Genomic DNA, 113797 nt, shown 5'->3' on the forward strand with positions numbered 1-113797 from the left:
GCGTGCGCCTCCGAACATGCCGGGTGCGGTACTGGCTCGAACAATCCGGGCCGACAAGACTGTGAGCTGGGGGATGCCGGGTTTCCCGCCCCCTCGACGGGACGCGAAAGGGAGGGCGATGCAGGAGCTTCGCCTGGTCGCCGTCAGTGAGGACGGAGCCTACCTGGTGCTGGCCAGCGCCGGACGGGGCACCCGCTTCATGCTGCCCGTCGACGACCGGCTCCGCGCCGCCGTGCGCGGGCAGTTCTCTCGGCTCGGCCAGTACGAGATCGAAGTGGAGAATCCGTTGCGCCCCAAGGAGATCCAGGCCCGGATACGCGCGGGCGAGACCGCCGAATCCATCGCCCAGGCCGCAGGCATCCCCGTCGAACGTGTGCGCTGGTTTGAGAGTCCGGTCCTGCAGGAGCGCGAGTACATGGCGCAGCAGGCGCAACTGGCCCCGGTCCGCCGTCCGGGCGAGACCGCGCCCGGCCCCGCCCTCGGCGACCTGGTGACCGAGCGGATCGGCACCGGGCAACTGGAGTCGGGCGAGGCCACCTGGGACTCCTGGAAGCGCGAGGACCGCACCTGGCAGGTCAGACTGTCCTTCCGGGTGGCGGGCGAGGAGCGCGTCGCCCACTGGGTGTACGAGCCGCGCCGCCGCTCGGTCACCCCCTACGACGAGGAGGCCATGCGCTTCTCCTCGCAGGAGGAGCACGACGTGCCGCAGGCGGCGCCCCACGGTGCGACCGTCACCCCCTTCGCCCCGCGCCGTCCCGCCGTGCGCGACGCCGCTCCCGCCCCGGAGGGCCCCGCGGAGCCCGCCCGGCAGGCGGCGGAGCCCGCCCCCGCTCCCCCGCGCGCACCGAGGACGCCCGTCACCGCCGAACGGATGCGTCCGGTCGAGGACTCGGTCTTCGACTCCACCGCCCCCGAGCGCCGCTACCGCCCCGAGCCCGCGCCGGGTTCCGATCCGCACGCCGCTCCGGCCGCCGGAGCACCCTCGCCCGCGCAGCGGCCCGCGTCCGCTCCCCAGCGTCCCGCCCGCTCCGAGCCGTCGCTGCCCGCGGCCGCCTCCAACACCTCCCAGCCGCCCCGCCGCAAGGGGCGCGGCCGCCGCGCCTCGGTGCCGTCCTGGGACGAGATCATGTTCGGGTCGAAGAAGTCCGACTAGGGACCGCCCGGCGGGTCGTCGCCGCGGGGCCGCGCTCCCGCCCGGTCCCCGGTGCCGCCGTGCTCGGCGGGGCGGGGGTCGGCGGCCAGGAACGGGGCGACCATGTCCGGGGTGACGCCGTGGGCGAAGGCGACGGACTCGGCGAAGTCGGCGTCGACCGCGCCGTAGCTGCCGCTGCCCGCTCCGACGGTGACCTCCAGGGTGGCCAGGCCCGCGCGGCGCTGGAACAGGCTCTGCTGCCACCGCCAGCCGATGACGGCCGAACGCGCGACGGTCGCCTGGGACCGGCTCAGCGATCCGGAGCGGACGCTGACCTGCTCGCCGTCGTAGCCGTGCCCCAGCGACCGGTAGCGGTCCAGCCCCAGCGGGACGCCCAGCAGGGCCACGAGCAGCAGCGTCCCCGCCACCCAGTGCCACCCCAGCGCCGCGGCGGCCGCGGCGGCCGCGAGCGGCGGCACGACCGCCCGGAACAGTCTGCGGGAACGCGCGGCGGCCGGATGCGCGGTCAGCTCCCCCTCGTACCGGCGCAGTGCCCGCGCCACGACCGCCTCCACCTCCGAACGGGGCCCGAGCGGCAGCAGTGTCGCGCGCGTGGCGGCCTCCCCGAGGCCGGTGACGATCGCGGACAGCCGCACCAGCGACCGCAGCCGCTGCACGGGGTTGTCCTTCAGTTCGTGGCCGTGGATGCGGCGGTACTCCAGGGTGACGCTGTGCCGGGTGAACAGGCCCCGTTCGGTGACCAGGGCGTCGCCGTGCCGGCGCAGCGTGAACCGCCACTGGTTGATCATGTAGGACGCCACCGCGAACAGCGGCATGGCCACGGCCAGCAGCACCACCGCCCCGGTGGCGACGACCAGCAGTGTGGCCCATCCCGAGTCGACGAGCCGCTGGACGGTGTCGGCCTGGTCGGCGACGTAGTCCTCGACGATGTCGAGGTCGATGATCTGGTTGAGGAAGCCGAACAGCGTCGCCAGCACGGCGAACGGGGTGAGCAGGTATCCCGGGCTCAGCACCGCGTACCGGTACCAGCGGGGCGGCATCCGGAAGTGGACGACGTCCCGGGAGGTGTCGGGCTCCGGATGCTCCCCGTCCGTTGCGGACGTCTCCTCCGGCGCGGCGGCCTCGTCGCCGGTCCGCGCGACCCGCAGGGACCGTCGGCGCAGCAGCTCGGTGCGCAGCCGCTCGGCGTCCGCCGCGGTGACCGCGTCGAGTTTGGCCTCCTCCTGCTTGACGGCTCCGCCCGCAGCCGCGTCGATGCGGACCACGGCCAGGCCGACCAGGCGGTGCAGGAGCGTGGAGGTGACGTCCACGCCCCGGATGCGTTCCAGCGGGATGGTGCGCCGGGACCGGGACACCAGTCCCGAACGGATCTCCAGCCGTTCGTTGTTCACCCGGTAGCGCACGGTCCGGTAGGTGACGTAGCCCGAGACGAGCAGGGTGACGAGGGCGACGGCCGAGCCGCCCAGGACCCACGGGTTGAAGTCGCCCGCGACCAGGGCCACCAGGATCGGCAGGACCGCGGACTTGGCGTAGTTGATCGACGCGGTGAGCACCGTCAGGGGGCTGAGCCGCCGTTCGGTGTCGTCGGCCGCGGCGGCGTCGGACGGCCTCCCCGCGCGGGGGTCCGTGTCCGCCTCGCGCGGCTCCTCCGGGGCGGGGCCGCCCGCGGGCCGCGGCGGCTCCTGCTCGTCGGGGTCGGTCATGTGGCATCGTCCCGCAGTTCGCCCGCCCGCGCCGCCAGCTCCTCGGAGATTCGGCGGGCCTGGGGCTCCGCCAGTCCCTCGATGGTGGAGGAGCCCGCGAAGGAGGCGGTCTGGACCTTGAGGGTGGCCAGGTCGAAGGCGCGTTCCAGCCATCCCTGGGTGTGGTCGACGGTCTGGATGCGCGATATCGGCACGAGCTGCCAGGACCGGCTGATCCAGCCCTCGCGGATGTAGACGACGTCGCCGGTGATCTCCCAGCGGTGCACCCGATAGCGCCAGCTCGGCGCGACGAGCGTCCGGACCAGGAGGAGCGCTCCGACGGCCACGGGCACCAGCCAGATGTTGTCGACGACCCGGTCGGGCACCCAGAACCAGCCGAAGAACCCCACCGCCCAGGCGCCCGCCGCCAGCGCACCGGTGAGGACCACCGACCGGACCGCCTCACTGACCGTCCACATCCACACGGCTCGGGGGGAGACTCGGTTGTCTGGGGGGCGCAGCCGGACTGTCGTCACCCGTCCGAGTCTACGCGCAGCCCCGGCCGCGGCGGCAACCCGTGCGTCGCGGGCCGGTCCGCGGGACCGACGGCGACATCCGCAAACTTTCTCCCGCATTACCGGCAGGAGGGACGAACGGACCACGACAGCAGTATGGTTCGTGTGGAACCGCTGACGTGTCCCAGCAGCCTCGCACGCGGATTCCGCCGCGTGTTCTCGCGTCCCGCGGCACTTCGTACGTCCCGTCCTCGCAGGAGTTCCATGTTCGCCCCCGCACGACATCGCCGGACCGCCGTCGGCGGCGCCACGGCCGCGTTGCTCGCCCTGACCACGGGATGTGGTGTGCTGATCGGCACAAGCAACGGCGAAGTCAGCGACGACATCACCGTCACCAGTCCGATGCTGCGCGAAGGCGAGATACTTCCGGACCGCTACACCTGCACCGGCGAGGGGGTGTCCCCTCCGCTGCGCTGGTCGGGCCTGCCCGACTCCGCCCAGTCGCTGGCGCTGGTCGTGGACGAGGTCCACGAGTCGGGCGGCGCCACCGTGCACTGGGTGGTCTACGGACTCGACCCGGAGAACCCCGAACTGCCCGAGGGCGCCGTCCCGCTGCCCGCACAGCAGGGGCTGAACAGCTTCGACAGCGCCTCCTACGAGCCGCTGTGCCCGCAGGAGGGCGACGAATACGAGTTCCGGTTCACGGTCTATGCTCTGTCCGAGCCGCTGGACCTGGGCGAGGCCGCCCCCCTGGACGTGGCACTCGGCACGATCGCCTCCCACACCCTCGCGCGGGGACGGCTGACCAGTGTGCCGCCCGAGGAGCCGTGACATGCCCCTCTCCTCCCCGGATTCCCCTCTCTCGGCGGGAAGCCGATCGGTTTCCCCCTGCACGGATGACACATCTATGCATAAAGTGGGGCCGTGCACCCCGTTGATTTCCTGATGACCGAATTCGTTTCCCCTCCACCGGTGCGCTGGCGTGTCCGGGGGCCACAACGTCCGGACACCGACCTCGGGGTGTCTTTCGCCGGGTGTCTCCTGCCGTCCCCCTGGCGTGGAGCTCGCCAAGGCAGGAACGGTCCGACACCGGCCACTCCCATCACCACCGCCGGTGCCGTCTCTGTCCTCTACCAGGCCGCGGGGCCCAAGGTGGTGCATTCGCCATGATCATCGCGCTCATCGCAGTCATCGTCGTCATCATCCTCCTCCTCATCGTCCTGGGGCTGCGTGCCCTGGGAGCGAGCAGCGGAGCGGACGACTACGACGACGACTACGACACCGCGGAGGCCGACGTCGAGGAGGACCGGCCTCGGCGCTCCTCACGCCGCTCCTCCCGTTCCCGGGTCGACGACGTGGACGACCCCGACGACGACCCGGCGGAGGAGGAGCCCGCGCCGCGTTCCCGCAGACGTGCGCGTTCCGGGTCCGAGCCGCGCGCCTCCCGCAAGTCGCGGTCGCGCAAGGACCGCGACGACGACTGGGACGACGACTACTTCTCCAGCCTGTACGAGGACAGCGACGACCGGGACGCCGACCCCGACCCGTTCGACCAGCCGCGCCGCGACACCCGCCACGAGTCGACGGAGGCCATGGAGGCCGTCCTCGACGAGGACGACGACCCCGAGGAGGAGCAGCCGCCCGCGAGGGGCCGCCGTTCCCGCGGGGAGACCGCCGCACCCGCTCCCGCCGTCTCGGACGGCGCCGACTCCCTGGCGGTCCTGGCCAGCCTCGGCCAGGAGTCCTCCGCGGGTCCCGACCAGGTCGGGCAGTCGGGCGGTGCCCCGCGCTCCGAGCCGTCCGCGGCCCCCGCCGGTCCGCGTGCGGACGACGACCCGCTGAGCTCGCCCTCCTACACCACGGGATCGCACAGCCGGAGCGGCTACGACCCGACCGGCACGTCGACCCCCGCGTCGGGCCTCTCCTTCGACACGGGCTCCCACAACCGCGACAGCTCCTACGCCTCCGACCCGCTGAGCGCTCCGCGGCCGCCCTCCTACGACAGCGGCTCCCACACCCGCTCCTCCTACGACCTGCCCGGTACCTCGACCCCCGCGTCGGGCCTCTCCTTCGACACGGGCTCCCACAACCGCGACAGCTCCTACGCCTCCGACCCGCTGAGCTCGCCCTCCTACACCACGGGGTCGCACAGCCGGAGCGGCTACGGTCCGGCGCCGTCCTCCTACGACAGCGGCTCGCACGACCGGAGCGCCTACGACGGTCCGCCCTCCGCCGAGCAGGCCTCGCGGCCCGCACCGCAGGACCCGCTCACCGACCCGTCGTTCACCCCCTCCTCGGACTCCGCCACCGGTTCCCCGATCTGGTCGAGTCTGGACACGGGATCCCACCAGCGACCGTCCGCTCCCCCGCACCCGTCCGCGCCGAGCGGTCCCACGCCCACCGGCGGCCAGCCGTCGTTCCGCGACATGGAGCAGCCCGCCTTCGGCGCCCCGCCCGCCTCCGCACCGGGCAACGACCCCGCCTCGGGCGGCTACGGCTCCCCCTACACCACCGGACCGTTCGGCTCCTACGACACCGGCTCCCACAACCACGCCGACTACCCGCCCCCCGCACCCCAGGGCGGCAGCGGGTACGTTCCGCCCTCCTACGGCCCGGAGCCGGGCGAGCCCGCCTACGATCCGCGTCCCGTCCGGGAGGGGTGGGACCAGTCCGCCTGGAACGGCGTTCCCAGCGGCGGCCAGCCGTCGTTCCGCGACATGGAGCAGCCCGCCTTCGGCGCCCCGCCCGCCCCCGCACCGGGCAACGACCCCGCCTCGGGCGGCTACGGCTCCCCCTACACCACCGGACCGTTCGGCTCCTACGACACCGGCTCCCACAACCACGCCGACTACCCGCCCCCCGCACCCCAGGGGGGTCCGCGGCCGCCGCAGTACCCGCCCTATCCCGACATGCTGGGGGACTACCCGCAGCCTCCGGCCCCGCCCGGGGGGTACGGCGAACAGCCCGGCCACGACGCCCTGTCCGGCGACTGGCCGGCTCCCGGGCCGGGCCTGCCCCAGGGGTACGGCGGCCGTCCCGACGACGACCCCGACGGCTACCGCTACCGGTAGGAGGGCGTCGGAAGGCCGCCACGGCTCCCGACGGAAGGCGGGGGGTGACGCGATCGCGTCACCCCCCGCCTTCCGTCGTCGCCCCCTCCCCGCCCGAGGCTGAAAACGAAAACCGCCGTCGTTCTCAACGGAACCGCCCCCACCGCACTCCTCCTTTCACTACAGTTGACTACGGACAGCATCCGGATGGTGACAGTCCGGGTTGCGGAGTCGACCGCGTCGACCACCGCACCCGGTGCGGCGTGCGCCCCGGAGTCCCGCCCGCACGCCGGTCACCCGCCCGATCACCACGGCGGTCCCTCCGCGCGCCGCACCACGCGGAAAGACCGCCCGCCCGGTCCGGTCGCACCGCTGCCCCGGACCGCCGTCTCTTCTCGGGAGTGCCACGTGTGTGAAGATGTCCAGGGACCGCGGCCGAACCGGCCGACAGCGCCCCTTTCCCCCGCGCACCGCCCACTGCTCCCCCGCACCCTGCCCGGCGACATCGGGGCCTCCTTCGTGGTCTTCCTCATCGCCGTGCCCCTGTCCCTGGGGATCGCCGTGGCCTCCGGGGCGCCGCTCATCGCCGGGATCGTGGCCGCCGCCGTCGGCGGAATCGTGGCCGCCGCCGTCGGCGGCTCGGCGGTCCAGGTCAGCGGGCCCGCCGCCGGACTGACCCTCATCGTCGCCGACCTCGTCGCCACCCACGGCTGGGGAGTGACCTGCCTGATCACCGCGCTGGCCGGACTCGTCCAACTGGCGCTGGGCCTGTTCCGGGTGGCGCGCGCCGCCCTGGCCGTCTCCCCCGCCGTCATCCACGGCATGCTCGCCGGGATCGGCATCACCATCGCGCTCGCGCAACTGCACGTGGTCCTCGGCGGCGCCCCGCAGAGCTCGGCGGTGGCCAACATCCTGGAACTGCCGCGCCAGGTGCGCGACAACCACACGCCCGCGGTCGCGGCCGGTCTGCTGACCATCGCGATCATGCTGGTGTGGTCCCGCCTGCCGGACCTGGGCCGACTGCGTCCGCGCGGCGTGCCCGCCGCACTGGTCGCGGTGGCCGCGGTGACCCTCGTGACCTCGGTCGGGCACTGGCCGGTGGAGCGGGTCGACCTGCCCGACTCCTCGGCCGAGCTGTGGAACGGCCCCCTGCTCCCCGAGGTGGACCAACTCCACGGCGTGGCGTTCGGGGTGGTCACCGTCGCCCTGGTGGCCAGCGTCGAGTCGCTGCTGTGCGCCATCGCCGTGGACCGACTGCACGACGGACGCCGGGTGCGACTCGACCGCGAACTCGCCGGACAGGGAGCGGCCAACCTCACCAGCGGCCTGCTGGGCGGGCTTCCCGTCGCCGGGGTGATCGTGCGCAGCAGCGCCAACGTCCGGGCGGGAGGCCGCACCCCGCTCGCGGCGATCCTGCACGGCGTGTGGATCGTGCTGTTCGTGGCCCTGTTCAGCAACGCCGTGGAGCTCATCCCGATGGCGGCACTGGCCGGACTGCTGGTCTACATCGGGGCGCAGATGGTGAACCTGGCGCACCTGCGCGACCTGCGCAGGCAGCACGAGGCCGGGGTCTACCTGGTGACCCTGACCGGCGTGGTGGTGCTGGGGCTGGTCGAGGGCGTACTGGTCGGATTCGCCCTGGCTGTCCTGATGGCGCTGCGCCGTCTCACCGGGGTGACCGTACGCACCGAGGAGCGCCCCGGCCGCCCCGGCCAGTGGCACGTGGTCGTCCAGGGCTCGCTGACGTTCCTGGGAGTGCCCCGGGTGACCCAGGTGCTGCGCACCATCCCCGTGGGCGCGCACGTGGACCTGGACCTGCACGTGGACTTCATGGACCACGCCGCGTTCGAGTCGATCCACGCCTGGCGGATGGACCACGAGCGCAGGGGCGGCAGCGTCGACATCGACGAGGTGCACGAGAACTGGTACGAACGCAACTCCACCCGCACCGCCCCGGTCGCCAAGACCGCGCCGAGCGGGATGGCGCGCTGGTGGGCGCCGTGGACGGTACGGCTGGGCAGCGGGCGCGGCCTCAGCGCCTCGGGGCTGCTGCTGGCCGGGGCGCGGGAGTACCACGCCTCGACCACCGAACGGATGCGTGCGCTGATGGGCCGCCTGGCGCAGAACCAGAGCCCGCACTCGCTGTTCATCACGTGCGCCGACTCCCGGGTGGTGCCCAACCTGATCACCGCGAGCGGCCCCGGCGACCTGTTCACCGTGCGCAACGTGGGCAACCTGGTCCCGCCGCACGGGACGCAACCGCCCGACGACTCGGTGGCCTCCGCCGTCGAGTACGCGGTCTCGGTGCTGGGCGTGCGGTCCATCGTGGTGTGCGGGCACTCGCACTGCGGCGCGATGCGGGCGGTGCTCGACGGCGTGCCGCCGCCGCACCCCGGCCCGGTGGAGCTGGGCGCGCTGGGCCGCTGGCTGCACCACGCCCGGCCGAGCCTGGACCTGCTCGGCGAGACCGCCCCCGACACGCCCCCGGCAGAGGCGGTGCGCCGCCTGTCCCAGGCCAACGTGGTGCGGCAGTTGCGGAACCTGCTCAGCTACCCCGTGGTACGCGACCGCCGCGACCGGGGGCTGCTGGAGCTGATCGGGATGTACTTCGACCTGGAGACGGCCACCGTGCACCTGCTCGACGAGCGGACCGGGAGTTTCGTGGCCGTGGACGCGTCCGTGCTGCCCACTCCGCGCTCCGGAGAGGAAGCGCCCACCGGGCGGGTCCCACTGCGGTAAGCCGGTCGGCTACTCCTCGGCCGTGTCCTCGGCCCTGTCCTGCACGGGCCCCTCCAGGTCGCGCTCGTCGTTCTCGACCGGGGACGCCTGGTAGATGGCGAGCCCGATGATGACGACGATCGCGACAATGGGGAGGCCGAACATCAGCAGGTACACCGTAGGGCTCATGCTCACCGACTCGGGTCTGGAACGCCGCTGCAACTCCCCCAATGTAACGGTGCCCGACGGCACCCCGCAGGACGCACCGGGTTTTTTGCCGGTGTTTCTGCCCGCGGTCTCCCACCGCTCCGCGTGACCAGGGAGTCCGTTGCGCTCCCCGGTCGCGGCGCGGAGGCTTTTCTCGGGACCGCAACCCGCTTTTGCAGCGGCTACCGAACCGGCCTCCGGTCGCCCGCAACGGGGCGGCACCGGGACACGGCGGAGGGACCGACCGGGGAAGGAGGGGGGAGTCGGCCGGTAAGCCGGATTCTGTCGGCCCGTGCGGGCCGGACGGCCATCCATCTGGGACCGCTGTTGCCAACGGCCTCGTGCGGCCTACCCGCGGACATCGGACGGGCAGCCCTCGAACGTCCGCGCAGGGGACCGGGGTCCCCCTCTTGGCCTTGCTCCGGGTGGGGTTTACCGAGCCGGCCGGATCGCTCCGGCCGCTGGTGGTCTCTTACACCACCGTTTCACCCTTACCGCTCCGAAGAGCGGCGGTCTGTTTTCTGTGGCACTGTCCCGCGGGTCTCCCCGGGTCGGTGTTACCGACCACCCTGCCCTGTGGAGTCCGGACTTTCCTCGACACCGCACCGCGGCGCCGCGACCGTCTGGCCGACTCCCCTCTGTTCAATCCTACGGGGTCCGCGGCGTATTCCCGGTCGGCGACCGGCCGCGCCCCCGGCGGTTCAGGACTCCAGGTGGCCGGTGTCGTTGAAGGAGCGCACCACCATCGGCCCGTCGCTGAAGCAGTGGACCTCGCACAGGCACGCCACGTCCAGGTGCATCCGGTACAGCGCCTGCGGCGGGGCGAGCATGGCCTGCTGCACCATCACCTTGATCGGGGTGACGTGGCTGACCACCAGGACGGTCCGCCCCCGGTGGCGGGCCAGCAGCCGGTCCCTGGCACGGGCGACGCGGCGGGCCACCGCGGCGAAGCTCTCCCCTCCGGGCGGGGCGGCCTCGGGGTCGGCCAGCCAGCGGTTCAACTCCCGGGGCGAGTGCCGGCGCGCCTCGGCGAAGGTCATTCCCTCCCAGGCCCCGAAGTCGGTCTCGCGCAGGTCCTCCTCGACCGCCACCTCCAGCCCCAGCTCCTTCGCCGCGTACTGGGCGGTGTCGAGGGTGCGCCGCAGCGGGGAGGAGACGATGACGTCGACCGGGCGCTCGGCGAGCCGCCGGGCCGCGGCCCGCGCCTGCTCGTGGCCGACATCGGTGAGCGCGACGTCGCCGATCCCCGCGAAACGCCGCTCCACCGACAGCGGGGTCTGGCCGTGGCGCAGCAGCAGCAGCCGGGTGGGCTCGGTGTCGGCCGGTCCCCAGCCGAGGGCGGAGTCGCTTTCGGGGCTCGCCGCCTGCTCGACGGGCTCGGCCGCCTGCACCGGCTGGTCGGCGCCGGTGCGCCGTGCGCGCGCCGCGCCGTCCATAGCCGCGTTGGCCAACCGGTCGGCGTGCGCGTTCTGCGACCGCGGCACCCACCGGTAGCGCACCGACCCCAACTCCGAGGCGAGTTCCCGCGCCCGGCCGGCCAGCGGCCGCATGGCCGGATGCTTGATCTTCCACCGTCCCGACATCTGCTCGACCACGAGCTTGGAGTCCATGCGGACCTCCACGGAGGCGGCCGGGTCGATGGCGGCCACCGCCTCCAGTCCCGCGATCAGCCCCCGGTACTCGGCGACGTTGTTGGTGGCCTCCCCGATCGGTTCGGCGACCTCCGCCAGCAGTTCGCCGGTGTCGGCGTCGCGGACGAGCGCGCCGTACCCGGCCGGACCGGGATTGCCCCGCGATCCGCCGTCCGCCTCGATGAGGAGCCTGCGACTCATCGGTGTTCCTCCCGCTCCGCCAAGATCACAGCCCCGAGTCCGCGACGCGCACCAGGATGCGGCGGCAGTTCTCGCAGCGCGTCACCTCGTCCGCCGGAGCATCGCGCATCTCACGCAGCTCGGCCCTGCTCAGCTCCAGCTTGCAGCCCTCGCAGCGACCGTAGCGCAGCGCCGCAGCGCCGATCCCGGCGTTCTGCTCCCGCAGCTTCTGGTAGAGGCCGAGCAGCTCCTCGGGGATCTCCTCGGCAACACGGGAGCGCCGCCGGGCGGCGGAGTCCTGCTCGTCTCCGATCCGCAGGACCGCCTCGGAGCGGCGGTTGTCGGCGGCCTCCCGCTCGGCGGCGACCTCGGCGATGTCCCGTTCCAGTTCGGCGCGCCGCCCCTCGGCGTTCTCCTGGCGCTCCATCACGCCCAGGACGATGTCCTCCAGTTCGCTCTGGCGGCGCCCCAACGAGGCGATCTCCGACTGCAGGCTCTCCAGCTCCCTGGGAGAGGAGACGTGCCCGGCCTCCAACCGTCGGGTGTCGCGTTCGGCTCGCGCGCGCACCTGTTCGACGTCGTTTTCGGCCTTGCGCAGTTCGCGGTCGAGGTCGCGCAGCTCCGTCTCGACGACCGCCAGCCGGTCGCGCAGCTCCGTCAGCCGGGTGTCCAGCCGTTGGATCTGTTCGTGCTCGGGGAGCGTGCGCATCCGGTGGTTGAGCTGGTCCAGTTCGACGTCGATCTCCTGGAGGTCGAGCAGGCGGACCTGGTGGGCGGGTTCTGCTTTCAATTGTCCTCTGTTCTGTTCTCGAAGACGGCGGTGTCGGCGCGGGCCCGGTCACGCGGGGGTGACGGTGGCGCCGAACGACTGTTCCCAGGCGTCGGTGACGATCGTGGACACGCGGGTCTCCACGTTAGCCCGCTTCCCACCCAACGCGTCGACAAGCCGGGCCGCCCCCTCGGCGAGCCAGGGCCACTCGGTCGCCCAGTGCGCGGCGTCGACCAGCGCGACGTCGCCGTGCTCGGCGAACTCCGACGCCGGGTGGTGCCGCAGGTCGGCGGTGAGAAACACGTCCACTCCGGCGGCGCGGGCCGCGCCCAGCAGGGAGTCCCCGGCTCCCCCGGAGACCGCGACCGTGCGCACCGGCCGGTCCAGGTCCCCGGCCACGCGCAGCCCGGTGGCGGTGGCGGGAAGTCCCCGCGCCGCCCGGGCGGCGAAGTCGCGCACCGTCGTCGGCTCGGCGAGTTCCCCGATCCGTCCGATGCCGCGTCTGCCCTCGGGGTCGGCGGGATCGGGGTCCAGCGGCCGCAGCGGCCCGTCCAGGCCGACCGCGGCGGCCAGCGCGTCGGAGACGCCCGGAGCCGCGGTGTCGGCGTTGGTGTGCGCGGTGTACAGGGCGGTGCCGGAGCTGATCAGGCGGTGCACCAGACGGCCCTTGGGCGTGGTGGCGGCCACGCTGGTGACCCCGCGCAGCAGCAGCGGGTGGTGGGTGATGACCAGGTCGGCGCCCCACCGCGCGGCCTCGTCGACGACCTCGGCCACCGGGTCCACCGCGAACAGGACCCTGCGGACGGGTTGGCCGGGGTCCCCGCACACCAGGCCGACCGCGTCCCAGGACGCGGCCCAGGCGGGGTCGTAGACCGACTCGAAGGCCGCGGTCACCTCGTGCAGCGTCAACGGTGAAGAAGTCACGCAGGGCAGCGTAACGCCTCGGATCGGGGCGCGCGGAGCAGGTCTCGGCGCACGTCGGCGCCATCATTTCCGGAAAGCCCCCGGGAAATGACTTAACGACCGATTTCGGCACCGGTCACGCCACCGAAACACACCGGTCCGAGCATCGGGTCGGCCCGCGAGACCCGCGGGTTCTCGCTTCTGGAGGAAATCGTTGACCGAATCGACGACCGCTGAGACCTCCCCGCGCGCCGCACAGCTCCCCGAACGCGCACAACGCGTCGCCGTCCTGGGCGTGGGAGCGGTCGGCGCGCTCCTGGCCGAAGCCGCCCACCAGGCCGGACACCGGGTCACCCTGTGTGTGCGCCGCCCGTTGGACTCGTTGACGGTGGAGCGCGACGGCCGCCGGCGCCGCCTGTGTCTTCCCGTGACCACCAGCCCCGACATGGTCTCCGCGCCGGTGGACTGGCTGCTGCTGGCCACCAAGGCCCAGGACACGCCCCGGGCGCTCACCTGGCTCCGGCGGCTGACCGGTCCCTCGACCACGGTCGTGGCGCTGCAGAACGGGGTGGACCACCACGAGCGCATCGGCCCCCTGCTGGCCCTGGGCGAACTGCTTCCGGCGCTGGTCTACGTCAGCGCGGAACGCCTCACGCACGGGCACGTCCGCCACCGGTGGGGACGCCGCGTCGCCGTCCCGGCGGGGGAGGCGGGGACGGCGCTGGCGCGGCTGCTCGCCGGAACGGAGGTGGAGGTGACGTGTGAACGGGACTTCACCACCGCGGCCTGGCGCAAACTGCTGATCAACCTGGCCGCCAACCCGCTGACCGCGCTCACCCTGCGCCGTGTCGGCGTGCTGCACCGTCCCGACGTGCGGGAACTGGCGCGCGGCATACTCACCGAGGCCGTGCTGGTGGGGCAGGCCGAGGGAGCGCGACTGGAGGTCGGCGACGTGGAGCAGACCCTCGACTTCTTCACCGCGATGCACCCGCACAGCGGCACCTCGATGCTGCAGGACCGGATGGCCGGGCGCGCGGTGGAGCACGACCTGATCACCGGTGCGGTGGTGCGCGCCGCCGACCGGCACGGCATCCCCGTGCCACTGAACCGCGCGGTGCTGGCGCTGCTGCGCGCGTTGGACGACGGGGGATCGGTGGGCGTGCAGTCGACGCTGACCGGGGTCGGTTGATGTTCCCTCGCGCCGGTCGGGGGCAGTGACCCGGTAACGTCGCTGTGTCGATCCATCGAGAAGGGACGAGGGCCGCGGTGAGGTTCCTGGTACGCGAGCGCATCTTCGACGTCGGCGAGGACTACTGGGTGGAGGACGAGGAGGGCAACCGTGTCTTCCACGTGGACGGCAAGGCGCTGCGGCTCCGGGAGACCTTCGAACTGCGGGACGCGGACGGCGACGAGGTCTACCGGATCCGCGAGCGGCTGCTGGCGGTACGCGACACGATGACGGTCTCCCGCGGCGGCGACACCGTGGCGACCGTGCGCAAGCGCATGTTCAACCCGGTCAGGGACAAGCTGGTGGTGGAGCTCGCATCGGGCGGCGAGTGGGAGGTCGTCGGGGACTTCCTGGGCAAGGAGTACACGATCGGCGACGAGCACGGGCCGGTCGCGATCGTCTCCCGCAGGTGGTTCCGGCTGCGCGACACCTACGCGGTGGACGTCAACACGCACCGCTCCGACGCGGGCGGCGACGTGGCCCTGGTGCTCAGCGTCGCGGTGTGCGTGGACGCGCTCACCGGTGGAGACGGCGAGGACTGACCGACGGGGCGGGCGGGAGGCGTCCCGCCCGCCCCGGTCCTCCCGTGGCCTGGGCGGGCGCTAGGCTGGGCGGCCATGGCGCATCCACCCCGCTGTCCCGTCGGAGCGCACGTGCCGGTCTCGGGCGGGCTGGCCCGACGCGGGCTGCCCTACGCCGACGCGGTCGAGGCCGAGGTCGTCCAGGTCTTCGTCACCAACCCGCGCGGTTGGGCCTGCCCTCCGGGGGTCCCCGAGCAGGACGCGCTGCTGCGCGCACGCGTCGACCTGCCCGTCTTCGTCCACGCCTGCTACCTGATCAACCTGGGCTCCCCCGACGACGAGGTGGCCGCCAAATCCGTCGCCTCGCTCGAGCACACGCTGCGCCGCGGCGCGCAGATCGGTGCGCGCGGCGTGGTGGTGCACACCGGCTCGGCGGTCCGCGGCGGCCGTGCCGCGGGGCTGGAGCGGGTGCGGGCGCGGCTGCTGCCGGTCCTGGAGGCGCTGGGCTCCGACGCGCCCCCCGTGCTGCTGGAGCCGATGGCCGGGCAGGGGCAGGTGCTGTGCGCCACCGTGGACGACCTGGTCGCCTATCTGGACGCCCTGGACGGCCATCCCGGGGTCGGGGTGTGCCTGGACACCGCGCACATGTACGGGGCGGGCCACGACATCTCCACCCGGGCCGGGATGCGGGCGATGCTGGACCGGTTCGGTGAGGTCGTCGGCGCCGACCGGCTGCGCCTGGTGCACGCCAACGACTCGGCGGCGCCCTGCGGGAGCCGCCGGGACCGGCACGCCGGCATCGGCTCGGGCCACATCGGGGCCGAGCCGTTCGCGGAACTGTTCACGCATCCGGTCTCGGCGGGGGTTCCGCTCGTGGTGGAGACGCCCGGCCCCGAGGGGCCGCACGCCCGCGACGTGGCGACGCTGAAGCGGCTGCGCGCGGGCGCCCCCGACCGGTCAGGGGCCTCCTCCACCGCCCCGTGAGGGGTGTTCGCGGGTGGGAGTCCATTCGGCGGACGGATGGGTCAGAATGGGGAGGGACCGCGATTGGAGGACACACCGCCATGGATCCCGTGAGTCTGGTGGTCGGCGCGATGATCGCGCTGGGGGGTGTTCTGGTCGGACGTCTCCTGCCCAATCGCCGTCCGCGCGGCGAGTCCCCGCAGACGGCGGTCGAGCGGGCTCCGCGCGGTCCGCAACCGGTCTGCGGCTGCGGGCACCACCTGGTCTTCCACGACCAGAAGACCCGGACCTGCCAGGCTCAGGTGGTGATCCCGGGCCGGTGGACCGGCGAGCGGGGCCACACCTACCGCCGGTGCATGTGCCAGGGCTACCGCGGTCCGGTCCCGGTGGACGAGTACTACGTTCCCGACATCGTGGACGGCGAGTGACCCTTCCTCCGCGGGCGCGGCGCTTCCCGCCGCGCCGCCCCCGTGGGTCCGCGGGCGCCCCCGCGGCGCCTCCCCGCGTCCGGTCGGGTCGGCCGCGGGCGCCCCGGCGGGACCGGCCCCCTCCGAAGGGCCCGCGCTCCTCCTGCGTCGTCCCCGCCACGAGCGTGGCCGCGCAGACCGCGTCGGAGGCCGTTCCGGTGCGGGCGTAGCCGCTCTCCGGCAGTGCCCGGCCCCTGGCTCCGGTGGCGACCGGGTCGACCGGGGCCGCGTCCGACGCCGGCGCGGGCACCGCGACGGCGGTGAGGGGCACGGCGGTCGGGAGCGGCGGCCCTGCGTCCGCCCGGAGCGCGGAACGCCCCCAGCAGGGCAGACACGACACAGGGTGTGCGCGGAACCACAGATTCGACAGTTTTCCCCTTTACAGGGGGTTTACATCACCCATGCGGAGCGTTAACCTCCTGCCTGGGAGCGCTCCCGTGACTCAGGCCACACGGTTCCCTCTCCTCCGGGGCGAGCCCCCACCATCCCGGAGGAGAGACCGCGCCCGCGCCCAGAAGTCTGGGAGCGCTCCCAGACCAGTGGCCCGTCGAGAGAGGAGAACAACCGGAACCGGTGTTCCGCCGGTTTCCCATCCCCCACCTCAGCACAGCGCCGTCCGGCCTCCCCACGGAGCCCGAGAACGCCGTTGTCACCGCCGCGGCCGTGACGGCTGCTTCCGTTGCCGCGGCCATCCTCCCACTCACCGAAATTCTCGTGACGACGCGGTCCCCACAGCACGGTCGCGCCGGTTCTCGGCGTGCCAAAGAACCGGCACGGCGGCTCCGGGACCGGGAAATCCGGAGGTTTTTCCGACCATGAGACCCTTACTGTCCCCCCGACGCCGGCGAACGCTGGTATCGGGCGCGCTCGCGGCGGCGATGGCGGCCGCGCTGCTGTCCCCCGGCGTCGCGCACGCCGCCGTCGCCTGCTCCGTGAACTACGACGACTCCAACGACTGGGGCAGCGGGTTCGTCGCCAACGTCACGGTGACCAACGAAGGCAGCGACCCCATCGAGAACTGGACGGTGGGCTGGACCTTCCCCGGCAACCAGCAGATCACCAACGGCTGGAACGGCGTCTTCAACCAGAGCGGCGCCAACGTCACCGTGCAGCACCCCGCCTGGAACAGCACCATCGCCCCCGGCGGCACCACGTCGTTCGGCTTCCAGGGCACCTACAGCGGCTCCAACGAGGCTCCGCAGAGCTTCACGGTCAACGGCGTCACCTGCAACGGCGCAGAGCCCGAGAACCTGCCGCCCGAGGTCACCCTGACCGCTCCCGCGGACAACTCGACCTTCCTGGTCAACGAGCCGATCGAGCTGACCGCCACCGCCTCCGACCCCGACGGCTCGATCGACCGGGTGGAGTTCGCCGCCGACGACACCGTGCTCGGCTCGGACACCACCTCCCCCTACAGCTTCACCTGGGACGACGCCGAGGCCGGAGCGTACTCGGTGACCGCCGTCGCCTACGACGACGACGGTGACAGCACCGTCTCCACCCCCGCCGCCGTGCGGGTGCTGGACGCGGCCGCCGTACTCGCCTCCCCGAGCACCGTGCGGGTGCGTCAGGGCGAGACCGCCGAGTTCGAGGTGAGCCTGTCCAACCAGCCCTCGGGCAGCGTCACGGCCACCGTCGCGCGCTCCTCCGGCAGCTCGGACCTGACCGTCTCCGGCGGCGCCCAACTGCAGTTCACCTCCAGCAACTGGGACGACCCGCAGACGGTGACCGTCGCCTCCGCCGACAACGGCGGCGACCTGGCCGAGGCGGTCTTCACCGTCAGCGCGCCCGGTCACGACCCCGCCGAGGTGACGGTGCGGGAGATCGACCCGAACACCTCCTCCTACGACGAGGCGTTCCTGGAGCAGTACGAGAAGATCAAGGACCCCGCCAGCGGCTACTTCCGCGAGTTCGACGGGCTCCTGGTCCCCTACCACTCGGTGGAGACCATGATCGTCGAGGCTCCCGACCACGGGCACCAGACCACGTCCGAGGCGTTCAGCTACTACCTGTGGCTGGAGGCCTACTACGGCCGGGTCACCGGTGACTGGGACCCGCTGCACGACGCCTGGGAGTCGATGGAGACCTTCATCATCCCCGGCACCGCCGACCAGCCCACCAACGCCGCCTACGACCCGAGCTCCCCGGCGACCTACATCCCCGAGCACCCGAACTCCGACGGCTACCCGTCGCAGCTCGACAGCGGCGTCCCGGTGGGTGAGGACCCCATCGCCAACGAGCTCAGCAGCACCTACGGCACCGACGAGGTCTACGGCATGCACTGGCTGCTGGACGTGGACAACGTCTACGGCTTCGGGTTCTGCGGCGACGGCACCGACGACGCCCCCGCCTACATCAACACCTACCAGCGCGGCTCGCGCGAGTCGGTGTGGGAGACCATCCCGCACCCCTCGTGTGACGACTTCACGCACGGCGGCCCCAACGGCTACCTCGACCTGTTCACCGACGACCAGGGATACGCCGAGCAGTGGCGCTACACCAACGCGCCGGACGCCGACGCGCGCGCCGTCCAGGTGATGTTCTGGGCGCACGAGTGGGCCGAGGAGCAGGGCAACGAGGCCGAGATCGCGGGCCTGCTGGACAAGGCGTCCATGATGGGCGACTACCTGCGGTACGCGATGTTCGACAAGTACTTCAAGGAGATCGGCGACTGCGTCGGCGCCTCCTCCTGCCCGGCCGGCACCGGCAAGAACAGCGCGCACTACCTGATGTCCTGGTACTACGCCTGGGGCGGCTCGCTCGACGAGTCCTCCCCGTGGGCGTGGCGCATCGGCTCCAGCTCCTCGCACCAGGGCTACCAGAACGTGCTCGCCGCCTACGCCCTGTCGCAGGTTCCCGAGCTGCAGCCCGACTCCCCGACCGGCGTCGACGACTGGGAGACCAGCTTCGACCGCCAGCTGGAGTTCCTGCAGTGGCTGCAGTCCGCCGAGGGCGGCATCGCCGGTGGCGCCACCAACAGCTGGAAGGGCGACTACAGCTCCCCGCCGTCCGGCCTGCCGCAGTTCTACGGCATGTACTACGACTGGCAGCCGGTCTGGAACGACCCGCCGTCCAACAACTGGTTCGGCTTCCAGGTGTGGAACATGGAGCGCGTCGCCCAGCTCTACCAGGTGACCGGCGACTCCCGTGCCGAGGCCATCCTCGACAAGTGGGTGCCGTGGGCCATCGAGCACACCGACGTGGACGCCGACGGCGGCGGCCAGGACTTCCGGGTCCCCTCCGACCTGCAGTGGTCGGGCCAGCCCGACACCTGGACCGGCACCTCCACCGGCAACCCGAACCTGCACGTCGAGGTCGTCTCCCAGAGCCAGGACGTCGGCGTGGCCGCTGCCCTGGCCAAGACCCTGCTGTACTACGCCGAGCGCTCGGGCGACGCCGACGCCCTGGCCACCGGTGAGGGTCTGCTGGACGCCCTGCTGGCGCACCGGGACGGCATCGGCATCGCCACCCCCGAGCAGCCGGGCTGGGACCGCCTGGACGACCCGTGGGACGGCGAGGAGGGCCTCTACGTGCCCGACGGCTGGTCCGGCACCATGCCCAACGGCGACGTCATCGAGCCGGGCGCGACCTTCCTGTCCATCCGGTCGTTCTACCTGGACGACCCGCTGTGGCCGGAGGTCGAGGCGCACCTGAACGACCCGGAGAACGTCGAACCTCCGATCGTGGAGCGTCACCGCTTCTGGTCCCAGGTGGAGATCGCCACGGCGTTCGCCGCCCACGACGAACTGTTCGGCTCCTCCTGAGCCTGACCGGTCCGTCCCCTGATCGGCGGTCCGCGGTGGTGTAAGTGCTCCCCCGCCGCGGATCGCCCGCCACCCCGAGCCGCCCCGCGCACCGCGCGGGGCGGCTCTTCGGTGTCCGCGGTCGGGCACTCAGTCGGTGACCCTGCTCTCCTCGACCCGGTAGACCAGGTCGGCGTAGTCGGGATGCCGCTCGATCCACTTCCTGACGAAGGAGCACACCGGAAGGACCCGCATGCCGTGCGCGCGCACGTCGTCCAGCGCCCCCTGGACCAGGCGTCCGCCCACCCCCTGCCCCTTGTAGGACGGGTCCACCTCGGTGTGGGTGAAGACGACCAGTCCGTCGGTGGTGGTCCGGTACTCGGCGAAGCCGGCGGTCTCCCCACCGTCGCCCCGGGCCTCGTACCGCTTGTTCCCGGGCACGTCGGTCACCTTGACGTCCATGGCTTCCCTCCCGAAGGGTGCCGGAAGCGGCCGCCGCGTTCCGTCCGGTGCAACCCCGGCCCCCGCGACGCCGTTCTCCGAAAAATCCACTGAAGACGTCCTCTTCCCCGTAGCCGTCCGGTCACTCGCGCACCGCCGGGACAGCCGCTCCGTCCCCGCGGCGGCAATAGCATGGTGGGCGGTCCCGGTTTCCGGGGCGGCTGCCACGAGGACGCGAGGAGGGGCGATGGGCGACAGCGTCGCGACGGGACGGCCGTCCGTGCTCGCCGTGTCGGAGGAGGCGCTGGAGCGGGCCGCGCGCGTGCTGCGCGGCGGCGGACTCGTGGCCTTCCCCACCGAGACCGTCTACGGACTGGGCGCCGACGCCGCGAACCCGTCCGCGGTCGCGCGGATCTTCGCCGCCAAGGGACGGCCCGCGGACCACCCCCTGATCGTGCACGTGGCCTCCGCCGCGACCGCCCGCGACTGGGCCGCGTCCTTTCCGGAGTCCGCCCGCGCGCTGGCGGACGCCTTCTGGCCCGGGCCGCTGACCATGGTCCTGCCCCGCTCCGAGCGGGTGCCCGACGCGGTGACCGGAGGACGCCCCACGGTGGGCCTGCGGGTGCCCGACCAGCCCGTCGCGCGCGCACTGCTGGAGCGGTTCGGCGGCGGCGTCGCCGCGCCCTCGGCCAACCGCTTCGGTCGGGTGAGCCCCACCACGGCCGCGCACGTCGCCGCCGACCTGGGCGAGCGGGTCGATCTGGTGGTGGACGGCGGGCCGTGCGCCGTCGGGGTGGAGTCCACCATCGTCGAGATCGACGGCGACCGCCTCGCGGTGCTGCGCACCGGCGCCGTCACCGCCGACGACATCGCCGCCGTCACCGGCCTGCCCGTGGCGGCCACCCCCACCGGTCCGGCCCGCGCGCCGGGGATGCTCGCGGCGCACTACGCCCCCAGAGCGCGGGTGGTGCTGGCCGAGGCCCCCGAGGCCGCCGAGACGGTCGCGCGGTGGGTGGAGAAGGGCCACCAGGTGGCCGTGCTCGCCGAGGTCCTGCCCGCCGACCTGCCGGGCGAGGCGCTGCCGCTGGCCGCGGTGGGTAGCGCGCGCGACTACGCCCGGGTGCTGTACCAGCGGCTGCGCGACGTCGACGCGGCGGGCGCCGACGTGGTCGTCGCGGTTCCCCCGGCGCCGGTGGGGATCGGTCTGGCCGTGCGGGACCGCCTGCTGCGCGCCTCCCGGTCGCACTGACCTCCACCCTGTCTGAACAGGGGTTTTCCGGACATACGGGCTTGCCGCCCGGGGCTGTTTTTGCGATCGTGGAAGATGAGAGCGTATCGGCGATGGGGGGAGGGCCGATGAGAGCTCAGGTTGGAGACCGACTGGTCGTCGAAGGCCCGCGCGACGACCTTCCGGCCCGCGAGGGAGTGGTGATCGCGATCCGGGGCAGGGACGGAGCGCCACCCTACCGGGTACGGTGGCTCGACGACGGACGCGAGACCCTGCTCTACCCGGGTCCCGACGCCCACGTCAAGCCCGCCGTCTCGGGCCGCGGCGAGGATGTCCGGACGGACCTGCGGCCGATGCACACCGCGAAGCGGTGGAACGTCGACGTCGTGGTGTCGGAGGAGAACGAGGACGGCTCGGTGCGCACCCTGGCCGAGGCCCGGCCGGTCTCGGGGGAGTGGGCGAACCTGCGCGGCCACGGCGAGGCGCGCAAGCACCCCGAGGACGTCGACGTCCCGGAGATCGGCGACGAACTGGCGGTGTCGCGCGCCCTGTCCGACCTGGCCCACAAACTGCGCCAGGTGGCGGCCGACGACATCGTCGACCGCACCGGGACACCGTGGCAGCCCACCTGACGGTTTCGGGTGGCGGGAAGAGAGGCGGCGTTCCCGGTCCGGGGACGCCGCAGCCCTGCCCGGCGGACCAGGCGGCCACCTCACCGAACGTGGCCCCGAAGTGGCCCCGGGCGTCCGCGTGTGGCCCTGTCCACACGACCGCTCACCCACGAACGAGGCCCGGAACCGGCGGGACACACCACGGACTCACACAACCCGGTACAGCTCAGCACCGACCGTCACGAGGAAGGTGGGCACGACAGTCGCCACCGTTCCCGCGAGTCGGGGGAGAATCGCGAGGAGCGCCAGGACGCGAGGGTCAGGTGCGCTCCCGTCCTGGGAACAGGGGTGGAGTCAGCGTCCGGTGGCGCCGTCGATCAGTTCGCGGAGGATGTCAGCGTGACCCGCGTGGCGGCCGGTCTCTTCGATCATGTGGACGAGCGCCCAACGGGCGCTGGGAGCGGGGCGCCCGGGCAGCGACCGGGGCCGGGGAAGCGGTGCGGCCAGGTCGGCGCACCCGTCGAGAACGTCGTTCGCGCACGCGACCGCCCTCCGGTAGCGGGCGACGACGTCGGCCACACTGTCCGCAGGCGCGGCCCGGAAGGTCGCCGACCAGTCGGTGACGACGTCCCCGAGGAACACCGACCGCTCAACGAAGGTCAGGTGCTGGAGCAGGCCGAGCAGGTTCGTGCCTGACGGCACCCCGGCCGTGCGGACCTGTGGTTCGGGCGCGTCCTCGACCTTCGCGGCGATCGAGGTCCGCAGGTAGTCGAGGAACCCGCGCAGAACGTCGGTTTCGCTGCCTCCGGTCCGGGGCGGCGGTGTGTCGCCGCGGCGGTCGCGGCGCGAGGCGGTGGGCATGGTGGTCTCCTTCGTGGGACGCGGACCCGGCTCCGGGTCAGGCGGCGCGGCGGACGAGCAGAACGTGGTCGGTGACCTCGGCGGTGTGCCCGCCCGGACCGGTCGCGATCCGGCGGGGCGCCTCGGCCCGCTCGACCGTCCACTCCGCCGGGTCCAGACCGATCCCCGCGGCGACCTCGCGCGGGGTCAGGTAGCGGACGTCGGGATCCTGGTTCCACGACCACGGCGCGGTCGAGCCGTGGTCGACCACCAGCAGCCGCCCGTCCGGGCGCAGCGCGTGCGCGGCCGTGCGCAGGACGCTCGCCCGGTCCAGGTCCACGGGGGTGTGGAGGTAGTGGGCGCAGACCAGGTCGAACCGGCCCCGCGGGAAGGACACCTGCAGGTCGTGCCGCTCGGCGACGACCAGGCCGTCCAGGCCGTGGGAGAGGGCGAGGCCGGCGAGTCGCTCGACCGCCACGGCCGAGACGTCGACAGCGGTGACGTGCCACCCCCGGCGGGCGAGCCACAGCGCGTCGCCGCCGGTGCCGCAGCCGAGGTCCAGCGCACGGCCGGGCGGCAGACCCGTGACCGTCTCGGTGAGTCGGAGGTTCGGCCGCGGGTCGGCGGTCGCCGGTCGGGCCGCGTGGACGCCGTCCCAAAACGTGGCCGCATCGGTGGTGCTCATCGGGACTCCTTGTGTCGGGATGCGCCCAGTCTCATCGTTTCCGCTGTCCTCGGCACGAAATCTTGCGGTTATGGCAAGCTGGTCGCGTGGACCGCGCAACGGAAGACGTACTCGGCGTGGTGGGCCCGCGCCTGCGCGCCCTGCGTCGTGCCCGCGGCATCACCCTCGCGGATCTGGCGGCGGCAACCGGGGTGTCGGAGAGCACCCTGTCGCGGCTGGAGAGCGGTCGGCGCCGAGCGACCCTGGAGTTGCTGCTGCCGCTGGCCCGTACCTACGACGTCCCGTTGGACGACCTCGTCGGCGCCCCGCGCACGGGTGACCCCCGGATCCATCTGAAACCGATCCGGCGGTTCGGGATGGTGTTCGTTCCGCTGTCCAGGCGGCCGGGCGGTACGCAGGCGTTCAAGATGATCATTCCGGCTCGGCCGGAACCGCTCGAACCGGCCCCGAAGACGCACGAAGGCTTCGAATGGCTGTACGTGCTCAACGGTCGCCTGCGGCTGGTGCTCGGAGAACGCGACCTGACGCTGTCGCCCGGGGAGGCGGCCGAGTTCGCCACGTCCCTGCCGCACTGGCTGGGCAGCGCCGACGGCGGCGCGGTCGAGCTCCTCATCCTGTTCGGCCTGCAGGGAGTGCGCGCGCACGTGCGCACCGGCCCGGGGGCCGAGCCCTCGCCTTACTGACCCGCCATGGCCGCCCCCGGAACGGCGACAGCCCCTCGCCGAAGGCGAGCGGGCGCGAACGCACACCGGAGGCCGGGGATCGCCCCAAAGGAAACAACGAAGCGCCCCGGCGAGGTGGCCGAAATCCCCGAACAGGGTCACTTCGGAGCGAAGTGGACCCTAGGCAACGCAGCCGTCTGGGGGTGGTGGCTCCGGACCGGGCGGCAGCCCACAACCGGAGTCACCCCCAGACGTTGCGACGGCGCGCAGCGCCGTCGCCTTGATCCCACACAGCCCAATTCGGCAGTGCTGACAGTCAGAGTCCGAACCAGGTTTCTCGGCCGTGTTCGGCGTCGGACTCGGGTTTGGAATGTGTTTGCCGCACCATAAATGCGGACAGCCAAACGCGTAGAGCCAACCGAAGGAGTCGCCGTGTTCGGTCTGGTGGTCAAGTTCGTCCTGAAGGACGAGGCCAGCGCGCAGGGGTTCGATGCGCTCGTGGCCGAAACACTGCCCAGAATCCGGGAGAGCGAGCCGGGCACGCTGGTCTACGCGGTGCACGAGGTGGCCGGTGAACCGCTGCAGCGGGTCTTCTACGAGATGTACGCCGACCGGGCGGCCTTCGAGACCCACGAGGAGCAGCCGCACGTGCGGCGCTTCCTCCAGGAGCGCGGCCAGTACCTGGAGTCCTTCTCGGTGGACTTCCTGAGCCTGCGGGACGCCAAGGGCGTGGCGGGGTGAGTAAGGAGTACCAGAACCTGGAGCAGTTCGGCTCTGCCCCCGACTGGCGGCTATTCACCGGAGTACACGGCGGCCCACTGCCGACGGTCACCTATCGCAGGGCCTGGCAGTGGGCGCGCGAGCAAACACTCAGCGAGGCCGAACAGCGTTCCCCGCCGGCCCGCAACGCCTACTCGCTGCGTCACACCTGCGTCTCCACATCGCTCATCGCCGGAGTGTCGGAGACCCTGGTCGCCCAGTGAGCAGGCCACAGCGTCGCCGTGCTCAAACGGATCTACGCCAAGTGCCTGGTCGGTGAGGAAGAATGCGCCAAGAAGCAGATCGAGGAGGCACTGAGAAGAGGCTAAGGACTCAGCGCGTATTCAGCGCAGGTACCTACCACTGCCCATCGCCATTCGTAGACAACCACCGACGCACAAGAACGCCCCTTGGCCTGTCTGCGCAGGTCAGGGGGCGTTTCTCATGCTCACGGAAGAGTGGACCCCGGGCAAACCAACTACAACCCGGCCCAGCTCGCGACCAAGTTCGAAGCACTCCTCCGCGAGCTGCCCGCACCGACGGCACCACTCCCCCAGCGGAGGAGGCCCACGAAGAAGCCGGGCACCGCGAAGCGCCTCAAGCCCCACGAAGTCAACGAGCTGATTGCCGCCTACCAAGCAGGCACGAACGTCTACACGCTGGGCGAACGCTTCGGCATCACACGGCAGACGGTGAGCGCCATCCTCAAACGCCACGGTGTTCGGACGCGATGGAACCGCCGGTCCGCGAAGCGGATCTGATGATCACCCACCAGGTTTCTGGTCTATGTCCGAGCGTGAGACCTCTCCCGATCCTTGTACACCGACACCGCCAGGAGGTTACACTTATTACAGTTAATGAGGAGGGTGACATGGCCACAACACTGAACAGAGTGGTGGAGGATATCGCTCCGCTGGCGTCGGAAGAGCAGCGGGAAGCCACCCGAGCAGCGATCAGCCAGATCCTCAGCGACACAGCACAGGTGGCGCTGAGACTACCCGGCGGAGAAGAGTACCGACTCGACGGAGACGAACTACGCGCTCTCCGGGCGATCGCCCTTGCCAGGGCGAACGGCCAACGCGTCTCCGTCATCAGCCACGACGTGATACTCAGCCCACAGCAGGCGGCAGAACTACTCGGCGTGTCCCGGCCCATGGTGTACCGCTTCATCGAGCGCGGCGATCTGACCGCAACACGTGTGGGCACGCACTGGAGGCTGCTGACCGCGGACGTGCTCGCGCTTGCGGAGCGTCGAACGCGACTCGCCGACGGTGTTGACACCGGACTCGACCACGTTGCCCAGGCAATGACTTCCTCGCGCCAAGGAACCGCAGCCAAGGATGGAGCGAAGGAGAGCTGGCGTGCAGCGACTCCCGAGCAGAAGGAAGCATCTTTGGAGCGGGTACGTCGCAGGACAAGGGGCCGGCGTCAGTGAACGATGGAGGTTCCCTTCTGGGTGTCGTACTGGACGCCAACGTCTACATTGACGCTGTCAGCGGCAACAACCTGGAGGTTCTCGGTGACCCGCTGAAGTTCGACGGCATACCGTCACTTCCTCCCCGGCGGGTGCATCCAAGCCTGCACGTCCTCGGAGTCATCCGCGACGGAGGGATCTTGGGACGGGGATATGCCTTGGAGGTCAGCGAGCACATCCTCGCCATGGTCGATCACAAGCTGATCGGCGCAGGATGGATGGAATCGGATGTGAACACCTACATCGATCTCATCTGCGATCTGGCTGAACTGTCCGGAGGCGGCTACTACGGTGACGTCCCGCAGACGCAACATGACTGCGAGGACCCCGAGGACAATCTCATCCTCGACCTGGCTGCCTTCACCGATGCATCTCTGATCGTCAGCAACGACAGTGACCTGCTCGTTCTCGGTCGTCCGAACGGGTGGAAAGGTCGGGGCATCGTTTCTCCCGCCGACTTCACCAAGCGAGCCGAAGCCGCGATGCGTTACAGGTGAGACGGTCACGCCGAAGGCACTAGCGGTTGCCCGCACCGGGGCAATCGGAAGTTCCCTGGAGGAAAAAACGAGACGACCCTGCGAGGCGGCCGAAGGCCCCCGAGCAGGGTCGTCCCGAGTCCGTGGGCGCGAGAGGACTCGAACCTCCGACCGCCCGCTTGTAAGGCGGGTGCTCTGACCAACTGAGCTACACGCCCGTGCACCCGGATGCCCGACCGGGCGGGCATCCTCCCGCAGGGAGATAGTACCGGTTCAGGCGGGTCAGCGTCGCACGCGTGGTCCGGCCAGGCCGCTCAACACCCGGGACAGCGCCTGCTCCACCTCGTTGGTGAGGGCCGCGTCCACCCGGGGCGGCTCGACCGCGGACACCGCCTGCGGGCGGACCTCACCGCAGCCGTGGCACTCGATCTCCCCCAGACGGGAGATCAGGAACGTGGAACGGCAACAGCCGCACCGGTCCAGGTCCGCCTTCCAGTCCCGACTGACCAGGCAGTCCGGGCAGATCAGCACCTGGCGTTCCCGGCGGACCCCGCGCTTCCACGGCTCGCCGCCGCCCGCGGGATCGCTCGGCCGCGCCCCGCACAGGTAGCAGGGCATGGATTTCTCCTTCGGTTGTTCTCAGTCCAGCTCGACGAGCGCCTTGCGGTAGTCGTCGAGGTCGCGGCCCCGGGAGATCGGGTTGACGATCTTCCAGCGCACGACCCCCTCGGTGTCGACCAGGAAACTGCCGCGCAGCGCGACCCCCCTGGCGTCGTCGAAGACCCCGTACGCCTGGGCGACCGCGCCGTGCGGCCAGAAGTCCGACAGCAGCGGGAAGTCCACGCCCTCCTGATCGGCCCAGATCCGGTGGGCGAACATGGAGTCCACCGAGATTCCCAGCAGTTGGACGTCGCGTTCGGCGAACTCCTCCGCGCTGTCGCGGAGCTGGCGCAGCTCATCCTCGCAGATACCGGAGAAGGCCAGCGGATAGAACACCGCCGCGACCCTCGCGCGGCCCCGGAAGTCCGACAGGCGGACGGTCTGGCCGTGCTGGTCGGCGAGCTCGAAGTCGGGCGCGTACTGGCCAACCTCGATCGACATGGGTTCTCGATTCCTGTCCCGGCCGCGCGCCGCCCCGAGCGGGGGACGGCACGCGGCCCGTGTCGGGCTCCGACGTCCGCGGCGTCGACGGAGAGGAGCGCAGGATCGTCAGCGCTGTCCCCTGGGCAGCACGAGCCGGGTACCCGACCAGTCGGGTCCGGCGCTCACCGCGCTGGTCTGCGACAGTCCCGCGGTCGTCGCGGCTTCCGCGACGTCGCTGGGTGAGACGTGCCCCTCTCTCCCGGCCTTGGGGGTCAGCACCAGGATGGTGCCGCCGCCCTCGATCGTGGCGGACACGTCCACGAGCACGTCGGTGAGATCGTCCTCCTCGTCATCGCGCCACCACAGCAGTGCCGCGTCCACGACGTCGGGGTAGTCCTCATCGACCAGCTCATTGCCGGTGGCTTCGGCGATCGACCGGCGCAGCTGCTCGTCCACGTCGTCGTCGAACCCAAACTCCTGCACCACCTGACCCGGTTTGAACCCGAGTCGTTCGGCCAGGCCGCGTTCGCTCTGCGCCTGGCCCGCGGTCGCGCTCACGAAAAGTCCTCCTCCACTTCGATGTCGCCCGTCTGTCACGGGCACGGCCGCGACTGGTCCCGTTTCCGGGGCGATCCCGCCGTTGCTGGCTAAGTTCACACGCTGGGTACCTGATTCGTCAACGCGTGTTCGCTTGTGTGATCTGCTTCTACCATCCTGCCCCCTCCGCCGGACTCGTCAAGAACGACAACCGGATCTGGCGGTCGGGATTGTCGATGTTCAGGTCGACAACGGCGACAGACTGCCACGTCCCCAGGGCGAGTTTCCCCGAAACCACGGGAACGGTGGCGTAGGGGGCGATGAGGGCGGGCATGACGTGCGAGCGACCGTGGCCGCGCGACCCGTGCCGGTGCCGCCATCGGTCGTCCGCGGGGAGGAGGTCGCCCAGACTGGCGAGGAGATCCTCGTCGGAGCGGGAGCCCAGCTCCATGATCGCCACTCCGGCCGTGGAGTGCGGGACGAACACGTTCAACAGTCCGTCTCCGCCGGTCTGCGCGACGAAGTCGGCGCACTGCGGGGTGATGTCGACGATCTTCTCGGATCCGCCGGTGTGCAGATCGAGCATTGTGGTCCGCATGCGGCAACGGTTACCCATGTTCGGACCGGTTGCAACCTCGTTTCCCCCTCGTCCGCTCCGGGCGGAAACGGAACGCCGACCGTTCCCGGGTCCCGGACTGGTCCGCCCCGCACGGAAGAGACCATACTCACGCCAGGGGCGGGGCGCCCCGAGACGATGTCGACGGCGGGAGAGACAGTGGGGAACGGACTGCGGCTCGGCCCGATGCTGCGCCACGTGAGTGAGACAACCGCCACGATCTGGGTGGAGACCGACGCTCCCGGCACGGTCACGGTCAGCGCCGGGGATCTGGCCGCGCACGCCGACACGTTCGCGGTACACGGGCACCACTACGCCCTGTGCGAGATCGGGGGACTGCGGCCGGGGCAGTCCGTGGAGTACCGGGTGAGCGTGAACGGGGTTCCGGTGTGGCCGGAACCGGGCTCGCCGCATCCGCCGAGCCTGCTGCGCGCACTGGACCCCTCGGCTCCCCAGCGGCTGCTGTTCGGCTCCTGCCGCACTCCCACCGACCACGGCCCGGCCGCGGTGGCGCGCTACGGGGCGGACGTCCTGCGCGCCTACGCGCTGCGTCTGGCCGAGGCCCGCCGTGCGGCCGCTCCGGCCGCACCGGAACCCACCGCGCTGCTGCTCATCGGCGACCAGGTGTACGCCGACGAGATCCAGCAGCCGATGCGCGAGTACCTGGCCGCCCGGCGCGCCCACACCCCGGCGCACCGGGTCCGCCCGCCCGACGACGAGGTGGTGTTCTTCGACGAGTACGCCGAGCTGTACCGGCTGTCGTGGAGCGACCCGGACGTCCGGTGGCTGCTGTCCACGGTGCCCACGCTGATGCTCTTCGACGACCACGACATCCGCGACGACTGGAACACATCGGGGACCTGGCGCCGCCGGATCGCCGAGAACCGGTGGTGGCGTCCCCGCATCACCGCCGGACTGGGCTCCTACTGGGTCTACCAGCACGCGGGCAACCTCTCCCCGGAAGAGCGCGCCGCGGACCCGGTGTGGCGGGCGCTGCGCGACGGCGGGGACGGCGGCGCCGCCCTGGACGCCTTCGCGTGGCGGGCCCACGACGAACCCGACTCCTACCGCTGGAGCCACTCCCACGCCTTCGGCCGCAGCCGGGTGCTGATGGTGGACACCCGGTGCGGCCGGGACGTCGCCGACGACCGCGCCCGCTCCATGCTCGGCTCCGCGGGCGGACGGTGGTTGGACGAGTCCCTGACCGGGGACGTGGACCACCTGGTGGTGGCCAGCACCCTGCCGTTCCTGCTGCCGAAGGGCGTCCACTACCTGGAGGCGTGGAACGAGGCGGTGTGCGCGGGCGCGTGGGGCGAGCGGCTGCGCGGGCCGGGTGAGCGACTGCGCCAGCGACTGGACCTGGAGCACTGGGCGGCGTTCCAGCGGTCCTTCGCCGCGGTGTCGGAGGCGGTGCTGGAGGTGGCCGACGGCGGGCGCGGCACACCCCCGGCGAGTGTGCTGTTCCTCGGCGGGGACGTGCACTTCTCCTACCTGGCGCGGGCGCGGGCCCGCGGCCGACGGACGGACACGGTGATCGCGCAACTGGTCTGCTCTCCCCTGTGCAACTGGCTGCCGCCCGCGATGCGCCGCATGACGTGGCTGGCCGGACGGGCGGTCACCGGGCTGGGCTGCCGCGTGCTGGCCCGACTGGCGGGGGTGCGCGCCCCCGCCCTGGACTGGCGGCTCAGCGGCGGCCTCTGGTACGACAACGCCCTGGCCACCCTCGTCCTGGACGGCCGCAGCGCCTCGGTGCGCTGGGAGCACTCCCCCACCGCCCGCGCCGTGTCGGAGGCGGACTCCGGGGTTCTTGCCCGGCCGCCGCTGCGGGACCTGGCCGCGCGCGTCCTCACCTGAGGGTGGTCCCGGCGTCCGGGGGCGAACACCGGGCGGTCCCCCGGTGTCGGCGTCACCGCAGGCGGCGAAACCGCAGGCGTGTTCCCGGGCGGGCCTGGGCGGCCCAGCGGAGGTCGGCGGAGACCACGACGGCGATCACCGGGTAGCCGCCGGTGACGGGGTGGTCGGCGAGGAAGAGCACGGGGTCGCCGTCGTGCGGGATCTGCAGCGCGCCGGGAACCATGCCCTCGCTGGGCAGCTCCCCGGCGCGGGCACGGGGCAGCGGCGGCCCCAGCAGCCGCGCGCCGACCCGGTCGGTGCGGTCGCTGACCACGTAGACGCCGTTCAGCAGGGTGTGCACGGCGTCGGGGGTGAACCAGTCGTGGCGCGGTCCCAGGACCACGCGCAACTCGACCTCGTGGCCGGGGAACGCGGCGTCGGGGGCGAGGTCGACGACGGGCGGGGTCGGCGGCGGCGCGCCCACCGGGAGCACGGTCCCCGGGGTGACCCTGTCGGGGCCGAGCCCGGCGAGGGTGTCGGTACTGCGCGACCCCAGCACCGGGGGCACGCTGACGCCGCCGCGCACGGCCAGGTAGCTGCGCAGTCCGCGGTCGGGAACGCCCACGCGCAACTCGGCTCCGTCGCGCAGGTGCAGGACGGTGTTCACCGCGGCGGCGCGCCCGTCGACACCGACCGGTCCCGGAGCCCCGGTGACGGCCGCCGTCACGGCCCCGCGGGCGCGCACCCTCAGCCCGCCGAGGGTCGCCTCCAGGGCGGCGGCGCCGGGCGGGTTGGCCACCAACCGGTTGGCCAGCGCGTAGGAGACCGCGTCGGCCGCTCCCGACCGGCCGACACCGAGCGAGGCGTGGCCGACTCTGCCCGCGTCCTGCACCGTGGTGAGGACACCGGTCTCCAGCACCTCCAGTGCCGCCATGCGTTCCGTCCCCTCCCTGTCCTGCCCCGGCGCGGCCCGGCCGGAGCGCGGGCGCGCGGGCGCCGTCCCCGTCACACCGGGACGAACCTGACCCGCACGCCGGGGCGCAGCAGTCCCGGCGGGTCGCGGTCGAGGTCCCAGACCACGGTGTCGGTGCGGCCCAGCAACTGCCAGCCGCCCGGTGAGCTGCGCGGGTAGACGCCGGTGAAGCCGCCCGCCAGGGCGACCGATCCGGCGGGCACCCGGGTGCGGGCCTCCGCCCGGCGCGGCACGTGCAGCCGGGGGTCGTCGCCCACGAGGTAGCCGAATCCGGGCGCGAACCCGCAGAAGGCCACGGTCCAGGTGGCCGAGGAGTGCGCGGCGACGACCCCGGACTCGCCCAGCCCGGTGGCCGCGGCGATGTCGGGCAGGTCCGCGCCGTCATAGCGCACCGGGATCTCCACCTCCTCCGCCGCGGCGAGGTGGCGGGGCCGGGGCCGCAGCGCGCGCACGGCGGCGGCGACCGCGGCGGTGTCGTGGCCGGGGCTGACGCGCAGCAGCACGGTGCGCGCGGCGGGGACGAGCTCTTCCACTCCCGGCGGCGGTTGCGCGGCGAGCGCCGCGTGCAGCGCCACGACCTCGTCGAGGTCGGCGACCTCGACGAGCACTCCGGTGTCGCCGCAGTCCAGGACGCGCATCCGTTCCTCCCCGCCTCAGTCGCGTTCCAGGGCGAACGCCGCGATCCGCACGCCCGCGTCGGCCAGGCGCCGCGCCACCTGCTCGGCGACGCGCACCGCGCCGGGGGTGTCGCCGTGCACGCACAGGGAGTCGGCCCGGACGCGCACCGGGGTGCCGTCGACCGCGGTGACGGGCTCGCCGTGGACGATCCGCAGGCAGCGTTCGGCGATCTCGTCGGGATCGTGCAGCACCGCCCCGGGCTGTCGGCGCGGCACCAGCGTGCCCTCGGGCGTGTAGGCGCGGTCGGCGAACGCCTCCCGCACGGTGCGCAGCCCCGCCTGCTCGGCCAGCTCCAGCCACCGCGATCCGGGCAGTCCCAGGACGGACAGTCCGGGGTCGTAGAGACGGACCGCCTCGACGACCGCGCGGGCCTGCTCCTCGTGGTGGACGATCGCGTTGTACAGCGCCCCGTGCGGTTTGACGTAGCGGACACGGTCCCCGGCGATCCGCGCGAAGGCGTCGAGCGCGCCGATCTGGTAGATGACGTCGTTGGTCAGTTCGCCGGCCGGCACGTCGATGAACCGCCGTCCGAAACCGGCGAGGTCGCGGTAGCCGACCTGGGCCCCGACGGCGACGCCGCGGCGGACGGCCTGCCCGCAGACCCCGCGCAGCACGGTGGGGTCCCCGGCGTGGAAGCCGCAGGCGACGTTGGCGCTGGTGACGATGGACAGCAGTGCCTCGTCGTCGCCGAGTTCCCAGCGACCGAAACCCTCACCGAGGTCGGAGTTGAGGTCGATGCGCATCGGGGTCTTCCTGTTCGTGCGGTCGGTCGGGGCCGACGGCGCGTCCGCACCGTGCCGTCCTCCGCCCGGGAACCGCCCGGAGGACGGGACCGGGTCAGTTTCCCTGGTTGTTCTTGGCCCTGTGGCGCTGTTCGACGCGCCTGCTCCGCGGCCTGGGTCGGGTGTTGGCGCGCAGCCGCAGCAGTTGCAGTTGCACGGGCAGGCGCAGCGCGGGGCCGGTCGCGGAGCCGCTGCGCGTGCCCTTCGGGGAGTCGGCGAACCCGGGCACCACCGCCTCGACCGGGGTCATGGGGGTGCTCGGCGGGGTCAGGCGGTCGGGTACGCCGGGAAGGGCGGGGGCCTCCTCTCCCGCCGCCTCCTCCTGCTTCTCCCGCTTCCTCCGCCTCTTCCACAGGGACTCGCCGAAGCTTTTGGCGGCCTTCGGGGAGCGTTCGCCGGACAGGCGCGCGCGGCGCCGGTCGAGCAGGCGGGTGATCAGCGGCCACTCCACCCTGGCGGGCTGGGCCAGAGCGGCCCACAGGTACGCCTTGGTGCCCCACGCCTCCATCGCCCTGCGGGCCCGGGAGACGGTGAAGTATCCGGGAAACGCCAGCAGCAACTGCGGCCAGGCCAGCAGGAAGGCGACGGTGTAGGGGAACAGCCCGCCTCCCGCGATCGACGCCGCGGCGCCCATCACGACGGGTGTCATCGCCAGACCGATGCGCAGACCGGTGATCTGGCGGAAGCGGTGCAGCGAACGGCGCACCGAGACCTCGGGCGGGATTCCCTCGGGCAGCGGCGTGGGCTGGGCGACGCACGCCAGCAGCAGTGAACCGACCGCGACCGACACGGCCAGCAGGATCGTCCATCCCGGCGCCGACCACTGACCGCGCAGGACAAGAGCGAGCAGCCCCAGCACCAGGACCGGTATCGGGATGTAGAAGAAGACCTGGCGTCGGATCTGGCCTGCCGCCGTGGGCTCCTGGACGTATTCCACGACGCGAGTACGCAACCGCTCCACCACGGACGCCGCCACTACTCCCCCTTACCACGTGTTCCGTCTCACCAACCGGTTGACACGCCCCTGCGCCGGGCCGGAGAACCGTGACCACGGTACGAAGAGAAGCGGACACAACCTCTGCGCGTGTCCACCGCTCACGTTATCCGGTTTTCACGTGTCGTGCGGCTTCTTTCTGCCACCCCTCCCGGTGCCGAAACACCCGTCGGGAACGGCGCTTCCGCCGCTTCCGGGAAACGCGGAAGGACCGCGGGAGGGTTCCCGCCGCCGGATCCGGGGCTCAGCCGCGTTCGGCCAGCCGCCCCAGGGTCAGCGCGATCCGCAGCACGAAGGAGCCGCGCCCGTCCGCGGGGGCGAACCCGGTGAGCTCGGCCACCCGGCTGAGCCGGTAGCGCACGGTGTTGGGGTGGACGAACAGCATCCGCGCGGTGGACTCCAGGGACGAGGCGTGCTCCAGGTACACCGCCAGGGTGTCCAGCAGGGGGGTTCCCGCGTCGCGCAGCGGCAGGTACACCTCTTCGACGAGTCTACGTCGAGCGTCCCGGTCGCCGTCCAGTGCCCGTTCGGGCAGCAGGTCCTCGGCGGCGACCGGTCGGGGCGCGTCGGGCCACCCCGGGGCCGCGCGCAGGCCGTCCACCGCGGCGCGGGCCGACCGACTGGCGGCGCGCAGGTCGGACACCGGCGGCCCCACCACCACGGCTCCGGGGCCGAAGAGCCCCGCCAGGGGGGTGGCCGCGGCCATCGGGTCGGGGGTGGTCTGGTCGTTGACGCCCACCACGACCACCACCCGCTCCCCCTGGACCCCGGCGAGCACGTCGTGTCCGGACCTGCGGGCGCGCGCCCGCAGGTCCGCCAGGACCTCCTCGGCGTCCTGGTCTCCGAGGAGCCCGGCGATCGCGATCACCGGCGTGCGCGACCAGCCCAGCGACGCCCCCCAGGTCTGCAGCCCCTCCTCGCGGTCCCCGTGCAGCAGCGCGTCGACGATGAGCGCCTCCAGGCGGGCGTCCCAGGCGCCCCTGGCCTCGGCGGCCCGGGCGTAGACGCGGGCGGTGCTGAAGGCCACCTCCCTGCTGTAGCGGAGCATGGCCTCGCGCAACTGCTGCTCGCCGCCCGGCGCGGCCAGTTCCGTGACGCGGCTCTCCACGACGTCGATGACGACCCGCACCATCTCCACCGTCTGCTGCAGCGACACCGAGCGGGTCAGTTCCCGGGGCGCGGTGCCGAAGACCTCCACGGCGATCGCCGGGCGTCCCCGGTCGGGGTGCTTGAACCAGTCGACGAAGGCGGCCACACCCGACTGGGCGACCAGCCCCACCCAGGAGCGGTCCTCGGCGGACATGGAGCGGAACCAGGACAGCCGCTGCTCCATCCGTGCCACCGCGGCGGTGCCCAGGGAGCCCATGGCGCGTTCCAGCCGCCGCACGGTCTCCGCGCGCACGGCGGCCTCGTCGGTCGGGGGCGCGTCAGTGGAATCGGTGGTCATTCCCCTAGGGTGGCACCCCGGGCCGGGACGGCCGTCCGGTGGGATCCCCGCTTCCGGAAGCCGGGAGACCAAAAGGTGACCCAGGACACTCTCATCTCGGGTATCAGCTCCCGTTTTTGTGAGGGTTCTACAAAACACGGGCGGTGAACTTCGTACCTGTCTCTATCAAGCTGGTGATGTTCTACAGGGCAAGGTGGATGCTGTGCTTGCAATCGTCGCTCCGGGCCAAGGGGCCCAGGTACCCGGTTTCCTCTCCGCGTGGCTCGAACTCCCCGGCATGGCGGAGCGGTTCGCCGAGTGGTCGGACGTGGTCGGCCTCGACCTCGTCCACTACGGCACCGCCGCCGACGCCGAGGAGATCCGTGACACCGCGGTGGCCCAGCCGCTCCTGGTGAGCGCGGGCATCGCGGCGACCGTCGCGATGTTCGGCGACCTCGACTCCGCCGCGTCGGTCGACGTGGTCGCCGGGCACAGCGTCGGCGAGTTCACCGCCGCCGCGGTCGCCGGGGTGCTGTCCCCCCGCGACGCGCTGGCCCTGGTCGCCGAGCGCGGCCGGGGCATGGCCGAGGCCTCCGCCGTCACCCCCACCGGCATGACCGCGGTGCTGGGCGGCGACCGCGACGAGGTGCTCTCCGCGATCGAGGCCGCGGGCCTGACCCCCGCCAACGACAACGGCTCGGGACAGATCGTCGCCGCCGGCACCGTCGAGCAACTGGAGGCGTTCGCCGCCGCTCCCCCCGCCAGGGCCCGGCTGCGTCCGCTGTCGGTGGCCGGCGCGTTCCACACCCACCACATGGCTCCGGCGGTGGATCGGGTCGACGCGCTGGCGGCCACGACGAGCGCCGACGACCCGCGCACCCGACTGCTGTCCAACCGTGACGGCGCGGTCGTGACGTCGGGGGCGGAGTACCTGTCCCGCCTGGTGTCGCAGATCAGCTCACCGGTCCGGTGGGACTCCTGCACCGCCACGCTCGCCGACCTCGGCGTCACCGCACTGATCGAACTCCCTCCCGCGGGCACCCTCACGGGTCTGGCCAAGCGCGCGCTGCGCGGCGTCGAACTGCTCGCCGTCAAGTCTCCCGAGGACCTGGACCGGGCGCGTGAACTCGTCAAGACGCACGCGGGCGCGGTCTCCGCCGACCTGGAAGGGCAAGCGTGATGAAAACCTCCCCAGCATCCCCCGGAGCGCGTGTCGTCGCCTTCGGCGAGTACCAGCCCGCCAACGTCGTCACCAACGACGACCTGGCCGCCCGAGTGGACACCTCCGACGAGTGGATCCGCAGCCGCGTGGGCATCGCCGAGCGCCGCATCGCCTCCCCCGAGGAGAGCCTGACCGACATGGCGGTGGCCGCGGGCGGCAAGGCGCTGGCCGCCAGCGGACTGGGCCCCGAGGCCATCGACCTGGTGATCGTCGCGACCTGCACCCAGAAGGACCAGATCCCCAACACCTCGGCGAGCGTGGCCGCGCGCCTGGGCATCACCGCGCCCGGAGCCTTCGACGTCAACGCGGCCTGCGCGGGCTTCTGCTACGCCCTGAGCCTGGCCAACGACGCGGTGCGCGGCGGTTCGGCGCGCAACGTGCTGGTGATCGGCGCGGAGAAGCTCTCCGACTGGCTCGACTGGGACGACCGCTCCACCTGCGTGATCTTCGCCGACGGCGCGGGCGCCGTGGTGGTGTCCGCGGCGGAGGAGCCCGGCATCGGCCCCGTGGTGTGGGGCAGCTCCGGCGACCGCGCCGACAAGATCTACCTGCGCGACCACAAGTACCTCCACCAGGAGGGCCAGACGGTCTTCCGGTGGACCACCACCGAGCTGTACCCGGTGGCGCTGGAGGCGCTGGAGCGGGCCGGTGTGGCCCCCGAGGAACTCACCGCGTTCGTGCCGCACCAGGCGAACCTGCGCATCGTGGAGTCCATCGCCCGTAGGCTGGGCGCGCCTCAGGCGCTCGTCGCCCGCGATATTGTCACCGCGGGGAACACCTCGTCGGCTTCCATCCCGCTCGCGCTCTCGCGCATGATCGGGCGCGGCGAACTCCCCTCGGGAAGCACCGTGCTCACCCTGGGTTTCGGAGCCGGCCTCACGTATGCGGCACAGGTGCTGCGGCTTCCCTGACACCGCGGTCCGGCTCCGTTTCGCAACACACCGAAGCCGTCGGGCGTGTCCCGCCTCATGGCAGCAAGAACGTAAAGGAGAAACCTGACATGGCCTACTCGGACAAGGAGATCCTGGACGGCCTCGCCGAGATCATCGACGAGATCGCCGGTGTCCCCGCGGGCGAGGTCACCCCGGAGAAGAGCTTCGTGGACGACCTCGACATCGACTCGCTGTCGATGGTTGAGATCGCCGTCGCCGCGCAGGACAAGTTCGGCGTGGAGATCCCCGACGACCAGCTCAAGGACCTCAAGACGGTCCAGGACGTCATCACCTACATCCAGAAGTAGGCGACGCCGTCACCGCCCGCCGACGCCGTACTCGTCGGCGGGCACGTCCAGCCCGCGCTCGGGGATCGTCTTCGAGCGGCCCGCGCGCCGCGGGGAGCACGGCGCACCGACCACCATGACGAGAAGGGCGATCGACCATGAGTAACCGCGAAGTCGTCGTCACCGGCCTTGGAGTCAGCAGCCCTCTGGGAGGCGACGTCGCCACGACCTGGTCGGCGCTGCTCGAAGGTCGATCCGGCATCACCAACCTGCCCGAGGAGTGGCACGAGAAGCTTCCCGTGCACTTCGCGGGCCTCCTCGCCGAGGAACCGTCCGAGAAGCTGGAACGCCACCGACTGCGCCGCCTGGACCGGACCCAGCAGATGGCGCTGATCACCGCGCACGAGGCGTGGGCCGACGCGGGCTCCCCCGAGGTCGACCCGCTGCGCCTGGGTGTCGTGGTGTCCAGCGGCATCGGCGGCATCCTGACCACCCTCAACCAGTACGACACCTTCCGGGAGAAGGGCTGGAAGCGGGTCTCGCCGTTCACGGTGCCGATGCTCATGCCCAACAGCCCGGCCGCCGCGGTGGCCCTGGAGTTCACCGCGCGCGCGGGCTCCCACGCCACGGTGAGCGCCTGCGCGTCCAGCGCCGAGGCCATCGCCGACGGCATCAACATGATCCGCTCCGGCCGCGCCGACATAGTGATCGCGGGCGGCTGCGAGGCCGCGATCCACCCGCTGAACGTCGCCGCGTTCGCCGCGATGCGCGCGCTGTCCACCCGTAACGACGACCCGCAGGGCGCCTCGCGCCCCTTCGACGTCAACCGGGACGGCTTCGTCATGGGCGAGGGCTCGGGCACGCTGATCCTGGAGTCGGCCGAGCACGCCGCCGCGCGCGGCGCCCGCGTCTACGCGGTGGCCGCCGGAACCGGGTACACCTGCGACGCCTACGACATGGTGCAGCCCGACCCGGCGGGCGAGGGGGCGGCCCGCGCCATCTCCGCCGCGATCGACGACGCGGGACTGCGTCCCTCCGACATCGCGCACGTCAACGCGCACGCCACGTCCACCCCGGCCGGCGACGTCCCCGAGACCATCGCGATCCGCACGGCGCTGGGCGACTCCGCCGCCGACGCGGTCGCGGTCACCTCCACCAAGTCCATGACCGGTCACCTGCTGGGCGGCGCGGGCGCGCTGGAGTCCGTCGCGACGATCCTGTCCCTGCACCACGGGGTGGTTCCGGCCACGATCAACGTCGAGGAGATCGACCCCGGGGTCGCCGTCGACGTCGTCGTGGACAAGCCGCGGGAACTGCCCGCCGACGCGGTCGCCGCGCTCAACGACTCCTTCGGCTTCGGCGGCCACAACGTCGCCCTCGTGTTCCGTCGGCCGTGACCCGAAGGGGCGCGTCCGCCCGGTCCGCGTCGCGGCGGCCGCGCCCCGGTCCACCGAGCTCTCCACTCCCGCTTCCGCGGACGCGCAGCCCGTCCGCCCGGTAACGACCGCGTTTCCCCGAAGGAGCTGGCCCACGTGACTGTGATCGACAACCGCGTCGCCGGTCCCTCGACGTCGACCGCCACGACCGAGGACTCCCGCAACCCGCGCGTCCGTCTCGCCTCCTTCTTCGACGAGGGGTCGCTGCGGCTGCTCACCGCCGAGGACGACAGCGCCGCGCTGGCGGGTGTGGGCCGGATCAACGGCATGCCCGCGGTGGCCTTCGCCAACGACCCCCGCATCCAGGGCGGGGCGATGGGCACCGCGGGGTGCGCGGTGATCGAGACCGCCTACGAGCACGCGGTCCGCGAGCGGATGCCGGTCATCGGCCTGTGGCACTCCGGCGGCGCGCGGCTGGCCGAGGGCGTGGAGAGCCTGCACGCGGTGGGCCGGGTGTTCGCCGCGATGACCCGCGCCTCGGGCGTGGTCCCCCAGATCTCGGTGGTGCTGGGCCCGGCCGCGGGCGGCGCCGCCTACGGTCCGGCGCTCACCGACATCGTGGTGATGTCGCGGGGCGCCAAGGTCTTCGTGACCGGACCGGACGTGGTGCGCAGCGTCACCGGCGAGCAGATCACCGCCGAGGACCTGGGCGGTGTGGACGCGCACGGGCGGCGCAGCGGTGTTGTGCACGTGACCACCCCCGACGACGTCTCCGCGATGCTCCAGGGCCGCAGACTGGCCCTGCTGCTGGGCCACCAGGGGCAGCTACGGCTGCGGGACGTGACCGACGTGGACCTGGGCGGGGTGCTCCCGGAGTCGCCGCGGCGCGCCTACGACATCAAACCCCTAGTGAACGGCGTCCTGGACTCCCCGCTGACCGAGGAGTCGGTGGAGTTGCAGGCCAGGTGGGCGCCGAACATCGTCATCGCGCTGGGCCGCATGGGTGGGCGCACCGTCGGCGTCATCGCCAACAACCCGCTGCGCAAGGGCGGCTGCCTGGACTCGCTGTCCGCGGAGAAGGCCGCCCGCTTCGTGCGCATGTGCGACTCCTTCGGGGTTCCGCTGGTGGTTCTGGTGGACGTCCCGGGCTATCTGCCCGGGGTGGGCCAGGAGTGGGACGGCGTGGTGCGCCGCGGCGCCAAACTGCTGCACGCCTTCGCCGAGGCGACCGTTCCCCGGGTGACCCTGGTCGTCCGCAAGTCCTACGGCGGGGCCTACATCGCGATGAACTCGCGCTCCCTGGGCGCCACCCGGGTTCTGGCCTGGCCGACCGCCGAGGTCGCGGTGATGGGCGCGGTGGCCGCCGTGCGCATCCTGCACCGCAAGAAGCTCGCCGCCGTCCCCGAGGAGGAGCGTCCCGCGCTGGAGGCCCGGTTGGCCGCCGAGCACGAGAGGATCGCCGGGGGACTGGACCGTGCCCGTGAGCTCGGTGTGGTCGACGAGGTCGTCGCTCCCGACCGGACCCGCAGCGCGCTGGCCGCGGCCATCGCCACCGCGCCGCCCGCCCGCGGGGCGCACGGCAACATTCCGCTGTAGTGGTTTCCGCCCGCGGCGCGGGGAGCTCCTCGGTGCCCGCGCCGCGGCGGTTGTCCGGCTCACCGCCCGCAGATCGTGCTTTCGCGCCGCGGTTTCGCTGGTCGGGGCGGACATGCGTTATGATCGGCACAGCCGTCTGTGTCCCAGGTCTCTTTTCTCGGGGCCCTCTCCGCACCCCCGTCAGGGCGCACGCAGAGTTCAAGTTGTTTTAACCCCGCCGCCCTCCCGGGGAGCTTTGCGGATCGCGACCATTGTGGTGTGCCTCCACAGACGAGTTTCTACGATGACACGCGCCTCGACACCGTGGCGGCCGTGAGCCGTCCCGTGGCACTGCGTCCGATCGTCGACCTGGATTCGGGAGCGGTGCTGGCGATCGAAGCCGTGTACCCCGCCGAGGAGCAGCACGGTGAGGACGTCGCCACGCTGGCCGAGCGCCTGGGCCGTACCGCACGCGAGGTCATGGCACGCGAGAACCTGCTCCCGCTCGTCCTCCCGGTTCCCGCCCGGCTGCTGACCGCCGGACGGGAACCGTTCGCGTTTGTGGAGGACACCCTGCGTCGGAGTGGCCGTCGGCCTCGCGACGTCACGTTCATGCTGGACCCCGAGATCCGGCAGTTGCCCCGCGAACACCTCGTCCGAGGGCTGGCCCACCTGCGGGAACTGGGCTTCCGCTACGCGTTCGGCACCGCGCGGGTCCCTCCCGACCTGCTGGTGGAGACCGCCCCGTTCCTGTTCCGCATCGACGGCACGCTGACCTCCGGGCTGCCCGACAACGAGCGGTTCGCCGCGATCGTGGACGGCATGACCCGGATCGGGCGCGGCGCCGGAACGTTCCCCCTGGCGTCGGGGGTGACCTCGGTGACGCAGTTGGTGAGCCTGCGCCAGGCGGGCGTCCGCCTCGCCCAGGGGCCGTTCTTCGCCGGGGAGGACTGGGCGCCGGGCGACCGCGTCACCCCGCTTCCGGATCTCACCCTGGACCCGGCCTCGTCCGACACGGCGGGGGGTCCCCGGGTCTCGGAGTTCATGGTCCCGGCGGTGACCATGACCTGTGACGCGACCGCCGAGGAGGTGCTGGAGGCGTTCAGCAACGACTCCGCCCTCAACAGCGTCATCCTGCTCGACCACCGCGAACGTCCGGTGGCCGCCCTGGACCGGGCGCGTTTCCTGCTCTCCATCACCGGTCCCTACGGGCACGCGCTGTACGCCAAGCGTCCCGCCCAGCGGCTGGCCGATCCCCCCAAGACCGTGCCGCGCACCGTCCCCGCGCTGACCGCGCTGCGCATCGCGGGCGTCGACCGGGAACGGGTCTACGACGACCTGATCGCCGTCAACGAGTTCGGGCAGTGCATGGGCGTGGTCCACGTCAGCGACATCATCCGCGGCCTGTCGCAGGCCTGACGGTCCTTTCCGGGGCGAACCCCGGAGCGGCCGGTCCCCGGGACGCCTCCCGGCGTCTCCTCCGCGCCCCGGCCCGGTCAGCCCGGTCGCCGCCGCTCCCCCTCCAGCAGGGCGGCCAGCTCGGTCAACTCGGGCCGTTTGGGGAGCAGGCCGTCACCGCTGGAGCGCCCCATGAGCCTGCGGCCCAGCCACGGAACCAGGAACCTCACCGCCCACCGGCGGGTCTCCCGGCGGCGCAGGATCCGGGGCCGCGGTACGTGGGGGGTCGGCCAGGGGCGTGCCCACAGGTCGCGGGGGCCGATGGGATGGCCGAGCAGTTCGGCGACGCGGGCCGCGACGATCCGGTGGCCCGCCGCGTTGAGGTGCAGGCGGTCCACGCTCCAGGCGCGCGGATCGTTGAGGGCGTCCAGCGCCCACAGATCGACGATGTCGACACCGTTGCGTTCGGCTATCGCCCGCAGGTGCATGCTGAACACCGCGATGCGTCCGCGGTAGACCCGCAGCACCGGCACCCATCCGGTGTCGTGCCCCGAGAGCATGACCACTCTGATGCCCGCCTCGCGGAGGCGGCGGACGCCCCTGTCGTACTGGAGGGCGAGCTGGTCGAGGTCGGTGTTGGGCCGCAGGACGTCGTTTCCTCCGGCGTGCACGGTGACCAGGTCGGGGGCGAACTCCAGCGTCTGCTCCAACTGCTCGCCGAAGATGTGCTGCATGCGCCGTCCCCGCACCGCGAGGTTGGCGTAGCGGAACCCCGGAGCCCTGGTGCTGAGGTGTTCGGCGAGCCGGTCGGCGAACCCCCGATAGGAGCCGTCGGGATGGGGGTCGTCCAGTCCTTCGGTGATGCTGTCTCCGATGGCCACGTAGGAGCGGATGGCCGTCGGGAGTCGTGCCCCCGCACGGCGGAACGGCTCCCCTCCGGGATCGCTGGCCTCCCCTCCCGACCGAAGGGGGAGGATTCCCTTGTCTGAGGTGGTCAAGTGACCCTCTCTTTCTCAGGTGGTCGGCGCTTCGCGGGCTCTGGCGCGCGGCTGTCGCGCCCTGGCACGGGATCGGGGCTCCGGCCGTCCCCGACGCGGGTGCCGGCCGGGGCGGCGCCTCCGGTCGGCGGCGCGCCACCGCCACCTCGCCGGAGCGTTCGGTGGCGACGGGGAAGGTGTGTCGTCCACGCCCCGCAGGTTCCGCCGCCGCGCGTCCGGCCCCTCCCGGAGGCGGCGACGGTCCGGGGGAGGCGGCCTGTGCCGAGGCCCGTGTCGGCCCGGGCCGCACCCCACCGTGCCACTCGCCGCCGACGTCCGACCGGATCGCGCCACGGAGACCGTGACGACCGCTGCGCGTCTGTCCCTCCCGCGTCGTGGCCGATGTGTCAGGGTGAGTCGTGGGGGTACGAAGAACCAGATAAGCATACCGCCGCCCACCGTCGGCGGCCGGTCGAGGCGGGACCGGCGCCGACCGCGCGGCCGTCCCGCGCGGTGGCCGCCTCCGTCCGACACCGCCAAGGAGTGCGAGAACCGTGACCACCCATTCTGATCCCGGTCCCACCGATTCCGTCCCCTTCCCCGTCAACCCGGTGGAGGAGGCCCTGGCCTCCGTCGTCGAGACGGACGACCCCGCCACGGTCGAGGACGGCGCGGACACCGGCGCCGGACCGGTGGCGGCCTTCCTCGATGTCCTGCGCGACGGTCCCCTGTGGGTTCCGCTGCCCGAGGGGTCGGGGCCGCAGGACGACGGTTCGGTGTCTCTTCCGACCCTGGACGTGGCGGGTGAGCTGTTCGTTCCGGTCTTCACCTCCCAGGAGCAGTTGAGCGTGCGCAGCGGCGACCTGCCCTTCGCGGTCGTCACGGCCGGGGAGTTGGCGTCCGCCCTGCCGGCGGGGGTGGGGATGGCGGTCAACCCCGGCAACACGATGAGTGTCCCGATCGGCCCGGAGACGGTGCGGTCGCTGCGGACCCCGTCCGCTTCCGAAGGGTGACCGGGGGCTGGGGAGGCGCAGGCGGGCTCCTCCCCAGCCCCGCGCGCTCCCGGTAACAGAAAAATCACCTCATACGCACTGAAACGACGTATGTGCAGATTGCCCAGCATTCCCCTACTTGGTGTACTGTCAGGATCTCCCGTTGGGCACTACACAGGACGCGTTCTCCCACGTACGATCTGCGAAAGGTCGGCATCGTCGACGTCGGACCCGGTGCTCCGCCCCCCACCGCTCATGCTTGGCCACATCGACGGGGACGGCCACGGTGCGACGCCCGTCCGCCCCCAGGGAGCGTAATGTGTAGCGCGTAACCGGACATCCGTGTCGTTCTCGCACATTCCGCGAGTCGTGTGCCAGGAGGTCGAGGTCCCCCGTCGATGAACGCCGTCTCGCCGATCAGCCTCACCGACCTCGTTCCCGCTCTGCGATGGAGTAGACCGACCGACATCTCCGCGGTCCTACGGCACCCACGGTTGGTGGACGGCTGGTGGCGGTCTCTTCCCCTGCCCCGCGTGCTCGACATCGCCGGACCCACGTGGCTGGCCCACTGCCTGGCCCGGCTGGCCGTCGAGCAGTGGGACCACCTGGAGGTCTGCGAGTTCCTGCCGACGCTGCGCGGACTCGCGGTGGACATGGACGAGATCGCCGAGCCCGTACGCGGCGCCGTGCTGGCCACCGCGGGCGACTGGGAACGGCTGGTCTGCACCTCCCCCCAGACGATGCGCGAATGGGACTTCCCCAACAACTGCGACGTCCTCGAGGTCGTCAGCACGGTGATGTGGCGGTCGGTCGTCCCCTTCACCAGCGGCCCCTTCAGCGGCCCCGCCCCCTCCCCCGCCCTGATGATCGAGGCCGTACGCACCATCGCGAACTGGATGCCGTCCTCCGCGCCCGAGCACGTCCACAACGCGTTGGCCTACCTCACCAACGCCACCGGCGCCGACTCCGCCGGTCCCACCACCGACTCGGTCAGGAGCACGCAGACCCCCGCCACGCGCGCCATCCGGACGCTGCGCGCCCTGCGCGCCCACCGGGACCGCGACCTGGCCGCCGGCGAGGACGGCGCGACGGCATCCGCGCACACCCCCGACTCCGAAGAGCCCGTCCCCCTGCTGGCCCGGCGCGGCGGCAGCCCCCTGCTCGGACCCGGCGGAACCCTGCGCCGCCCGGCGTTCGGGCCGCCCAAGGCACTGCGCTCCCAGGCCCGGCAGGCGGCCGCGGTCGTCGAGGACACCGCCCCCGAACTCGGCGCGCACCCCCTGGTTGACCTGTTCGAGCAGCTGTGCCGGGACTGGAGCGAGCTGGAGCGGCTCATCGCCACCGAGCGGTTGTTCACCTCGGAGCCGACCAGCATCCGGTTGCTCGCCGACCAACTGCAGATGGACATCGGCGAACTGCGCAACGCCCAGCGCACCGTCGAGGAGCGCCTGCTCCAGTGGCTCAGCTCCCCGGTCGGCGCGCCGATGGCCCGGCACCTGCGCGAGGTGTCCGACCAACTGGGCGTGGCCACCACCATCGACCACCTGGTCAACGCGCACCCCGACCACCAGGTCGACGTGCCCTCCCTGGGCATCCCGCTGTGGCGGATCGTCATGACGCTGTTCACCGACCGGCGGCTGGACGACAACTGGCTGCTGGCCGCCGACACCGGGCACCTGCGCTGGCAGACCCGCCAACTGCTCTCCGGCCAGCCCAGCGTCACCGAGGCGGGCCTGCGGCTGGGCAAGCTCGGCATCCGCACCCAGGCGCTGCGGGCGTGGCTGCTGAGCACCCCGGGCGTCAGCATCCAGGACGGCTACGTCCTGGTCGACGAGAGCGTGCCGTTGCACGCGGCCGAGGCCACGGGCGACTTCGGCGGGCATGCGGCGTTCCCCGCCGGTTCCCCGTCCATGACCACCAACGGCCTGCCCATCCGCCGCCGCCCCGCCGCCGAGTCCAGGCCCTCCCCCGAGCCGAGGGCGGGCGTGGTCACCTCGGCGCGCTGCTTCCGCGCTCCCGACGGACGCTGGTGGCACCGCATCGACGTGACCGCCGACCAACTCAACGGCGCACCGGTCGCCGTGCCGCCGGGCTACGCCGCCCACCTCGGACTGCAGCCGGGACGCCTGCTGTGCCTGACCGGCCCCGGCGCGGACCTGCTGGTCCTGGTCTGGCGGGACCAGGCGGCGTTCGACTCGCTGCGTCCCCTGCTGCGCCGCCTGGGCGCCCAGCCGGGGGACCGGCTGTTCATCACCGTCAACGGCGACCGGTTGGACGCCCGCCTGCTCCAGGCCGCCGAGGTCCCCGCCGACAGCGGCCACCTCGGCCGGGCGCTGAGCCTGATCGGCTACACCGCGCCCGCCAGCCCCCAGGAGGCCGTCGACATCATCGCCCGCCGGATCAGCGAGGACGACGGGGGCTTCGCCGGCGGCCCGGCCGAACTGCTGGACCTGCTCAGTGAGCGCGGCGACGACGACATCGCCGAGGAGCTGCGGTTGTCCCTGCACGCCGTCCAGAGGTTGTGAGCCCGGCCGCCGGTCCGGCGCGGCGGCTCAGGACGGACCGGCGGCCGCGGCCTGCTCCACCGCGCTGAGCACACCGTCCCTCCAGGGACGTCCGTGTCCGGGGAACACCACCGCGGCCCGGGTGGCCGCCAGCGCCTCCAGCGATTCGAGTGCGCGGGCGCTGTCCGCCGTCGCGGCGCCCGAGACGATCTGGGGCCCCTCGACCCCGGTGTAGGGGTCGAGGGTCACCAGGGCGTCACCGGTGATGACCGCGTCGTGCTCGGGCAGGTGCAGCGCGCAGTGGCCGAAGGTGTGCCCGGGGGTGAACACGATCCGGGGACGTCCGGGGACGTCGAGCACCTCTCCGGGGGTGAGCGGGGACAGGTCCGTCACCCCGTCGACGGTGAGCGCGCCCGCGGCGACCATGCCCGTGAGGATCGGGATGCCTCCCGGGTGGCGCAGCGGGTACCACAGCCGGCTGTTCTCGTGCTGGTACTGGGAGGGGTGGGCGGCGACGAAGAACTCCTCCGGGTGCGCCCACACCGGGAGTCGCCACTGCCCGCGCAGCCTCGCCGCGAGCCCCAGGTGGTCGAAGTGCGCGTGGGTGAGCACCACCGCCCTCACCTGTTCGGGCTCCGCGCCGACCTTCCGCAGCGCGCGCAGCAGCAGCGGCCAGGTCGCGGGCAGGCCGGTGTCCACGACCGTGACCCCGTCGTCGTCGACCACCAGGTACAGGTTGACGTGGGCGTGTCCGAGGCGGTGGATTCCCGGCAGCGTGTGTCTGTAGGCCATCAGCTTCCCTCCCGGACGGACCGCCGCCGTGCGGACGGGGCGGTCTCCTCGTCCTGCAGCGCCCTGACGAGTTCTTCCTCGTCCTTCCTGGTCAGGCTGGTCTCCAGCACGACCGGTTCGAGCGGCCGGAACGCCTCGACGACGCGGTCCCGGGTGGCCGAGCGCGCCAGCAGGAACACCGCGGCCCTGCCCTCCTGCAGTTGGCGGCCGATGTCGCGGATCATGCCGTCGTCGATCCCGATGTCGGTCAGCCTGCCCGCGACCGCCCCGGCGGCCGCCCCCACGGCCAGACCGAGGACGGGGGACAGAAACAGTGTTCCGATCAGTGTGCCCCACAGGGCGCCGCCCGCGGCCCCCACACCGGTCGTGCTCAGCGTCTGCTGGATGCGCGGTCTGCCCCTGGCGTCCCGGTAGACGTAGGCGGCGTCCCGCAGTTGCAGCAGTTCTCTCCTGGCCAGGTCGTCGGCGATCTCCAGCGCCTGCTCCGCCCGGTCCCGGTCGGCCACGCCGAACACCACCAGATGCGTCATGGGAGGGCCTCCGTCTCCTGTCCGCGGGACTGCGCCTCCTTCCCCCTCTGACCGGGCGGTGCTGTTCCTCACCGGGCCGCGCGCCAAGAAACGGCAAACGCCCGCAGCCGGTCGGCTGCGGGCGTCGGCGCCGACGGGACGTCCCCGTCGGCGGTGGTCCGTCAGACGTTGAAGCCCAGCATCCGCAACTGGTCCCGACCGTCCTCGGTGATCTTGTCGGGACCCCACGGCGGCATCCAGACCCAGTTGATCTTGACCTCGCGGTCGAACTCGTCCAGCGCGCTGGCGGCCTGGTCCTCCAGCACGTCGGTGAGCGGACAGGCGGCGCTGGTCAGCGTCATGTCGACGACGATGGAGGTGTCGTCCACGTTCAGCCCGTAGACCAGACCGAGGTCGACGACGTTCACGCCCAGTTCGGGGTCGATGACGTCCTTGAGCGCGTCGGTGATCTCCTCGACGAGCGCCTCGTCCGCCTCGGCGGCCGGGGCCTGCGGGGTCTGGGCGGTCTCGTTTCCGGCGGTCATGCGGCCCCCTCCTTCTGGGTTGCCAGTGACTTGGCGGTCGCGTCCTTCCACGCCATCCAGGCGAGCAGCGCGCACTTGACTCGGGCGGGGTACTTCGACACCCCGGCGAAGGCCACCGCGTCCTCCAGCACGTCCTCGTCGGGCTCCGCCTGCCCCCTGGACTGCATGAGCGCGGTGAACTCCTCCAGAACGGCCATCGCCTCGTCGACGGTCTTGCCGACGAGCAGCTCGGTCATGACCGAGGCGCTGGCCTGGCTGATGGAGCAGCCCATGCTGTCGTAGGAGATGTCGGCGACCGTGGCGGCGCCGTTCTCCCCGTTCTGCTCGGGCCTGAGGTGCACCCGGAGGGTGACCTCGTCGCCGCAGGTCGGGTTGATGTGGTGGCTCTCGGCGTCGAACGGCTCCCGCAGCCCCTTGCGGTGCGGGTTGCGGTAGTGGTCCAGGATGATCTCCTGGTACATCGCGTCGAGTTTCATGGCACGCCTCTCCTAGCTTCGGGCCACGCCGAAGAACCGCTGCGCCTCGCGGATTCCCTCGACCAGGGCGTCCACGTCGGCGAAGGAGTTGTACAGGTAGAACGAGGCGCGGGTGGTGGCCACCGTAGCGAACCTGCGGTGCAGCGGCCAGGCGCAGTGGTGTCCCACGCGCACGGCCACGCCCAGGTCGTCCAGCACCTGTCCGACATCGTGGGGGTGGATGTCGTCGACGGTGAAGGACACCGCTCCCCCGCGTGCCTCGGCGTCGGCCGGTCCGACGATTCTTACGCCCTCGATGGAACCGACGTGCTTGAGCGCGTATTCCACCAGGGCGTGCTCGTGGGCGGCGACCGCGTCCATGCCGACGGAGTCCAGGTAGTCGCAGGCCGCGGCCAGCCCGACCGCCTGGGGGGCCATCGGCACTCCGGCCTCGAAGCGCTGGGGCGGGTCGGCCCAGGTGGAGTGGTCCATGTGCACCACGCCGATCATGGAGCCGCCCGAGACGAACGGCGGCATCGCGCGCAGCAGTTCGCCGCGTCCCCACAGCACGCCGATGCCGTTGGGACCGCACATCTTGTGGCCGGAGAACACCAGGAAGTCGGCGCCGAGCTCGGTGACGTCCACCGGCATGTGCGGCACCGACTGGGCGCCGTCCACCAGGACCAGCGCGCCGACGGCGTGCGCCCGGTCGGCCACCTTCCGGACCGGGTTGACGGTGCCCAGCACGTTGGACTGGTGGGTGAGCGCCACGACCCTGGTGCGCTCGTTGACCAGCTCGTCCAGGTTCGACAGGTCGAGGCGGCCCTCGTCGGTGACGCCGAACCAGCGCAGCGTCGCCCCGGTGCGCTTGCACAGCTCCTGCCACGGCACCAGGTTGGCGTGGTGCTCCATCTCGGTGACCACGACCTCGTCGCCCGGGCCCACGGCCAGGCGGGCGAACTCCTCGCCCGCGGTGGCCGCGTTGCTCATGGCGTAGGCGACGAGGTTGACCGCCTCGGTGGCGTTCTTGGTGAACACCACCTCGTCGGCCGGGGCGCCGACGAAGGCCGCGATGGTGGCTCGGGCCGCCTCGTAGGCGTCGGTGGCCTCCTCCGCGAGCTGGTGCGCGCCCCTGTGCACCGCCGCGTTGTGGCGTTCGTAGAACTCCCGCTCGGCGTCGAGGACCTGCCGGGGCTTCTGCGAGGTCGCCCCGGAATCGAGGTACACCAGCGGGCGCTCGTCTCTGACGGTCCGGGACAGGATCGGAAAGTCCGCCCGGATCGCTTCGACGTCCAGCTCGCGTGCTGTCACGGTTAAGCGCCCACCTTCACAAAGCGCTCGTAGCCCTCGGCCTCCAGCGTCTCGGCGAGCTCGGGACCGCCGGACTCGGCGACCCGGCCGCCCGCGAAGACGTGGACGAAGTCGGGCTTGACGTAGTTGAGGATGCGGGTGTAGTGCGTGATGAGCATCACACCCATGTCGTTGTTGGCCTTGGCCCGGTTGATGCCCTCGGAGACGACCTTGAGCGCGTCGACGTCGAGGCCGGAGTCGGTCTCGTCGAGGATGGCGATCCTGGGCTTGACCAGCTCCAACTGCAGGATCTCGTGGCGCTTCTTCTCACCGCCGGAGAAGCCCTCGTTGACGCCGCGGGAGGCGAAGGAGGGGTCGATGGACAGGCCCTTCATGCTCTCCTGCAGTTCCTTGGAGAAGGCCCGCAGCTTCGGGGCCTCCCCGCGCACGGCGGTGACGGCGCTGCGCAGGAAGTTGGACATCGACACGCCGGGGACCTCGACGGGGTACTGCATGGCGAGGAACACGCCGGCGCGGGCGCGCTCGTCGACGCTCATCTCCAGCACGTTCTCACCGTCGAGCAGGACCTCGCCCTCGGTGATCTCGTACTTGGGGTGTCCGGCGACGGCGTAGGCCAGGGTGGACTTGCCCGAGCCGTTGGGGCCCATGATGGCGTGGGTCTCACCGGAGTTGATGGTCAGGTCGACGCCCTTGAGGATCTCCTGCCGCTCCTCGGCTCCGATGAGGACGTCGGCGCGCAGACCGCGGATCTCGAATGTGGTCATGGTGTCTCTTTCACGCCTTCTCGGTGTCCAGCGAGACGAGTACGTCGTCGCCGTCGATCTTCACTCGGTAGGTGGGGACCGCCTGGGTCGCCGGCGGGTTGATCGGCTTGCCCGTGCGCAGTTCGAAGCAGGAGCCGTGCAGCCAGCACTCGATGGTGCCGTCCTCGACCTCCCCCTCGGAGAGGTTGACCTCGGCGTGCGAGCAGATGTCGCTGATCGCGTACACCTCGCCCTCGCTGCGGGCGATGGCGACGGGCGTGCCGTCGACCTCCACGCCCAGCGCCCCCTCCTCGGGGACCTCGCCGAGCGCGCAGACCCTGGTGTAGGTTCCTTCACTACTCATGCAGCGCCAGCTTCTCCTCGACCTCGTCCATGATGCGTTCCCGCAGTTCGGGGATCTCGATGCGGTTGAGGACCTCGGCGAAGAAGCCGCGGATCACCAGCCGCCGGGCCTCGTCCGCGGGGATGCCGCGGGACTGCAGGTAGAACAGGTGCACGTCGTCCAGGCGGCCGCTGGCGCTGGCGTGTCCGGCGCCCTCGACCTCACCGGTGAAGATCTCCAGGTTGGGCACGGAGTCCACGCGGGTGCCGTCGGTGAGCACGAGGTTGCGGTTGTGCTCGTAGGAGTCGGTGCCCTCGGTGCCCTCGCCGATGATCACGTCGCCGATCCACACCGCGTGCGCGTCCTCGCCGCTGAGCGCCCCCTTGTACTCGACCCGGCTGCGGGTGCGGGAGACGTTGTGGTCGATCAGCGAGCGGTGCTCGTGGTGCTGGGCCTCGCCGGTGAAGTACAGGCCGTACAACTCGGCGTCGCCGCCGGGGCCGGTGTAGCCGACCTTCGGCGACAGGCGCACCAGGTCCCCGCCGAGGGTGACCACGACGCTGCGGAAGCGCGCGTCGCGCCCGACCTTGGTGTACTGGTGCGACACGTGGACGGCGTCGCGGTCCCAGTCCTGGAGGCTGACGACGTCGAGCCGGGCGCCGTCGTCGACGACGAACTCGACGTTGTCGGCGTAGACCGAGTTGCCGCGGTACTCCAGGACCACGGTGGCCGAGGCGGAGGTCTCGACCCGGACCAGCACGTGGCCGTAGGCGTCCCCCTGCTCGGTGCCGGTGACGGTGACGAACACCGGCTCGCTCGCCTCGGTGTTCTTCGGCACCGTGACGACGACGGCCTCGGCGAAGGACCGGTAGGCCAGGGCGCTGACCCGGTCGCTGGGCAGGAAGGAGCGGCCCAGGCGGGCGTCGTCGCGGCCCACGGTCTCGACGACGACCTCCGGCGGGGCGGTCACCTTGACGTCGGCCACGCCGTCGGCGATGTCACGGCCGTCGTGCAGGCCGCGGAGCCTGCGCAGCGGGGTGAAGCGCCACTCCTCCTCGCGCCCGGTGGGCTTGGGGAAGTCGTCGGGATCGAAGGATCCGTGGACGTCGAGTTTGGAGACGGGAAGGTCGCCGCCGTGGCTGTGTTCCCTGATTCCGAGATTGGGGGTGGCCATGATCAGCCGACCGCTCCTTCCATCTGCAGCTCGATGAGCCGGTTCAGTTCCAGCGCGTACTCCATGGGGAGCTCGCGGGCGATGGGCTCGACGAACCCGCGGACGATCATCGCCATGGCCTCGTCCTCGTCCAGACCGCGGCTCATCAGGTAGAAGAGCTGGTCCTCGCTCACCTTGGAGACGGTGGCCTCGTGGCCCATCTCCACGTCGTCCTCGCGGACGTCCACGTACGGGTAGGTGTCGGAGCGGCTGACGGTGTCGATCAGCAGCGCGTCGCACTTGACCGTGGACTTGGAGTGCTCGGCCCCCTCCTGCACCTGGACCAGGCCGCGGTAGGAGGCGCGGCCCCCGCCGCGGGCCACCGACTTGGAGACGATGGTCGAGGAGGTGTTGGGGGCGCAGTGCACCATCTTGGAACCGGTGTCCTGGTGCTGGCCCTCGCCCGCGAAGGCGATGGACAGGGTCTCGCCCTTGGCGTGCTCGCCCATCAGGTAGACCGCCGGGTACTTCATGGTGACCTGGGAGCCGATGTTGCCGTCGACCCACTCCATGGTGGCGCCCTCGTAGGCGACGGCACGCTTGGTCACCAGGTTGTAGACGTTGTTCGACCAGTTCTGGATGGTCGTGTAGCGGCAGCGGGCGTTCTTCTTGACGATGATCTCGACGACCGCCGAGTGCAGCGAGTCCGACTTGTAGATCGGCGCGGTGCAGCCCTCGACGTAGTGGACGTAGGCGCCCTCGTCGACGATGATGAGCGTCCGCTCGAACTGGCCCATGTTCTCGGTGTTGATCCGGAAGTAGGCCTGCAGCGGGATCTCCACGTGCACGTTCTTGGGCACGTAGATGAAGGAGCCGCCGCTCCACACCGCGGTGTTGAGCGCGGCGAACTTGTTGTCGCCGGGTGGGATGACCGTGCCGAAGTACTCCTTGAACAGCTCGGGGTGCTCCCGCAGCGCGGTGTCGGTGTCCAGGAAGACGACGCCCTGGGACTCCAGGTCCTCGCGGATCTGGTGGTAGACGACCTCGGACTCGTACTGCGCGGCGACCCCGGCGACCAGGCGCTGCTTCTCGGCCTCGGGGATGCCCAGCTTGTCGTAGGTGCGGCGGATGTCCTCGGGCAGGTCCTCCCAGGAGGCGGCCTGCTTCTCGGTGGACCGCACGAAGTACTTGATGTTGTCGAAGTCGATCTTCGACAGGTCGGCGCCCCAGGTGGGCAGCGGCTTCTTGGTGAACAGGCGGAGCGCCTTGAGGCGCAGGTCCCGCATCCACTCCGGCTCGTTCTTCTTGGCCGAGATGTCGCGGACGACCTCCTCGTCGAGACCGCGGCGCGCCGAGGCGCCGGCCACGTCGGGGTCGGCCCAGCCGTACTCGTAGGTGCCGAGCCCTTCGAGCTCGGGGTGCGCGGTAGACGTCATTACGCGGATCCTCCTGGACGAGACGTCCTGTCGTGGCGTTGTGTGTCCGTGTCCCGCTGGGTGCGGGTCTCGGCGGTCAGGGAGCCGATGTCGCGGGGGCTGACGTGGGTGGTGCAGACGCCGTCGCCGTGCGCGATGGTGGCCAGGCGGCGCACCGGGGTGCCCAGCAGCCGGGCGAAGGCCTCGACCTCGGCGTCGCACAGTTCGGGGAACTCCGCCGCCACGTGGGCGACCGGGCAGTGGTGCTGGCACAACTGCTCTCCCCCGGCCGGCGCCCCGCCCGCCGAGGCGGCGTAGCCGTCGTTGGACAGCGCGTCGGCGAGCAACCGGACCCGCTGCTGCGGGGGCGCGGCGGCGAGCACGGAGCGGTACCGGCGTTCGAGGTCGGCCACCTGGCGTCGTGCGAACTCGGCGACGGCCTGCGGTCCCGCCTTCTCGGCGAGGAACCGCAGCGCGCTGGCTGCGAGGTCGTCGTAGCCGTGCACGAACGCGTCGCGGCCGGCCCCGGTGATCGCGAAGACACGGGCGGGCCTGCCCCTGCGGCGGCGTCCGACGGGTCGGGCGTCGCGGGCCTCGACCATGCCCTCGCTCATCAGGTTGTCAAGGTGGCGGCGGATGGCCGCCGGCGTCAGCCCGAGCCGCTCGCCCAACGCGGACGCCGTGATCGGACCATGTTCGAGTATGAGTCGGGCGACCCGTGCCCGGGTGCCGGTCTCGGCGCCCAGATCGTGGCCAGCGGGTGTCCGGGACGCGCCGGTTCTGGCCGTCCCCTCCACACACTGTTTCCCGCCCATGTTTTTCACAACATCAGTGTGGCCTAATTACATCCCGATGGGCAAACTGTGTCGAGTGCCATAGGACACACAACTTAGCCTTGCCTAACAGGGATTTCTCCCCCGGTCCGCCGTCGAAGCCGGGGAAGGCCCGCCCCCGCTCCCTCCGGCCTCCCACCGAGCGGAAATCCTGTCTCACTCTCTGAGACAACCGGTGCGTCTCCGGAGCCCCGGGGCCCCCACCGGCCCCGTGCGCCCCCTGCGTGCCCCCACCGTAGACTCTTCGTCATGGACACCGCTGCGGTCGAGGTCACCGACCTGGTCAAGCGCTACGGCGCCGTCACCGCCGTGGCCGGCCTGTCGTTCACGGCCGCCCGGGGAGCGGTGACGGCGCTGCTCGGCCCCAACGGCGCGGGCAAGACCTCGACGATCGAGATCTGCGAGGGGTTCCGCCGCGCCGACGCGGGCCGCGTCCGCGTCCTCGGCCTCGACCCGCTGCGCGACGCCCACACGCTCAAACCCCGGGTCGGCGTCATGCCGCAGAGCGGCGGGGTACCCACCGGCGCCCGCGCGGGCGAGTGGCTGCGCCTGATGGCCGCCTTCCACGCCAACCCGGTCCCGCCCGAGACCCTGCTGGAGCGGCTCGGCCTGTCCTCCGCGGCGCGCACCCCCTTCCGGCGGCTGTCGGGAGGCCAGCAGCAGCGCCTGTCCCTGGCCGCCGCCGTCATCGGCCGCCCCGAGCTGGTGTTCCTGGACGAGCCCACGGCGGGACTGGACCCGCAGGCCCGCATCGCCGCCTGGGAACTGGTCGCCGAGCTGCGCGCGGCGGGCGTGGGCGTGGTGCTGACCACGCACTACATGGAGGAGGCCGAACGGCTGTCCGACCACGTGGTGATCATCGACCACGGCCGGGTGGTCGCCGACGGCCCCACCGCCGACCTCACCCGCGGCGGACAGGAACTGCGGTTCCGCGCCGGCGCCGGGCTGGACGTGTCCGACCTCGCCGCGGCGCTGCCGGCGGGCTGCGCCGTCACCGAGCACCCCGGCGGCCACTACACGGTGGCCTGCGCCGGTCCGACCGAGCTCGGACCGGGGCTGGTGGCGACCGTGACCACCTGGTGCGCCGCCAACGCCGTCATGCCCGAGGACCTGCGCGTGCACCGGCGCACCCTCGAAGACGTCTTCCTCGAACTCACCGGCCGGGACCTGCGCGACTGATGCCCTCCTCCACCTCCTCCACCGCTCCCATCGACTTCACCCCCAACCCGGGGTCGGCTCCCGCCTGGCGCCGGATCTCGGCCCAGGCCGGACTGGAGCTGCGGCTGCTGCTGCGCAACGGCGAGCAGCTTCTGCTGACCCTCGTCATCCCGGTGCTGCTGCTGGTCGGCTTCAGCGTCACCTCGCTGCTGGACCTGGGCGAGCGCTCCCGGGTGGACTTCCTGACCCCGGGCGTGCTCGCGCTGGCGACGATGTCCACCGCGTTCACCGGGCAGGCCATCGGTACCGGCTTCGAGCGCCGCTACGGGGTCCTCAAGCGCCTGGGCGCCACCCCCCTGTCGCGGCTGGGGCTGCTGGCCGCCAAGACCCTGGCGGTGCTGGCGGTCCAACTCCTGCAGGTGTCGGTCATCTGCGCGGTGGCGCTGGCGCTGGGCTGGGACCCGCGGGGCGGCGCGGGCGGCGTGCTGTCGGCGGTGGTCCTGGTGGTCCTGGCCACCGCCGCGTTCAGCTCCTTCGCCCTGCTCATGGCGGGCACGCTGCGCGCCGAGGCCACCCTGGCCGCCGCCAACCTGGTCTACGTGGTGCTCCTGGGCCTGGGCGGGGTGGTCTTCCCCGTCGACCGCTTCCCCGCGGCGGCGCTGCCCCTCATCGAGGCCCTGCCCATCACCGCCCTGTCGTCGGGCCTGCGCGCGGTGCTGGCCGACGGCGCGACCCTCCCGGTCGGCTCCGTGCTCGTCCTGCTCGCCTGGACCGGGGTCGGCGCGGCGCTGGCGGGCCGGTTCTTCCGCTGGGAGTGACCGCCGACTCTCCGGCAGGCCCCGCCGCACCGCGGGACCTGCCCGTGCCGCCTAGAATCCCCGCGTGGAATTCCTCGGCGTCCCCTGGTTCGTTCTGGTGCGCCACCTCGGACCGCCGCTGGTGCTGCTGGGTGTCGGCGCGGCGCTGGTGCGGTGGCGCAGACCGGCGCGCACCGGTCTGGTCGTCGCCGCGCTGTGCGTGAACCTGCTGGCCGCGGCGCTGCCCTTCCTGTGGATCGCCTTCCAGGCGGCCACCGGACTGGCCAACCGGAGCGCCGCCGGGCTCGTCATGACCGGGTTGCAGCCGCTGGTGTTCTTCACCGCCTGGATGCTGCTGCTGGTGGCGGCCGTGGCACGGCCGCCGACCGTGGGACACCCGCACCGGTGAGGGGGCGTGCCCGCCCCGCGCGGGGCGGGCACGCCCGGGGGGCTCAGCCGCCCAGGGTGGCGACCATGAGCGCCTTGATGGTGTGCATCCGGTTCTCCGCCTGGTCGAAGACGACGGAGGCGGGCGACTCGAACACCTCGTCGGTGACCTCCAGCGCGCTCAGCCCGGTGCGGGCGTGCAGGTCGCGGGCGACCTGGGTGCCCAGGTCGTGGAAGGCGGGCAGGCAGTGCAGGAACTTGACGTCGGGGTTGCCGGTGGCCTTGAGCGCCTCGGCGTTGACCTGGTAGGGCAGCAACTGCCGGATGCGCTCCTCCCACACCTCGGCGGGCTCGCCCATCGACACCCACACGTCGGTGTAGACGAAGTCGGCTCCGGCCAGGCCCTCGGCGACGTCCTCGGTGAAGGTGACGCGGGCGCCGGTGGTCTCCGCGATCGAGCGGGCGGGCGCGGCCACGGTCTCCTCGTCGGGCCACAGTTCGCGGGGGGCGACCATGCGCACGTCCACGCCGAGCATGGCGCCGGTGACGGTGAGGGAGTTGCCGAGATTGTTGCGGGCGTCGCCCATGTAGGCCAGGGTGACCTCGCCCAGCGGCTTGTCGGTGTGCTCGGTGACGGTGAGGAAGTCGGCGAGCATCTGGGTGGGGTGCCACTCGTCGGTGAGGCCGTTCCACACCGGCACTCCCGCGTACTCGGCCAACTCCTCCACCAGGGACTGCTCCGAGCCCCGGTACTCGATGCCGTCGAACATCCGCCCCAGGACCCGGGCGGTGTCCCTGATGGACTCCTTGTGGCCGATCTGCGAGCCCGCCGGGTCCAGGTAGGTGACGTGGGCGCCCTGGTCGTGGGCGGCCACCTCGAAGGCACACCGGGTGCGGGTGGAGGTCTTCTCGAAGATCAGGGCGATGTTCCTGCCGAGCAGCCGCGGCTGCTCGGTGCCCGCGTACTTGGCGGCCTTCAGGTCGGCTGCCAGCCTGATCAGGAACAGCAGTTCCCGGGGGGTGAAGTCGAGTTCCTTGACGAAACTGCGGTTGCGCAGGTTGAACGCCATCGCGGCAGGCTCTCCTCTGTCCGTCACGTCAACATGTCTGGAAAGGTATACATATTAGCGAATAGGCATTCAAGTACTTTTCCGGTCCCCGCTCAGGCGTCCCGCTCCACCGGACAGGTCATGCAGTGCGGACCGCCGCGTCCGCGCCCCAGTTCGTTGCCCGGGGTGGTGATGACCTCGATCCCGTTGGCGCGCAGGTAGGCGTTGGAGGAGACGTTGCGCTCGTAGGCCAGGACCACGCCGGGCTCCAGCGCGAAGACGTTGCAGCCGTCGTCCCACTGCTCGCGCTCGGAGGAGAAGACGTCCTGGGTGGGGGTGAGCACCCGGATGTCGTCGACCCCCGCCGCGGCGGCGATGGCCCGGTGCATGTCCTCGGGCGGATGGTCGGTGATCTTCAGCTCCTTGTCGCTGTCACCCGGCTCGATCGTGTAGGAGGGCAGCATGCCCAGTCCCGCGTACTTGGTGAAGACGCCGTAGTCCACGTTGGTCATGACGGTGTCCAGGTGCATGGTGGAGCGCGCCTTGGGCATCCAGATGCCCAGGATGCGCCGGGCGCCGCCGCGGGCGAACAGCTCCCGCGCGAGCAGTTCCACCGCCTGGGGGCGGGTGCGCTCGCTCAGCCCCACCAGCACCGAGCCGTCGCCGACCGGCATCACGTCGCCGCCCTCGATGGTGGCGGGCGCCCAGGCCACCCCCGGGTTCCACACCTGGAAGTCGGCGTCGGCGAACAGCGGGTGCCACCGGTAGACGGCCTCGTACAGCGTGGTCTCGCGCATGCGGGCGCGCTTGCGCATGACGTTGATGGACACCCCGCCGTAGATCCAGCAGGAGGTGTCGCGGGTGAAGATGAGGTTGGGCAGCGGCGGCAGCACGAACGCGTCCAGGTCGAGGGTGTGGAACCACACCGACCGGGGTTCGGGCACCCGGTCCAGCAGCTCCCGCTTGGTGATGCCGCCGACGAGGAAACGGCGCAGCTGGGCGGCGTCCATCGCGTCGAGGCAGTCGCGGATGGCGTCCAGGGCCATGGGGCCGTAGAAGCGCTCGTCCAGCACGTGGTCGAGGATGGAGGACTCGGCCTCGGGGAGGTGAAGGATCTCCTCCAGCAGTTCCCCGAAGACGTGCACGGCCACTCCGCGGTCGCGCAGGTGCGCGACGAACAGGTCGTGCTCCTCGCGGGCGCGCTCCACCCACAGCACGTCGTCGAAGAGGAGGGCGTCCTTGTTGCTGGGGGTCAGGCGCTGCAGTTCCAGGTCGGGCCGGTGCACGATGACCCGGCGCAGGCGGCCGACCTCGGAGTTGACGGAAAAGGCCACGGCTTGCTCCTCACTGTCTCGACCGACCCGTGGGCGTGCCGGAGCGCACGGCGCGATTCGACCACGCCCGGAGGCTTTCCCGCCAGCCTCTCCCCTTACTCCCGCCCCGCCCACCCCGCCTTCATAGGATGATCCGGTGAGCAGCGATTCCCTTCGGCGGTCCGTGGCGGGGCCGCTCTCCCGCGCCGCGACGCTGACCCGTGCCGCGGGCGCCGCCGTGCCGCCGACCTGGCTGGTCGGAATCAGCATCCTGTCGGTGCAGCTCGGCGCGGGCGTGGCCAAGAACCTGTTCGCGGTCCTGCCGCCCAGCGCCGTGGTGTGGCTGCGCCTGCTCAGCTCGGCCCTGGTGCTGCTGGCGCTCGCCCGGCCCGCACCGCGCGGCCACACCCGCTCCGACTGGCTGGTGGCCGCCGGTCTCGGGGTGGCGCTGGCGACGATGAACTACGCCATCTACGAGTCGTTCGCGCGCATTCCGCTGGGCGTGGCGGTGACCATCGAGTTCCTGGGGCCGCTGGCGGTGGCGGTCGCGGGGTCGCGCCGCTGGAGTGACCTGGTGTGGGTGGCGCTCGCCGGAACGGGGGTGGCGCTGCTGGGCCGGGGCGAGGGCGGCGTGGATCTCGCCGGTGTGGCGTTCGCGCTGCTGGCCGCCGCGGCGTGGGCGGCCTACATCCTGCTCAGCGCGGCCACCGGCCGCCGCTTCCCCGGCACCTCGGGGCTGACGGTGGCCAGCGCGGTCGGCGTGCTGCTGGTCGCGCCGGTCGGGATCGGCCAGGGCGGCACGGCCCTGCTGCGGCCGGAGGTGCTACTGGTCGGGCTCGCCGTGGGGCTGCTGTCGTCGGTGGTCCCCTACTCCCTGGAGATGCGGGCGCTGCGCCGGATTCCGCCGCGGGTGTTCGGCATCCTGATGAGCCTGGAGCCGGCCGCCGCCGCGCTGGTGGGCATGGTGGTGCTGGGCGAGTTCCTCACCGTCGCCCAGTGGGCGGCGGTGGCCTGCGTGGTCGCCGCCAGCGTGGGCGCGACCCGCTCCGCGCGGACCTGAGCCCGCCCGGCCCCTGCGAAGGGTCCGTGTCGTCGCAGTTCACCGCAGGCACGGACCCCGAAGGGAACTCCCGCGCCCCTCTACTACGATCTGTCGTATGACAGCCTCTCCCCGATCTGTCGCGTTCGCGGCGGACGACATCGTGATCCTGAACCTGCCGCTGTGGGCCTGGCAGGTGGCGTTCTGCGTCGTCGGGGTGGCGGCGCTGGTGCTGCTGGCCCGCACGATCTGGCATCCCACGACCTCGTCGCTGCGCTGGTGGGCGCTGGGCAACGTCGTCGTCAACGCCGGAATCGCGGTGACCGGCGCGACGGTGCGCGTCACCTCCTCGGGGCTGGGCTGCTCGGAGTGGCCCAGGTGCACCCCGGAGAGCTTCGTGCCGGTGGGCACCCACCACTCGGCGTTCAACGCGACCATCGAGTTCGGCAACCGGACGCTGACGTTCCTGGTGCTGGCCGTCGGGGTGATCGTGCTCGTGGCGACGCTGCGCCTGCGGCCCCGCAGGCGCGACCTGACGGTCATGGCCGCCCTGGTGCCGGTCGGGGTGCTGGGCCAGGCGGTCGTCGGCGGCATCACGGTCTGGAGCGACCTGCACCCGGCCTCGGTGGGCGCGCACTTCGTGCTGTCGGTCCTCGTGGTGGTCGTCACCATGGCCTACTACGTGCGCTGTCGCGAACCCCGGGGGGACCTGCGCCCCACCGTGGGGCCGCGGCTGCGGACGGCGGTCGCCGCTCTGGTCCCGGTGGGGCTCGTGCTGATCGTGGCCGGTGTCGTGGTCACCGGCACCGGCCCGCACGGCGGGGACGCCGCCGCCCCGCGCTGGGACTTCCCGTTGGAGGCGGTGACCCGCGTCCACTCGGCCCTGGCGTGGCTGACGACCGCGCTGGCCGTGGCCGTGCTCGTCGCGGCGGTCCGCACCGGCGCGCCACGCCTGGTGCGTGTCCAGGCGTGGCTGCTGGTCGCCGTGGTGTTCGCCCAGGGCGGGCTGGGCTACGTGCAGTACCTGCTGGGCCTGCCCGCCTGGCTGGTGGTGCTGCACGTGCTGGGGGCGCTGCTGACGTGGACGGCGATCCTGCGGCTGTACTTCGCCACCGCCGAACGCGTCACGGTCCCCACCGGGGCGGCTGCTGCTGCGGCGGTCCCTGCCGCCAGTCGGTAGCGGGCGGCTGCGGCGGCATGCCGCCCTGCTGGGCGTGCGCCTGGGCGATGACGTGCTGGAAGTCCGAACGCCGCAGGAACCCCGAGTCGGTGGGCTGCTGTGTCCAGGTCGGCGCGGCGGGCTGGACGGCCCGTCCGAGGAACGCCTCGCGGGCCATGTGCATGAGCGCCAGGATGGCGTCGCGCCGCTCCCACCAGTCGGGTCTGGCCACGCCCCGGTCCAGGCGCCGGTGCAGCAGCGCGAGTTCGGTGGCGGCCAACTGGTAGTCCTCCATCGCCCGGCGCCCGCGCGCCCCCGCGACCTGCCGCGCCCAGGCGCGCGCCCGCTTGCGCCCTCCCATGGTGCTGAGCATCTGGATGTCGTGGGGCGTGACCAGCCCGGTGGGGATGTACTGCGGCAGGTAGTGGGCGATGGCCGCGACCTGGCGGCGGCGGTCGCGCACCGCCACGACGATGAGGGCCACCAGGACGCAGAACAGCAGGGCGTAGACCAGGCCCAGCCCGGTCCAGCCGAACGCGGTGGAGCCGTTCCACAGCGCGTGCAGCACGACCGCGCCGAGCCAGCCGAGGACCGGCATGAACAGGCGGCCCACGCCCCGGTGCGTGGCGGCGTAGGCCACGCCCAGACCGATCATGGCGGTGTAGAGGGGGTGGCCCAGCGGCGCGATGATCCCGCGCAGCACGAAGGTGACCGCGAATCCGGCGGCTCCCTCGGTGAACAGCGCACCGAGGAAGTAGGAGACGTTCTCGACGAAGGCGAAGCCGGTGGCGACCATGGCCGCGTAGATGATGCCGTCGGTGGAGGAGTCGATCTCGTGGCGGCGCCGCCACAGCAGCAACAGCAGGGCCAGGCCCTTGGCGCTCTCCTCCACCAGCGGCGCGCCCACGGCGGCGCTGAGGTAGGCGCCCAGGTCCTCACCGAACACCGGGACGGTGTACAGCTCCATGCCGAGGGTGTTGAGGACGAACGACGTCAGCACCGCCACGCCCGCGCCCCACAGGAACGCGAACAGCAGAACCGAGTTCGGCTCCGGTTCGAGCCGGTCCAGCAGCAGGATGAGGGGGACGAGGATGGTGACGGGGACGACTGCCGCGACGAGGCTGACGAGGAACGCGACGACTCCCGCGGTCCCGGCTCCGACGAGACCGCTGAGCAGCAGGTAGCCAAGCATCAGCAGCATGCACAGGACGCTCACCACGATTCCGGCGATCAGGCCGACGGAGTGGCGTCCGGGCTTGCGACCTTCCAGGATCGCTTTGGTGTCTAGGGGACGCATGGCATTCGAGCGTAGCGTCTGACCGCCGCGGCTCCGCAGGCGGTGGAGCGTCGACCACCGCCTGCCCGCCCGCCCGCGCGCGTCTTCCGACCTGCGGTCGTCTCCGCCCGTCCGCCGTTCTCAGCGGGATCCGCTCCAGCGGGGCCACGGGCGTGTCTCCTCCAGGGCCCGCGCCGCGGCGACGAGGAGGTCGTCGCGGTGGTGGGCGGCCACGATCTGCAGTCCCACCGGGCGGCCGTCGGCGTCCAAACCCGCCGGAACCGTGACCGCCGGGTGTCCGCTGAGGTTGAAGGCCCAGGTCAGCGCGGTATTCATGACCGGTCCGGGGCCGTCGTGGCCGTGCGGCGGATGGGGGGTGGTCGGAGTGAGCAGCAGGTCGGCGGTCGCGAACAGCTCATCCAGCGCGGCGTTGTTGTGGCGGACGGCTGCCTCGGATTCCCCGGAGGCGGCCGCGCCGCGTCGGGCCAGCCACGCCCCGGCCGGATCACGCAGGCGCACGACGGCATCGGTCCAGACGACGGCCCCGGTGTCGGCGAGGTCGCGGGCGGCGGCGCGGGCGACCGCCGCGACGGCGGCGTCGACGTCGGCGAAGCCGAGGTCGGTGCTCCAGACGGCGCGCGGGGGACGGTCCGGCGGGAGGGTGTCGGGGGGAGGCGGCGCGCCGAGGACGACCTGCCGGTACAGCGCCACGTCGGCCACGGTCCGGGCTATCGGTCCGCCGACGGTGAGTCCGGCGCGGTCGCGGGCGGGCAGCAGTCCCGTGGTGGGTTTGTATCCGACCGCGCCGCACCAGGCGGCGGGGATGCGGGTGGAGCCCGCGCCGTCGCTGGCGGTGGCCAGCGGCACCATGCCCGCGGCCACGGCCGCGCCGGACCCGGCCGACGAGCCGCCGGGGGTGCGGTCGGGGCACCACGGGTTGACGGTGCGGCCGCGTTCGGTGGTCCCCCAGGTCTGCCACTCGGTTCCGGGGCCGGGCACCGAGGTGGCGCCGACGGGCACGCATCCGGCGGCCAGGAGCCGCCGCGCCTGGTGGGAGCGGTCCTGTTCGGTGCCCTTGACCGCGATCGGGACCCCGGCCAGTGGGAGCGGGTGGCCCTCGGCGAGCATGCGGTCCACCAGCGCCGCCCGATGCCCGGCCTCCTCCGCCCACACCTCGGCGAACGCGCGGATCGCGGGGTCGACGCGGCGGATGCGCTCCAGGGCGAGTTCGGCGACCTCGGTCGCGCGCAGCGCGCCGCCGGTCACCAGGTCGCGAACGCGGCGCGCACCCCACTCCGGGTAGTCGGCGGGATCGGGCCGGTCGCGCGGGGACTCCGGTCCAGCGGGGCGGGCCGCCGGGCGGTGCTGGTGTCGCATGGTCGCTCCTTTCGGGGGCTCACCCGTCCTCGGCGGCGAGCACGGCGGCGTAGGGACGCTCCCCCGACGCGAGCAGGTCCGCTCGGGGACGCCGCGCGACCGGGAGGAGCAGCAGGTTGCGGTTCCAGGGGGCGTCCTCGGCGGCGCACAGCGCGGCGAGGGCGTCGGGCGGTGTGGCGGAGTTCTCGGCCGGCGCCCGCCGGACGAACGGATGGTGACTGCGCAGCAGGCGGCGCAGGGCGGCCGGGTCCACCTCCCGTTCGGCGAGTACGCGGTGGTCTTCGGGGGTGCGGCCGTCGGAGCAACTCCGGGCCTCCCGGGTCCGTCATCGTGGCTCCCCGATTGCCGCGGGGCCGGTCGGGCCTACCGGGACACGGCCCCGGCGGGGGCCTCCAGGCGGGGGTGGAGCGCCTCCAGTCCCGCGATGAACGCGTGCAGGGCGAGTTCGAAGCTGTCGTCGTCGATCTCGGCGGCGAGTTCGGGCAGGCGGTGCGCCTGGGAGAGGTTGGGGTAGCGGTCCTGGTAGACGCGGGCGTCGGCGTCGAAGCCGCGGGCGAAGGAGTTGATCGCGGCACCGACCACCAGGTAGCGGGTCGAGGCGCCGATCATGGTGGCCAGCCGGGCGGGCCAGCCCGCGGCGACGAGCCCGCCGTGGACCGCGTCGGCGCGGCGCAGCGCCTCGTCGCGGCGCCCCGGGCCGGAGGCGATGAAGGCGACCATGTTGGGGTGCGCGGCCAGGGCGTCGCGGTAGGAGCGCGCCCACACGGTGAGTCCGCGTTTCCAGTCGCCGTCCTTGAAGCCGGAGACGTCTATGCCGGCGGTGATGCGGTCGACGACGTCGTTGAGCAGCTCCTCCTTGGTGCGGTAGTGGCTGTACAGCGACGGGGCCTGGACGCTGAGCTCCTGGGCGAGCTTGCGCATGGACAGCCCGTCCAGTCCGTCGCGGTCGACCAGGGCCAGTGCGGCCTCCTGGATGCGCGTCCGACTCAGCAGCGGTGTCCTGGGTCGAGCCACAGCGAACCCCCCGTTCTTCCCTCTTCTCCTGCGCCTGCCCCTCGTGGGCGTGCGCTCGCGCCCGGATCGCCTCAAGTATCGGCCAGAACCGGCCCCGAGGTGGTGGGCCGACCGGACTTCACAAACCGAACACTGTTAGATTAAATGTGACGCGCGACTCCATTCCGCCCGGCCTGTGCTGCTTCCAGCCACGCCAGAGGACCAGCCGTACCGAAGGAGCCCCATGCAACTCTCGCTCGCCACGATCCTGGCCGAAGCCGCGCGCCGCCACCCCGACCGCACCGCGATTATCACCGACGACGCGCACGTGTCCTACGCGACCCTGTGGGAGGACTCCCTGCGGTACGCCGGAGCGCTGCGCTCCCTGGGCGTGGTCCCCGGCGACCGTGTCGCCCTGCTCGCGGGCAACGTCGTCGACTTCGTGCGCTGCTACTACGGCATCCTCGCCGTGGGCGGCACCGTGGTGACCGTCCCGCCGATGCTCAGCGCCGAGGAGGCGGCCTTCCTGCTCTCCGACACCGGGGCGCGCCTGGTCCTGGCGCAGGACATGTTCGCCGCACTGGCCCGCGCCGCCGTGGGCGACGGCGACGTCCAGGTGCGCACGACCGGTGAGCCGCACCGCCCCGACGCCCTGGAGTCGGTCGCCGCCGCCGCGGAACCGCTGCCCTCCCACGTCTCACGCTCCCCCGACGACGTCGCCGTGATCTTCTACACCAGCGGCACCACGGGCACGCCCAAGGGCGCCCTGCTGACCCACCTCAACCTGGTGATGAACGCCACCGTCAACGCGTTCGACGTCCACCCCATGAGCGGCGACGACGTCGTCATGGGCTCCCTGCCGCTGTTCCACACCTTCGGCCAGTCCGTCGCCCTCAACACCACCTTCCGGGTCGGCGCCACCCTGGTCCTGCAGGAGCGCTTCGACCCGGACGAGGCGATCCGGATGATGCGCGAGCACGGCGCCACCATCTTCGACGGCGTGCCCACGATGTTCGTCCGCCTGGCCGAGGCCGCGGCCAACCACAGCGAACTCCCCGACCTGCGGTTCTGCGTCTCCGGCGGTGCGTCCCTGCCGGAGGTGGTGCTGCGCCGGTTCGAGGAGGCGTTCTCCACCACCATCTACGAGGGCTACGGCCTGTCGGAGACCTCGCCGACGGCCAGCACCAACCAGCCGCTGTACGGCGCCCGCACCGGGTCGGTCGGCCACCCCATCTGGGGCGTGGACGTGGAGATCGCCCGCGCCGACATCGACGAGCGCGTGGAACTGCTGCCCAGGGGCGAACAGGGCGAGATCGTGGTGCGCGGCCACAACGTCTTCGCCGGCTACCTCAACCGTCCGGAGGCCACCGCGGAGGCGGTCGTCGACGGCTGGTTCCGCACCGGCGACATCGGCTTCCGCGACGACGAAGGCTTCATCCACATCGTGGACCGCAAGAAGGACCTCATCATCCGCGGCGGCTTCAACGTCTACCCGCGCGAGGTGGAGGAGGTCCTGCTGCGGTTCCCGGGGATTTCCCAGGTGGCGGTGGTCGGACTGCCCGACGCCGAACTGGGTGAGGAGGTCTGCGCGGTGGTGGTGCCCGAGAAGAAGGGCGCCGTCGACCCCGCCGAGCTCCAGTCCTGGGCTCGCGAACGCCTGGGCAGGCACAAGTACCCGCGCAGAGTGGAGATCGTGACCGAGCTTCCACTGGGCCCGAGCTTCAAGGTACTCAAGCGCGAACTGCGTGCGCGCTTCGGGGGAAAGAGTTAGGAAAGATGGTCGACTTCGCACTGACCGAAGAACAGCGGGAGGTCCGCGACTGGGTGCGCACCTTCGTCGAGCGCGAGCTCATGCCGCTCGAACAGGAGGTGTTGCGCCGTGAGCGCACCGGCGAGGGGCACGGTCTGACCTCCCAGGAACTGCACGACCTCCGGCAACTCGCCAAGAAGTCCGACTTCTGGGGAATCCAGACACCCGTCGAGTACGGCGGCATGGGGCTGGACGCGATCACCACGGCGCTGGTCGAGACCGAACTGGGGCGCACGTTCGTCCCGTTCAGCTTCGGCGGCAGCGCCGACAACATCCTCTACTACGCCAACGAGGAGCAGAAGCGGCGCTACCTGCTGCCCACGATCGCGGGCGAACGGAAGTCCTGCTTCGCCATCACCGAGCCGGGCGCGGGGTCGGACGCCAAGGCGATCCGCACCCGGGCGCACAAGGACGGCGACCACTGGGTGATCAACGGCGAGAAGACCTTCATCACCGGAGGCAACGAGGCCGACTTCACCATGGTGTTCGCCGTCACCGACCCCGAGAGGGGGGCCGACGGCGGGGTCACCTGCTTCCTGGTGGACCGCGAGGCGGGATGGCGCTCCGAGCCCATCCCCACCATGGGCGAGTGGGGTCCGGCCTCGCTGGTCTTCGAGGACGTGCGGGTGCCCGAGTCCAACGTGCTGGGCGAGGTCGGCCAGGGCTTCGCGCTGGCGATGAAGTGGATCGGCCGGGGCCGCTACCTGCTCCCCGCGCGCGCCCTGGGCGCCTGCGAGCGGCTGCTGAGCATGGCCGTCGACTACGCCAACACGCGCGAGACCTTCGGCAGGCCGATCGCCGACCGCCAGGCCATCCAGTGGATGATCGCCGACTCCCAGGTGGAGATCGAGGCGCTGCGCCTGCTGGTGCTCAACGCCGCCTGGCAGGTGGACAACGACCGGGACTCCCGGCACGCCCAGTCCATCGCCAAACTGTACGGCGGTCAGAAGGCCAACGAGATCGTCGACCGGGTGCTGCAGATCCACGGGGGCATGGGCTACACCCGCGAGCTCCCCGTCGAGCGCTGGTACCGCGAACTGCGGCTGCTGCGCATCTACGAGGGGACCGACGAGATCCAGCGCCGCACCATCGCGCGCGACCTGCTCAAGGGGTACGTCAAGGTGGGTTCCACGCTGGGGTGAGGAACGCGTCGGGGCCGACGTCCGGGCGGGCGTCGGCCCCGACGCGTGTCGGGAGGCCCGTCCCCGCCGCCGTCCTGTCGGCGGCGGGCGCCGGTTCCCCCACCGCTCCACGGACCACCGGGACAACAGGAATCCCAGACCCGAAACCGGGAACATAACCCCAACAACGGACAACAAAGAATCCGGGTCGGAAAAATTAACATACCGATCCCCATTCTCGGAATCACTGCCCGGTAGATTCCATTCCCCACCCCCGAAGGCCAGCCGTGATCCATTAGATATGGAGTTTCCCGGCCTTTTTCCCTCCGGATCCGTATAGTCGGTGGCGGTCAGAGGAATCCCCCTGTGGTCGAGGCGATCTGGAGGACAAGAATCCCGTGGCAGACAGCGCCCCCTTCCACGGACCCGCATACCCGGACGAAAGACCACCGATTCCCGATATCGATCTGAGCGTCCCAACGGTCGCGCGCACCTACGACGCACTGCTGGGCGGCAAGGACAACTTCGAGGCCGACCGCATAGCCGCCCAGATCATCGAATCGGTCAATCCCGGATCAAAAACGCTGATCCGGCAGAACCGCAGGTACCTGACCCGTGCGGTGGACCACGTCGCGGGCGCCCTGGGGATCGACCAGTTCCTCGACCTGGGCTCGGGGCTGCCGACCATGGAGAACACCCACCAGATCGCCCAGCGCCGCGTCCCGGAGGCGCGGGTGGTCTACGTCGACATCGACCCGATCGTCCTGACCCACAGCCGCGCGCTCCTCGTGGACAACCCCCACACCGGGGTCGCCGTGGGTGACGCGCGCCACGTGACCGAGGTCCTGACCTCCCCCGAGGTCACACGACTGCTCGACTTCGACCGGCCCGTGTGCCTCATGCTGGTCAGCCTGCTGCACTGCGTCTCCGACGCCGATGACCCGTGGGGACTGGTACGCCGCTACTTCGACCGGTTCGCGCCCGGATCGGTGCTCATCCTGTCCCATCTGGCCTCGGACGACGCGGCGGCCGCCCGGAGGCTCGGCGACCACATCCGCGAACTGGGCATGGACTGGGGCTACATCCGCCGTCCCGAGGAGGTGGAGCGGCTCTTCGACGGTCTGGCGCTCGTCTCCCCCGCCGTCGACGACTCCGCCGCCCCGATGCTGGTGGACTGCGAGGGCTGGCGCAACGGGAACGTTCCCCCGACCCCCCGCCCCGCCGACCCGGACCAGAAGATCTGGGAGCACGCGGGCGTGGGCGTCAAACCCTGACGCCCGCGCGGATCCGCGCGGTTTCGCGCCCCCTCACGAGGTCGCAGCAGGCGGCCGCGGCGGCTCGTCCGCGCGGCGGCGCAGCACGGCCACCAGGAAGTCCGACTCGGCGGTGAAGGGCCGCAGGTCCCAGGTCGCCAGCGTCAGCTCCGTGACGAGCCCGGCCCGCTCGACGTCGCCGAAGAACCGGTCGAACGGGTATCCGCGTCCCGCACCGAAGCCGACGACCACCCGGCCGTCCGCGGTCACCTGGTCGCCCATCCTGCGCAGTACCTCGACCTCGGTGCCGGGCGCCAGGAAGGTCATCACGTTGCCCGCGCACACCACGGCGTCGAACGGCTCCTCCCCCCTCTCCGTCAGGTCGAGTTCGGCCAGGTCCCCCACCCGCCAGTCGCCCCCCGGATGGTCCTCGCGCGCCGCGGCGACCAGGTAGGGGTCGATGTCCACGCCCACCACGTCGTGCCCGCGCGCGGCCAGTTCGCCGCCGACGCGCCCCGGACCGCAGCCCGCGTCCAGGACCCGCGATCCGCGCGCGAGCATCGCGTCGACCATGCGGGCCTCCCCGGCCAGGTCCCGCCCCTGGGCGGCCATGGTCCGGAAACGTTCCACATACCAGCGGGAGTGGCCGGGGTTCTCCCGCACCCGGGCCTCCCAGGCGGTGATCTCTCTCATGGCTCCCACCCTCTCACCGTTCCGCCTCCCGCCGTCCGGGAGGGCCGCGCTCCCTCCTTCCGCGGCAGGACCCTCCTCCCTCCCCGAGGCGGGGAATGTACGCTCGTTTTCCACCGTTTTCGGCGTTTCCGCCCGCACACGCACGAGAGGCCCTCCGCGCGATGCCCCAGCCCGTCTCCCCGTCCGCCAGCGGACCGGCGCCCTCCCTGCTGTGGGGGGCGCGGGCCACCGCGCTCGTCCACGCCGCCCTGCTCGTCTTCGAGTTCGCCACCGCCGGACAACTGGTGGCGCAGAACCTCACCGCCCTGCCGCTGCACTCGGCAGGCGCGGTCGCGCTGCACGCGGCAGCCGGGGCGCAACTGGCCGTCACGCTGCTGCTGTGGCGGCCCGGCGGGGGGTCGCCGCTGCCGGCGGTGCTGAGCGCCGCGGCGTTCGCGCTCGGCCTCGTCCAGGCCTACCTGGGCAGCCACCTGCTGCTGGAACTGCACGTCCCCCTGGCGCTGGTCCTGGTCGCGCTGGTGACGTGGGTGCTGGTGCTGGTGTGGCGTCCCGCCGCCCGCTCCTGACCCGCGGCGACGCCCCGGTCGACGGCGCTCCCGGGGGCGGCGGAGACCGCCGTGGACAGGCGGCCAGGAGGTCCGGCAGCGCCTCGCGCCGCTCCGGCTCGGTGGTGGGCAGGACCGCGTACCAGGCGAGCGCGCCGGGGGAGCCGATCAGCCGGGGCCGGTCGCGCCGCGCAGAAGTCCGAGGCGGTCCGGCCCTGGGCGGCCGCGTCGGTTCCGGGAGTGGTGAGGTGGTGGCCGAGGAAGTGCCTCGGCGCTTTGGCGGGGGCTCGGGATCCCCGCCACCCGACCACGCGTCCGCCCCGGACGGGGGCGCCGACCGCCGGGTCCGCGGACGAGAGACGGGAGGCCCCCCGGGGGAGCCTCCCGTCGCGGACCGGCGGGACGGCCTCAGCCGACGACGTTGGCCAGCAGGGGGTCGACCGTCACCGCGACGAACAGCAGCGCCAGGTAGGCGTTGGACAGGTGGAAGAACCCCATCGTCCTGAGCCTGGGCCCCGTCACCCCGGCACGGACCTGGTGGTAGAGGCGGTGCGCCTGGACCAGCAGGACCGCCCCCAGCGCCCCGGCGACCACCGGGTAGAGCGGGGTGGTGTCGGCGACGGGCCACAGCAGCAGCGAGACCACCACGGTCGCCCAGGAGTACAGCACGCACTCCAGCAGCACCCGGCGGTCCCCGGCCACCACCGGCAGCATGGGGACGTTCGCGGCGGCGTAGTCCTCGCGGTAGCGCATCGCCAGCGCCCACGTGTGCGGCGGGGTCCAGAAGAACACCACCAGGAACAGGATGAACGGCGCCCAGTCGAGGCGTGCGGTGATCGCCGCCCAGCCGATGAGCACCGGCATGCAGCCCGCGATGCCGCCCCACACGACGTTCTGCGCGGTGCGGCGCTTGAGCAGCAGGGTGTAGACGAAGATGTAGAACGCGATCGCGAACAGCGACAGCCCCGCCGCCAGCCAGTTCACGAACACCGCGAAACCGACCGTGGACAGCACCGCCAGGGTCAGCCCGTAGACCATCGTGCCGCGCGGGGTGACCTGCTGCATGGCGGTGGGCCGCCTGCGGGTGCGCCGCATCGCGCGGTCGATGTCGCGGTCGATGTAGCAGTTGATGGCGTTGGCGCTGGCCGCCGACATGGTGCCGAACACCAGCGTGGCCAGGGCGGTGCCCAGCGGCGGCACCCCCTGGGCGGCCACGAACATCACCGGGATGGTGGTGATCAGCAGCAGTTCGATGACCCGGGGCTTGGACAGCGCGACGTAGGCGCGGACGTAGGCGGCGAGGGAGGAGGGGCGGGACGCGGCTCCGGTGGACGGGTCGGCCCCCGGCTCGGAGCGGGCCTCGGAGGCGGAGGGACGGCCGAGAAGGGTCATGGCCGCCGCCGTACCGGGGCCACGCGCCAAGTCGCCGTTCTCGGCTGCTGCTGGGGTCGCCGACCGTGCGGCGCGGAACGCACGGCGGCCCTCACCCGCTCTACGGACACAGACACGCTCAAACCTCGAAAGAACTGGGAGTCAGGGCATCATCGTTTTCACGGCCGATCACCACGGATACGCGGCGCGGTGCGGCGCTCCGGCGGCCCCTCGCGCGCCCGGCACGGGCGCGCGATACCGTCAACGACAGAGTGTAGTGCTAGCGCGAAGCGGCCTCTCACCGGGGCCGCTTCGCCACGTGCGGCCCGTCCCGGGCGAGGTCGCGGGCCGCGCCGCCCGGCGGTCCCCCGGCCTCCGGAGGGAGGAGCGGTCAAGGATAGGGCAACGATTCCGCGTGCGGGTTTCAACGGTAGGGTCTGGGTAGTCACTAGCCCTCGGGCGTATGCACCTCGTCACGCACGGCGACCCCGCGTGTGGCACGTCGCTCCGCACTCCTCGGCGCGGCGTCACGGTGCACCCACCCATATCCTTCCGGCCAGCATCCCGCGAACTGGCCTGGATGCGCGAAAGGAGCCCTGAAGCCCGCGTGAACATCGGCACCCCGAAGACCTTGGACTGGTCGGAGCCGGACCGACGCACCGTCGACGTGGTGCGCGCTTTGGCCATGGATGCGGTCGAGGAGGCGGGCTCCGGCCACCCCGGGACCGCGATGAGCCTGGCTCCCGCCGCCTACCTGCTGTTCCAGAAGGTGATGCGGCACGATCCCAGTGAGCCGACGTGGGTCGGCCGGGACCGCTTCGTCCTGTCGTGCGGCCACTCCAGCCTGACCCTCTACATCCAGCTCTACCTGGCCGGCTACGGCCTGGGCCTGGACGACATCAAGCGGCTGCGCCAGTGGGGCAGCCGCACCCCCGGCCACCCCGAGCACGGGCACACCGCCGGGGTGGAGACCACGACCGGCCCCCTGGGCCAGGGCGTCGGCAACGCGGTCGGCATGGCCATGGCCGCGCGCCGCGAGCGGGGTCTGTTCGACCCCGACGCCGCCCCCGGGGAGAGCCCCTTCGACCACTACGTCTACGCCCTGTGCTCCGACGGCGACGTCCAAGAGGGCGTCAGCCACGAGGCGAGCGCGCTGGCGGGCACCCAGAAACTCGGCAACCTCATCATGATCTGGGACGACAACCGGATCTCCATCGAGGACGACACCCAGATCGCGTTCACCGAGGACGTCGCCGCCCGGTACGAGGCCTACGGCTGGCACGTCCAGGAGGTCGACTGGGTCGGCGACGGCGGCACCTACCACGAGGACGTCGAGGCGCTGTACGCGGCGATCCTCGCGGCGCAGGCCGAGACGGAGCGTCCCTCGTTCATCCGGCTGCGCACCATCATCGGCTGGCCCTCGCCCAACAAGCAGAACACCGGCAAGATCCACGGCGCCGCGCTGGGCGCCGAGGAGGTCGCCGCCACCAAGCGGGAGCTGGGCCTCAACCCCGACGCGCGCTTCGACGTGCCCGACGAGTTGCTGGAGCACGCCCGCGGCGCGGTGGCGCGGGGCCGTGCCGCCCGCCGGGAGTGGGACGCCGCCCTGGCCGCGTGGCGCTCGGGCGCCGGGGAGCGCGCCGAGCTGTTCGACCGCCTGTCCGCGGGCACCCTGCCCGAGGGCTGGGAGAAGGCCGTCCCGACCTTCGAACCCAGCGCCAAGGGGGTGGCCACCCGCAGCGCGTCGGGCAGCGTGCTCAGCGCGGTCGCGCCGGTGCTGCCGGAGCTGTGGGGCGGTTCGGCCGACCTGGCGGGCTCCAACAACACCACGCCCAAGGGCGAGCCGTCGTTCGTCCCCGAGGAGTACTCCACCAAGGCGTTCTCGGGCCACCGCTACGGCCGGGTACTGCACTTCGGCGTGCGCGAGCACGGCATGGGCGCGATCCTCAACGGGATCGCGCTGCACGGCCCCACCCGCCCCTACGGGGGCACGTTCCTGGTGTTCAGCGACTACATGCGCCCGTCGGTGCGGCTGGCCGCGCTGATGAAGCTGCCGGTGACCTACGTGTGGACGCACGACTCCATCGGCCTGGGCGAGGACGGCCCCACCCACCAGCCGGTGGAGCACCTGTGGTCGCTGCGCGCCATTCCCGGCCTGGCGGTGGTGCGCCCCGCCGACGCCAACGAGACGGCGGTGGCCTGGCGCACGGTGCTGGAGCGCGGCGACGGCCCGACGGCGCTGGCACTGACCCGGCAGGCGGTGCCGGTGCTGGACCGCTCCGAGCTGGCGCCGGCGGAGCTGACCGCCCGCGGCGGCTACGTGCTGGCCGAGGCGAGCGACGGCCGTCCGCAGGCGATCATCGTCGCCACCGGAAGTGAGGTGCAGATCGCACTGGAGGCGCGTTCCCGGCTGGAGGAGGCGGGTACGCCCACCCGTGTGGTGTCGATGCCGTGCCTGGAGTGGTTCAACGAACAGGACGACGCCTACCGCCAGCAGGTGCTGCCGCCGTCGGTGCGGGTGCGCGTGTCGGTGGAGGCGGGAATCGCCCTGGGCTGGCGCGAGCTGATCGGCGAGGCCGGTGAGTCGGTGAGTCTGGAGCACTTCGGCGCGTCGGCGCCCTACGCGACCCTGTACGAGCAGTTCGGGATCACCGCGGACCGGGTGGTGGCGGCGGTGCACGCCAGCGCCGCGCGGCTCGGCGGCGACCGGGGAACGACAACAGGCAACTGACGGTTCGGGGAGGGTCGCCGCGGAGTGCGGCCCTCCCCTCTTCTCTTCGAGGAGTGTCGAGAAGCGATGGGCAGCCCTCTTCAGCAACTCTCCGACGCAGGCGTGTCCGTCTGGCTGGACGACATCAGCCGGCAACGGCTGCGCAGCGGCAATCTCGCGGAGCTGATCGTCGAACGCAACGTCGTGGGCGTCACCTCCAACCCGACGATCTTCGCCAAGGCCCTGGCCGAGGGCGACGCCTACGACGACCAACTGCACGACCTGGCGCTGCGCGGGGTGTCGGTGGAGGAGGCGGTGCGCGCCATCACCGCCTACGACATCCGCTGGGGCGCGGACGTGCTGCGCCCCGTCCACGAGGCCAGCGGCGGCGTGGACGGCCGCGTGTCGCTGGAGGTCGACCCCCGCCTGGCGCACGACACCGAGCGGACCGTCGCCGAGGCGCGGGCCCTGTGGTGGCTGGTGGACCGGCCCAACCTGATGATCAAGATCCCCGCGACGGTCGAGGGGCTGCCCGCCATCACCGCGGCGCTGGCCGAGGGCATCAGCGTCAACGTGACCCTGATCTTCTCGCTGGAGCGCTACCGGGCGGTGATGGAGGCGTTCCTGACCGGACTGGAGCGGGCGCGGGAGGCCGGCCGCGACCTGTCGACGATCCACTCGGTGGCGTCGTTCTTCGTCAGCCGGGTCGACACCGAGGTGGACGCGCGGCTGGCCAAGATCGGCACCGAGGAGTCGGTGGCGCTGCGCGGCCGGACCGCGCTGGCCAACGCGCGCCTGGCCTACGCCGCCCACGAGGAGGTGTTCTCCGGTGAGCGGTGGGCCGCGCTGGAGGCCGCGGGGGCACGCGTCCAGCGTCCGCTGTGGGCGTCCACCGGTGTCAAGGACCCGGAGCTGCCCGACACCCTGTACGTGACCGAACTGGTGGCGCCGCACACGGTCAACACGATGCCCGAGGCCACGCTGTCGGCGGTGGCCGACCACGCGCGGGTCACCGGTGACACGGTGCGCGGCGGCTACGAGGCGGCGCGCGCCCACCTCGACGCACTGGAGGCGGTCGGTGTGAACATGGCCGACGTGGTGGAGAAACTGGAGGTCGAGGGCGTCGACAAGTTCGCCAGGTCCTGGGAGGAGCTGCTGGACCGCGTCGCCCGGGAACTCGACGCCAACGCCTGAGAATTCCCTCACTCGTCCGTTTCGTCGCCACCCAGCCGGTTTGCGGGAAAGAATGGCGGAGGCCCCGCCGGCCCCCTCCTTCCGAATTCCGTTCGGTACTGCGGGGAAGGGACAATTGCAGTGACCGTGTGTGAGACGAGGAAGGACCAATCGCCTTGAGCAGTGACCAGGTACAGGCCGGGGGCCTCACCATCACCCTGCGCGGCGCGGTGCGGAGCGCGACCGAGGACGCGCTGCAGAAGTTGCGGGACGACCGGGTGGCCTCCCGGCTGGCCGCCAAGGACGCCTCCCTGTGGGGTCCCGCGGCCGAACCCGAGGCGTCGATCCGGCTGGGCTGGGTGGACCTGCCCGAGAGTTCCCGCGCGCTGCTGCCGCAGATCGCCGAGATCGCCCGGGCCAAGCGCGAGGCCGGACTGGACCGGGTGGTGCTGGCGGGTATGGGCGGCTCCTCGCTGGCCCCCGAGGTGATCGCCGCGAGCCGTGGCGCGCGGCTGGTCACCCTGGACACCACCGACGCCCACCAGGTGCGCCGCGCCGTCGAGACCGACCTGGAGCGCACGGTCGTGGTGGTCGCCTCCAAGAGCGGCGGAACCGTCGAGACCGACAGCCACCGCCGCGCCTTCGAGCAGGCGTTCACCGACGCGGGCATCGACCCGGCCGAACGGATCGTCGTGGTCACCGACCCGGGCTCGCCGCTGGCCGAGCTGGCCGCCGAGCGCGGCTACCCGACCGTGCTGGCCGACCCGAACGTCGGCGGCCGCTACAGCGCGCTCAGCGCGTTCGGCCTGGTGCCCAGCGCACTGGCCGGGGTGGACGTCGAGGCGCTGTTGGACGAGGCCGCCGCGGTCGCGGCGACACTGGCCGACGAGGCCAACCCCGCGCTGGTGCTGGGCGCGGCCCTGGGCGGCTTCGGCGGGCACGACAAGGTGGTGCTGGCCGGGGACACCCCGGTGGGGATGGGCGACTGGATCGAGCAACTGGTGGCCGAGTCCACCGGCAAGGACGGCGTGGGCCTGCTGCCGGTGGTCGTCGAGGGCGTCTCCGCCCCCGGCTTCGCCCCCGAGCCCGACACCCACCTGGTGGTCTACGGCGAGACCGCCCCCGACGCGCCCGACACCGTCGACACGGTGGTGACGGGTCCGCTCGGCGGCCAGTTCCTGGCCTGGGAGTACGCCACCGCGGTGGCGGGCTGCCTGCTCGACATCAACCCGTTCGACCAGCCCAACGTGCAGGAGTCCAAGGACAACACCAAGGCGCTGCTGGAACTGTCGAACAACGGCACGCTGCCCACCGGCGCGCCGCTGCTGACCGACGGAGCGGTCGAGGTGCACGCCTCCGACGCCGCCGGACTGGCCGACGTCAAGGACCTCGCCTCGGCGCTGCAGACCCTGCTGCGTTCGGTGCCCGAGGACGGCTACCTGGCGGTGATGGCCTACCTCGACCGCGACGCCGAGGGCGACGGGCGGGCCGCCTCGCTGCGTTCCGGGCTGGCCGCGCTGACGCCGCGCCCGGTGACGTTCGGGTGGGGGCCGCGTTTCCTGCACTCCACCGGCCAGTACCACAAGGGCGGCCCGGCCAACGGGGTGTTCCTGCAGATCACCGGTGAGGTCGATGCGGATCTTCCCGTTCCGGGCAAGCCGTACTCGTTCTCGCGGCTGCAGTTGGCGCAGGCGCTGGGCGACTTCAACGCGCTGGCCGAGCGCTCCCGTCCCACGGTCCGCCTGCACCTGCGCGACCGGGCGGCGGGCCTGGAAGAGCTGAACCGGGCGCTGGGTGCGATCCAGCCCTAGCCGCCCGGACCGCCGCGGCCGCCGTCCGTGGCGGCCGCGGCACCCCGCCGGACCGGCCGCGACCGCGACTCGACCTGAGAGGGATGCGACGTGAAAGAACCGGTGATGCCGGGAGCGGTGCCCAACCCGCTGCGCAGCGCGCTGGACCGGCGGCTACCGCGCATCGCGGGGCCGAGCGTGCTGGTGCTGTTCGGGGTCACCGGCGACCTGTCCCGCAAGAAGCTGCTGCCCGCCATCTACGACCTGGCCAACCGGGGACTGCTGCCGCCCGGGTTCGGCCTGGTGGGCTTCGCCCGCCGCGAGTGGGCCGACCAGGACTTCGCGCAGGTCGCGCACGACGCGGTGCGCGCGCACGCGCGCACCCCGTTCCGTGAGGACGTGTGGCGCCAGCTCAGCGAGGGCATGCGGTTCGTCCCCGGCGAGCTGCACGACGACGCCGCGTTCGACACGCTGACGCGGACCGTGCGCGAACTGGACGCCAGCCGCGGCACCGGCGGCAACTACGCGTTCTACCTGTCGCTGCCGCCGAAGCTGTTCCCGACGGTGCTCACCCAGCTGAAGCGGTGCGGGCTGGCCGAGGACTCGGACGGCTCGTGGCGGCGCGTCGTCATCGAAAAACCCTTCGGCCACGACCTGGCCAGCGCCCAGGAACTGAACGCGCTCGTCGACGACGTGTTCCCGCCGCACGCGGTGTTCCGCATCGACCACTACCTGGGCAAGGAGACCGTCCAGAACCTGATGGCGCTGCGGTTCGCCAACACCCTGTTCGAGCCGATCTGGAACCGCTCCTACATCGACCACGTGCAGATCACCATGGCCGAGGACATCGGCGTGGGCGGGCGCGCCGGATACTACGACGGCATCGGCGCGGCCCGCGACGTCATCCAGAACCACCTGCTGCAACTGCTGGCGCTGGTGGCGATGGAGGAGCCGCTGTCGTTCACCGCCGACGCGATCCGCGCCGAGAAGGTCAAGGCGCTGTCGGCGGTGCGGCTGCCCGAGGACCTGGCCACCGGCACCGCGCGCGGCCAGTACGCCGCCGGGTGGCAGGGCGGCGCGAAGGTGGTGGGCTACCTGGAGGAGGAGGGCATCTCCCCCGACTCCGCCACCGAGACCTACGCGGCGGTGAAGCTGGGCGTGAACACGCGGCGCTGGGCGGGCGTACCGTTCTACCTGCGCACCGGCAAGCGGCTGGGGCGGCGGGTCACCGAGGTCGCGCTGGTCTTCCAACGCACCGCCAACCAGGTGTTCGACCACGTCGACACCGAGGAGCAGGGCGCGAACTCGCTGGTCATCCGGGTCCAGCCGGACGAGGGGGTGACGCTGCGGTTCGGCTCCAAGGTGCCGGGCCCCAGCATGGAGGTGCGCGACGTGAGCATGGACTTCAGCTACGGCGAGTCCTTCACCGAGGCCAGCCCCGAGGCCTACGAGCGGCTGATCCTGGACGTGCTCATCGGCGACCCACCGCTGTTTCCCCGCCAGGAGGAGGTGGAGCTGTCGTGGCGGATCCTCGACCCGATCGAGGAGTTCTGGGCCAAGAACGGCCGCCCCGAACCGTACGAGTCGGGTACGTGGGGGCCCCGCTCCGGCCACGAACTGCTGGCCCGTGACGGCCGCCAGTGGCGCAGGCCGTGAAGCGGGACGCGCACACACCGCTCAACCCGGGCGCTGCCCGGGGTAGGGGGAGCACGGTCCCCCACTCACCAGCCAACCACCGTCGGGGCCCACTCCGCCAGGCCGACCGCGCGCCTGTGGACAGCCCTCCGGCGGCCCGTTCCGGGGAGGACCGTTGACGCTGTATCTTCCGCGAACCACGACCGCGCAGATCACCGAGGCGCTGGCCGCAGAGCGGCACCGTGTCGGCGGCGGCGCGATGAACCTCGTCCTCACCCTCATCGTCGTCACCGACGAGACCGACCACTACGACGCGGTGCAGGCGGCCACCGAGGCCGGGCGGGAGCATCCCAGCCGGGTGATCGCGCTGATCCTGCGCGACCCCGACACCGAACCGGCGATCGACGCCGAGATCCGCCGCCCCGGCACGTCGGGACCGGGCGAAACCCTGCTGCTGCGGCTGTACGGGCCGCTCGCCGAGCACGCCGACTCGGTGATCACGCCGCTGCTGGTGCCCGACACCCCGGTGGTGGCGTGGTGGCCGGGCATCGGCCCCACCAACCCGGTGGCCGACCCGGTGGGCCGCCTGGCGAACCGGCGGATCACCGACGCGCACCGCGCCGCCGACCCGGTCGCCGACCTGCTGGAGCGCGTCCGCCACTACCACCCCGGCGACACCGACCTGGCCTGGACCCGCACCACGCCGTGGCGCTCCCTGCTGGCCTCCACCATGGACCAGGCGTGCGGGTGGGTGACCGGCGCCGAGGTCTCCGCCGAGGCGCACCACCCCAGCGCCGACCTGCTGGCCGCGTGGTTGGCGCAGCGGCTGGACGTTCCGGCGCGGCGCCACGTCTCCACCGGCCCGGGCATCACCGAAGCGGTCCTGGTCACCGAGGACGGCCCCATCACCATCAGCCGCAAGGACGGCCGGGTGGCCACCCTGCACCGGCCGGGACGGCCCCTCCAGACGGTGGCGCTGTCGCGGCGCCGGGTCGCCGAGTACCTCGCCGAGGAACTGCGCCGCCTGGACTCCGACGAGATGTACGAGCTCACCGCCAAGTTCATGGTGGAGCGGCTGAGCGGAACGGAGGTGTCGGCGTGAGCCGGATCGTCAACCCGCCCACCGTGGTCGTGCAGCCCGACGCCGACCTGCTGGCCAAGGCCACGGCGGCGCGCATCGTCACCCGCCTGGTGGACGCCCAGGCGCTGCGCGGCACCGCGTCGGTCGTGCTGACCGGCGGCGGCATCGGTATCGCGGTGCTGGAGCGGCTGGCTCAGGCCCCCGCACGCGACGCCGTCGACTGGTCGCGCGTGGACGTGTGGTGGGGCGACGAGCGGTTCCTGCCGTCCGGCGACCCCGAACGCAACGAGACGCAGGCGCGCCGCGCCCTGCTGGACCACGTGCCGGTCCCCGCCGAGCGGGTGCGTCCGATGGCCGCCTCCGACGGGGTGGACGGCGACGACCCGGAGGCGGGGGCGCGCCGCTACGCCGACGCGCTGCGGGAGGCGGCCGAGTACGGCGACGCGGTGCCGGTGTTCGACGTGTGCCTGCTGGGCGTGGGCCCGGACGCGCATGTGGCCTCGCTGTTTCCGGAGCGGCCCGCGATGTACGAGACCGAGCGGACCGTGGTGGCGGTGCACGGCTCGCCCAAGCCGCCGCCGGTGCGGATCTCGCTGACGCTGCCCGCGATCCGCGCCGCCCGCGAGGTGTGGCTGCTGGCGTCGGGCGAGTCCAAGGCCGACGCGGTCCGCATGGCCCTGGACAAGGCCGGACCGGTGCAGGTTCCGGCGGCGGGGGCGCGCGGCCGCAACCGTACCCTGTTCCTTCTGGACTGCGCGGCGGCGAGCGCCCTGCCGCCGGGCTTCTACGTTCCGGGGACGGTCTGAGCCCCGTTCGACCACCGTCCCGGTGCCGCGGTCGCGTTCGCGCGTGCGAGGCGACCGCGGCACCGGGATCAGCGACCGCCGGTCGCTTCGGTCATCCGGGGAACACCCCGCCGGTGGAGTTGCTGAGACTGCAGGCGTCACCGGCGACCACCGAGTGGTAGACGCCCCGGCCGTTCCAGTGGCCGACCGCCGTGCCCCGCGTCGGCCAGATCACCGGAGGGCAGGGGTCGTAGAGGGGCGGCAGGGCCTCGAAGTCGCCGTCGACCTCGCGCAGGGCGTCGCAGGCGAACTCCGGGTAGGGGTGGGTGCCGCCGTCGGGACCGCACTCCAGGGTGAGGAACCGGTGGTCGCCGCCGGAGCCTTCCAGCGGCTGGATGATGAGGGCGAGGAAGGCGTCGGGGCCGCTGCCTTCGGGCTGGGAGTCGGCGGCCGCCGGGGCCGCGGCGAGGGGGAGCACGCAGGCGGCGACGGCCAGGGAGGCCGCCGCTCGGCGCAGTGCCGGAACACGCATGGGGAACCTTTCCACTGCTGGGACGGGGGGACAGCGCGACGCGGGTGCTCCTGCCGCTCCGGGAGCGCTTGTCACGCCCCGGAGTCGGCCCACGACACGCCTACTGTAACCGGAGGGACGGACACCGGTCCCCGCCGATCCCCCGGCAACCCCGCGCCCCCTCAGGGCTGCCGGGCCTCCCGGCCGAAGCGGACCGCCCGATACCGCCGACTCGCGTCCCCAGGTGCCCTGTGCATCCCCGCGGTGATCCCGGCTGGACTTTGCTGGTGGGGTTCTCGTGAGGCGCCGGTGGCACGGAGGCCGCGAGTCGGCCCCGGGCATTCCACCCCGACCCCCGCGACGCAACCCCACGGGCTGCCGGTGGTCGCCCGCCCCGGACGGCTGGTGCGGAATGCCCCGCCCTCCCCCGGTTCTCCGAGAGAATCGGCGCCCACCGCAGAACCGAACACCCAAACCTCGGCGAGAGCACGGCCAACGGTGTTCCTGGGCGGGCCCGGTCGAAGTCGAACCCGCCCGCGCGGACGCCCCGGGTGAAGGCCCGCCACTCCTCGCGGGTGTATCGGAGTCGCCGCCTTGCGAGCCCTCATCGGTCACTTCCTTCTGCCGGTCAGTCGGACAACTTCTGCTTCCAGACAAGCTTGTGAACGGCAAAAGTATGTGCGGGCCCAGCAGGAAGTGAGCGGTTCGCTACCGGAAGCCGCCGCCGTTCCGCTGTGGATCACCACCACGACACAGAACGGCCCGGGCGCAACAGCTACCAACCACCCGCCCGGGCCGCGCATCGAGGAAGGACTCCTGTGGACGACTCCCTTCCCGACTCCTCCAGTGTGCCGCACTCCGGTTCTCCCGACGAGACCGTCCGCAGCCCCGAACCGGAGCGCCCCCGCCGTGTTCGCCGATCGCGTGCGGCCTCCTGGTCTGGCTGTAGCCCCCCGGGGCGGAGGCCCCTTCACCCGCTCCCCCGGGGCTGAGGCCACACGGCCCCTCGACCGGGGCCAGCCACTCCTCCTCGGCTTCCCGGCACCGGGGCAAAGGGGCGGACGGCCGCCGGCCGTCCGCCCCTTTTCTCCTCCCATCCCGGCGGTGGTCGAGGGCGACGGCGGCGCGGTCGCGAAGAGTGCTCGGGTCGGCGGGGGGGTGCGGTATCAGGCTTGTCCGCGACGCCGGGACGGATGCCTCCGGAAACGGGGACCGGAGAGGGATGCGGGGGGACAGAAACCATTCCGCGGCACCGGGCGCACCGGCACCGGACAACACGCACCGTGGTTGAAGTAGCGTTTTCCAGCGCCGATTGCAAACAGAGAGTAACATGGCCAACACGGCAAGGGAAAGTCCTCTTTTCTTTTTTTCTGATTTATCCCGGCCACGGCTCCGTTGTCCCGTCCGCGTCCCCGTCGTCGTGGACCGTTCGGCGCACCCCCTCCCCGCCGGGGTGGCAGTCCAGCGCGCGGCAGCCGATGACCGTCCCGTCGGCGGCGCGCACCAGGTCGGTGGGCACCAGCAGGTCGCGGCGCTCCGGGTGGGCCGCGGCGACCAGCGCGGAGACGATGTACCAGGTCCCCGGGCACACCTCGGGCAGCGCGGCGCGCCCGTAGTACTGGCGGACCAGGGGCACCCCGTCGACCAGACCGACGCACACCCTGGTCACCGGCACCCGTACCGGCCGCGCCGCGGCCGGATAGCGCCTGACCACCCGGGTGCCGTCGGCGAAGACCGTCACCTCGTGCGGGGTCAGGTTCAGCAGCGGCATCCGGGCTCTTCCTCGCCATGGGCACGTGTCGGGAATCCGCGGAACGCGGAGGACACCCGGTGCCTCTCGGACGGCCCGGCAGAAGCCGGTCCGCAATGCCCGAGAACCCGCGGGCCGGACTGTCCGAGAGACACGGGCATCACAGCCGCAACGCGAGGGAGAGCAGATGCGCGCCAGGAACCGGGCGTCGGAACCCCGTATCCCGTTCGCTCAGCGACGGAGGCTGCGGCGTCAGGCCCGTGCCGACGCCCGTGTGGTGCTCCCCGCGCTCGTGGCACCGAACCGGTCCGTCTCCCTGGGAATCTCCACCGTCGACGAGCAGGTCTTCGCGGCCCACCAGGGCCTGGAGCGGGAGTACCTGCGTCTGCTCACCGTGCTGCGCCCCATCGACAGGGAGATCGAGGTCCTGGAGACCCGGATCGCGTTGGCCCGCATGGAGATCGACGCCCGGAACGAACGGACGGTGCTGCTGCCTGTCCCGCAGGAGGAGGACCCGGCCCGCATCCGGTTGCAACGGGAGGTCGTCCACACCGCCCGTCGGCTGCCCCCGCTGCGCAAGGAGCGCGTATCCCACATCGCGGAGGCCCGGGCGGAGGGCAGGCGGATCATCGCCTACCACGAGCGCCTGATCTCTGTGTACCTGACCGAACTGTGCCGCCGGCACCCCGACGGCCAGGAGTTGAACCTGCTGCTGAGGGAGCGCCGCGGCAGCGCCCCGGGATTCGTCGCCGAACCCCCCTGGCTCACCGAGGAGCCGTGACCCGGTCCCGTGCCCGCTGTCCGAGACCTTTCCCCGACCGCATCGCCCGCCGAGGAGTCCACGATGAACCACGCCTCGATCGAGGATCACCCCGCCCCTCCCGACCGTCCCGCCCGCCCAACCTCCGACCTCAGCGACGAGCAGCGCGAGAAGATCATCAACGCCCACCTCATCGAGGCCGGCGGCGTCATGGTCCCGCTGCTGGTCCTGCTGTTCTGCATGGCCCTCTACGTCGCGATCATCGCCGCGGACTGGGCGTTCAACGCCGACTCCTTCGCGCTGTACTTCACGCAACTGGTGGACTGGCAGGTCCACGTGCTCTCCGGTGTGTTCGCCACCATCTACGCCGTCGCCGGATTCCTGGCCCTGGTGCAGCCGACCCGGCGGGGGCGGTGGCTCGCCGGAGCCGCCGCACTGGTCCTGGGCGCCTCCTCGGTCGTCGGCGTCCTGCGCTACCTGGGGTCGGCCGGAGAGGTCCCGCTGGAGGAGAGGATCCTCGGGGAGTTCTTCCACGAGTGGATCCCCCTGGTGCTGCCGCCCCTGTTCGCCATGCTCCCCTTCGTCGTCGGCATCATGCTGCACCGGGGAGCCACGAACGCGTTCTTGACCCTGCGGCTCGCGTGGGTGCGGAGGAGGGCCCGCCGCGCCGTCGCCGAGTACGGCAGGCAGCAGGGTGAGTACGAGCGCCGCAAGAGGCACGTCGAGGACCTCGACGCGCTGCACGGCTCCCTGGAGTCGGAGACCGAGAAGGTCCGCCTGGCGGTGCGGGGACGGCTGGAGCGGGCCCGCTTCCACGCCCGCTATCTGATGGCGCACCGGCCGGACGACCCGCCCTACCTCAGGGGGAACCTGGACGGCGCCCGGCGGTGACCGGGCGGGAGGACGAGAGGAGCGGCGCGGGAATCCGTGCCGCTCCTCGTTTCGCGTCCGCCCGGCGGTCGCGCGGTCACTCCACCGCCGTCTCCTGACGCAGCTTCCGCCGGATGCGGTGGTCCAGCAGCGCGTGCCGCAGGTTGGCGAGGACCGCCGCCATCCGGTCCACCTCCTGCCCGGCGGCCTCCACCGCCACCCGCTGCTCCTCGACGCGGCCCCGCGCCCATCCGGCGATCTGGTCGATCTGCTCGTCGCGCCTGCGCCGTTCGCCCTCCAGGACGGCCTCGGCGTCCGACTCGAAGGCGTTGACCCACGGGTCGAAGAAGTCGCCGTTGCCGAAGTCGAACACCTCGGGTTTGCGGTGGATCAGCTCCTCAAGCCGTCGGCGCAGCACGTCCTCGTCCAGGATCCGGTCGAGGTCGTAGGGCTGGTAGGTCCACGTGGGCTTCGGCCGCTCCGGGCCGCGTCTGAACCAGGGCATGCGGTCCCCTCCTGTGCGTGGTCTCACCGGGTTCTCTCGGACACCGGCTCTGTGGGGGTTGTCCGAGAGACAACCGCGGGACGGAGAACACGCCGCGAGGCCCCACAGAAAGTGAGACGGACATGCTTTCCCGCACCTCCAAGGCTTCTGCTCTGCTGCTGACCGCGGCCGTGCTGGCGGTCACCGCATGCTCCGGCGACGGCACCGGGGGCGGAGAGTCCGCCGAGGACGACAGTGCCTTCCCCACCCGCGCGTGCGGCGCGGTGGTCGACGTGTCGGGCTCCGCCGACGGCGGCCGGGTCGTGGAGCGGGCTTCCGAGTGGATCGCGGAGTTCCTCGACCCCGCGTCCTCATCCGGCTCCCGCTGCGACAGGCTGGTCATCACCGTGGCGATCCACAACAGCGAGGCGCTCACCTGCGACCCGGTGGAGTTGGAGATCGCCGTCTCGGGGGCGAACAGCCGCGCGCAGAACGCCTCCTGGGAGCGGAACCGGCAGGAGACCGGCTTCGTGCCCGTCGAGGAGGGCGAGACGCCGTCGGGTCCCGGCGTCGACGCCTGGGAGGAGCTGCGTGCCTGTGGCGTGCGGATGATCGAGGAGCGCAGCAACCAGGACAACAAGCTGCACTCCGACGTCCTGGGCGCGCTGCGCAAGCTCGGCGACCTGATGGACGACGGCCTCGACGGCGGCCGGATCGCGGTGGTCAGCGACGGCGAGCACAACGCCGAGACGCACTTCGGCGAACTGGACCTGGGCAGCGCCGAGTCGCGCGCGGAGGAGATCGAGCGGCTGCGCGAGGAGGGCCTGCTGCCCGACCTGTCCGGGGCCGAGGTGGTGTTCTACGGGCTGGGCAGCGGCCTGGAGGCGTCGTGGACCAGTTCGGAGGTGACCCGGCTGAAGGACTTCTGGGAGGAGGTCTCCCTGGCCGCGGGCGCGACGGCGGTCGACGACGCGTCCGCGGCGGAGTGAGCCTCGCGCACGGGGGCGGGCGCCGGAAACGGCGGCCCGCCCCTTCGGTTTCCCTCCGAGGTGTCAGGGGTGGTGGATGTCGGGCCACGGCGGCGCCGCCATGCCGTCGCCGATGGGGAAGGACGGGTGCGGCGGCTGGTTGTAGGCGGTGTTCTGCCAGGCGACCGCCACCCGGTACTGGGTGTCGTGCATCAGGGTGGGCACGCGCAGGTCGGTCGGGTGGGGCGTGGCGTGGATGCGCAGCGCCGAGTTGTCGCCGGTGCGCCAGACGACCTCCTCGCGCCAGTCGCCGAGGATGTCGCCGGACAGCGCCGGGGTGGCCTTGGTGCCGTTGTTGGAGGCCACGCCGCTTCCGGTGAGCAGGCGGCTGTCGCCGTTCGGACCGTACTTGTCGATACGGGTCTGGTCGAGCAGTTCCCGGGTGGGGTCGCCGTCCCACCAGATCAGGAAGTTGGCCGAGCCGGGCTTGCGGCCGACGCTGGTTCCGGAGGTGTTGAGCAGGCCGCTCACGCTCGACGACCAGAACTCCGCGCCGGGGCTGCCCGCCCAGACGTCACCGGCCACGCCGCGCCCGTTGTCGTCACCGGAGGCGGTGCGCCACAGGGTGGCGCCGGTGCGCGCGTCGACCAGCCACGCGTTGGGCTGGGAGCTGCTCTCGGAGACGCCATAGACCTCCAGGCCGGAGCGGTGGGGCACGAAGTCGCCGACGTGCAGGGCGTCGCCGTGGCCGTAGCCGGTGGTCCACATGGCGCGCCCGTCGTCGTCGACGGCCATCGCGCCGAACATGATCTCGTCGCGGCCGTCGCCGTCGGCGTCGGCGACGGACAGGGAGTGGAAGCCCTGGCCGTCGTATCCGCGTCCGGCGTTGGTGGAGCTGTCGGTGTCGAAGGTCCACCGGCGGGTCAGCCGCCCGTCGCGGAAGTCCCACGCCGCGATGACGGTGCGGGTGTAGTAGCCGCGGGAGAAGATCATGCTGGGCCGCTGTCCGTCCAGGTAGGCGGTTCCGGCGAGGAAGCGGTCCACCCGGTTGCCGTAGGAGTCGCCCCACGACGACACGTTGCCGCGGGCTGGCACGTAGTCGGCGGTGTCCAGGGCCCGGCCGGTGCGTCCGTCGAAGACGGTCAGGTACTCGGGGCCGGACAGCACGTAGCCGGAGGAGTTGCGGTGGTCGGCGGAGGCCGAGCCGATGACCGCGCCCGTGCCGTCGCGGGTGCCGTCGGCGGTCTTCATGGCGACCTCGGCGCGGCCGTCGCCGTCGTAGTCGTAGACCTGGAACTGGGTGTAGTGGGCTCCGGCGCGGATGTTGCGGCCCAGGTCGATGCGCCACAGCCGGGTGCCGTCGAGTTCGTAGGCGTCGATGAGCACCGGGCCGGTGTGGCCGGACTGGGAGTTGTCCTTGGCGTTGGTGGGCTCCCACTTGAGGACGATCTCGTAGCGGCCGTCGCCGTCGAGGTCGCCGACGCTGGCGTCGTTGGCGTCGTAGGTGTAGGAGGAGCCGTTGACACTGCCGCCCGCGGGGCGCTGCAGGGGTACGTCGAGGTAGCCGTCGGTGAAGTTCAGGGAGGCGGGCGAGGCGGCCCGCTCGACTCCGTCGACGACCGGGCGCACCGTGTAGGAGGCGTCCGCCGGGGCGCCGGAGTCCAGGTAGGAGGTGGCGTCGGTGAGCGGGGCGGAGTTGAGGCGGGTGGAGCCGCGGTAGACGTTGAACGCGACGTCCTGCGGGTCCGAGCCGAGCAGCCGCCAGCTCACCAGGTTGCCGTCGCCGCTGCGCACGCTGATCAGGCCGCGGTCGAGCCGTTCGGCCTGGCGGGCTCCGGTGGGGTCGGCCGGGGGCTCCGGCTCCTCCGGTTCTTCAGGCTCCTCGGGCTCTTCCGGTTCCTCGGGGTCGTCCGGGTCGGTCCGGCCGGTGCAGACGACGCCGTTGAGGGTGAAGGACTCGGGGACGCCGACCTCTCCGGTGTGGGTGGCGTTGAAGCCGAAGCTGACCGTGCCGCCGGTGCCGATCGCGGCGTTCCAGGAGACGTTGGAGGCGGTGACGTCGGCTCCGGAGGAGGCGAACTCGGCGTTCCAGCCCTGGGTGATGCGCTCCCCGGAGGGGAAGCTCCACCGCAGGGTCCAGCCGTCGACGGGATCGCCGAGGTTGGTGACGGTGAGGTTGCCGGTGAAGCCGGTGTTCCACTGGTTGACGCTGTAGTCGACGTCGCATCCGGCGGCGGCCGCGGCGGGGGCGCCGGTCGCCACGGCCGCGGTCGAGCACAGGGCGAGCGCGGTGAGCACGGCGAGGGCGCGTGCCGGTCCTCGCGGAGCGCTGTCGGGGGGAACGTGCCGCATGGGGAACTCCTCGTGGGGATCGGAACAGGGCACACACGCGTCTGGGATCGCTCCCAAGCAGAGTTGCCACAGACCGTAACACGGCGAACACGCTACGGAAAAGGCTTTCCCGACGCCGCGACTCCACACCGCCTCTCCGCCGCCCGCCGCGGCGAAGAGGACGGGTCACCCGGGAACCGGACAGCCGTCCCCGGGATCAGAGAGGGCATGACCGAGATCTCCTGCCCCAAATGCCCCGGCGCCCTCGTGCGGCAGACCCTCGCCGGGGTGACGGTGGAAAAGTGCTCCCAGTGCCGGGGACTGTTCCTCGACCGCGGTGAACTCGAAGAACTGCTGGAGGCCGAGCACCGCTGGAACCGCGGCTTCGAGACCGGGTACAGCGGGGGGCGCCGCCGCCGCGACAGCGACGAGGACGACGCCCACGAGAAGGACTACCAGGGCGAACGACGCAAACGCCAGAAGAGCTTCCTGGACGAGATCTTCGAGTAGGGCCGGAGCCGCCCCGGTCGGCTCTGCCGCCCCGCCCCGCGATCCGGACCGCGGGGCGGCCACTCCCCCGCCGACGGCTCCCGCCGGTCGGCGGAGCCGACATAACAGGGCCGGGCATTCGCTAGGCTCTTGGGGGGCGCGGCGCGTTTCCCCTGTCGGACCTGCGCCAAACACCGTTCTTTTTCGAACGCGTGTATGATCATGATGCCAGTACCCGTACCTCTACCGAAGGGGAGCCGCATCGTGGTCACCGAGGTCTTCACGCGCAAGTATTGCGACCCGCACGCCGTCACCGGCGAGAAGGTCGAGGCCACCGAGATCCTCCAGTTCGCCTGGGACGGCACCGTTCGCGAGGTCGACGCCTGTGAGGCGTGCAAGAAGGAGTACGACGCCAAGTTCGAGCCGCTGGTCGACTACTCCCGCCCGGTGAAGAAGCGCCGCACCAAGAAGGCGACCGACAGCACCCCCGCCCCCAGCGAGTCCTGAGCCGCCCGCACCCCGCTCCGGTTCATCCAGCGCACTGCTCCTGAACAGTGTCCGGGAGGGAGTCTTGGGCCCGCGTTCCGGAACTGCGCGCATCCCGAACGGTGGTGGATGCGCTGGTCGCCCGCGTTCTCGTTCCCTCCGTTCGGCGACGTGCACCGTGTGCGCGCTCCGTGACGGGGTGGCGGGTTTCCTCACGCCCTCGGACACCACGATCGGCCTGGACAGTCCGATGCCCAGCACCATCACTCCGGTGATGCCGGGGCGGTGTTGTCCGTCGCCGGATCGGGTGCCCGAGGGCGCGCCCGCCGATCGCCACCGAGGCGGCGCCGTGGCGGGTCATGTTGCGGTCTGTGCTGGTGAGGGGCTTTCTCCAGTGCTGGCCGCCCCACATGGGGATGTACGCTGGATCGACCGCGACGATCGCCGGGCCGTGTTCTGCGGCCGTGGACACGACGCGGGCCTCGAGCCCGCCGGTCGGCCTGCCGGATGCGGTCTGCCGCTCCAGGTCGGCCCTGTGACCGTGGGAGGAGACACGGACCCGCAGACCCGCGCCGCCGGTCGCGGACGGCGAGGTGTCCGCGCCGATGTCGACCAGGACCGTGCGCGGCCCCACCCGCTTCGCGGGAACCGGCAGCGTGCCCTCACGGAACCGGCGGTACGCGGAGCAATCCCCTGTGCACGTGCCCGTTCCGCCAGGTTCATGCGCAAGATCGCACAGCACTCGTGACACCTGGGGAAACCCACGGACACCTGTCCGAGGGCAGTCCCACCCCCTCGGCCGCCTTCTGCTCTCGGGGGTGTGCCCCCTCCCGTTCGGGGTAGCGGGTGCGCGCCCGGCGGGAGGAGCGCGCCGCACAGACCCGAGAGGCCCGCCCGGGCGCGCAGACGGGACTGGAGTTGGTGTGAGCATCTGGCGGACCAAGAGCATCGAGCAGTCGATCAGGGACACCGACGAACCGGGCCACCGGCTCCGCCGGGACCTCAGCGGCTTCGACCTGATCGTCTTCGGCATCGGCGTCATCATCGGGACCGGCATCTTCGTGGTCACCGGGCGCCAGGCGGCCGAGAACGCCGGCCCCGCCATCGTGCTGTCCTTCCTCGCCGCCGGAGCGGTGTGCGCGCTGGCGGCCATGTGCTACGCCGAGTTCGCCTCCACCGTGCCGGTCGCGGGCAGCGCCTACACGTTCGGCTACGCCACCCTCGGCGAGTTCGTCGCCTGGATCATCGGCTGGGACCTGATCCTGGAGTTCACCCTGGCCGCCTCCGTGGTGTCGGTGGGCTGGTCGGAGTACGCCGGCGACCTGCTCGGGGTACCCCTGTCCGTCCCGGTCGGGGACTACCGGATGAACGTCGGCGCGATGGCCGTCGCGGGAGCGCTGGGCCTGGTCGGCATGATGGGCGCCAAACTGTCGGGACGGGTCACCGCGGTCGTCGTGGCGGTCAAGGTCGGCATCGTGCTGTTCATCATCGCCGTGGGCGCCTACTACGTGGACCCCGCGAACTGGACGCCGTTCGTCCCTCCCGCCGAACCCGTGCCGCAGGACGTCCAGAGCGCGGGCGACCGACCGCTCACCCGGGTCCTGCTCGGCCTGGAGCCCACCTCCTTCGGGCTGTGGGGCGTGATCGCCGCCGCCTCCGTGGTGTTCTTCTCCTTCATCGGCTTCGACATCGTCGCCACCACCGCCGAGGAGACCCGCAACCCCAAGCGGGACATGCCCGTCGGGATCTTCGGGTCGCTGACCATCGTGACGATCCTGTACATGGCGGTGTCCGCCGTCGTCACCGGCATGCGCCCCTACCCGGAACTGGGCGTGGAGGCGCCCCTGGCCGACGCCTTCCGGTCGGTGGGCGCCGACTGGGCCGGGACGCTGATCTCACTGGGCGGCGTCATCGGCATCACCACCGTCATCCTGGTGCTGATGATGGGCCAGTCGCGGGTGGCGTTCGCCATGTCCCGGGACGGACTGCTGCCGCGCGGCCTGTCGCGCACCCACCCCCGGTTCGGCACCCCGTACGTGACGACGCTGCTGACCACCGCCGCCGTGGTGCTGCTGGCCGGTTTCGTTCCCATCGGCGCGCTGGAGGAGATGGTCAACATCGGCACCCTGTTCGCCTTCGTGGTGGTGTCGGTGGGCGTGGTGGTGCTGCGCCGGACCCGCCCCGACCTGCCCCGCGCCTTCCGCGTGCCGTGGTCGCCGGTGGTTCCGGCCCTGGCGGCCCTGGCCTGCCTGTGGCTGATGCTGAACCTGACCGTGGTCACCTGGCTGCGGTTCGCGGCGTGGATGCTGCTGGGCGTGGCCGTGTACCTCCTCTACGGGATGCGCCGCAGCAGGCTCGCCGCACCCCCCGGGCGGCGCACCGCGGAGGAGGTGTGAGCCCGGTCCCGCCCCGCCATCGACGGTCCTGCCGGAGAGGGCCTCTTCTCAGCCCTCTCGTGCCGGAGTCGTCACTGCTGGAGCTCCGCGGTCCCCGGCGCGCCCGTCTGGGTGAGCAGCGTCATCAGCCGCCCCGGCCGCCGGGACGGGGTGGTTCCCGCCACCGGCAGGCGGGCCTGGACGGTACCGTCGCGCGGCGGCGAGAGGGTGGCGCCGAGCCGGCGCATGATCCGCTGCATGGGCTGGTTGTCGGGGATGGTCTCGGCGCGCACCTCGGCCAGCCCCCAGTCCGCGGCGATGGCGGTGAGGACACGGGCCAGGCAGGTGCCGATCCCGTTGCCCTGCCAGATGTCCTCGACCAGGAACGCGATCTCGCCGACCCCCGGGTCCATCGTGTACATCAGGTGCGCCAGCGCGACGGGTTCACCCCCGCTCATGGGACGGGCGGCGAGGGTGAGTCCGCGCTCCCGGTCGCAGAAGACGTTGAGCAGTCGGGGGCTCAGCTCGTTGATGCCGGAGAAGTAGCGGCGGCGCTTGGTCTCGGCGGAGGAGCGCCGGTGCAGGCGCTGCAGCGCGTCGGCGTCCTCCGGGCCGACCTGCCACACGAACAGTTCGGTGCCGCGGTGGGTGATGACCGAGCCCCGGGTGGGCGCCGGACCGGTGGGCGGCAGCACCGACCGCACCAGGGCGTCGGCGCGGGCCGACTCCGTCCAGGTGAAGGGGCGGTCCATGCGGTGCAGGCGGACGGCGCGCAGCGGACCGACCGGGACGAGCAGGACGCTCTCGGGTTCCTCGGGGAAGTCCGGGACGGGCTTGCCGAGGTTGGTCCAGCGCGCGTCGTCGGCGCCCAGGAGTCCGCGCAGCGCCTCGGGCAACTGGTTGGGGGCGGACCGCAGCCGCGCGGTGAGCAGCAGCGCACGGGTGACGTCGTCGCCCACGTCGCGGGGGGCGGCGGGCACCGCCAGGACGTCGCCGTCCCGGCTGCGTTCGGCGAGGTCGGCGAGCATGCGGTGGTGGGAGCCGGGAACGTCGACGATGAACTCGTCGACCGCGCCCACCGCGTCGGTGTGGATGGACAGCCCCACGACGTTTCCGCCGTGGTCGGCCATGACCTGGACGATCCTGGCCAGCTCTCCCGGCCGGTCGTCGACCGCCACCCGGATGCGCCACAGAGCCATCTCCGCCACCTCCCGAACCGGGGTGTCTTCTCACCTCGGTGTCCCAGTCTCGGCAGCGGATGTTTCGGGGGTGCTACACGTGAGTAAGGGCCGGACGAAGCCGGGGCCATGCCCGTCCCAAGGAGATCCGGGCCCTGGAGGAGTCCGCCCCGCCGGGAGCGGACCGGGCTCCCCTCACACCTTCGCCGCGGTGAGGTCGGCCAGGGCCTCGGTGAGCGCGGTGACGCCCGCGTAGCAGTCGGCGGGGTCGGCGCGCTCCTCGGGAGCGTGCGAGATTCCGGTGGGGTTGCGCACGAAGAGCATCGTCGCGGGCACCGCCGAGGCCAGGATGGCCGCGTCGTGTCCGGCGCCGGTGGACATCACGGGTGCGGGCGAGTCGCCGCCGACGACGGCGGCCAGCCGGTCGCACAGCTCCTCGGGGAAGGCCACCTTCGGGAAGAAGGACTCCTGGAAGCTGGCCAGGGTGACGCCATGTTCGGCCGCGGCGAGGCGGGCCGCCAGGTCCACGCTGTCGACGAGGGAGCGCAGGGCGGCTTCCCCGGGGGCCCGGGCGTCCAGCCAGGCGCGCACCCGCGAGGGGATCGAGTTGCTGTTGTTGGGGGTGAGCCACACCCTGCCGACGGTGGCGACGGCGCCGTGCTCGACGGCGGCGCGGCGCACCGCGGTCACCGTCTCGGCGAACGGCAGCATGGGGTCGTTGCGGTCGGCGATCCGGGTGGTTCCGGCGTGGTCGGCCTGGCCGGAGAAGTCCATGCGCCATCGGCCGTGCGGCCAGACCGTTCCGGCCACGCCCACCGGGGCGCCCAGGCGGGCCAGGGAGCGTCCCTGTTCGATGTGGAGTTCCACGAAGACGCCGATCCGGGCGAGCCGTTCGGGGTCGGCGCCGAGGTGGTCGGGGTCCAGTCCGGCGTCGGCCATGGCGCGGGCCCAGGTGACGCCGCCCTCGTCGGTGAGCCCGCGTGCCCGCTCGGCGGTGATGGCCCCGGTGAGCAGGCGCGATCCGAGACGGGGCACACCGAAGCGGGCGCCCTCCTCCTCGACGAAGACCACCACCGCCAGGGGGCGGGTGGGCCGCAGTCCGCGCCGGTTGAGTTCGTCCACGGCAGCCAGTGCGCTGACCACGCCGAGCGGGCCGTCGAACGCTCCGCCGTTGGGGACGGAGTCCAGGTGCGATCCGGTGACGACCGCGTCGGGTCCCGGTTCTCCCAGCCAGGCCCACAGGTTGCCGTTGCGGTCGGTCTCCACCGTCATGTTCCGGGCGTGGGCCTCGGCGGTGAACCAGGTGCGGATCTCGGCGTCCACCGGTGTCCAGGAGTAGCGCTGGTAGCCGCCGGTGGTGCGGTCGCGTCCCAGAGGGGCGAGACCAGCCCACAACCGGTCGAAGGTGTCGCTCACGGGTCGCTCCTCATCGTCGCTGGGTCCTGCCTGTCGGGCCGTGACGGCACGCGAACCGGCGCGCCTCCCGGTTCTAGTTTCCCGAAACGGACCTCTCCGGCACGAGTGTCCCGCACCGGCTGTGCCGAGACGGTTACCGTCCCGCTCTCGGGAGCGTTCGCCTCCGTGTCGGCACTTCGGCCGGTCGACGCGCGACCGGGACGGGCAGCGCGGTGGGCGCCCACCGGGACGGAAAAACCGGTGGGCGCCCTCCAGTGTGCGTGGGACGGACACGCACGGTGTGAGGAAGGTCTACGACACGGCTCCGGCGAACCATTGACGTGCCCTATTCAACACCTCGGGAGGCAGTCCGTGTCCACCCGGGTGCTCGTGCATCTGCACGGTCGCAGAGCATTCTCGCAGTTGATCGGCCAACAGGCGAGCCTGATCGATGGGTGTGACGGTATCGGCGACCCCCGCCCCGACGAACACCGACACGTCCGAGAGGTCCACCGGCCGGATCGGTCTGCCCTGCAGCGGCGCGGCGACGGCGAACAGGGCTGCCCTGCGCAGCAGGCCGGGGTGCAGCAACAGGGTGGCCGCGGCCATGTTCGCCCCGTTGGAGAAGCCGACCGCGGCCGTGGCTGCGGGGTCGAGGCCGTAGGCCGCGGTGGCTGCCCGGACGAAGTCGGCCAGTTCGGCCGCGCGGGCGATCACGTCGTCGACGTCGAACACGCCCTCGCGCAGGCGGCGGAACCAGCGGTTGGCCCCGTTCTCGTCGACCCTGCCGCGCGGCGACAGCAGCGCGGCGCCGGGGACCAGGACCTGTCCCAGCTCCAGCAGGTCGTACTCGTCGGCTCCGGTGCCGTGCAGCAGGAGCAGGGTGGGCGCGCCCGGATGGCTCCCCGGGCGGAACACGTGGGTGAAGCCGAGATCGGCCACCGGTCTCACTCCTCGGTCTTCAGGGCGGGCAGCGTCCGCTCGATCTGGGTCCGGTTGGGCTCCAGCCACGGCGGCAGCCGGAGTCTGCGGCCGAGTTCCAGCAGCGGCTCGTCGTAGTCGAATCCGGGGCCGTCGGTGGCGATCTCCAGCAGCACCCCGCCGGGCTCGCGGAAGTAGACGGAGGTGAAGTAGGAGCGGTCGCGCACCTCGGTCACGTTCACCCCGTCGTCCAGCAGGCGCTGCCGCCAGTCGAGTTGGGCCTGCTGGTCGGGGGCCCGGTAGGCGACGTGGTGCACGGTGCCCACGGCCACCTGGCCGAGCCGGGCGGTGGGCATGGCGACGACGTCCACGACGGTGCCCACGGCCTGTCCCGCCGCGCCGGTGCGGAAGCGCAGGCGCGCGCCGTCCTCGGCGGCCAGGGTGAAGCCGAGTCGGTCCTGGAGCATGGCGGCGGTCTGCTCGTGGTCGCGTTCGGTGAGGGTGACCGCGCGGATGCCGCGGATGGCGTGCTCGACCGGGACCCCGCCGCCGTCCCACGGGTCGGTGTCGTGGTGGTCGGGACCGGCTACCAGTTCGAGGAGCAGGCCGTCGGGGTCGCGCAGACTCAGCACGTCCTCCTCCAGCCGCTCCTCCGGCCTGCTGGAGGGCACGCCCAGCCGCGCCAGGTGCTGCTGCCACCAGCCGATCGATCCCTCGGGCACGGAGAAGGAGGTGACGGTGGCCTGGCCCGCCCCGATCCGCCCCCTGGGCGCCTCGGGCCACGGGAAGAAGGTCATGATGGTGCCCGGGTTGCCCGCGCGGTCGCCGTAGTACAGGTGGTAGGTGTCGGGGGCGTCGAAGTTGACCGTCCGTTTGACCAGCCGCATTCCCAACACGGTGCGGTAGAAGTCCGCGTTGGTCTGCGGGTCGCCGGCGATCGCGGTGACGTGGTGGATTCCTGACGGCCGCACGGTCATGGCAGCGTCCTCGCTTCCGTTCGTTCGGGTTGCACACCGAAAAACAGTTGAAAGTTAAACCTTATTTCGGTGGGGCGCCACCCCGACAGCCCGCGGACACGACGAGGCCCCCACCGTCGTGTCGGCGGGGGCCTCGTGGCGATGTCGATCATGGGCCGCCCGGAGAGGACCTCGGGCCGGTCTCCCGGCCACCCTTCCGGCGGCGGGCGCGACCGCGGCTCAGTCGTTTCGAGGCTTGATGGCGGCCGCGATCGCGGCGCGCTCGGCACGCAGTTTGGCCAGCGCCTCTTCCAGGATGGCCTGGCCGTCGGCGTCGCTGCGCCGCTCCTTCACATAGGCCAGGTGGGTCTTGTAGGGCTCGGTCTTCGGAGGCGCCGGGGGGTTGTCAGGGTCCTTCCCGGCGGGGAAGCCGCAACGGGGGCAGTCCCATTCGTCGGGGACCTGAGCCTCGTGCGAGAAGCTCGGAACCACTTCGTGCTTGTTGGCGCAGTAGAACGCGACACGAATCCGCGGCGCCGCCTCACCGCGCTCGGCCTCGCCCATCGGGCCGGCGCCGACGCGACTGCCGCGGATGGCACTGCCACTACCCACGAAAAACTCCTTCAGCGTGATGGGCCCCGGGCGGGAGAAGATCCGTCGCACACTCCGTGAGACACCAGACGCCGAGCGCGCGTGCCCGGGGCGTGCGAGCGCAGGGTCACGCCCCCTGTTGGAGGATGAGCAGGCCGAGCGCGACGATGCCGACGATCCAGACGAGACCGGTGGCGATGGTCAGCCGGTCGAGGTTGCGCTCGACCACCGATGACCCTCCCAGGGAGGAGGTGACACCGCCGCCGAACAGATCGGACAGGCCACCACCTTTGCCCTTGTGGAGCAGCACCAACATGATCATCAGCACGCTGACGACCATCAGGGCAATGGACAGACCGACGATAATCACATGCTCACCCGTAACTCGACCCCAACGAGGGGGAATTCAAACGATCTGGAATCCCGTCCGCTTCCGCACCGCCCGAGGGGAAAGCGAAAACTCCGGACAGGGTATCGGGAACATTACCTGATTTTACCCCCGACACTGTAGGCCCCGGAGCACCCCGCCGCGAAAGTCGTCCCCGCGGTCGCGTGTCGGCGGGCCGCCGCCCGGCGCGCCCGCCGACACCGTCGGCGCTCAGTCCTGCGTTCCGGCGCGGACCAGACTGACGAACTCGTCGGCCTTGAGGCTCGCCCCGCCGACGAGGGCGCCGTCGACGTCCTCCTTGGCCATGATCGCGGCGACGTTTCCGCTCTTGACCGAACCGCCGTAGAGGATGCGGACCTGCTCCGCGGTCTCGGACGAGTACAGCTCACCGATCCGGCCGCGCAGCGCCGCGCACACCTCCTGGGCGTCCTCGGGGGTGGCGACCTCTCCGGTGCCGATCGCCCACACCGGTTCGTAGGCGATGACCAGGCGGCGGACCTGCTCCTCGGTGACGCCCTTGAGCGCGCCCTCCAACTGGGCGAGGGTGTGCTCGACCTGGCGGCCCGCCCTGCGGACCTCCAGGCCCTCGCCCAGGCACAGGATCGGCGTGATGTCGTTGGCGAAGGCCGCCCTGACCTTCGCGTTGACCACCGCGTCGTCCTCGTGGTGGTACTCGCGCCGCTCGGAGTGCCCGGCCAGCACGTAGGAGCAGCCGAGCTTGGCCAGCATCGGCCCCGACACCTCACCGGTGTAGGCACCCCTGTCGTGCTGGGAGATGTCCTGGGCGCCGTAGGCGATCTGCAGCTTGTCGCCCTCGACGAGGGTCTGCACGCTGCGCAGCGCCGTGAACGGCGGCAGCACCGCGATGTCCGCGGCGTCGAAGTCGGCCTCGTTGAGGGCGAACGCCATCTTCTGCACCAGGGCGATGGCCTCGAGGTGGTTGTTGTGCAGCTTCCAGTTGCCCGCGATCAGCGGCTTGCGCTTGGCGGTTGCCATGGGTCTCCTAGTCCTCCAGTGCCGCGATGCCGGGCAGGGTCTTTCCTTCGAGGTACTCCAGGCTGGCGCCGCCGCCGGTGGAGATGTGTCCGAACGCCTTCTCGTCGAAGCCGAGCGCCCGCACGGCCGCCGCCGAGTCGCCGCCGCCGACCACGGTGAACGCGTCGGAGTCGGCCAGCGCCCGGGCCACCGCGCGCGTGCCGTTCGCGTACGGCTCCATCTCGAACACGCCCATCGGGCCGTTCCAGAACACGGTCGCCGCGTCGGCCAGCTTCGCGGCGAACAGTTCCGCCGAGGCCGGTCCGATGTCCAGCCCCATCCGCTCGGCGGGAATCCTGTCGACGGCGACCACGTCGTGCGCCGCGTCGGCGGCGAACTTCTCGGCGGCCACCACGTCGACGGGCAGGACGAACTCCACACCGCGCTCCTCGGCGCGGCGCAGGTAGCCGTTGACGGTGTCGATCTGGTCGCGCTCCAGCAGGCTGGCGCCCACCTCGTAGCCCTTGGCCGCGAGGAAGGTGTAGGTCATGCCGCCGCCGATGAGGATGCGGTCGGCGGTGTCGAGCAGGTTGTCGATGACGCCCAGCTTGTCGGAGACCTTGGAGCCGCCCAGCACCACCGCGTAGGGGCGGTCCGGGGACTCGGTCAGCCTGCGCAGTACGTCGACCTCGGTGAACACCAGGCCGCCCGCGGCGTGCGGGAGGCGCTTGGGCAGGTCGTAGACGCTGGCGTGCTTGCGGTGCACCGCGCCGAAGCCGTCGCCGACGTACAGTTCGGCGAGCGCGGCGAGCCGGTCGGCGAACGCGCCGCGTTCGGTGTCGTCCTTGCTGGTCTCCCCCGGCTCGAACCGCAGGTTCTCGACCAGCGCCACCTCGCCGTCGGCCAGTTCGCGGCTGACCGCGAGGGCGGCCTCGCCCGCGGTGTCGGAGGCGAAGCGCACCCGCGTGCCCAGCAGTTCGCCCAGCCGGACGGCGACGGGACGCAGCGAGTAGGCGGGGTCGACCTTGCCCTTGGGGCGGCCCAGGTGGGCGCCGACGATCACGCGGGCGCCCCGCTCGCGGAGCTTGGTGATGGTGGGCAGGCTGGCCCGGATACGGCCGTCGTCGGTGATGCGGTCACCGTCGAGCGGCACGTTGAGATCGGCCCGGACGAAAACGCGCTTGCCCGCGACGTCGAGGTCCTCGATCGTCCGCATGTCTACTTCTCTTTCTGGAAGCGGTCTACATGGGCGGCGACGCCCCCCTCGGCCCCGCGAGGGCCGGTGGTGAGGGCGTCGCCGGTGCCGTGGGCGGCGTGTGTCAGAGGTTGGAGCCGACCAGCTTGGCCAGGTCGACGAGGCGGTTGGAGTAGCCCCACTCGTTGTCGTACCAGCCGACGACCTTGACCTGGTTGCCGAAGGCCATGGTGAGGCTGGCGTCGAAGGTGCAGGAGGGCGGGGTGCCGACGATGTCGGAGGAGACGATCGGGTCCTCGGTGTAGAGGAGCACGTCCTTGAGCGGGCCCTCGGCCGCGGCCTTGAACGCGGCGTTGACCTCCTCCTTGGTGACCTCGCGCTCCAGGGTGACCACCAGGTCGGTGACGGAGCCGTCGGGAACCGGAACCCGCATCGCCAGACCGTCCAGCTTGCCCTGCAGCTCGGGCAGCACCAGCGCGGTGGCCTTGGCGGCACCGGTGGTGGTGGGGATGATGTTCTGCGCGGCGGCGCGGGCCCGGCGCAGGTCCTTGTGCGGGTAGTCGAGGATGACCTGGTCGTTGGTGTACGCGTGCACCGTGGTCATGAGGCCCTTGGCGATGCCGAAGTTCTCCAGCAGGGTCTTGGCCATCGGCGCAACGCAGTTGGTGGTGCAGGAGGCGTTGGACAGGACGTGGTGGTTGGCCGGGTCGTACTTGTCGTCGTTGACGCCCATGACGACGGTCAGGTCCTCGCCCTTGGCCGGGGCGGAGATGATGACCTTCTTGGCGCCCGCCTCAAGGTGCTTCTTGGCGTCCTCGGCCTTGGTGAAGAAGCCGGTGGACTCGATGACGACGTCCACGCCGAGCTCGCCCCAGGGCAACTGGGCGGGGTCGCGCTGAGCGAGCGCCTTCATGGTGACGTTGCCGACCGTGATGCTGTCCTCGCCGACCTCGACCTCGCCGGGCAGGGTGCCCAGCACGGTGTCGTACTTGAGCAGGTGGGCGAGGGTCGCCTTGTCGGTGAGGTCGTTGACGGCCACGATCTCGACATCGCTGCCCTCGGCGGCCTGGACCGCGCGCCAGAAGTTGCGGCCGATACGTCCGAATCCGTTCACGCCTACACGGATGGTCACGGAAACCATTCTCCTCACGTGTCGTCTGCGTCGTCGACGCTGGCTTCCGACGCACCACGCGCCGGATTGCGGAAAACAGTGTGCGTTGGGATGGGGCGAGCCTACCGTCTGCGCCCTCAGCCGCCGGAGTCGGCTCGACCACGGAGCGCCGGTTGCCCCTTCGATGCCAATACTGGCACCTTCACACACCAGAGGTATAGACCATTAGATCGTATTTTTTGCCCTCGTACACCATCGTTTCCGCAGTTCGTGAAAGTGTGGGCGACCAGAGGAAACCATTCACACTTTATTACGAGCGCATTAACGAGGTTTCTTGGCGTGCCGCTCGGCTCCGGCCGCCACCGTGCCCGCCGCAGCCCCCTCCCGCACCAGCCGCCGACCGCTTCCTGTGGTCATCCTCACATCAGGGTTTGAGCGTGTCGGCGCTCGTCCTCACATCAGGGCACGAGCATGTCGGGAGTCAGGTTGGCCTCGGTGTTGGGGATGCCCAGATCCGCTGCGCGCTTGTCCGCCATGGCCAGCAGGCGCCGGATCCGCCCCGCGATGGCGTCCTTGGTCAACGGCGGGTCCGACAGCTGCCCCAACTCCTCCAGGGAGGCCTGCTTGTGCTCCAGACGCAGCTTGCCCGCGGCGACCAGGTGCTCGGGGGCGTCGTCGGCGAGGATCTCCAGGGCGCGCTCCACCCGGGCGCCCGCGGCGACCGCGGCACGGGCGCTGCGCCGCAGGTTCGCGTCGTCGAAGTTGGCCAGCCGGTTGGCGGTGGCCCGCACCTCGCGGCGCATCCGCCGCTCCTCCCACGCCAGCACGCTCTGGTGGGCGCCCAGCAGGGTCAGCAGCGCGCTGATGGAGTCGCCGTCGCGCACCACCACCCGGTCCACCCCCCGCACCTCGCGGGCCTTGGCGTGCACCTTGAGCCGCCGCGCCGCACCCACCAGGGCCAGCGCCGCCTCGGGGCCGGGACAGGTGATCTCCAGGGACATGGACCGCCCCGGCTCGGTGAGCGAACCGTGCGCGATGAAGGCGCCGCGCCAGGCCGACTCCGCGTCGCAGGCCCCGCCCGCCACCACGTGCCGCGGCAGGCCGCGGACGGGACGGCCGTTGCCGTCGATCAGCCCGGTCTGGCGGGCCAGGCTCTCACCGTCCCTGATGACCCGGACCACGTAGCGGTTGCCCTTGCGTAGACCACTGGGGGCCAGCACCACCACCTCGGACTCGTGCCCGAAGACCTCGGAGACGTCCTTGCGCAGCCGCCGCGCGGCGGCTCCGGTGTCGAGTTCGGCCTCGATCACGATACGTCCGCCGACCAGGTGCAGCCCGCCGGTGAAACGCAGAATCGTCGAGACTTCCGCTTTGCGGCAGCATGGCTTGAGAACGGTCAGCCGGCTCAACTCGTCCTTCACCACGCCGGTCATCGCCATGGATGCGGCCCCTTCCCCCTGTAGAACGCACACGTGCGCGCCGCGGCCAAGCAGCGCCCTTCGTGGCAGACTACTTGCCAGCGCGGCCAACTCCATGCCCTCTGCGCGTGTGTCCGGTTCCTTGACCGATCCGACACCCCCGCACTTTCTCGAACCTTTGCGGCCAGGATCGCTCAGTCGGCGAATATCTGATCGAAGGCGACCGCGAAGCGGTCCGGATCGTGCCGGGGGGAGCCGTCGTCGACGGCCAGGTCGGCCAGCACCAGCCGCGCTCCCAACTCCGCGGCCACCCGCTCCAACCGGACCGTGTCCTCCACCCCCTTGCGGTCGGCCAGCACCACGTCCACCCGCAACTCGGGCGCGTGGTCGGCCAGCACCTCCAGGTAGGTGTGCGCGGCGAACCCGTCGGTCTCGCCCCGCTGGGGCGACAGGTTGAGCGCGACCACCCGCCGCGCCCGGGTGTCCACCAGCGCCCGCGCCAGGTCCGGGACGAGCAGGTGCGGCAGCACACTGGTGAACCAGGAGCCGGGGCCGAACACCACCCAGTCGGCCTCGTGCACCGCCCTGACCACCTGACCGGGCACCGGCGGCCGGTCGGGGATCAGCGAGATGGACCGCACCCGCCCCCGGGTGCTGGCGCAGGCCACCTGCCCGCGCACGGTCACCACCTCGTCGGGGCGGGCCGGATCGGCGCCCTCCACCTCGGCGACGATGTCGAGCGGCACCGAGGACATCGGCAGCACCCGGCCGTGCGCGCCGAGCAACTGCCCCACCCAGTCCAGGGCGGCCACCGAGTCGCCCAGCAGCTCCCACAGCGCCACGATGAGCAGGTTGCCCACCGCGTGCCCGTGCAGCTCGCCCTCGGAGCGGAACCGGTGCTGCACGACCTCGCTCCAGGTGCTGCCCCACTCGTCGTCGCCGCACAGCGCCGCCAGCGCCATGCGCAGATCCCCCGGGGGAAGGACACCCAGCTCACGCCGGAGCCGCCCGCTGGAACCGCCGTCGTCGGCGACCGTCACCACCGCGGTGACGTCGGTGGTGACCCGGCGCAGTGCGGACAGCGAGGCGTACAGTCCGTGCCCCCCGCCCAGCGCGACCACGCGCGGCGGTGCGGAAACGCCGTCGTCCGCACCCGGTTTCTCCCAAGCGTCCTCATAACCCGACATAGGTCTACGCGTACCTCTTCCCCTCCCGGCTCCGCCTCGGCGGTCCGGAACACCGTGGTGCGGCCCTCGGCGCCGCGTCGTCGCCTACTCGCGGCCCAGGTCGCGGTGGATGATGTTCACCTCGACCCCCTCGTCGCGCAGCCGCTCGGCGAGCTGCTCGGACATGGCGACGCTGCGGTGCTTTCCTCCGGTGCAGCCCACCGCGAGTGTCATGTAGTGCTTGCCCTCGCGCAGGTACCCGCCGGCGAGCAGCCGCAACACCTCGGTGTAGGAGTCCAGTAGCTCCTTGGCCCCGCGCTGGGCCAGCACGTAGTCGCGGACCGGGTCGTCCTGCCCGGTCATCGGCCTCAGCTCCGGAACCCAGTGCGGGTTGGGCAGGAACCGGCAGTCGAGCACCAGGTCGGCGTCGACCGGAAGACCGTGCTTGAACCCGAAGGAGACCACGTTGGCGCGCAGGTGGGTCTCGCGGGCCCGCCCGAAGAAGCCCACCATCTTGGCCTTGAGCTGGTGCACGTTGAGCTGGGAGGTGTCGATGACCAGGTCGGCCTCGCCGCGGATGGAGCGCAGCAGCTCGCGCTCCCGGCTGATCCCGTCGGTCAGCCGCCCGTCCCCCTGCAGCGGGTGCGGGCGGCGCACGCTCTCGAAGCGGCGCACCAGGGTGTCGTCGCCGGCCTCCAGGAACACCACGCGGGCGGCGATACCGCGGCTGCGCAGCTCCTCGACGCAGGACAGCAGGTCCTCGGTGAAGGCCATGCTGCGCACGTCGACGACGGCGGCCACCCGCGGCACCGCGCCGTGGGTGCGTCCGGCGAGGTCGATCATGGTGGGCAGCAGCCCCGGCGGCAGGTTGTCGACGACGAACCAGTCGAGGTCCTCCAGCGCCCGCGCGGCGGTGCTGCGCCCGGCTCCCGACATGCCCGTCACGACGACGATCTCCGGTGAGAAGTCGCCTCCCCGACTGGTCGTCACGTGCTCATCTCCCATGGTCTCGGTTGTCTCACTCGCTGTTGTCCGATGGTGTGTGACGCGCCCCGCCGGTGTCGGCGGTGCCGGTGAGCCGCTCGTGGATCGTCTGCGCGGTCCGCGTCCCGATGCCGGGCACCTCGGCGATCTCGGTGACCGTGGCCTCCGCCAGGCGTCGCACCGATCCGAAGTGCTTGACCAGAGCGGCGCGCCGGACGGGGCCCAGCCCCGGGATGTCGTCCAGGGCGCTGGCGGTGAGCGCCCTGGCCCTCTTGCGTCGATGGTAGGAGATCGCGAACCGGTGTGCCTCGTCGCGGACCCGCTGCAGCAGGTACAGGCCCTCGCTGGCGCGCGGCAGGATGATCGGGTCCTCGTCGTCGGGCACCCACACCTCCTCCAGCCGCTTGGCCAGGCCGCACACCGCCACGTCCTCGATGCCCAGCTCCTCCAGAGCCCGCCGGGCCGCCGCGACCTGGGGGCGGCCGCCGTCCACGACGACCAGGTTGGGCGGGTAGGCGAACCTGGGGGCGGACGAGCCGGAGGAGCGGTCCGTGGCCGCGTGGCCGCCGCTGTCGCCCAGCGTGTCCAGTTCGCCGGAACGCTGGCTCTCCTCCAGGTAGCGGGTGAACCGGCGGGTGATGACCTCGTGCATCGCCGCCACGTCGCTGTGCTCGGCTCCGGAGCCGCCGCGGACGCTGAACCGCCGGTACTCGGACTTGCGGGCCAAGCCGTCCTCGAACACCACCATGGACGCCACCGCGTGCTCGCCCTGGAGGTCGGAGACGTCGAAGCACTCGATGCGCAGCGGGGCCTCGGCCAGCCCCAGGGCCTCGGCGATCTCCGACAGCGCCCTGGAGCGGGTGGTCAGGTCGGAGGCGCGCTGGCTCTTGTGCCGGGCCAGCGCCTGCTCGGCGTTCTTGGCGACGGTCTCCATCAGGGCGCGCTTGTCGCCGCGCTGCGGCACCCGCACGTCCACGGCCGCGCCGCGCCGCGCCGCCAGCCAGGTGGTGACGGCGGCGCGGTCGGCGGGCTCGGCCGAGACGAGCACCTCGCGGGGGATGGCCGCGGCGGCCCCCGCCGTGCTCTCGTCCGCTTCGGCCGCGCCGTAGTTCTGGGAGAGGAACTGCTCGACGAGCTGTCCGGTGGAGACGTCCTCGACCTTGTCGACCACCCAGCCGCGTTCGCCGCGGACGCGTCCGCCGCGCACGTAGAACACCTGGACGGCGGCCTCCAACTGGTCCTCGGCGAAGGCGATGACGTCGCAGTCGGTGCCGTCGCCGAGGACCACCGCCTGTTTCTCCATGACCGTGCGCAGCGCCTGGACGTCGTCGCGCAGGCGCGCGGCGCGCTCGTACTCCTGCTCGGCGGCGGCCCGGCGCATCTCGGCCTCCAGCGCCCTGAGGAACCGGCCGGTCTCGCCCGCCATGAAGGCGCAGAAGTCCTCGGCGAGCGCGCGGTGCCCGGCCGCGTCGATCCGGCCCACGCACGGCGCGGAGCACTTGTCGATGTAGCCGAGCAGGCAGGGGCGTCCACTGGAGCGGGCGCGCCGGAACACCCCCGCCGAGCAGGTCCGCACCGGAAAGACCCGCAGCAGCAGGTCCACGGTGTCGCGGATGGCCCAGGCGTAGGAGTAGGGCCCGAAGTAGCGCACTCCCCGGCGTTTGGCGCCGCGCATCACCTGCACCCGGGGGTACTCCTCGTTGAGCGTGACCGCGAGGTACGGGTAGCTCTTGTCGTCGCGGTAGCGGACGTTGAAGCGCGGGGCGTACTCCTTGATCCAGGAGTACTCCAACTGCAGCGCCTCCACCTCGGTGCCCACGACCGTCCAGTCGACGTCGGCCGCGGTGGAGACCATGGACTGGGTGCGCGGGTGCAGCGCGCCGAAGTCCTGGAAGTAGGAGGACAGCCGCGCGCGCAGGTTCTTGGCCTTGCCGACGTAGATCACGCGGCCGTGCTCGTCCCGGAAGCGGTAGACCCCCGGGTCGGTGGGGATCGATCCGGGCTTGGGGCGCAGGGTCGGTCGGACGGTCATGGTCCCATTGTGGTCGCGGGGCGGCACTGCTCGCACCCGGTCCGCCCCCGCCGCCCGCCCGGAGCCGCAGGCCTGCGCTTCCTTGAGAATGCGGTTACTCACCCCCGCGGATGTCACGGTTCGGCATAGGGATGTTCTAGGTTGTCCGTGTATTCGCGTTGCACACTTTACGTTCCCGAGCTTCGTTCAGGGGGTTCCTCCAGTGATGTCAATCGGCAACTGGATCGCGGTGGGAGTCGCCGTCGCGGTCTCGGTGCTCCTGATCACCGTGCTGCACTGGTTGCTGACTCACCAGCTGTCCAAGGTGTGGAGCGTGGCCGAGCACCTGGTGCGGCGGTGCCGCTACTCGGCGTACGCCGCGGCCGCGGTGCTGGGGATCAACCTCGCGCTGCCCAACGCCAGCGGGTTCGAGAACCCCCGCTTCTGGTATCCGATCTTCCAGCACGGCATGCGCATCGCGATGATCGCCTCCCTGACCTGGCTGGGGCTGACCGTCGCCTACGCCATCACCGACACGGTGCTGGCCCGCCTGGCCGTTCACAACGGTGACGCCGACCGGCGCTCCCGCAGGCTGCAGACCCAGGTGCGGCTGCTGCGCCGGGTGGCGGCCACGGTCCTGGGCCTGCTGGCGGTCGCGGCGATCCTGTTCACCTTCCCCGCCGTCGCCGCCCTGGGCGCCGGGCTGCTGGCGTCGGCCGGTCTGATCGGCATCATCGCCGGTGTGGCGGCGCAGGCCACGCTGGGCAACCTGTTCGCGGGGCTGCAACTGGCGTTCAGCGACTCGCTGCGCATCAACGACGTCGTGGTCGTGGCGGGCGAGTGGGGGCGTGTGGAGGAACTGACCCTCACCAACGTGACCGTGCGCATCTGGGACGAGCGCCGCCTGGTCCTGCCGGTGTCCTACTTCACCACCACCCCGTTCGAGAACTGGACCAAGCACGGCAGCAACATCACCGGGGTGGTGGCGTTCCGGCTCGACTGGGAGGTCCCGGTGGACCGGCTGCGCGCCGAGGTCGAGTCGTTCGTGACCCGGCACCCGCTGTGGGACGGCCGCAGTTGGGCGCTGGAGGTCACCGACGTGCTGGACTCCGGGCTGATCGAGGTGCGCGCCACGGTGAGCGCCGCCGACTCCAGCGCCCGCTGGACGCTCTCGGTGGAGCTGCGCGAACACATGCTCGTCTACATCCGCGAGAACTTCCCCGAGGCGCTGCCGCGCAACCGCACCCAGTTCACCGGGATGGACGGCGAGGAGCAGCGGTACGCCGCGATGTGGCCCTCCTCGGCGTTTCGCCACTCCTCCGCCGCGGCCGCCGTCGGCGGCGAGCGGGTCGACGAGGCCGACTGACCCCCGCGCCGTCCCCGGCTCAGACCAGGATGATGTCGGTGCCCTCCACCCGCACCTCGAACGGCTCCAGCGGATCGACGGCCGGTCCCTGGAGCACCTCCCCGTTGAGGTCGAACCTGCTGTGGTGACACAGGCAGTGGATGTCGGTGGTGACCTCCTGGATCGTGCAGCCCCCGTGGGTGCACGACGCGCCGAAGGCCCGGTACTCGCCCGGCGTGGGCTGGGTGATCACCAGTTTGGCGTCGACCACCAGGAGTCCGCCGCCCTCGGGAACGTCGGTGGTCTGGGCCACCACCCGCCCGCGCAGCGTGTCCTGCGGCTTGGGCGCGGTTCCGCAGGCCCCCGCGGTGAGCGCCACCGCTCCCGTGGCGCCCGCGCCCGCCAGCATCGTGCGTCGGCTGATCCGGCAGGCGCACGGCGACGGCTCCGTTGTCATGACAGCTCCCTGAGTGGTCCGAACATACCTACTACGCAATGTAGTACCTGTTCGGAGGCGGACCGCCCCGGGGCGGCGGGCGGCTCAGTCCTGCCGCAGCACGACAGTCCGGGCGACCTTGTCGTGCACGCCCTGCCGGCTGGGCGCATCCCACAGCGGCCACAGGCAGAACAGCACCGCCCACAGCCCGTAGGCCAGGACCAGTGCCCACACAGGCGCCCACGTCGCCAGAGCCGGGAGCTGGAAGAGCGCGGAGCGGGCGACGAGGGCGTCGAGGGGGATCCTGGGCGCCCCGTTCACGGGCACCACCACGATCCCGGCGATCATCCTGCCCGGGGTGCGCCCCCAGTTGCGCAGGAAGATGACGTCGTAGAGCGTGCAGGCCAAAAACCCGCACACGCTCATGAAGATCATGCTTCCGCTGCTCGCGGACTCGACGGTCCTGTCGGCCAGCAAGGCGAGGAAGAACCAGAGCAGCCAGGCGAGAACCAGGACCACGCCCAGCGGGACGGCCACGAAGCAGGTGTCGAGTAGGCGCGCCAGGCACCGCTGCCCCCACGAGGCCAGCCCGTGCCGCCTCGCCGTGCCCGGCACGGAAGCCGACAGCGGGTGACCGTAGCCCGTGTACGCCACCGGCGGCCGGGGAACCGGCCACTGTCCGGGGCCGTGTGCCGCGGTCGCTCGGGGGTCCCGGGGCGGGGGGTGGGTCATGGGGACAGCCTTCCGGTGTTGGTACGGACCCGCGCGGGACACCCCGGGGCGCGACAGGGCGCACAGGACCCCGCGGAGATCCGCTGCCGATTCCTCAGGTGAGAATCTTACGGAGAAACCGGCCCGTGTAACTCTCCGGAACCTCCGCGATCTCCTCCGGCGTTCCGGTCGCCACCACCGTGCCGCCGCGCGCACCCCCCTCGGGTCCCATGTCGATGACGTAGTCGGCGGTCTTGACGACGTCGAGGTTGTGCTCGATGACGATGACGGTGTTGCCCGCGTCCACCAGGCGTCCCAGCACGCCCAGCAGCTTCTCGATGTCGGCGAAGTGCAGGCCCGTGGTGGGCTCGTCCAGGACGTAGACGGTGCGCCCGGTGGAGCGGCGCTGCAGTTCGGTGGCGAGCTTGACCCGCTGCGCCTCGCCGCCCGACAGGGTGGTGGCGGGCTGGCCGAGTCGCACATAGCCCAGACCCACGTCGTTGAGGGTCTGCATGTGGCGGCGGATGGCGCTGATCGGCTCGAAGAACTCCAGCGCCTCCTCGATCGGCATGTCCAGCACGTCGGCGATGGTCCTGCCCTTGTAGTGCACGTCGAGCGTCTCCCGGTTGTACCGGGCGCCGTGGCAGACCTCGCACGGCACGTAGACGTCGGGGAGGAACTGCATCTCGATCCTGATCGTGCCGTCGCCCGCGCACGCCTCGCAGCGGCCGCCCTTGACGTTGAAGGAGAACCGCCCCGGCTGGTATCCGCGCACCTTCGCCTCGGTGGTCTGCGCGAACAGCTTGCGGATGTGGTCGAACACGCCGGTGTAGGTGGCCGGGTTGGACCGCGGGGTGCGGCCGATGGGGCTCTGGTCGACGTGCACGACCTTGTCGACCTGGTTCGTCCCGTTGACCCGGGTGTGGCGCCCCGGCACCTCGCGCGCGCCGTTGAGCTCCTTGGCCAGCGCCTTGTACAGGATCTCGTTGACCAGTGTGGACTTGCCGGAGCCGGACACCCCGGTGACGGCGGTGAACACGCCCAGCGGGAAGGCCACGTCCAGGTCGCGCAGGTTGTTCTCGCGCGCCCCCTTGACGACGAGCTGGCGCCTGGCGTCGCGGGACCGCCGCACGTCCGGGACCTCGATCGCGCGCCGCCCGGACAGGTACTGGCCGGTGACCGACTCGGGGTTGTCCACCAACTCCCGGACCGGGCCGGAGACCACGACCCGGCCGCCGTGCTCGCCCGCCCCCGGACCGATGTCCACCACCCAGTCCGCGGCGCGGATGGTGTCCTCGTCGTGTTCGACGACGATCAGGGTGTTGCCGATGTTGCGCAGCCGCTGCAGGGTCTCCAGCAGCCGGAAGTTGTCGCGCTGGTGCAGCCCGATGGAGGGCTCGTCCAGCACGTAGAGCACCCCGACCAGCCCCGAGCCGATCTGGGTGGCCAGCCGGATGCGCTGCGCCTCGCCGCCGGACAGCGTCCCGGCGGCACGGCTGAGGCTGAGGTAGTCCAGACCCACGTCCAGCAGGAAGCCGAGCCGGGCGTTGATCTCCTTGAGCACCTGGGCGGCGATGACCCGGTCGCGTTCGGACAGCTCCAGCGAACCGAGAAACCGCGCGCACTCGTTCAACGGCAGCGCGCTGACCTCGGCGATGGAGCGTCCGCCGACGGTCACCGCCAGCACGTCCGGCTTGAGGCGGCTGCCCTGGCACGCCGGGCAGGGCACCACGCGCATGTAGCCCTCGAGCCGCTCGCGCACGAAGTCGCTGTCGCTCTCGGAGTGGCGGCGGCGCACCCAGTTGACCACGCCCTCGAAGTCGGTGTAGTAGGCGCGCTGCCGCCCGTAGCGGTTGCGGTAGCTGACGTGCACCTGGGTGTCGTGGCCGTTGAGCAGCGCCCTGCGCGCCGCCCTGGACAGCTTCTCCCACGGGGTGTCCAGGTCGAAGCCGATCGCCTCGCCCAGCGCCTGCATCAGGCGGGTGAAGTACTCGCTGGGGCTTCCCCCGCTCCACGGCGCGATGGCGCCCTCGTTGAGGGTCTTGGCGGGGTCGGGCACCACCAGTTCGGGGTCGACCTCCATGCGGGTGCCCAGCCCCGCGCACTCGGGACAGGCCCCGTAGGGCGAGTTGAAGGAGAACGACCGTGGCTCCAGCTCCTCGAACGACAGGTCGTCGTAGGGGCAGTACAGGTGTTCGGAGTAGATCCGCTCCCGCTCGGGGTCGTCGGCGGGCAGGTCCACGAACTCCAGCAGGATGGTGCCGCCCGCCAACTGCAGCGCGGTCTCCACCGAGTCGGTCAGCCGTTTGACGGCCGACGCCTTGACGCTGAGCCGGTCGACGACGACGGCGATGTCGTGCGTCTCGTACTTCTTGAGGGCGGGCGCCTCGTCCAGCCGCACCAGGGCGCCGTCGACCCGCGCCCTGGTGAAGCCCTTGGCCTGCAGGTTGCGGAACAGTTCGGCGTACTCGCCCTTGCGTCCGCGCACCACGGGCGCCAGCACCTGGAAGCGGGTGCCCTCGGCGAGCTCCATCACCCGGTCGACGATCTGCTGCGGGGTCTGCCGGGAGATCTCCCTCCCGCACCGGGGACAGTGCGGCCTGCCGACGCGCGCCCACAGCAGCCTCAGGTAGTCGTACACCTCGGTGATGGTGCCGACCGTGGAGCGCGGGTTGCGGCTGGTGGACTTCTGGTCGATGGACACCGCCGGGGACAGGCCCTCGATGAAGTCGACGTCGGGCTTGTCCATCTGGCCGAGGAACTGGCGGGCGTAGGCCGACAGCGACTCGACGTAGCGGCGCTGCCCCTCGGCGAAGATGGTGTCGAAGGCCAGCGAGGACTTACCCGAACCGGACAGCCCGGTGAACACGATCATCGAGTCCCGGGGCAGGTCCAGGGAGACGTTCTTGAGGTTGTGCTCGCGGGCCCCGCGGATCACCAGACGATCGGCCATGTCTCTTCGCGCGTGGACCCCGGCGGCTGCCGGGAGCCGGTGCGCTCCATCCTTCCTCGTCGAGGGGTGGGCAGACGCCCGCGGGCGGTACGGGAGGCCGTTCGACGGCCCCGCGCCCGCGGCGTCGTGAGTGATGTCTCTGCCGAAAGCGGGCGGAAGACGGCACGGCGGCGCCGCCTCGGGAAAGCTCTCCCCACGATAACCAGCGGGGTCCCGGCCGCATTCCGACCGAGACCCCATTCTATGGGTACGCCTGTTCGACTGTGCGGGTTTCCCGCGAGGATTCCGCGCCGCCCGCGGGCCTACTCGCCGGAGGTGATGCTGCCGGTGCGGTTCCTCAGCTTCCTGGCGTCGCTGCGGGCCTTGAGCACGCTGGCGATGACCGTGACGGTCATCACGCCGAGGATGACCGTCAGCGACAGTCCGGTACCGATCTCCGGGACGTGCACCCCGTTCTCGTGCAGCGCGTGCAGCAGCATCTTGACGCCGATGAACACCATGATCGCGGCCAGGCCCCAACTGATGTAGGCCAGCTTGTCCATGAGTCCGGCCAGCAGGAAGTACAGGACCCGCAGGCCCAGCAGCGCGAAGGCGTTGGCGGTGAACACCAGGTAGGCGTCCTGGGTGAGACCGAAGATCGCCGGGATCGAGTCGACCGCGAAGACCAGGTCGGTGACGCCGATGGCGACGATGACCATGAACATCGGGGTGACGTGGCGGCGGCCGTCGAGCCTCACCGTCAGGTGCGAACCGTGGTAGCCGTCGGTGACCGGCCAGACCCTGCGGACCATGCGCACCGCGAAGTTGTTGGTGTAGTCGGTCTCCTCCTCCTCGGAGCCCTTGACGTTGTCCCGGACGATCTTGATCGCGGTGTAGATGAGGAACGCGCCGAACAGGTAGAAGACCTCGCTCCAGGCGTTGATGGCCTGCGCGCCCACGGCGATGAAGACGCCGCGCATGACCAGCGCCAGCACGATGCCGATCAGCAGCACCTCGTGCTGGTACTTCTTGGGCACCGCGAAGGAGGTGAGGATCAGGTAGAAGACGAAGAGGTTGTCGACGCTGAGGCTCTTCTCGGTGACGTAGCCCGCGAAGTACTCACCGGCCTTCTCCCAGCCCACGAAATACCAGATGCCGAACCCGAAGACGATCGCGACGGCTATGTAGAAGACCGACCACCAGGAGGCCTCCCTCATGCTGAACTCTTTGGGTTCGCGCTTCCTGCTCCACGGATGGTCGACGATGGCCAGGTCGATGGCCAGGATCGCGACGATTCCGACGATGGTCGCCAGCCAGACCCACAGGGGCACGTTCATTGGGGCTCCTCTCCTCCG

106 protein-coding genes, 1 tRNA gene, 1 other RNA gene and 1 pseudogene are annotated in these 113797 nt (G+C 71.9%); 48 read left to right on the forward strand and 61 right to left on the reverse strand.

The window, feature by feature from the left end; genetic code table 11:
* Window positions 1-118 precede the first annotated feature (118 nt).
* A complete protein-coding gene (gene sepH / locus NI17_RS12005) occupies window positions 119-1153 on the forward strand; it encodes a septation protein SepH (protein WP_068693070.1) in 1035 nt (344 codons plus the stop codon).
* Here the strand turns inward: sepH and NI17_RS12010 are convergent.
* A complete protein-coding gene (locus NI17_RS12010) occupies window positions 1150-2856 on the reverse strand; it encodes a PH domain-containing protein (RefSeq protein WP_084012775.1) in 1707 nt (568 codons plus the stop codon). The two genes, sepH and NI17_RS12010, sit on opposite strands and share 4 nt — an antisense overlap.
* Window positions 2853-3314, reverse strand: coding sequence for a PH domain-containing protein (locus tag NI17_RS12015; RefSeq protein WP_068693071.1), 462 nt, complete (start codon window positions 3312-3314; stop codon window positions 2853-2855). Before NI17_RS12015 ends, NI17_RS12010 begins: the two co-directional genes overlap by 4 nt.
* 300 nt (window positions 3315-3614) lie before the next feature.
* On the opposite strand from NI17_RS12015, the gene NI17_RS12020 reads away from it, so the two are divergent.
* The 3 genes from NI17_RS12020 to NI17_RS12030 all read left to right on the forward strand — a co-directional run bounded on the left by NI17_RS12020 (window position 3615) and on the right by NI17_RS12030 (window position 9139).
* Window positions 3615-4181: a YbhB/YbcL family Raf kinase inhibitor-like protein gene (locus NI17_RS12020; protein ID WP_068693072.1), complete on the forward strand. Its 567-nt coding sequence runs from the start codon at window positions 3615-3617 to the stop codon at window positions 4179-4181.
* A 335-nt stretch (window positions 4182-4516) separates the two neighbouring features.
* Window positions 4517-6421 carry a hypothetical protein gene (locus tag NI17_RS12025; protein ID WP_243597695.1) on the forward strand — a complete coding sequence of 635 codons (1905 nt, stop codon included), beginning with the start codon at window positions 4517-4519 and terminating at the stop codon, window positions 6419-6421.
* A gap of 387 nt (window positions 6422-6808) precedes the next feature.
* On the forward strand, window positions 6809-9139 hold the full coding sequence (locus tag NI17_RS12030) for a SulP family inorganic anion transporter (RefSeq protein ID WP_234402041.1): 2331 nt from the start codon (window positions 6809-6811) through the stop codon (window positions 9137-9139).
* Window positions 9140-9148: 9 nt separating this feature from the next.
* On the opposite strand, the gene NI17_RS12035 is transcribed toward NI17_RS12030, so the two are convergent.
* The 5 genes from NI17_RS12035 to NI17_RS12055 all read right to left on the reverse strand — a co-directional run bounded on the left by NI17_RS12035 (window position 9149) and on the right by NI17_RS12055 (window position 12814).
* On the reverse strand, window positions 9149-9307 hold the full coding sequence (locus NI17_RS12035) for a hypothetical protein (RefSeq protein WP_170163000.1): 159 nt from the start codon (window positions 9305-9307) through the stop codon (window positions 9149-9151).
* 273 nt (window positions 9308-9580) lie between these two features.
* Window positions 9581-9960, reverse strand: an RNA gene (gene rnpB, locus NI17_RS12040) — RNase P RNA component class A.
* A gap of 66 nt (window positions 9961-10026) precedes the next feature.
* On the reverse strand, window positions 10027-11157 hold the full coding sequence (locus NI17_RS12045) for a bifunctional RNase H/acid phosphatase (RefSeq protein WP_068692836.1): 1131 nt from the start codon (window positions 11155-11157) through the stop codon (window positions 10027-10029).
* A gap of 25 nt (window positions 11158-11182) precedes the next feature.
* Entirely contained in the window at window positions 11183-11926 is a 744-nt protein-coding gene (locus NI17_RS12050) for a zinc ribbon domain-containing protein (RefSeq protein WP_068692835.1), read from the reverse strand.
* A 48-nt stretch (window positions 11927-11974) separates the two neighbouring features.
* Window positions 11975-12814, reverse strand: coding sequence for a Nif3-like dinuclear metal center hexameric protein (locus tag NI17_RS12055; RefSeq protein WP_068692834.1), 840 nt, complete (start codon window positions 12812-12814; stop codon window positions 11975-11977).
* 208 nt (window positions 12815-13022) lie between these two features.
* On the opposite strand from NI17_RS12055, the gene NI17_RS12060 reads away from it, so the two are divergent.
* From NI17_RS12060 to NI17_RS12080, 5 genes are all read left to right on the forward strand, one after another.
* A complete protein-coding gene (locus NI17_RS12060) occupies window positions 13023-13997 on the forward strand; it encodes a 2-dehydropantoate 2-reductase (RefSeq protein ID WP_084012744.1) in 975 nt (324 codons plus the stop codon).
* 77 nt (window positions 13998-14074) lie between these two features.
* Window positions 14075-14578, forward strand: coding sequence for an LURP-one-related/scramblase family protein (locus NI17_RS12065; protein ID WP_119267557.1), 504 nt, complete (start codon window positions 14075-14077; stop codon window positions 14576-14578).
* 75 nt (window positions 14579-14653) lie between these two features.
* Window positions 14654-15541, forward strand: coding sequence for a deoxyribonuclease IV (locus NI17_RS12070; protein WP_119267558.1), 888 nt, complete (start codon window positions 14654-14656; stop codon window positions 15539-15541).
* An 80-nt stretch (window positions 15542-15621) separates the two neighbouring features.
* A complete protein-coding gene (locus tag NI17_RS12075; protein ID WP_068692831.1) occupies window positions 15622-15948 on the forward strand; it encodes a hypothetical protein in 327 nt (108 codons plus the stop codon).
* An 854-nt stretch (window positions 15949-16802) separates the two neighbouring features.
* Window positions 16803-19751 (forward strand): glycoside hydrolase family 48 protein, encoded by a 2949-nt coding sequence (locus tag NI17_RS12080; protein ID WP_068692830.1) that lies wholly within the window; start codon window positions 16803-16805, stop codon window positions 19749-19751.
* 129 nt (window positions 19752-19880) lie between these two features.
* Here the strand turns inward: NI17_RS12080 and NI17_RS12085 are convergent, their stop codons facing one another.
* Complete coding sequence (locus tag NI17_RS12085; protein ID WP_068692829.1) at window positions 19881-20192, reverse strand: GNAT family N-acetyltransferase; 312 nt, start codon at window positions 20190-20192, stop codon at window positions 19881-19883.
* 226 nt (window positions 20193-20418) lie between these two features.
* Between NI17_RS12085 and NI17_RS12090 the strand changes: the two genes are divergently transcribed.
* Complete coding sequence (locus tag NI17_RS12090; RefSeq protein WP_068692828.1) at window positions 20419-21420, forward strand: L-threonylcarbamoyladenylate synthase; 1002 nt, start codon at window positions 20419-20421, stop codon at window positions 21418-21420.
* A gap of 107 nt (window positions 21421-21527) precedes the next feature.
* Complete coding sequence (locus tag NI17_RS12095; protein WP_084012742.1) at window positions 21528-22031, forward strand: DUF1918 domain-containing protein; 504 nt, start codon at window positions 21528-21530, stop codon at window positions 22029-22031.
* 333 nt (window positions 22032-22364) lie between these two features.
* Here the strand turns inward: NI17_RS12095 and NI17_RS12100 are convergent, their stop codons facing one another.
* Both NI17_RS12100 and NI17_RS12105 read right to left on the reverse strand, forming a co-directional pair.
* A complete protein-coding gene (locus NI17_RS12100; RefSeq protein WP_068692827.1) occupies window positions 22365-22871 on the reverse strand; it encodes a DinB family protein in 507 nt (168 codons plus the stop codon).
* Window positions 22872-22908: 37 nt separating this feature from the next.
* The gene (locus NI17_RS12105) at window positions 22909-23535 is read right to left on the reverse strand and encodes a class I SAM-dependent methyltransferase (RefSeq protein ID WP_068692826.1); all 627 of its coding nucleotides are present in this window, start codon (window positions 23533-23535) and stop codon (window positions 22909-22911) included.
* Window positions 23536-23621: 86 nt separating this feature from the next.
* Here NI17_RS12105 and NI17_RS12110 point away from each other — a divergent pair, with 86 nt between their 5' ends.
* The 6 genes from NI17_RS12110 (at window position 23622) to NI17_RS12135 (ending at window position 26927) form a co-directional block, all read left to right on the forward strand.
* Window positions 23622-24218, forward strand: coding sequence for a helix-turn-helix domain-containing protein (locus NI17_RS12110; protein WP_068692825.1), 597 nt, complete (start codon window positions 23622-23624; stop codon window positions 24216-24218).
* Window positions 24219-24629: 411 nt separating this feature from the next.
* The gene (locus NI17_RS12115; protein WP_068692824.1) at window positions 24630-24938 is read left to right on the forward strand and encodes a putative quinol monooxygenase; all 309 of its coding nucleotides are present in this window, start codon (window positions 24630-24632) and stop codon (window positions 24936-24938) included.
* Complete coding sequence (locus NI17_RS12120) at window positions 24935-25180, forward strand: site-specific integrase (protein WP_234402040.1); 246 nt, start codon at window positions 24935-24937, stop codon at window positions 25178-25180. The genes NI17_RS12115 and NI17_RS12120 overlap by 4 nt, the downstream gene beginning before the upstream one ends.
* A gap of 234 nt (window positions 25181-25414) precedes the next feature.
* Window positions 25415-25717, forward strand: coding sequence for a MarR family transcriptional regulator (locus tag NI17_RS12125; protein WP_068692823.1), 303 nt, complete (start codon window positions 25415-25417; stop codon window positions 25715-25717).
* Between the two features lie 110 nt (window positions 25718-25827).
* Window positions 25828-26391, forward strand: a complete 564-nt coding sequence (locus tag NI17_RS12130; RefSeq protein WP_170163031.1) for a helix-turn-helix domain-containing protein — start codon at window positions 25828-25830, stop codon at window positions 26389-26391.
* Window positions 26388-26927, forward strand: a complete 540-nt coding sequence (locus tag NI17_RS12135; RefSeq protein WP_068692821.1) for a hypothetical protein — start codon at window positions 26388-26390, stop codon at window positions 26925-26927. The genes NI17_RS12130 and NI17_RS12135 overlap by 4 nt, the downstream gene beginning before the upstream one ends.
* A gap of 123 nt (window positions 26928-27050) precedes the next feature.
* Here the strand turns inward: NI17_RS12135 and NI17_RS12140 are convergent.
* The 5 genes from NI17_RS12140 to NI17_RS12160 all read right to left on the reverse strand — a co-directional run bounded on the left by NI17_RS12140 (window position 27051) and on the right by NI17_RS12160 (window position 29124).
* Window positions 27051-27124, reverse strand: a tRNA-Val gene (locus tag NI17_RS12140).
* Window positions 27125-27188: 64 nt separating this feature from the next.
* Window positions 27189-27524 (reverse strand): hypothetical protein, encoded by a 336-nt coding sequence (locus NI17_RS12145; RefSeq protein WP_068692820.1) that lies wholly within the window; start codon window positions 27522-27524, stop codon window positions 27189-27191.
* Window positions 27525-27545: 21 nt separating this feature from the next.
* Window positions 27546-28007: a peroxiredoxin gene (locus NI17_RS12150; RefSeq protein WP_068692819.1), complete on the reverse strand. Its 462-nt coding sequence runs from the start codon at window positions 28005-28007 to the stop codon at window positions 27546-27548.
* 108 nt (window positions 28008-28115) lie between these two features.
* Window positions 28116-28547: a DUF3052 domain-containing protein gene (locus NI17_RS12155; protein ID WP_068692818.1), complete on the reverse strand. Its 432-nt coding sequence runs from the start codon at window positions 28545-28547 to the stop codon at window positions 28116-28118.
* A 148-nt stretch (window positions 28548-28695) separates the two neighbouring features.
* Window positions 28696-29124 carry a secondary thiamine-phosphate synthase enzyme YjbQ gene (locus NI17_RS12160; protein ID WP_068692817.1) on the reverse strand — a complete coding sequence of 143 codons (429 nt, stop codon included), beginning with the start codon at window positions 29122-29124 and terminating at the stop codon, window positions 28696-28698.
* Window positions 29125-29280: 156 nt separating this feature from the next.
* Between NI17_RS12160 and NI17_RS12165 the strand changes: the two genes are divergently transcribed.
* Window positions 29281-30996 (forward strand): DUF7800 domain-containing protein, encoded by a 1716-nt coding sequence (locus tag NI17_RS12165; protein ID WP_234402039.1) that lies wholly within the window; start codon window positions 29281-29283, stop codon window positions 30994-30996.
* Between the two features lie 52 nt (window positions 30997-31048).
* Here the strand turns inward: NI17_RS12165 and NI17_RS12170 are convergent, their stop codons facing one another.
* From NI17_RS12170 to NI17_RS12190, 5 genes are all read right to left on the reverse strand, one after another.
* A complete protein-coding gene (locus tag NI17_RS12170; protein WP_068692815.1) occupies window positions 31049-31909 on the reverse strand; it encodes a 5-oxoprolinase subunit C family protein in 861 nt (286 codons plus the stop codon).
* A gap of 71 nt (window positions 31910-31980) precedes the next feature.
* The gene (locus NI17_RS12175; RefSeq protein ID WP_068692814.1) at window positions 31981-32586 is read right to left on the reverse strand and encodes a 5-oxoprolinase subunit B family protein; all 606 of its coding nucleotides are present in this window, start codon (window positions 32584-32586) and stop codon (window positions 31981-31983) included.
* A 15-nt stretch (window positions 32587-32601) separates the two neighbouring features.
* Window positions 32602-33369 carry a LamB/YcsF family protein gene (locus NI17_RS12180; RefSeq protein WP_068692813.1) on the reverse strand — a complete coding sequence of 256 codons (768 nt, stop codon included), beginning with the start codon at window positions 33367-33369 and terminating at the stop codon, window positions 32602-32604.
* A 94-nt stretch (window positions 33370-33463) separates the two neighbouring features.
* Window positions 33464-34384, reverse strand: coding sequence for a hypothetical protein (locus NI17_RS12185; protein WP_234402038.1), 921 nt, complete (start codon window positions 34382-34384; stop codon window positions 33464-33466).
* A 262-nt stretch (window positions 34385-34646) separates the two neighbouring features.
* Complete coding sequence (locus NI17_RS12190; protein WP_068692812.1) at window positions 34647-35849, reverse strand: PucR family transcriptional regulator; 1203 nt, start codon at window positions 35847-35849, stop codon at window positions 34647-34649.
* A gap of 202 nt (window positions 35850-36051) precedes the next feature.
* Between NI17_RS12190 and NI17_RS12195 the strand changes: the two genes are divergently transcribed.
* The 6 genes from NI17_RS12195 (at window position 36052) to NI17_RS12220 (ending at window position 42639) form a co-directional block, all read left to right on the forward strand.
* Window positions 36052-37008 (forward strand): ACP S-malonyltransferase, encoded by a 957-nt coding sequence (locus NI17_RS12195; protein ID WP_084012740.1) that lies wholly within the window; start codon window positions 36052-36054, stop codon window positions 37006-37008.
* Window positions 37008-37961 (forward strand): beta-ketoacyl-ACP synthase III, encoded by a 954-nt coding sequence (locus tag NI17_RS12200; protein WP_068692810.1) that lies wholly within the window; start codon window positions 37008-37010, stop codon window positions 37959-37961. The genes NI17_RS12195 and NI17_RS12200 overlap by 1 nt, the downstream gene beginning before the upstream one ends.
* Window positions 37962-38050: 89 nt before the next feature.
* Window positions 38051-38290, forward strand: coding sequence for an acyl carrier protein (locus NI17_RS12205; protein WP_068692809.1), 240 nt, complete (start codon window positions 38051-38053; stop codon window positions 38288-38290).
* Window positions 38291-38427: 137 nt separating this feature from the next.
* Complete coding sequence (fabF, locus tag NI17_RS12210) at window positions 38428-39666, forward strand: beta-ketoacyl-ACP synthase II (protein ID WP_068692808.1); 1239 nt, start codon at window positions 38428-38430, stop codon at window positions 39664-39666.
* Window positions 39667-39801: 135 nt separating this feature from the next.
* The gene (locus tag NI17_RS12215) at window positions 39802-41241 is read left to right on the forward strand and encodes an acyl-CoA carboxylase subunit beta (protein ID WP_068692807.1); all 1440 of its coding nucleotides are present in this window, start codon (window positions 39802-39804) and stop codon (window positions 41239-41241) included.
* Window positions 41242-41565: 324 nt separating this feature from the next.
* Window positions 41566-42639, forward strand: a complete 1074-nt coding sequence (locus tag NI17_RS12220) for an EAL domain-containing protein (RefSeq protein ID WP_243597505.1) — start codon at window positions 41566-41568, stop codon at window positions 42637-42639.
* Between the two features lie 77 nt (window positions 42640-42716).
* Here NI17_RS12220 and NI17_RS12225 read toward each other — a convergent pair whose 3' ends face one another.
* Window positions 42717-43499 carry an SGNH/GDSL hydrolase family protein gene (locus NI17_RS12225; RefSeq protein ID WP_068692806.1) on the reverse strand — a complete coding sequence of 261 codons (783 nt, stop codon included), beginning with the start codon at window positions 43497-43499 and terminating at the stop codon, window positions 42717-42719.
* Window positions 43500-44149: 650 nt separating this feature from the next.
* On the opposite strand from NI17_RS12225, the gene NI17_RS12230 reads away from it, so the two are divergent.
* Both NI17_RS12230 and NI17_RS12235 read left to right on the forward strand, forming a co-directional pair.
* Window positions 44150-44608, forward strand: a complete 459-nt coding sequence (locus NI17_RS12230; RefSeq protein WP_068692805.1) for an SseB family protein — start codon at window positions 44150-44152, stop codon at window positions 44606-44608.
* Between the two features lie 377 nt (window positions 44609-44985).
* Complete coding sequence (locus tag NI17_RS12235; protein ID WP_068692804.1) at window positions 44986-47112, forward strand: hypothetical protein; 2127 nt, start codon at window positions 44986-44988, stop codon at window positions 47110-47112.
* 27 nt (window positions 47113-47139) lie between these two features.
* Here the strand turns inward: NI17_RS12235 and NI17_RS12240 are convergent, their stop codons facing one another.
* The 10 genes from NI17_RS12240 to NI17_RS12285 all read right to left on the reverse strand — a co-directional run bounded on the left by NI17_RS12240 (window position 47140) and on the right by NI17_RS12285 (window position 55172).
* Entirely contained in the window at window positions 47140-47883 is a 744-nt protein-coding gene (locus NI17_RS12240; protein WP_068692803.1) for an MBL fold metallo-hydrolase, read from the reverse strand.
* Window positions 47883-48413 (reverse strand): DUF1269 domain-containing protein, encoded by a 531-nt coding sequence (locus NI17_RS12245; protein ID WP_068692802.1) that lies wholly within the window; start codon window positions 48411-48413, stop codon window positions 47883-47885. Before NI17_RS12245 ends, NI17_RS12240 begins: the two co-directional genes overlap by 1 nt.
* 161 nt (window positions 48414-48574) lie before the next feature.
* The gene (locus NI17_RS12250; RefSeq protein ID WP_068692801.1) at window positions 48575-48937 is read right to left on the reverse strand and encodes a metal-sulfur cluster assembly factor; all 363 of its coding nucleotides are present in this window, start codon (window positions 48935-48937) and stop codon (window positions 48575-48577) included.
* Window positions 48934-49413 carry a Fe-S cluster assembly sulfur transfer protein SufU gene (gene sufU / locus NI17_RS12255; RefSeq protein ID WP_068692800.1) on the reverse strand — a complete coding sequence of 160 codons (480 nt, stop codon included), beginning with the start codon at window positions 49411-49413 and terminating at the stop codon, window positions 48934-48936. Before sufU ends, NI17_RS12250 begins: the two co-directional genes overlap by 4 nt.
* A gap of 12 nt (window positions 49414-49425) precedes the next feature.
* Window positions 49426-50703: a cysteine desulfurase gene (locus NI17_RS12260; RefSeq protein ID WP_068692799.1), complete on the reverse strand. Its 1278-nt coding sequence runs from the start codon at window positions 50701-50703 to the stop codon at window positions 49426-49428.
* Window positions 50704-50705: 2 nt separating this feature from the next.
* Complete coding sequence (gene sufC, locus NI17_RS12265) at window positions 50706-51467, reverse strand: Fe-S cluster assembly ATPase SufC (protein WP_068692798.1); 762 nt, start codon at window positions 51465-51467, stop codon at window positions 50706-50708.
* Between the two features lie 10 nt (window positions 51468-51477).
* Entirely contained in the window at window positions 51478-51810 is a 333-nt protein-coding gene (locus NI17_RS12270; protein ID WP_068692797.1) for a non-heme iron oxygenase ferredoxin subunit, read from the reverse strand.
* The gene (sufD, locus tag NI17_RS12275; protein ID WP_068692796.1) at window positions 51803-52963 is read right to left on the reverse strand and encodes a Fe-S cluster assembly protein SufD; all 1161 of its coding nucleotides are present in this window, start codon (window positions 52961-52963) and stop codon (window positions 51803-51805) included. Before sufD ends, NI17_RS12270 begins: the two co-directional genes overlap by 8 nt.
* Window positions 52964-52965: 2 nt before the next feature.
* Entirely contained in the window at window positions 52966-54378 is a 1413-nt protein-coding gene (sufB, locus tag NI17_RS12280; protein ID WP_068692795.1) for a Fe-S cluster assembly protein SufB, read from the reverse strand.
* Window positions 54378-55172 carry a helix-turn-helix transcriptional regulator gene (locus tag NI17_RS12285; protein WP_170163027.1) on the reverse strand — a complete coding sequence of 265 codons (795 nt, stop codon included), beginning with the start codon at window positions 55170-55172 and terminating at the stop codon, window positions 54378-54380. Before NI17_RS12285 ends, sufB begins: the two co-directional genes overlap by 1 nt.
* A 267-nt stretch (window positions 55173-55439) precedes the next feature.
* On the opposite strand from NI17_RS12285, the gene NI17_RS12290 reads away from it, so the two are divergent.
* The 3 genes from NI17_RS12290 to NI17_RS12300 all read left to right on the forward strand — a co-directional run bounded on the left by NI17_RS12290 (window position 55440) and on the right by NI17_RS12300 (window position 57554).
* Window positions 55440-56369 carry an ABC transporter ATP-binding protein gene (locus NI17_RS12290; protein ID WP_068692794.1) on the forward strand — a complete coding sequence of 310 codons (930 nt, stop codon included), beginning with the start codon at window positions 55440-55442 and terminating at the stop codon, window positions 56367-56369.
* A complete protein-coding gene (locus tag NI17_RS12295) occupies window positions 56369-57166 on the forward strand; it encodes an ABC transporter permease (RefSeq protein ID WP_068692793.1) in 798 nt (265 codons plus the stop codon). The genes NI17_RS12290 and NI17_RS12295 overlap by 1 nt, the downstream gene beginning before the upstream one ends.
* Before the next feature lie 64 nt (window positions 57167-57230).
* Complete coding sequence (locus tag NI17_RS12300) at window positions 57231-57554, forward strand: hypothetical protein (RefSeq protein WP_068692792.1); 324 nt, start codon at window positions 57231-57233, stop codon at window positions 57552-57554.
* A 43-nt stretch (window positions 57555-57597) separates the two neighbouring features.
* On the opposite strand, the gene argF is transcribed toward NI17_RS12300, so the two are convergent.
* Together argF and NI17_RS12310 are read right to left on the reverse strand one after the other, a co-directional pair.
* The gene (argF, locus tag NI17_RS12305) at window positions 57598-58602 is read right to left on the reverse strand and encodes an ornithine carbamoyltransferase (RefSeq protein ID WP_068692791.1); all 1005 of its coding nucleotides are present in this window, start codon (window positions 58600-58602) and stop codon (window positions 57598-57600) included.
* Window positions 58603-58694: 92 nt separating this feature from the next.
* The gene (locus tag NI17_RS12310; RefSeq protein ID WP_068692790.1) at window positions 58695-59915 is read right to left on the reverse strand and encodes an arginine deiminase; all 1221 of its coding nucleotides are present in this window, start codon (window positions 59913-59915) and stop codon (window positions 58695-58697) included.
* A 136-nt stretch (window positions 59916-60051) separates the two neighbouring features.
* Here NI17_RS12310 and NI17_RS12315 point away from each other — a divergent pair, with 136 nt between their 5' ends.
* Window positions 60052-60954: an EamA family transporter gene (locus NI17_RS12315; RefSeq protein ID WP_119267740.1), complete on the forward strand. Its 903-nt coding sequence runs from the start codon at window positions 60052-60054 to the stop codon at window positions 60952-60954.
* A gap of 97 nt (window positions 60955-61051) precedes the next feature.
* The gene (locus NI17_RS12320; RefSeq protein WP_119267741.1) at window positions 61052-62113 is read left to right on the forward strand and encodes a COX15/CtaA family protein; all 1062 of its coding nucleotides are present in this window, start codon (window positions 61052-61054) and stop codon (window positions 62111-62113) included.
* On the opposite strand, the gene NI17_RS12325 is transcribed toward NI17_RS12320, so the two are convergent.
* The 4 genes from NI17_RS12325 to NI17_RS12340 all read right to left on the reverse strand — a co-directional run bounded on the left by NI17_RS12325 (window position 62058) and on the right by NI17_RS12340 (window position 65759).
* Window positions 62058-63389: a PrsW family intramembrane metalloprotease gene (locus tag NI17_RS12325; protein ID WP_119267742.1), complete on the reverse strand. Its 1332-nt coding sequence runs from the start codon at window positions 63387-63389 to the stop codon at window positions 62058-62060. The genes NI17_RS12320 and NI17_RS12325 overlap by 56 nt on opposite strands.
* A gap of 120 nt (window positions 63390-63509) precedes the next feature.
* Entirely contained in the window at window positions 63510-64745 is a 1236-nt protein-coding gene (locus NI17_RS12330; protein WP_084012737.1) for an amidase, read from the reverse strand.
* Between the two features lie 19 nt (window positions 64746-64764).
* Complete coding sequence (locus NI17_RS12335) at window positions 64765-64998, reverse strand: hypothetical protein (RefSeq protein WP_068692789.1); 234 nt, start codon at window positions 64996-64998, stop codon at window positions 64765-64767.
* Between the two features lie 110 nt (window positions 64999-65108).
* Window positions 65109-65759, reverse strand: coding sequence for a TetR/AcrR family transcriptional regulator (locus NI17_RS12340; protein ID WP_068692788.1), 651 nt, complete (start codon window positions 65757-65759; stop codon window positions 65109-65111).
* Window positions 65760-65982: 223 nt separating this feature from the next.
* Between NI17_RS12340 and NI17_RS12345 the strand changes: the two genes are divergently transcribed.
* From NI17_RS12345 to NI17_RS12355, 3 genes are all read left to right on the forward strand, one after another.
* Window positions 65983-67509, forward strand: coding sequence for a long-chain-fatty-acid--CoA ligase (locus NI17_RS12345; RefSeq protein WP_068692787.1), 1527 nt, complete (start codon window positions 65983-65985; stop codon window positions 67507-67509).
* 5 nt (window positions 67510-67514) lie between these two features.
* On the forward strand, window positions 67515-68690 hold the full coding sequence (locus tag NI17_RS12350; RefSeq protein ID WP_068692786.1) for an acyl-CoA dehydrogenase family protein: 1176 nt from the start codon (window positions 67515-67517) through the stop codon (window positions 68688-68690).
* Between the two features lie 377 nt (window positions 68691-69067).
* The gene (locus tag NI17_RS12355; protein WP_234402036.1) at window positions 69068-69943 is read left to right on the forward strand and encodes an SAM-dependent methyltransferase; all 876 of its coding nucleotides are present in this window, start codon (window positions 69068-69070) and stop codon (window positions 69941-69943) included.
* A gap of 33 nt (window positions 69944-69976) precedes the next feature.
* Here NI17_RS12355 and NI17_RS12360 read toward each other — a convergent pair whose 3' ends face one another.
* The gene (locus tag NI17_RS12360; protein ID WP_068692785.1) at window positions 69977-70615 is read right to left on the reverse strand and encodes a class I SAM-dependent methyltransferase; all 639 of its coding nucleotides are present in this window, start codon (window positions 70613-70615) and stop codon (window positions 69977-69979) included.
* Window positions 70616-70776: 161 nt separating this feature from the next.
* Between NI17_RS12360 and NI17_RS12365 the strand changes: the two genes are divergently transcribed.
* Window positions 70777-71181, forward strand: a complete 405-nt coding sequence (locus NI17_RS12365) for a hypothetical protein (RefSeq protein ID WP_068692784.1) — start codon at window positions 70777-70779, stop codon at window positions 71179-71181.
* Between the two features lie 387 nt (window positions 71182-71568).
* On the opposite strand, the gene NI17_RS12370 is transcribed toward NI17_RS12365, so the two are convergent.
* Window positions 71569-72552 carry a heme o synthase gene (locus NI17_RS12370; RefSeq protein ID WP_068692783.1) on the reverse strand — a complete coding sequence of 328 codons (984 nt, stop codon included), beginning with the start codon at window positions 72550-72552 and terminating at the stop codon, window positions 71569-71571.
* 586 nt (window positions 72553-73138) lie between these two features.
* Between NI17_RS12370 and tkt the strand changes: the two genes are divergently transcribed.
* From tkt to pgl, 6 genes are all read left to right on the forward strand, one after another.
* Window positions 73139-75262 carry a transketolase gene (tkt, locus tag NI17_RS12375; protein WP_068692782.1) on the forward strand — a complete coding sequence of 708 codons (2124 nt, stop codon included), beginning with the start codon at window positions 73139-73141 and terminating at the stop codon, window positions 75260-75262.
* A 66-nt stretch (window positions 75263-75328) separates the two neighbouring features.
* A complete protein-coding gene (tal, locus tag NI17_RS12380; RefSeq protein WP_068692781.1) occupies window positions 75329-76435 on the forward strand; it encodes a transaldolase in 1107 nt (368 codons plus the stop codon).
* Window positions 76436-76590: 155 nt separating this feature from the next.
* Window positions 76591-78225 carry a hypothetical protein gene (locus tag NI17_RS12385; RefSeq protein ID WP_068692780.1) on the forward strand — a complete coding sequence of 545 codons (1635 nt, stop codon included), beginning with the start codon at window positions 76591-76593 and terminating at the stop codon, window positions 78223-78225.
* Window positions 78226-78330: 105 nt separating this feature from the next.
* Entirely contained in the window at window positions 78331-79860 is a 1530-nt protein-coding gene (gene zwf, locus NI17_RS12390; protein WP_068692779.1) for a glucose-6-phosphate dehydrogenase, read from the forward strand.
* Window positions 79861-80014: 154 nt separating this feature from the next.
* A complete protein-coding gene (locus NI17_RS12395) occupies window positions 80015-80941 on the forward strand; it encodes a glucose-6-phosphate dehydrogenase assembly protein OpcA (protein ID WP_068692778.1) in 927 nt (308 codons plus the stop codon).
* Entirely contained in the window at window positions 80938-81726 is a 789-nt protein-coding gene (gene pgl, locus NI17_RS12400) for a 6-phosphogluconolactonase (protein ID WP_068692777.1), read from the forward strand. The genes NI17_RS12395 and pgl overlap by 4 nt, the downstream gene beginning before the upstream one ends.
* 91 nt (window positions 81727-81817) lie before the next feature.
* Here pgl and NI17_RS12405 read toward each other — a convergent pair whose 3' ends face one another.
* Together NI17_RS12405 and NI17_RS12410 are read right to left on the reverse strand one after the other, a co-directional pair.
* Window positions 81818-82237, reverse strand: coding sequence for an SSI family serine proteinase inhibitor (locus NI17_RS12405; protein WP_068692776.1), 420 nt, complete (start codon window positions 82235-82237; stop codon window positions 81818-81820).
* 1354 nt (window positions 82238-83591) lie between these two features.
* Complete coding sequence (locus tag NI17_RS12410) at window positions 83592-83987, reverse strand: hypothetical protein (RefSeq protein ID WP_068692775.1); 396 nt, start codon at window positions 83985-83987, stop codon at window positions 83592-83594.
* A gap of 166 nt (window positions 83988-84153) precedes the next feature.
* Here NI17_RS12410 and NI17_RS12415 point away from each other — a divergent pair, with 166 nt between their 5' ends.
* On the forward strand, window positions 84154-84747 hold the full coding sequence (locus NI17_RS12415; protein ID WP_147416883.1) for a hypothetical protein: 594 nt from the start codon (window positions 84154-84156) through the stop codon (window positions 84745-84747).
* Between the two features lie 63 nt (window positions 84748-84810).
* The gene (locus tag NI17_RS12420) at window positions 84811-85617 is read left to right on the forward strand and encodes a hypothetical protein (protein ID WP_068692773.1); all 807 of its coding nucleotides are present in this window, start codon (window positions 84811-84813) and stop codon (window positions 85615-85617) included.
* Window positions 85618-85693: 76 nt separating this feature from the next.
* Here the strand turns inward: NI17_RS12420 and NI17_RS12425 are convergent, their stop codons facing one another.
* A complete protein-coding gene (locus NI17_RS12425) occupies window positions 85694-86101 on the reverse strand; it encodes a hypothetical protein (protein WP_068692772.1) in 408 nt (135 codons plus the stop codon).
* Between the two features lie 122 nt (window positions 86102-86223).
* Here NI17_RS12425 and NI17_RS12430 point away from each other — a divergent pair, with 122 nt between their 5' ends.
* Entirely contained in the window at window positions 86224-87069 is an 846-nt protein-coding gene (locus NI17_RS12430; protein WP_068692771.1) for a hypothetical protein, read from the forward strand.
* A 63-nt stretch (window positions 87070-87132) separates the two neighbouring features.
* Here the strand turns inward: NI17_RS12430 and NI17_RS12435 are convergent, their stop codons facing one another.
* Entirely contained in the window at window positions 87133-89400 is a 2268-nt protein-coding gene (locus tag NI17_RS12435; protein ID WP_068692770.1) for a rhamnogalacturonan lyase family protein, read from the reverse strand.
* A gap of 207 nt (window positions 89401-89607) precedes the next feature.
* Here NI17_RS12435 and NI17_RS12445 point away from each other — a divergent pair, with 207 nt between their 5' ends.
* Window positions 89608-89889: a zf-TFIIB domain-containing protein gene (locus NI17_RS12445; RefSeq protein ID WP_068692769.1), complete on the forward strand. Its 282-nt coding sequence runs from the start codon at window positions 89608-89610 to the stop codon at window positions 89887-89889.
* A gap of 243 nt (window positions 89890-90132) precedes the next feature.
* Window positions 90133-90375 carry a hypothetical protein gene (locus NI17_RS12450; protein ID WP_068692768.1) on the forward strand — a complete coding sequence of 81 codons (243 nt, stop codon included), beginning with the start codon at window positions 90133-90135 and terminating at the stop codon, window positions 90373-90375.
* A gap of 487 nt (window positions 90376-90862) precedes the next feature.
* Here the strand turns inward: NI17_RS12450 and NI17_RS24715 are convergent.
* Window positions 90863-91093 (reverse strand): annotated as a pseudogene (locus tag NI17_RS24715) (hypothetical protein); the annotation flags it as partial.
* 184 nt (window positions 91094-91277) lie between these two features.
* Between NI17_RS24715 and NI17_RS12455 the strand changes: the two are divergent.
* Entirely contained in the window at window positions 91278-92750 is a 1473-nt protein-coding gene (locus tag NI17_RS12455; RefSeq protein ID WP_068692766.1) for an amino acid permease, read from the forward strand.
* A 71-nt stretch (window positions 92751-92821) separates the two neighbouring features.
* Here NI17_RS12455 and NI17_RS12460 read toward each other — a convergent pair whose 3' ends face one another.
* From NI17_RS12460 to uvrC, 13 genes are all read right to left on the reverse strand, one after another.
* The gene (locus NI17_RS12460) at window positions 92822-93928 is read right to left on the reverse strand and encodes a GNAT family N-acetyltransferase (protein ID WP_068692841.1); all 1107 of its coding nucleotides are present in this window, start codon (window positions 93926-93928) and stop codon (window positions 92822-92824) included.
* Between the two features lie 174 nt (window positions 93929-94102).
* Window positions 94103-95323, reverse strand: coding sequence for an allantoate amidohydrolase (locus tag NI17_RS12465; protein ID WP_068692765.1), 1221 nt, complete (start codon window positions 95321-95323; stop codon window positions 94103-94105).
* A 291-nt stretch (window positions 95324-95614) separates the two neighbouring features.
* Entirely contained in the window at window positions 95615-96253 is a 639-nt protein-coding gene (locus tag NI17_RS12470; protein WP_068692764.1) for an alpha/beta hydrolase, read from the reverse strand.
* Window positions 96250-97200 (reverse strand): VOC family protein, encoded by a 951-nt coding sequence (locus NI17_RS12475; RefSeq protein ID WP_068692763.1) that lies wholly within the window; start codon window positions 97198-97200, stop codon window positions 96250-96252. The genes NI17_RS12470 and NI17_RS12475 overlap by 4 nt, the downstream gene beginning before the upstream one ends.
* 219 nt (window positions 97201-97419) lie before the next feature.
* Window positions 97420-97791: an RNA polymerase-binding protein RbpA gene (locus NI17_RS12480; RefSeq protein WP_068692762.1), complete on the reverse strand. Its 372-nt coding sequence runs from the start codon at window positions 97789-97791 to the stop codon at window positions 97420-97422.
* A gap of 106 nt (window positions 97792-97897) precedes the next feature.
* Window positions 97898-98137, reverse strand: a complete 240-nt coding sequence (gene secG, locus NI17_RS12485; protein WP_068692840.1) for a preprotein translocase subunit SecG — start codon at window positions 98135-98137, stop codon at window positions 97898-97900.
* 231 nt (window positions 98138-98368) lie between these two features.
* Window positions 98369-99154, reverse strand: a complete 786-nt coding sequence (tpiA, locus tag NI17_RS12490) for a triose-phosphate isomerase (protein ID WP_119267743.1) — start codon at window positions 99152-99154, stop codon at window positions 98369-98371.
* 7 nt (window positions 99155-99161) lie between these two features.
* Entirely contained in the window at window positions 99162-100349 is a 1188-nt protein-coding gene (locus tag NI17_RS12495; protein ID WP_068692760.1) for a phosphoglycerate kinase, read from the reverse strand.
* A gap of 103 nt (window positions 100350-100452) precedes the next feature.
* On the reverse strand, window positions 100453-101460 hold the full coding sequence (gene gap, locus NI17_RS12500; protein WP_068692759.1) for a type I glyceraldehyde-3-phosphate dehydrogenase: 1008 nt from the start codon (window positions 101458-101460) through the stop codon (window positions 100453-100455).
* A 437-nt stretch (window positions 101461-101897) separates the two neighbouring features.
* Window positions 101898-102878 (reverse strand): DNA-binding protein WhiA, encoded by a 981-nt coding sequence (gene whiA / locus NI17_RS12505; RefSeq protein ID WP_068692758.1) that lies wholly within the window; start codon window positions 102876-102878, stop codon window positions 101898-101900.
* Between the two features lie 173 nt (window positions 102879-103051).
* Complete coding sequence (locus NI17_RS12510; protein ID WP_068692757.1) at window positions 103052-103978, reverse strand: gluconeogenesis factor YvcK family protein; 927 nt, start codon at window positions 103976-103978, stop codon at window positions 103052-103054.
* A 150-nt stretch (window positions 103979-104128) separates the two neighbouring features.
* A complete protein-coding gene (rapZ, locus tag NI17_RS12515) occupies window positions 104129-105013 on the reverse strand; it encodes an RNase adapter RapZ (RefSeq protein ID WP_068692756.1) in 885 nt (294 codons plus the stop codon).
* Between the two features lie 28 nt (window positions 105014-105041).
* Window positions 105042-107039, reverse strand: coding sequence for an excinuclease ABC subunit UvrC (gene uvrC / locus NI17_RS12520; protein WP_243597506.1), 1998 nt, complete (start codon window positions 107037-107039; stop codon window positions 105042-105044).
* 205 nt (window positions 107040-107244) lie between these two features.
* On the opposite strand from uvrC, the gene NI17_RS12525 reads away from it, so the two are divergent.
* Window positions 107245-108384 carry a mechanosensitive ion channel family protein gene (locus NI17_RS12525; protein ID WP_068692754.1) on the forward strand — a complete coding sequence of 380 codons (1140 nt, stop codon included), beginning with the start codon at window positions 107245-107247 and terminating at the stop codon, window positions 108382-108384.
* A 19-nt stretch (window positions 108385-108403) separates the two neighbouring features.
* On the opposite strand, the gene NI17_RS12530 is transcribed toward NI17_RS12525, so the two are convergent.
* The 4 genes from NI17_RS12530 to NI17_RS12545 form a co-directional block, all read right to left on the reverse strand.
* Window positions 108404-108820 (reverse strand): Rieske (2Fe-2S) protein, encoded by a 417-nt coding sequence (locus NI17_RS12530; protein ID WP_234402034.1) that lies wholly within the window; start codon window positions 108818-108820, stop codon window positions 108404-108406.
* A gap of 84 nt (window positions 108821-108904) precedes the next feature.
* Window positions 108905-109531, reverse strand: coding sequence for an RDD family protein (locus NI17_RS12535; RefSeq protein WP_084012733.1), 627 nt, complete (start codon window positions 109529-109531; stop codon window positions 108905-108907).
* Between the two features lie 94 nt (window positions 109532-109625).
* Window positions 109626-112463, reverse strand: a complete 2838-nt coding sequence (uvrA, locus tag NI17_RS12540; protein ID WP_119267818.1) for an excinuclease ABC subunit UvrA — start codon at window positions 112461-112463, stop codon at window positions 109626-109628.
* A gap of 302 nt (window positions 112464-112765) precedes the next feature.
* On the reverse strand, window positions 112766-113779 hold the full coding sequence (locus tag NI17_RS12545) for a TerC family protein (protein WP_068692752.1): 1014 nt from the start codon (window positions 113777-113779) through the stop codon (window positions 112766-112768).
* Between the last annotated feature and the right edge of the window lie 18 nt (window positions 113780-113797).

This window comes from Thermobifida halotolerans (assembly GCF_003574835.2).
Classification (GTDB): Bacteria; Actinomycetota; Actinomycetes; order Streptosporangiales; family Streptosporangiaceae; genus Thermobifida; species Thermobifida halotolerans.

Excerpts from the sequence above, each read along its gene's own strand:
- NI17_RS12370 (WP_068692783.1), bottom strand. The coding sequence starts at position 72,552 with ATGACCCTTCTCGGCCGTCCCTCCGCCTCCGAGGCCCGCTCCGAGCCG.
- NI17_RS12090 (WP_068692828.1), top strand. The coding sequence starts at position 20,419 with ATGGGCGACAGCGTCGCGACGGGACGGCCGTCCGTGCTCGCCGTGTCG.
- NI17_RS12290 (WP_068692794.1), top strand. The coding sequence starts at position 55,440 with ATGGACACCGCTGCGGTCGAGGTCACCGACCTGGTCAAGCGCTACGGC.
- NI17_RS12170 (WP_068692815.1), bottom strand. The coding sequence starts at position 31,909 with ATGGCGGCACTGGAGGTGCTGGAGACCGGTGTCCTCACCACGGTGCAG.
- NI17_RS12095 (WP_084012742.1), top strand. The coding sequence starts at position 21,528 with ATGAGAGCTCAGGTTGGAGACCGACTGGTCGTCGAAGGCCCGCGCGAC.
- NI17_RS12530 (WP_234402034.1), bottom strand. The coding sequence starts at position 108,820 with ATGACAACGGAGCCGTCGCCGTGCGCCTGCCGGATCAGCCGACGCACG.
- NI17_RS12010 (WP_084012775.1), bottom strand. The coding sequence starts at position 2,856 with ATGACCGACCCCGACGAGCAGGAGCCGCCGCGGCCCGCGGGCGGCCCC.
- NI17_RS12435 (WP_068692770.1), bottom strand. The coding sequence starts at position 89,400 with ATGCGGCACGTTCCCCCCGACAGCGCTCCGCGAGGACCGGCACGCGCC.
- NI17_RS12015 (WP_068693071.1), bottom strand. The coding sequence starts at position 3,314 with ATGTGGACGGTCAGTGAGGCGGTCCGGTCGGTGGTCCTCACCGGTGCG.
- NI17_RS12025 (WP_243597695.1), top strand. The coding sequence starts at position 4,517 with ATGATCATCGCGCTCATCGCAGTCATCGTCGTCATCATCCTCCTCCTC.
- tal (WP_068692781.1), top strand. The coding sequence starts at position 75,329 with ATGGGCAGCCCTCTTCAGCAACTCTCCGACGCAGGCGTGTCCGTCTGG.
- NI17_RS12130 (WP_170163031.1), top strand. The coding sequence starts at position 25,828 with ATGGCCACAACACTGAACAGAGTGGTGGAGGATATCGCTCCGCTGGCG.
- NI17_RS12070 (WP_119267558.1), top strand. The coding sequence starts at position 14,654 with ATGGCGCATCCACCCCGCTGTCCCGTCGGAGCGCACGTGCCGGTCTCG.
- whiA (WP_068692758.1), bottom strand. The coding sequence starts at position 102,878 with ATGGCGATGACCGGCGTGGTGAAGGACGAGTTGAGCCGGCTGACCGTT.
- NI17_RS12495 (WP_068692760.1), bottom strand. The coding sequence starts at position 100,349 with ATGCGGACGATCGAGGACCTCGACGTCGCGGGCAAGCGCGTTTTCGTC.
- NI17_RS12330 (WP_084012737.1), bottom strand. The coding sequence starts at position 64,745 with ATGCGACACCAGCACCGCCCGGCGGCCCGCCCCGCTGGACCGGAGTCC.
- NI17_RS12180 (WP_068692813.1), bottom strand. The coding sequence starts at position 33,369 with ATGCGCATCGACCTCAACTCCGACCTCGGTGAGGGTTTCGGTCGCTGG.
- sepH (WP_068693070.1), top strand. The coding sequence starts at position 119 with ATGCAGGAGCTTCGCCTGGTCGCCGTCAGTGAGGACGGAGCCTACCTG.
- NI17_RS12105 (WP_068692826.1), bottom strand. The coding sequence starts at position 23,535 with ATGAGCACCACCGATGCGGCCACGTTTTGGGACGGCGTCCACGCGGCC.
- NI17_RS12410 (WP_068692775.1), bottom strand. The coding sequence starts at position 83,987 with ATGCCGCTGCTGAACCTGACCCCGCACGAGGTGACGGTCTTCGCCGAC.
- sufD (WP_068692796.1), bottom strand. The coding sequence starts at position 52,963 with ATGGCCACCCCCAATCTCGGAATCAGGGAACACAGCCACGGCGGCGAC.
- NI17_RS12085 (WP_068692829.1), bottom strand. The coding sequence starts at position 20,192 with ATGGACGTCAAGGTGACCGACGTGCCCGGGAACAAGCGGTACGAGGCC.
- NI17_RS12175 (WP_068692814.1), bottom strand. The coding sequence starts at position 32,586 with ATGCGCGTCCTGGACTGCGGCGACACCGGAGTGCTCGTCGAGGTCGCC.
- sufB (WP_068692795.1), bottom strand. The coding sequence starts at position 54,378 with ATGACGTCTACCGCGCACCCCGAGCTCGAAGGGCTCGGCACCTACGAG.
- NI17_RS12430 (WP_068692771.1), top strand. The coding sequence starts at position 86,224 with ATGCTTTCCCGCACCTCCAAGGCTTCTGCTCTGCTGCTGACCGCGGCC.
- NI17_RS12035 (WP_170163000.1), bottom strand. The coding sequence starts at position 9,307 with ATGAGCCCTACGGTGTACCTGCTGATGTTCGGCCTCCCCATTGTCGCG.
- NI17_RS12270 (WP_068692797.1), bottom strand. The coding sequence starts at position 51,810 with ATGAGTAGTGAAGGAACCTACACCAGGGTCTGCGCGCTCGGCGAGGTC.
- NI17_RS12525 (WP_068692754.1), top strand. The coding sequence starts at position 107,245 with ATGTCAATCGGCAACTGGATCGCGGTGGGAGTCGCCGTCGCGGTCTCG.
- NI17_RS12100 (WP_068692827.1), bottom strand. The coding sequence starts at position 22,871 with ATGCCCACCGCCTCGCGCCGCGACCGCCGCGGCGACACACCGCCGCCC.
- NI17_RS12325 (WP_119267742.1), bottom strand. The coding sequence starts at position 63,389 with ATGCGTCCCCTAGACACCAAAGCGATCCTGGAAGGTCGCAAGCCCGGA.
- NI17_RS12235 (WP_068692804.1), top strand. The coding sequence starts at position 44,986 with ATGAACGCCGTCTCGCCGATCAGCCTCACCGACCTCGTTCCCGCTCTG.
- NI17_RS12165 (WP_234402039.1), top strand. The coding sequence starts at position 29,281 with ATGTCGACGGCGGGAGAGACAGTGGGGAACGGACTGCGGCTCGGCCCG.
- fabF (WP_068692808.1), top strand. The coding sequence starts at position 38,428 with ATGAGTAACCGCGAAGTCGTCGTCACCGGCCTTGGAGTCAGCAGCCCT.
- NI17_RS12150 (WP_068692819.1), bottom strand. The coding sequence starts at position 28,007 with ATGTCGATCGAGGTTGGCCAGTACGCGCCCGACTTCGAGCTCGCCGAC.
- NI17_RS12415 (WP_147416883.1), top strand. The coding sequence starts at position 84,154 with ATGCGCGCCAGGAACCGGGCGTCGGAACCCCGTATCCCGTTCGCTCAG.
- zwf (WP_068692779.1), top strand. The coding sequence starts at position 78,331 with ATGCCGGGAGCGGTGCCCAACCCGCTGCGCAGCGCGCTGGACCGGCGG.
- NI17_RS12295 (WP_068692793.1), top strand. The coding sequence starts at position 56,369 with ATGCCCTCCTCCACCTCCTCCACCGCTCCCATCGACTTCACCCCCAAC.
- tpiA (WP_119267743.1), bottom strand. The coding sequence starts at position 99,154 with ATGGCAACCGCCAAGCGCAAGCCGCTGATCGCGGGCAACTGGAAGCTG.
- NI17_RS12205 (WP_068692809.1), top strand. The coding sequence starts at position 38,051 with ATGGCCTACTCGGACAAGGAGATCCTGGACGGCCTCGCCGAGATCATC.
- NI17_RS12320 (WP_119267741.1), top strand. The coding sequence starts at position 61,052 with ATGACAGCCTCTCCCCGATCTGTCGCGTTCGCGGCGGACGACATCGTG.
- NI17_RS12345 (WP_068692787.1), top strand. The coding sequence starts at position 65,983 with ATGCAACTCTCGCTCGCCACGATCCTGGCCGAAGCCGCGCGCCGCCAC.
- uvrC (WP_243597506.1), bottom strand. The coding sequence starts at position 107,039 with ATGACCGTCCGACCGACCCTGCGCCCCAAGCCCGGATCGATCCCCACC.
- NI17_RS12535 (WP_084012733.1), bottom strand. The coding sequence starts at position 109,531 with ATGACCCACCCCCCGCCCCGGGACCCCCGAGCGACCGCGGCACACGGC.
- sufC (WP_068692798.1), bottom strand. The coding sequence starts at position 51,467 with ATGACCACATTCGAGATCCGCGGTCTGCGCGCCGACGTCCTCATCGGA.
- uvrA (WP_119267818.1), bottom strand. The coding sequence starts at position 112,463 with ATGGCCGATCGTCTGGTGATCCGCGGGGCCCGCGAGCACAACCTCAAG.
- NI17_RS12200 (WP_068692810.1), top strand. The coding sequence starts at position 37,008 with ATGAAAACCTCCCCAGCATCCCCCGGAGCGCGTGTCGTCGCCTTCGGC.
- NI17_RS12350 (WP_068692786.1), top strand. The coding sequence starts at position 67,515 with ATGGTCGACTTCGCACTGACCGAAGAACAGCGGGAGGTCCGCGACTGG.
- NI17_RS12160 (WP_068692817.1), bottom strand. The coding sequence starts at position 29,124 with ATGCGGACCACAATGCTCGATCTGCACACCGGCGGATCCGAGAAGATC.
- NI17_RS12045 (WP_068692836.1), bottom strand. The coding sequence starts at position 11,157 with ATGAGTCGCAGGCTCCTCATCGAGGCGGACGGCGGATCGCGGGGCAAT.
- NI17_RS12405 (WP_068692776.1), bottom strand. The coding sequence starts at position 82,237 with ATGCGTGTTCCGGCACTGCGCCGAGCGGCGGCCTCCCTGGCCGTCGCC.
- sufU (WP_068692800.1), bottom strand. The coding sequence starts at position 49,413 with ATGAAACTCGACGCGATGTACCAGGAGATCATCCTGGACCACTACCGC.
- NI17_RS12190 (WP_068692812.1), bottom strand. The coding sequence starts at position 35,849 with ATGACCACCGATTCCACTGACGCGCCCCCGACCGACGAGGCCGCCGTG.
- NI17_RS12245 (WP_068692802.1), bottom strand. The coding sequence starts at position 48,413 with ATGACGCATCTGGTGGTGTTCGGCGTGGCCGACCGGGACCGGGCGGAG.
- NI17_RS12075 (WP_068692831.1), top strand. The coding sequence starts at position 15,622 with ATGGATCCCGTGAGTCTGGTGGTCGGCGCGATGATCGCGCTGGGGGGT.
- NI17_RS12545 (WP_068692752.1), bottom strand. The coding sequence starts at position 113,779 with ATGAACGTGCCCCTGTGGGTCTGGCTGGCGACCATCGTCGGAATCGTC.
- NI17_RS12360 (WP_068692785.1), bottom strand. The coding sequence starts at position 70,615 with ATGAGAGAGATCACCGCCTGGGAGGCCCGGGTGCGGGAGAACCCCGGC.
- NI17_RS12420 (WP_068692773.1), top strand. The coding sequence starts at position 84,811 with ATGAACCACGCCTCGATCGAGGATCACCCCGCCCCTCCCGACCGTCCC.
- NI17_RS12240 (WP_068692803.1), bottom strand. The coding sequence starts at position 47,883 with ATGGCCTACAGACACACGCTGCCGGGAATCCACCGCCTCGGACACGCC.
- NI17_RS12475 (WP_068692763.1), bottom strand. The coding sequence starts at position 97,200 with ATGACCGTGCGGCCGTCAGGAATCCACCACGTCACCGCGATCGCCGGC.
- NI17_RS12145 (WP_068692820.1), bottom strand. The coding sequence starts at position 27,524 with ATGCCCTGCTACCTGTGCGGGGCGCGGCCGAGCGATCCCGCGGGCGGC.
- NI17_RS12250 (WP_068692801.1), bottom strand. The coding sequence starts at position 48,937 with ATGACCGCCGGAAACGAGACCGCCCAGACCCCGCAGGCCCCGGCCGCC.
- NI17_RS12080 (WP_068692830.1), top strand. The coding sequence starts at position 16,803 with ATGAGACCCTTACTGTCCCCCCGACGCCGGCGAACGCTGGTATCGGGC.
- NI17_RS12460 (WP_068692841.1), bottom strand. The coding sequence starts at position 93,928 with ATGGCTCTGTGGCGCATCCGGGTGGCGGTCGACGACCGGCCGGGAGAG.
- NI17_RS12445 (WP_068692769.1), top strand. The coding sequence starts at position 89,608 with ATGACCGAGATCTCCTGCCCCAAATGCCCCGGCGCCCTCGTGCGGCAG.
- argF (WP_068692791.1), bottom strand. The coding sequence starts at position 58,602 with ATGGCGTTCAACCTGCGCAACCGCAGTTTCGTCAAGGAACTCGACTTC.
- NI17_RS12020 (WP_068693072.1), top strand. The coding sequence starts at position 3,615 with ATGTTCGCCCCCGCACGACATCGCCGGACCGCCGTCGGCGGCGCCACG.
- NI17_RS12285 (WP_170163027.1), bottom strand. The coding sequence starts at position 55,172 with ATGGGCGGGAAACAGTGTGTGGAGGGGACGGCCAGAACCGGCGCGTCC.
- NI17_RS12425 (WP_068692772.1), bottom strand. The coding sequence starts at position 86,101 with ATGCCCTGGTTCAGACGCGGCCCGGAGCGGCCGAAGCCCACGTGGACC.
- NI17_RS12365 (WP_068692784.1), top strand. The coding sequence starts at position 70,777 with ATGCCCCAGCCCGTCTCCCCGTCCGCCAGCGGACCGGCGCCCTCCCTG.